Source organism: Edwardsiella anguillarum ET080813, assembly GCF_000264765.2.
Taxonomy (GTDB): domain Bacteria; phylum Pseudomonadota; class Gammaproteobacteria; order Enterobacterales; family Enterobacteriaceae; genus Edwardsiella; species Edwardsiella anguillarum.
The window spans coordinates 3442985-3555158 of the sequence record NZ_CP006664.1; the positions used below are offsets into that span (position 1 = coordinate 3442985).

The window sequence follows — 112174 nt, forward strand, 5'->3', positions numbered from 1 at the left end:
ATATGGCCGATGCCCCGCACCCCTGGCACTTTATGAATATGCGCGTCTGGCCGCGGACGGTAAACGGCGTTGGCATACTGCGCGGGATCGAGGCGAACATCAAGAACCGCCAGGGCGATATCGACTGCCATGGGCGGATGCTGGTTGAGATGGACGTGGTCATTGCCGGCTTTCATGAGCCGGTGCTGGCGCCGGTCGATCGCGCGTTTCATACCGAGGCGCTGCTGGCGACGATCGCCCGCGGCGAGGCGGATATTATTTCGCACCCCGGCAATCCCAAGTATCCGCTGGATATTCCCGCGGTGGCCCGCGCTGCCGCCGAGCATGGCGTGGCGCTGGAGCTGAATAACTCCTCGTTTAGCCACTCGCGCGCGGGCAGCGCCGATAACTGCCGGGCGATCGCGGCGGCGGTGCGCGATGCCGGCGGCTGGCTCTCCCTGGGCTCGGATGCCCATATCGCGTTTGATATGGGGAACTTTAGCCACTGTATCCGGGTGCTGAATGAGGTAAACTTCCCGCCGGAGCGGGTGCTGAATGCCTCACCGCGGCGTGTGCTGAACTTTTTGCAGCGGCGGGGCAGACCGGCGATCCCTGAATTTGCCGATTGGTAATGCGCATTAGTGACAATGTCACTTTTGCGCTATTGGTCAGGAACGGATATGAACGATTTTTCTATAGTGTGTCGCCTGCTAGGCTCTCTGTTTGCCCGACAGCCTCAGGATCCCCTGCTGGATCCGCTGTTTACCCTGCTACAGAATAACCAGCTGCAGCAGTACTGGCCGCTGGAGCAGGATGCCCTGCTGGCGCGCTTGCAGGCCGGCGCAGGCGATCGCGGCGCGCTGGCGCAGGATTACCAGGGGCTGTTCGCCGCCGAAGGGGCGGTGGCGACCCAGCGCAGCGCCTACGTGGCGGATGCTGAGGAGTCGCAGGTGCGCGACTTTCTGCTGCAGCGTGGTATGCCGCTGGGGGCCGGGGCGGCGGATAGCTTTGGCCAGCTGCTGCTGGCGGCCTCGTGGCTGGAGGATCAGGGGCAGCGTGACGAGGTGTTGGCCCAGGCCAGCCTGTTCGATGTGTATTTGATGCCGTGGGCCGCCCAGTTCCTGGGCAAGGTCGAGGCCCATGCGCGCACGCCGTTTTACCGTACGCTGGCGGAGCTGACTCGTGAGGCGCTGCAGGCGCTGCGCGACGATCTGGCTGAGGACGAAGAGGGAACGGCGAGCGACGCGGACGGCGGCGCTGCCTGACGGGGGCCTCGATATCCCCCGGCGTCACCGGGGCGAGTGAAAAAAAACGGCGCCGCAGGGCGCCGTTTTATCGCAGGGTGCAACGCCGTACGGCGTAAGATCAGTCGGTCAGCGGGATCACCAGCTCACCGGGCTTGACCTCCAGCCCCTTGGCCAGCTTACGGGCGATGGCTTCGGTCTTGCTGTTCTCCGGATTGAGCACATAGGCCGGCTGCTGATCAAAATAGCTGCGCAGGGACTGGTTCAGGTAAGGCGCCAGCGCCTTCATCAGCGTCTCCATTTTTTCCGGCTGCACCTTATAGTCCACCAGCGTTAAATCGCGCAGATAGATGGCGCCCTCATCGCGCTGGTATACCGGCTTGGCGCGCAGCGTCAGCTGCAGTTCGCTCTGCTGGGGGCCCAGAATGGAGCTGATGGCAACGTTGGCATGGCCGCTCAGCGTAATGGTGTTGGGCTCGCTGCGGCCAATCTGGCTGCTGAGCTGATCCAGCGTGATGCGGGCATCGACCAGGCCGGGGACCCCGATCTGTTTTTCAAACTGGCTGTGCTTATCCAGGTAGGTATTGATCTGCTGCTCGCTGATGCTGTAGCTGGTCAGCTTGTTACAGGCAGTCAGCACCAGACCGGCGGCCAGAACCGCAGCGGTAAACCATAGTTTTCTCATGAGTGAAGCCTCGGCGACGGGAACAACCCGATACATAAAACGCTGATTGTGACACAGATAACCGCGGGGAAAAACCGCCGTAACGGGATGAAGCGCCACACAGTACGTATGTTACAGCATAAATGCTTGGGGCTGCGGCGGGGATCGGATAAGACTGAATTCCCGCCGCCGCGTTAGCTTGAGCGGGGCTGGCGCGTGGCGTAGGGCGCCCGCAGTGAAAACTGCCAGTAGAGCAGCACCAGCGTCAGCAGGCCAATGATCCCCAGCAGTGCCCAGGGAAGCTCGGGCATGGCCAGGCTGCGTCCCATATCATACATCCAGCCGCCGCCGGTGTAGCCGAGGGCGCCGCCCAGCGCCAGCCCGAGGCGGCTGAAGCCCATGTAGCTGCCGCGCGCCCGGGCATCGGCCAGCGAGGCGCTGAGGGTTTCACGCGCCGGCTCGGCGATAATCGAGCCGAGATAGAAGCAGCAGATCAGCGCAAACAGCGACTGTAGCGTGGTGGTCAGCCCCAGGGGGAACAGGCTGAGGGTCATCAGCAGCAGGCCGAACATCAGGCGCTGCTCCAGGCTAAAGCGCTTTTCACTCCAGCGGGCGATGGGGTAGAGCAGCGTCAGCGACAGCGCCGCCTCGATGGCGTACATCCATTTCACCGCCCCCGGTCCGCCGGCGATGTCGTTGACCACGATCGGCAGCATCAGCATGACCTGCACCGCCAGCATATAGTAACCGGTGAGGGTGAGCACATAGGTCAAAAAGCGCCGATCGCGCACCACGCGCAGCATGCCTTCACGCACCGGCGTCCGGATGGTCGAAATACGGTAGGCCGGTAGCAGCCAGGCGTTCCAGGCGGCGGCCAGCACAAAGAGGGCGGCGCCGGCCCAGCATACGTAGTGAAAGTCATAGGCCAGCAGCCAGCTGCCGATCAGGGCACCGATCACCGCGCCGGCGCTGTCCTGCATCATCAGCAGGGAGTAGAAGCGGCCACGCTCATGGGGGCGGGTGAGCTTGATCACCAGCGCGGTTCGCGGGGGATCGAACAGCGTACCGCCCAGGGCGGAAAGCGCGCAGGAGGTCCAGAGGATCCACGGCTCGCTGGCGACGGCCATCGTGGCGAACCCGGCGGCGCGCAGCAGCATGCCGCTGACGATCATCGGCTTGGCGCCGACGCGATCGGCGATCGCGCCGCCAAAAATGCCCAGCCCCTGCTGCAGCAGCTGGCGCAGGCCGAGGGCGATGCCGACCATCAGGGCGGCCCAGCCCAGCTGGTCGACAAAGCGGATAGAGATGAGGGGAAAAACGACAAAGAAGCCCAGCACGACCAGCAGATTATCGATCAGCAGAAAGTACTTCCCCGATCGCCTGGCCTGTAATACCAGCGACATGTTCCACCATTGAGCGCGAGTAAAGCGATAACATACGGTACGTTCATTTTCGCCGTTTCACGAAAGCAAAAACAGAGAAATGATAGATTGGCTGAATAAACAGTAAATTGTATGGTCTGGATGATAAGTTGTGGAATATAGCGTTAAGCGACCAGCAGATCCGGGAGAAATTACTGAGCATGGAGCGCGTTTGTATATTATAACGCCAGTCAATGACTTACCGACCATGGACAGAGAGGTTATAGTTATCGGTACGGCGCCGGGGAGCGAGAGGGGGCCGGAACCATTCGATGACGGCAATGCACACGGAGGGATTCATGTTTGGCTACGGCAATGCAGGCCCGAGGGTTCGCCTGACCACGGATCGGCTGATCGTGCGGCTGGTCAACGAGCGCGACGCGCACCGGCTGGCCGATTACTATGCGGAAAACCGCGACTTCTTGCGCCCTTGGGAGCCGATTCGCGATGAGAGCCACTGCTATCCGTCCGGCTGGCAGGCTCGGCTGTCGATGATCCGTGAGCTGCAAAAGCAGGGCGGTGCGTTTTATTTCATCCTGTTGGGCCACGATGAGCAGGAGGTGCGCGGGGTCGCTAACTTCAGCAATGTGCTGCGCGGCGCGTTCCACGCCTGCTTTCTGGGCTATTCGGTGGCGGGCAAGTGGCAGGGGCATGGGGTGATGTATGAAGGGCTCCAGGCGGCGATTCGCTATATGCAGCGCCAGCAGCATATGCACCGTATCATGGCCAACTATATGCCGCACAACCAGCGCAGCGGCGCCCTGCTGCAGCGTCTGGGGTTTGAAAAAGAGGGGTATGCCAAAAACTACCTGTTAATCAATGGAAAATGGCAGGATCATGTCTTGACCGCCCTGACGAATCCCGAGTGGACCGTGGGGCGCTGACGCCGCAGAATGGATGAACGACCTGGAGATAGTCTCGCATGATTAAACATATTCTTTCCCCGCTAGAGGCGCGCGTCATCGGCTGCTTTTTGGAAAAGCAGATCACGACGCCGGAGCAGTATCCGCTGTCGCTCAACGCGCTGACGACCGCCTGTAACCAGAAAACCAATCGCGAGCCGGTGCTGGAGCTGGGCGAGAGCGAGGTGCAAAACGCGCTGGATCTGCTGATCCGTAGGCACCGGATCCGCAGCGTGAATGCGCCGGGCAGCCGGGTGGTGAAGTACGAGCACCGCTTCTGCAACTCTGAATTTGGCGATCTGCGCTTTAGCGCGGCAGAGGTCGCGCTGATTTGCTGCCTGCTGTTGCGTGGCCCGCAGACGCCGGGTGAGCTGCGTACCCGCTGTAACCGCCTGTATGCTTTTGCCGATGTGACCGAGGCGGAGCAGGCGCTCAATCGCCTGGCGGAGCGTGAGGATGGGCCGTTTGTGCAGCGCCTGGCGCGTGAGCCGGGACGGCGGGAGAGCCGCTATGCCCACCTGTTCTGCGGCGAGGTGGCGGCGGAGATGCTGCCGTCGGCGCCGCCCGCCGCGCCGGAGGCGCTCGGTGAGAGGGTGGCCGCGCTGGAGGCCGAGGTCGTCGCGCTGAAGCAGCAGTTGGCCCGCCTGCTGGGCGATGATCAGGCGTCGTAGCCACGCTTTCGGCCGCGCAGCGCTGGATTAATCGTCGGGTGGTCGGGGAACTCGCCTTTTGTTACATCCTGCGCTGGCTATTCATCATGGGATAAGTAGACTAGTTGGCCTGTTTTCCCCGCCGCCGCGGCGGGGCCGCAACCCTGACGATGAACCGATGAATCTACTTAAATCACTGGCTGCGGTCAGCTCAATGACCCTCTTTTCGCGCGTGCTGGGGTTTGCCCGTGACGCGCTGGTCGCCAGGATCTTTGGCGCCGGGATGGCGACCGATGCCTTTTTTGTGGCCTTTAAGCTGCCCAACCTGCTACGGCGGATTTTTGCCGAGGGCGCCTTTTCCCAGGCCTTTGTGCCGATCCTTGCGGAGTATAAAAACCAGCAGGGCGAGCAGGCGACGCAGACCTTTATCGCCTACGTCAGCGGTCTACTGACCCTGATCCTGGCGCTGGTGACGCTGCTCGGCATGCTGGCGGCCCCCTGGGTTATCTATGCCACCGCGCCCGGCTTCGCTGATACGCCGGACAAGTTTGCGCTGACCAGCGCGCTGCTGCGCATTACCTTCCCCTATATCTTGCTCATCTCCTTGGCCTCGATGGCCGGCGCTGTGCTGAATACCTGGAACCGTTTTTCGGTACCGGCCTTTGCGCCGACGCTGCTGAACGTCAGCATGATCGGCTTTGCGCTGTTTGTGGCGCCGTACTGCCATCCGCCGATCCTGGCACTGGCCTGGGCCGTGCTGGTGGGCGGCGTGCTGCAGCTGGGTTACCAGCTGCCGCACCTGAAGAAGATAGGCATGCTGGTGCTGCCGCGCCTCAACCTGCACGATCGCGGAGTATGGCGGGTGCTCAAGCTGATGGGGCCGGCGATCGTCGGGGTTTCCGTCAGCCAAATCTCGCTGATCATCAATACGATTTTCGCCTCTTTCCTGGTCTCCGGCTCCGTATCCTGGATGTACTATGCCGACCGCCTGATGGAGCTGCCGTCGGGGGTGCTGGGGGTCGCGCTGGGGACTATCCTGCTGCCGTCGCTGGCCAAAAGCTTCTCCTCTGGCCGTTTGGACGACTATAACCGTCTGCTGGACTGGGGACTGCGCCTCTGCTTTCTGCTGGCGCTGCCCTGCGCCGTGGCGCTGGGGGTGATCGCGAAGCCGCTGACGGTGGCGCTGTTCCAGTATGGTAAATTCAGCGCCTTTGATGCGGCGATGACCCAGCGGGCGCTGGTGGCCTACTCTATCGGTCTGCTCGGGATTATCATGGTGAAGATTCTGGCGCCGGGCTTTTACTCCCGCCAGGATATCAAGACGCCGGTGAAGATCGCCATCGTCACGCTGATCCTGACCCAGGTGATGAACCTGATCTTTATCGGTCCCCTAAAGCATGCCGGGCTGTCGCTCTCCATCGGCCTGGCCGCCTGCCTGAATGCCGGCCTGCTGTACTGGCAGCTACGGCGTCAGCGCCTGTTCACGCCGCAAAAGGGGTGGCTGGGATTCCTGAGTAAGCTGGTGCTGGCGGTGCTGGTGATGACGGCGGTGCTCATAGGCATGATGTGGCTGATGCCGGCGTGGGATATCGGAAATATGCCTTATCGGCTGCTGCGTCTGGTGGGGCTGGTGGTGGCCGGCGCGGTCAGCTACTTTGCAGTGCTGGCCCTGCTGGGATTCCGCTTGCGCGACTTTACCCGCAGCGCGGTGCTGTAAACGTCGGGGCAGCCACAGCCCCGCGATCGCGGTCATCAAAAAGCCACCTGCGGGGCAGGTGGCTTTTTACTATCGATCGTCAGCCACCGCCGACGGCGGTGGCGAGCGTTGCGGTTCGGCGGCAGCGTTACATGCGCTCGACCGTCTTGATCCCCAGGGTATCCAGACCGGTTTTCAGCGTACGGGCCGTCAGGGCAGCCAGTTTCAGACGGCTGGCGCGCACGCTCTCCTCCTCGGCGTTGAGGATCGGACAGGCCTCATAGAAGCTGGAGAACAGGCCAGCAACTTCGTACAGGTAGGCGCACATGACGTGCGGAGTCCCCTCGCGCGCGACGCTCAGGATGGTCTCCTCAAATTGCATCAGACGGGTGGCCAGCGCCTTTTCACGATCGTCCGTCAGCATAATGGCACCCTGCAGGGCATTTTCATCGATGCCGGCGCGCTTGAAGATGGAGGCGACGCGGGTATAGGCATACTGCATGTAGGGGGCGGTGTTGCCCTCAAAGGCCAGCATGTTGTCCCAGTCGAAGATATAGTCGGTAGTGCGGTTTTTGGAGAGATCCGCATACTTGACCGCGCCGATACCGACCACTTCCACCAGCGCCTTCAGCTCGTCGCCGCTCAGCTCCGGGTTCTTGGCGGCGATCAGCTTGGCGGCGCGTTCGATGGCCTCATCCAGCAGATCGGCCAGCTTGATAGTGCCACCGGCGCGGGTTTTGAACGGCTTGCCGTCTTTACCCAGCATCATGCCGAACATGTGGTGCTCTAGGCTGACGGAGTCCGGTACATAGCCGGCCTTGCGCACGATGGTCCAGGCCTGCATCAGGTGCTGATGCTGGCGGGAGTCGATGTAGTACAGGATACGGTTGGCGCCGAGGGTCTCATAACGGTACTTGGCGCAGGCGATATCGGTGGTGGTATACAGGTAGCCGCCGTCCTTCTTCTGGACGATCACCCCCATCGGCTCGCCCTCTTTGTTCTTGAACTCGTCCAGGAAGACGACGGTGGCGCCTTCGCTTTCGGTGGCCAGCCCTTTGGCCTTCAGATCGGCGACGATCCCCGGCAGCATCGGGTTGTACAGGCTCTCGCCCATGACGTCATCGTCGGTCAGCGTCACGTTGAGACGGTCATAGTTACGCTGGTTCTGACGCATGGTGATGTCCACCAGCTTGCGCCACATTTCGCGGCAGTATTCATCGCCGCCCTGCAGTTTCACCACATAGCCGCGCGCGCGCTCGGCAAAGGCCGCGTCTTCATCGTAGTGCTTTTTGGCTTCGCGGTAGAAGGCTTCCAGATCGGCCAGCGCCATGTCGCCGGTTTCGCTGCTGGCCTGCACCTTTTCCAGGTAGGCGATCAACATACCGAACTGGGTGCCCCAGTCGCCGACGTGGTTGGCGCGGATAACGTTGTGGCCGAGGAATTCCAGGGTGCGTACGGCGGCGTCGCCGATGATGGTGGAGCGCAGATGACCGACGTGCATCTCTTTGGCGACGTTCGGCGCGGAGTAGTCAACGACGATGGTCTGCGGCTCGACGCGAGCCACGCCCAGGCGCGGATCGGCCAGCGCGGCGTCGGCCTGCGCGGCCAGCCAGGCGGCATCAAGGAAAATATTGATGAAGCCTGGGCCGGCAATCTCTATCTTGCTGGCGATCCCATCCAGTGCCAGATTGGCCACTACCTGCTCGGCGAGCTGTCGCGGAGGCAGGCCCATTTTTTTCGCCGCGGCCATAATGCCATTGGCCTGATAGTCGCCAAACTGGACTTTCGCGGAGGGACGGACCAGGGCCTCGCTGCCGGCCGGCGCACCGGCAGAAACCAGTGCCTGAGTGACTTTATCTGAAATAATTGCCTGAATATTCACGGGATTACCTTAAGCTATTCGCACCGGCCGCGCGCGGCGCCGGCGTCGTGAATGTGAAAACCGAATCATGGTCGCCGGGGCATCTCACCCGGCGGAAAACAGCCGGTCATTATAGGGGAAATCGGCTCCGCCGTCAGCACCCGCCGCACCGCCCCCCTCGATGCGCCTGCGGTGGGATGGATGTTACGCGCCAGGCAGGGTAGAGTACCCGCCGCGAAGGGGCTCCGCTGGCCGTGCGCGGCGGCGGAGCGCCCCACTGGGGATGAGAGGAGAAAGGCATGAACGGTTTGGCCGATATTGATGAGCTGCGTGAGCTGGCTGCGGATCTGGTGCGCTTTGAGCAGGCGCTGACGCAGCTGGCATCGGCGCTGTCGCTGGATTTAGCGCACTTTACGGCGGATCACATTTCGCTGCGCTGCCACCAGACGGAGACCGCCGACCGCTGGCGGCGAGGCTTTTTGCGCCTTGGGACGCTGCTGGCGGAGAATATCATCAACGGGCGCCCGATCTGCCTGTTTGATCTGGCGCAGCCGCTGCGGGTAGGCCCCTGGCTTATCGACTGCGTAGAGCTCCCTTATCCCGGGGAAAAACGCTACCCGCACCAGGGATGGCAGCACGTTGAGCTGGTGCTGGCGGGGCCGCCGGACACGCTGCACCGTCGGGCGCTGGCGCTATTGCCGGATGAGGCCCTGCTGGCGCCGGGGATCCGCCTGACCTTCAGCCATCCTCGCGGCGAGGGAGAGCGGCTGCCGAATCCGACGCTGGCGGTCGGCGATCGGCTTACCACCCTAAAATTCCACCCCTATTCCCTGCGTGAGATCGTCGCCAGCGAGCGGCGCTGACGAGGCCTCTACAGCCGGGCGACGGCGTCCGCCATGCGGTCCAGCGCGCGATCCAGTAGCGCCCTGCGGCAGGCGAAGTTAAGGCGGATAAAGCGTGGCGCGCCGAAGTCGGCGCCGTCGGAGAGGCCCACGCCGGCGCGTTCGAAAAATGCCTGTGGGTTGTCGACGGGCAGCGCGCTGGCATCGATCCAGGCCAGATAGGTGCCCGCGGCGCTGACGGTGTGCAGCCCCGGTATCGCGTTGATCCGCGTTGTGACGCGATCCCGGTTGGCGCGCAGGTAGTCCAGCTGTGCATCCAGCCACGGCTGGCCGTGGCGATAGGCGGCCTCGGCGGCGGCAAAGGCCAAAATATCCACCTGTGGCACGATGCCGACGCGGGCGTCGATAAAGCGGCGGCGCAGTTCGGCGTTGGGAATGATGGCGATCGAGGCGCCGAGCCCGGCGATATTGAACGTCTTTGATGGCGCCATCAGAGTCACGCTGCGCTGGGCGGCGTCGTCGCTCAGGGTGGCGATCGGCGTGTGCCGCACGCTGGGATCCAGCAGCAGATCGCAATGGATCTCATCGGAGCAGATCAGCAGATCGTGGCGCTGGGCAAAGGCCAGCTGGGCCTCCAGCTCCTCGCGGCGGTATACCGTGCCGCCCGGATTCTGCGGATTACACAGCATGAGCAGGCGCTCCTCGCCGCTGAGGGCCGCCTCGGCCTCGTCCAGCGATATGACCCAGCGGCCATGGCGCAGCGTCACCGGCATCGGGGTCTGGGCGCGCCCGGCCTGGCGGGCGGACTTCATAAAGGGGGGATAGATCGGATGGGGGGCCAGGGTGCCCTGCGCCGGCGTCGTCAGGGCGCGCACCGTCAGGTTGAGGCCGCAGACTAGCCCGGGCAAAAAGACCAGCCAGTCGGGCTGTATCGCCCAGCGATAGCGCTGCGCCATGCGGGCGACGAACAGCTCGCTCAGCGCCTGGGGCGCCATGCCATAGCCAAAGACGCCGTGGGCGATCCGGGCCTGCAGCGCGTCGATCACCGACGGAGGAGAGCGAAAGTCGCTGTCGGCCACCCAGAGCGGAATTGTGTCCTGCTCCGCATATTTACCCCATTTCTCGCTGTCACTGTGACGGCGGTCGATCACTTCATCGAAATTGAATGTCATCGCGATTATCCTTTAGTAGGCTAACTACGTCCCTGAGGCTGAAACCGGTTACTGCCGGAGCGCAGCGCTCTGTCAGCTAGCGCTCCCCGCGGCGCATATCGCGCCCGCGTCGCCTACAGAGTAGGCGAGGTGCGGGGATATTCTCAATATTTGGGTTGTGGATATGAGTATTTTTCACATCCGCACCGTTTTGGCTGTTGATTCGGAGGTTTGAATGCTGACGTTAGAGGTATGCTGCTACTCCTTGGCCTGCGCCGAGATAGCGCAGGCGGCGGGAGCAGACCGCATTGAGCTGTGCGCTAGCCAGCAGGATGGCGGGATCACCCCCAGCTATGGCACGCTGGTGGGGTGCCGGGAGCGGGTGACCGTGCCCGTGCACCCGATTATCCGGCCGCGCAGCGGCGATTTCTGCTACAGCGACAGCGAGTTTGCGCTGATGAAATGCGATCTGGCGCTGGTGCGCGATCTGGGGTTTCCCGGCGCGGTGATCGGCCTGCTGGATGAAGAGGGGCACATTGATCTGCGTCGCATGCGTGAGCTGATGGCGCAGGCCGGCCCGATGGCGGTGACCTTCCACCGCGCCTTCGATATGTGCGCCAACCCGCTGCTGGCGCTTTCCCAGTTGACCGATCTCGGTATTGCGCGCATTCTGACCTCCGGGCAGCAGCAGACGGCGGAGGCCGGGCTGCCGCTGCTGCGTCAGCTGCAGCAGGCCAGCCGCGGGCCACTGATCATGGCCGGCGCCGGGGTGCGCCTCTCCAACCTGCATAAATTCAGCGAGATAGGTCTGCAGGAGGTGCATACCTCCGCCGGTCACAGCGTGCCGTCCACGATGCGCTACCGCAAGGCGGGGGTCAGCATGAGCCATGCGGAGAACGACGAGTTTAGCCACTACTGTGTGGACGGCGGTATGGTTGAGGCGATGAAGTCTGCGCTGCAGATGATGGAAAACGTCGGCTGCAGCGCCTGAAGAACGGGTCTCCAGTAGAAGTAAGTACGACCTTGTAGCGGAGGGTTCGCTAAAAAGTACGGCCCCACACCTCGCTGGTTGGGGCCCTTTTTTATGGCGCGGGTGCTTAGGGCTTGCGGGCGATGAAGGCCGCGCGCAGCGGCGCCGGATAGCCTTCGATGGTTTTCTGCGCATCCGCTGGATCCAGGAAGTCGGCCAGGGACTCGCTGGTCATCCAGTCGGTACGCCGCTGCTCCTCTACGCCGGTGGGGCACTGATCCACCAGACGGACGTCGCAGAAGCCGCATTTCTCCAGCCAGCGGATCAGCATGGCGGCAGAGGGAATAAAGTAGACGTTGCGCATCTGCGCGTAGCGCTCGCCGGGGATCAGCGCCTGCTGTTCGTCGCCCTCGATAACCAAGGTCTCCAGCAGCAGTTCTCCCCCGCTGACCAGCTGGTTTTTCAACTGGTACAGATGATCCAGCGGTGAGCGGCGGTGATAGAGGACGCCCATAGAGAACACCGTATCAAAGGCTGCCAGCGTCGGTAGCTGCTCGATCCCCAGCGGCAGCAGGTGAGCGCGGCTATCGCCGCCGAGCAGCTTACGCACCGCCTCGAACTGGCATAGAAAAAGCTGCATCGGATCGATGCCGACCGCCAGGTGCGCGCCGGCGCCAACCATACGCCACAGGTGGTAGCCGCTGCCGCAACCGACGTCGAGAATGGTGCGCCCGGCCAGCGGCGACAAGTGCGGCAGAATGCGCTGCCATTTCCAGTCTGAACGCCATTCGGTATCGATGTGAATGCCATACAGATCGAAGGGGCCCTTACGCCAGGGCATCAGGGCGCGCAGCATTTTTTCCATGCCGATGCGCTGTCCCTCGCTCAGCGGGGTCTCCGCCTCGGCGCAGACCCCGTGCAGCAGATCCAGACGGTGCGGCGTCAGGGCCGGCAGCCGTTCGACCGCGTTGTTCCAGTCGCGAAAGTAGCCGTGCAGGGCGTCGCGCTGCCAGGCCGCCAGCTGTGCCGGCAGCACCTCTAGCCATTTGCTCAGCGGGCCGTGGGCTATTTGGGCATAGAAATTACCAAAGTCGATCATGGCTGGGCCTCCTTGATGGCCAGCAGCGAGCCGAAGTTAAAGCACTGAAACCAGGTTTCGGCGTGGTGGAATCCGGCCTGGCGTAGGCGCTGCTTATGGGTTTCTACGCTGTCTGTCAGCATGACGTTTTCCAGCATGCTGCGCTTCTGGCTGATCTCCAGCTCGCTGTAGCCGTTGGCGCGCTTGAAGTCGTGATGCATATCGAACAACAGCTCGCCGACGGTGGCGTCGGCGAAGTTGAATTTTTCTGACAGGACGAGCGCGCCGCCGGGCAGCAGGCCGCGGTAGATGCGATCCAGCAGGGTTTGGCGATCGTCCGGGGCCAGAAACTGCAGCGTGAAGTTGAGCACCACCAGTGAGGCGTTGCTGATCTCGACCTCGCGGATGTCGGCCTCAAGCACCTGCACCGGAGTCGGGCTGCGGAAGGCGTCGATATGACGGCGGCAGCGGCTGACCATCGCCGGGGAGTTGTCGATGGCGATGATTTCGCACTCTGCGGCCTGGATGTTACGGCGCATGGAGAGCGTCGCCGCGCCCAGGGAGCAGCCCAGATCGTATACCCGGGTTCCCGGCTGCACGAAGCGCTGCGCCAGCATGCCAATCATGGCGATGATGTTGGAGTAGCCGGGGACCGAGCGCTGGATCATGTCGGGAAACACTTCGGCCACGCGCTCATCGAAGGTCCAGTCGCCCAGCTTGGCGATCGGGGCGGAAAACAGCATATCGCGCCCGGCGCCCAGCGCGGGATTTTTATCGCAGTCAGACATAGCGGATGTAGGGAGTTTCAATAAGGGGCGCATATTCTAGCAGAGAATGCCTTACGGCGGCTATGCGCCATTTCGTCCGGCGCGCACTCTGTCGGCGCCGCGCCGGGCGCTGTATACTCTGCGCGCAGTCGCGTCAGCTAGCATGGAATTTGCCTTGATTGCAATAGTGTCGAGTGATACAAAGCTCGACGCGTTGTAAACAAAATAATACGATGCGCCACGGAGACCGCAGTTAATTCAGTTGCCATGACGCTATCGCACAGAGGAAAAAATGGGCGATTCGCAGCACACCAGTACGACTCTTGAGAGAGGATTAAAAAACCGGCATATCCAACTGATCGCCCTGGGCGGCGCGGTGGGCACCGGTCTGTTTCTGGGGATCGGCCCGGCCATTCAGCTGGCCGGCCCGGCGGTTTTACTGGGCTATGCCATCGGCGGCGTAATCGCGTTTCTGATCATGCGCCAGCTGGGGGAGATGGTGGTGCAGGAGCCGGTTGCCGGTTCGTTTGCCCACTTTGCCCATAAATATTGGGGACCGTTTGCCGGTTTTGTCTCCGGCTGGAACTATTGGGTCATGTTCGTGCTGGTCGGCATGGCCGAGCTGACCGCGGCCGGTATCTATATGCAGTACTGGTGGCCGGATGTGCCGACCTGGATATGGGCCAGCCTGTTCTTTGTCCTGATCAACGCGCTGAATATGGTGAACGTGCGTCTGTACGGTGAAACCGAGTTCTGGTTCGCCCTGATCAAGGTGGCGGCGATCCTCGGGATGATCGCGTTCGGCAGCTGGCTGCTGCTGTCCGGCGACGCCGGGCCCCAGGCCGGGGTCGCGAATCTGTGGGCGCACGGCGGCTTTTTACCGCACGGCTGGGGAGGGCTGATCATGGCGATGGCGGTGATCATGTTCTCCTTCGGCGGCCTTGAGCTGATCGGGATCACCGCCGCGGAGGCCAGCGAGCCGGAAAAGAGCATTCCCAAGGCAACCAATCAGGTGGTCTATCGTATCCTGATCTTTTATATCGGCTCTCTGCTGGTGCTGCTGGCCCTGTACCCCTGGTCGCAGATCGGCGCCAGCAGCAGTCCGTTTGTGATGATCTTCCATCACCTGAACAGCAACACGGTAGCGGCGGTATTGAACGTGGTGATCCTGACTGCCGCGCTGTCGGTATATAACAGCTGTGTCTACTCCAATAGCCGTATGCTATATGGGCTGTCGCAGCAGGGCAATGCGCCGCGTCGCCTGACCCGGGTCAATCGCCGCGGGATCCCGGTATGGTCAATCGGTCTTTCGGGGCTGACGACCTCGCTGGTGATCCTGATTAACTATTTGATGCCGGGCAAGGCGTTCGAGCTACTGATGGCGCTGGTGGTCTCTACGCTGGTGATCAACTGGGTGATGATCTGCATGGCGCACCTGAAGTTCAAGGCGGCGCAGAATCGCCTGGGCGTGACGACGCGGTTCCGCGCGCTGTGGTATCCCTATGGTAACTACCTGTGTCTGGCGTTTCTTGGCCTGATCCTGGTGATTATGGTGCTGACGCCGGGGATCCGGGTATCGGTGCTGTTGCTGCCGCTGTGGCTGGGCGTGCTGTGGGGCGGGTTCTGCCTGGCGCGGATGCGCCGCGGCAAATCGGCGTAGGGTCACGCAAGGCGGCCCGCACGCGGCGGGGGCCTTGCGGTTTAATCACCGGTCTGCAGCAGCTGTCCCCAGGGCAGATAGTAGAGATTGGCCACCACCATCAGCAGCAGCGACAGGTAGGTGGCGCTCATGCCGGAGCGGCGCCACTGCATTTCATGCTGACGCAGGCCCCAGGCGTGCATCAGACGCCCGAGGATCAGCAGTACGCCGCACAGGTGGACCATCCACACCCGAGCGCCGTTCATCTCCATCATCACCAGCAGTATGGCTGCGATGGGGATATACTCCACGGCGTTGCCGTGAATCCGGATGGCGGTCTGCAGCTCATAAAAGCCACCGTCGCCATAGCTGACGCGGTAAAGCATGCGCAGCCGAACCACCTGCCAGGAAAACGTCACTAACAACAGTGCGCCGAGCACGACATAGAGCGCGCTTACCATTCTTTTTAGCTCCATTGCCTGAATCATATTGGCCTGTAAATGATAGCCGCAGGTCGGCGGAATGTCCTGTGTAATCTGTTGAGTATTGTCATTTTTTCAGACGATTGTCCCAACGCCCGCGCGATGTGGGATCAAAACAGGGCCGACTGCAGCGGCCAATCCGGGCGCGGCGGCAGCCCGTCGATGGCGGCCTGGGACAGGGCATTCCACAGAAACTGCGCCTGCTGTGGCGCATCGCGACAGTCCGGCGTATGGATAAACAGGTAGGGAGTGGCATCCCGGCTCCAGGCCTGCAGGCGCGGCAGCCATGGCTGCAGCCAGCGCAGATTAGCGTCGGGGCAGTCTCCGCCGATAAACCGTACCATCGGCGCGTCGGCGGTTATCAGCGCGTGCGCCGGCAGACACGGCTTTTTACGCTGGGCCTCGCGTACGGCGTGGCTGTGGGGTTGGGCGTGGTGCACCGGCCGACTGTCGAGGAGCACGCGGTTGACCGCGCGCTGCCGCAGGCCGCGGTTAAGCGCGCGCTCGGCGTCGCCCTTGGCGAAAAAGGCCGGGTGGCGCACCTCGACGCCGTAGCGATAGCCGCGCGGTAGCGCGTCGAGAAATGACCATAGGCGCGGTAGATGCTCGGGGCCACAGGCGGCCGGTAGCTGTAGCCAAAGTTGCCCCAGACGCCGATCCAGTGGTTGCAGCGCGCGGTAAAAAGCGCCAATCTGTTGATCGCAGTGCAGGAGCGCCGCCTGATGGCTGATGGCGGACGGAAACTTAAAGCAGAATCGGAACCCGTCGTGAGTCATATCGCGCCAACGGTGTACCAGCGCCGGCGTAGGCAGGGCGTAAAACGTGGTGTTGCCTTCAACGCAGTTAAAGTGGCGGCTATAGTCGGCTAGGTCATGCAGGCCTATCTTTGTCCACGCCGCGTGTTGCCACTGCGGCAGCCCCAGGTAGAACATGGCGTACTCCGTGGTGATGGTCGGTAAAATATAACATAAACATAACAACTTAGGCAGAGGGTGTCAGATGGCGAGAAACAGTGCAAAGTGCGCGCGCGCTCTTATCGCAGCGGGGAATTTCCAGTATAATAGCCCCCTTTTTTCACCAAGCATGTAAATCCGCCCGAGCTATGCCGATCTACGAATACGTTTGTAGCGACTGCAATCATCATCTAGAGAAATTGCAAAAAATGTCCGATGCACCGCTGGTTGATTGCCCGGCGTGCGGTCATCCTGCCCTGAAAAAACAGATTTCAGCCGCTGGTTTCCAGCTAAAGGGGACCGGCTGGTACGCGACCGACTTTAAGCCACGTACCGACAAAACACCGTCTTCAACAGAGCGCTGCGCAGGCAGCTCGTGTCCGGCCGGTTGTCCGGGCGCGGCGTCGGCAAAATAAATTAAGAAAGCCAAAGGATATCGTTATGCGTACTAATTATTGCGGGCAGTTGAATCTGTCCCATGTGGGCCAGGAAGTGACCCTGTGTGGTTGGGTACACCGCCGCCGTGATTTGGGCGGTCTGATCTTTATCGATCTGCGCGACCGCGAAGGGGTGGTTCAGGTGTTCTTCGATCCGGATCATCAGGATGCCTTCCGTCAGGCCTCTGAGCTGCGTAACGAGTTTTGCGTGCAGGTAACCGGCACCGTGCGCGCGCGCCCGGAGAGCCAGCGTAACCGGGATATGTCCACTGGGGATATCGAGGTCTTCGGTAACGGCCTGAACATCATCAACCGTGCGGAGCCGCTGCCGCTGGACTTTAACCAGACCAACAGCGAGGAGAACCGCCTCAAGTATCGCTATCTGGATCTGCGTCGCCCGGAGATGGCCGAGCGCCTGAAGACCCGCGCCAAAATTACCGCCTTCGTGCGCCGCTTTATGGATGGACATGGCTTTCTGGACATCGAAACGCCGATGCTGACCAAGGCGACGCCGGAAGGCGCCCGCGATTACCTGGTACCGAGCCGGGTGCATAAAGGCAAGTTTTATGCGTTGCCGCAGTCGCCTCAGCTGTTTAAACAGCTGCTGATGATGTCCGGCTTTGACCGCTACTATCAGATAGTGAAGTGCTTCCGCGACGAAGATCTGCGCGCAGACCGTCAGCCGGAGTTCACCCAGATCGATGTGGAGACCTCTTTCATGAGCGCCGAGCAGGTGCGTGAGATCATGGAAGCGCTGGCCCGCGCGCTGTGGATGGAGATCAAAGGGGTGGATCTGGGCGACTTTCCGGTGATGACCTTTGCAGAGGCGATGCGCCGTTTCGGCTCGGATAAGCCGGATCTGCGTAACCCGCTGGAGCTGGTCGATGTGGCCGATTTGGTTAAGAACGTCGACTTTAAGGTCTTCTCCGGTCCGGCCAACGATGCCAGAGGGCGGGTGATCGCGCTGCGCGTGCCGGGCGGTGCGACCCTGACCCGTAAGAATATCGATGAGTACGGTCAGTTTGTCGGCATCTATGGCGCCAAAGGGCTCGCCTGGATGAAGGTCAACGATCGCGACGCCGGGATGGATGGCGTGCAGAGCCCGATCGCTAAGTTCCTCAACGCCGAGGTGCTGGAAGGCATTCTGGCGCGTAGCGGCGCGCAGAGCGGCGACATCATCTTCTTCGGCGCCGACAGCGCCAAGGTGGCCACCGATGCCATGGGTGCGCTGCGCCTGAAGGTCGGGCGCGATCTGCAGCTGACCGACGAGTCGCGCTGGGCGCCGCTGTGGGTGGTTGATTTCCCGATGTTCGAAGAGGACGGCGAAGGCGGCCTGGCCGCGATGCACCACCCGTTCACCTCGCCGCGCGATATCAGCCCGGAGGCGCTGAAGGCCAATCCGGTCGGCGCCATCGCCAACGCCTACGATATGGTGATGAATGGCTATGAGGTGGGCGGCGGCTCCGTCCGTATTCACAGCGGCGCCATGCAGTCTGCGGTCTTCGATATCCTAGGGATCAGCGAGCAGGAGCAGCGCGAGAAGTTCGGCTTCCTGCTGGATGCGCTGAAGTTCGGCACCCCGCCGCACGCCGGTCTGGCGTTTGGCCTGGATCGCCTGGTGATGCTGCTGACCGGTACGGAGAATATCCGCGACGTGATCGCATTCCCGAAAACCACGGCGGCGGCCTGTCCGCTGACCGACGCCCCGAGCCGCGCCAACCCGGCGGCGCTGCAGGAGCTGTCCATCGCCGTCTGTGCCAAACAGGGCAGCGACGAGTAATGGCCTATAAGCGTCCGGAATCCATCCTGGTGGTGATCTATGCCCGCCAGGGGGGACGGGTGCTGATGTTGCAGCGGCGCGACGATCCCGATTTCTGGCAGTCGGTAACCGGCAGCCTGGAAGTGGGAGAGTCGCCGTCGCAGGCCGCGCAGCGTGAAGTAAAGGAAGAAGTGGGTATCGACATCGTCAAGGAGCATTTGACGCTGACGGACTGCCAGCGCTGCGTGGAGTTTGAACTGTTTGCGCACCTGCGCCACCGCTATGCGCCCGGCGTGACGCGTAACCTAGAGCATTGGTTCTGTCTGGCCATTCCCGTGGAGCGGGCGATCCCGCTCAGCGAACATCTGGCCTACCGTTGGCTGGATGCCGCAGGGGCGGCCGGACTGACCAAGTCCTGGAGTAACCGACAGGCGATCGAACAGTTCGTCCCTTGATTACGTGCCTGTACGGGCGGTCATGCTGGCCGTTCGCATTGATTTACAGGCGTGCATATTGACTATTTTAGGGCCTTTGCGCCTTTAGCGGAGATTTATATGGCAGGTCATAGTAAGTGGGCCAACACCAAACATCGTAAGGCTGCGCAGGATGCCAAGCGCGGTAAAATCTTTACCAAGATCATTCGCGAGCTGGTGACCGCCGCCAAGCTGGGCGGCGGCGATCCGGACGCAAACCCGCGTCTGCGCGCGGCCGTTGATAAGGCGCTGTCCAACAACATGACCCGCGACACCCTGAACCGCGCCATCGCGCGCGGCGTGGGCGGCGATGACGACGGCAACATGGAAACCATCATTTATGAAGGCTACGGCCCGGGCGGTACCGCCGTGATGGTGGAGTGTCTGAGCGACAACCGCAACCGTACGGTGTCTGAAGTGCGTCACGCCTTTACCAAGTGCGGCGGCAACCTGGGTACCGATGGCTCCGTGGCCTATCTGTTCACCAAGAAAGGGGTGATCTCCTATGCGCCGGGTCTGGATGAAGATGCGGTGATGGATGCGGCGCTGGAGGCCGGCGCCGATGACGTGGTGACCTATGACGACGGCGCCATTGATGTATACACCCCGTGGGAAACCTTCGGCCAGGTGAAGGATGCGCTGGATGCCGCCGGTTTGGTCGCCGAGTCGGCCGAGGTTTCCATGATCCCGTCGACCCAGGCCGACATGGATGCGGATACCGCGCCGAAGCTGCTGCGCCTAATCGATATGCTGGAAGACTGCGATGACGTGCAGGAAGTGTATCACAACGGTGAAATCTCCGATGAGGTTGCGGCTACTCTGGAATGAGTATCATCCTCGGGATTGACCCCGGCTCGCGGATCACCGGCTACGGCGTGATCCGCCAGCAGGGGAGGCAGCTCGAGTATATCGGCAGCGGCTGCATCCGCACCGGCGTCGACGATCTGCCTACCCGTCTTAAGCTGGTGTACGCCGGCGTCAGTGAAATCATCACCCAGTTCAATCCCGACTGCTTCGCCATCGAACAGGTTTTTATGGCCAAGAACGCCGATTCGGCGCTGAAGCTGGGACAGGCGCGCGGCGCCGCCATCGTGGCGGCGGTGAACCGTGATCTGCCGGTGTTTGAATACGCGGCGCGGCAGATCAAGCAGACGGTGGTGGGTAACGGCGGGGCGGAAAAGGCCCAGGTGCAGCATATGGTGCGCTCGCTGCTGAAGCTGCCGGCGAATCCACAGGCGGACGCCGCCGATGCGCTGGCCGTGGCGATCACCCACTGCCACGTCAGCCAGAATGCGCTGCGCGTCAGCAGCGGCAGGCTGAATCTGGCGCGGGGACGCTTGCGCTGACCGCGCCGCGCGGAGAGGGCGGGAGATGCCCGACGCTTTATTACAGGCTGGATATTCATCCAGCCTTTTTTATGGTATAAGCGGAGGGATTATTTGACTGAGACAGAGAGGGTGTGCGCGTGATTGGTCGCCTCAGAGGAACTATTCTGGAAAAGCAGCCGCCGCAGGTGGTGCTGGAAACCCACGGCGTCGGCTATGAGGTGCAGATGCCGATGACCTGCTTTTATGAGCTGCCGCAGGTCGGCAGCGAAGCGGTGATCTTTACCCACTTTGTGGTGCGCGAAGACGCCCAGCTGCTGTACGGGTTCAACAATAAGCAGGAGCGTGCGCTGTTCCGTGAACTGATCAAGGTCAACGGCGTCGGGCCCAAGCTGGCGCTGGCGATCCTGTCCGGGATGTCGGCGCAGCAGTTTGTTGCGGCGGTTGAGCGTGAAGAGGTCGCGGCGCTGGTCAAGCTGCCAGGCGTGGGTAAGAAAACCGCCGAGCGGCTGGTGGTCGAGATGAAGGACCGCTTCAAGGGGCTGAGCGGCGATCTGTTTACCCCGGCGGATGACCTGCCGCCGAGCGCCCAGCCGCAGGCCCAGGCGGATGCCGAAGGCGAGGCGGTTGCCGCGCTGATCGCGCTGGGCTACAAGCCACAGGAGGCCAGCCGTCTGGTGAACCGGGTGGTGGTGGTCGGCGCTGACAGTGAAACCCTGATCCGCGACGCGCTGCGCGCGGCGCTGTAATAACCCTGGAGAGCACGGGATGATAGAAGCCGATCGTCTGATTGCCGCCGGCGCCCAGAGCGAAGAGGAGTTCCTCGATCGCGCCATTCGGCCGAAGAGCCTGGCCGACTATGTCGGTCAGCCGCAGGTGCGCGGGCAGATGGAGATTTTCATCAAGGCGGCCAAGCTGCGCGGCGATGCGCTGGATCACCTGCTGATCTTCGGGCCGCCGGGGCTGGGGAAAACCACGCTGGCGAACATCGTCGCCAATGAGATGGGCGTCAATCTGCGCACCACCTCGGGGCCGGTGCTGGAGAAAGCGGGCGATCTGGCGGCCATGCTGACCAACCTGGAGCCGCACGATGTGCTGTTCATCGATGAGATCCACCGCCTGTCGCCGGTGGTGGAAGAGGTGCTTTATCCGGCAATGGAAGACTACCAGCTGGATATTATGATCGGCGAAGGGCCGGCGGCGCGCTCGATCAAGATCGACCTGCCGCCCTTTACGCTGGTCGGCGCCACCACTCGCGCCGGATCGCTCACCTCGCCGCTGCGCGACCGCTTTGGCATCGTGCAGCGCCTGGAGTTCTATCAGGTGGCCGATTTGCAGCATATCGTCGGGCGCAGCGCGCAGTGCCTGGGGCTGACGCTGACGGATGAGGGGGCGCTGGAGGTGGCGCGCCGCTCGCGCGGTACGCCGCGTATCGCCAACCGCCTACTGCGTCGGGTGCGCGACTTTGCCGAGGTGTGCGCCGATGGACATATTGACGGTAAGGTCGCGGCGCAGGCGCTGAATATGCTGGATGTGGATGCGGCGGGCTTTGACTATATGGATCGTAAGCTGCTGCTGGCGGTGATCGACAAGTTTATGGGCGGGCCGGTCGGGCTGGATAACCTGGCGGCGGCGATCGGCGAGGAGCGTGAGACCATCGAGGATGTGCTGGAGCCGTATCTGATCCAGCAGGGGTTCATACAGCGCACCCCGCGCGGGCGCATCGCGACCGCCCATGCCTACCAGCACTTCGGCATCGATCGCGCGGAGTAAGCTCGGCTATAAAAAATCCCGTTACCGCGGCGCGAGTAACGGGATTTTTTTGCGCGGTGCTCAGGTTTAGGCGCTCTGGCGACGGCCCAGGCTGAGGATAAACAGCAGGGCTGCGCACAACACCACCGACGGCCCCGCCGGGGTATCATACCAGGCGGAGAACGCCAGACCGCCGCTGATGGCCAACAGGCCGGCCAGCACGGCGCCGGCCGCCATTTGCTCCGGGGTGCGGGCAAAGCGGCGGGCGGTGGCCGCCGGAATGATCAGCAGCGAGGTGATGATCAGCGCGCCGACAAACTTCATCGCCAGGCCGATGGTCAGGGCGGTGGTCAGCATCAGCAGCAGCTTTACCCGCCCCAGGGCGATGCCGTCAACGTGGGCGAGCTCCGGGCTGATGGTCATCGACAGCAGGACGCGCCACTGCCACAGCAGCAGCGCCAGCACCAGCGCGACGCCAACGGCGATGATCGCGACATCCCGATAGGTCACCGCCAGCAGATCGCCGAACAGGTAGGCCATCAGATCGACGCGAACGTTGGACATCAGCGCCACCACGACCAGCCCCAGCGAAAGTGCGCTGTGCGCCATGATGCCCAGCAGGGTATCGATGCCCAGCTGGGGACGGCGCTCCAGCCAGACCAGCATACAGGCCAGCAGCAGCGTGACGGCGATCACCGCATAGAACGGGTTTACCTCCAGCAATAGGCCGAAAGCGACGCCGAGCAGCGAGGCATGGGCGAGGGTATCGCCAAAGTAGGACATGCGCCGCCATACCACGAACGATCCCAAGGGGCCCGCCGCCAGCGCCAGCAGCGCGCCGGCCAGCCAGCCGGGCAGCAACAGTTCAATCATCGGCCTCTCCGCTGCGTGTCTTGAGAATAATTTTACCGCACAGATCGTGGCGGTGGTTGTGGTGGTGGCGATAGACCGCCAGCTGCTGGGCGCCGTGAGCGCCGAACATGGCGATAAACTGCGGATGGCTGGCGACCGCCTCAGGGGTGCCGGAGCAGCAGATATGCTGGTTCAGGCACAGGACGTCATCGGTTTTCGCCATCACCAGGTGCAGGTCGTGCGACACGATCAGCACCGCGCAGTTAAGCTCGTGGCGCAGGCGGTCGATCAGATCATACAGCGCCAGCTGGCCGTTGACGTCAACTCCGGCGGTCGGCTCATCCAGCACCAGCAGATCCGGGGTGTTGAGCAGGGCGCGAGCCAGCAGTACACGCTGGTTTTCGCCGCCGGAGAGCTTCTGCATCGGCTGCTTGAGCAGGTGCCCGGCCTGAACCCGCTGCAGCGCCGGCAGTACGTCCTGGCGTTTTACGCCGGGGCGCAGACGCATGAAGCGCTCGACCGTCAGCGGCAGGGTGGCGTCCAAATGCAGTTTCTGGGGAACATAGCCAATCGTCAGCCCTGGGCGGGTGGTGCGTTCGCCGCGCGTGGGGGTGATCAGCCCTAGCACGACGCGTACCAGGGTGGATTTACCGGCGCCGTTAGGGCCCAGTAGGGTCAGGATACGCCCGCGCCGCAGCGTGAGGGAGACGTTATCCAGTACATCGCGGCTCCCGAAGCGCACGGCGACGTGCTGCAGGGTGACCAGCGGTAGATTATCTTGCTGTGACATGGTTACGGCATATTGCACTATGAGTGGAATGTTATAATATAACGTTTCATCAAACGTTACGCAGGGAATTTTGTCATGATACCGCAAAAAAATATAATTAAACGCACGCTTATTGCTTCCGCGCTGTCGCTGTGTGCGCTGGCGGGCAGCGCGCAGGCTGACGTGGTGACCTCGGTTCGGCCGCTGGGTTTCATCGCGGCAGCGATTGCCGACGGCGTGATGCCGACGCAGGTTCTGCTGCCTGACGGCGCCTCGCCCCACGATTATGCACTGCGTCCCTCGGATATCAAACGATTGCGTGACGCCGACCTGGTGGTATGGATAGGGCCGGAAATGGAGAGTTTCCTTGAAAAACCGACTCAACAGCTAGAAAGTAACAAAAATCTCATGCTCAGCACCCTGCCGGGCGTGCGTAGTCAACTCATTGCGGGCGATGATGATGATGACCACGATCATCATATTACGCAGGACGAAAAGCATGCAGAAAATTCCGATTCTTCCGGGTCACATATTGTTACAAATGGCGCCAGCGCTGGCTTAGCGCGCGATCATGATCACGATCACGGTCAATATAATATGCACATTTGGCTCTCTCCGGCGATTGCAAAACAGGTGGCGATTGCGATTCATGACCGACTAGTGCAACGAAGCCCACAAAATAAAGACAAACTGGATGTCAACCTACGTAAATTCGAGCAACAACTCGAGCAGACAGAAAAGAAAGTTGGTATCATGCTGCGGCCTGTGCAGGATAAAGGGTATTTTGTCTTTCACGATGCCTATGGTTACTTCGAGAAAACCTTTGGCCTGACTCCGTTGGGACATTTCACGGTCAATCCCGAGATACAGCCTGGCGCACGGCGCTTACACCAAATTAGAACACAGCTGGTTGAGCAAAAGGCAGTTTGCGTTTTTGCTGAGCCACAGTTCAGGCCAGCCGTTATCTCGGCGATTGCGCAGGGGACCCCTGTCCGGCAGGGTACGCTAGATCCCCTGGGAAGCGCGATCCCACTGAGTGCGGACAGCTATATGGTCTTTTTGACCACGCTGGCGCACCAGTATTCAAGCTGCCTGAAGGGAGATTAAGAGGAAAATCCGAGTGCAGCAGATAGCGCGTTCTATCGCTCAGGCATACAGTAACTTGCCCCGCCCCCACCGGGTGATGCTGGGATCCCTGAGCGTTGTCACCCTGGCTGTCGCCATCTGGCAGCCTTTTGTCTACCATCCTCGCGCGGTGGAGAGCGACACCGCGAAAAGCGTTCTGCTGGAGACGCCGCCGCTCAGCGCGCTAGCGCCAGAGGCCAGCGAGCCCCTCGATCAGCCGGCGCCGGAAGACGAGGTGCCCAAGGATGAGATCGACGACGGCAGCGATGATGCCAGCAGTCACGACTACGTGGTCTCCAGCGGCGATACCCTGGGTAGCATCCTGACTCAGTACGGCGTCGATATGTCCAATGTCTCGGCGCTGGCCAAGCAGTATCCCGCCCTGCGTAACCTGAACGTCGGTCAGACCCTGACCTGGCAGGTTAACGATGCCGGTACGCTGCAGAAGCTGACCTGGGAGGTCTCGCGCCGCGAGAGCCGGATATATGAGCTGGGCAGCAGCGGGTATAAGGAGACGGTAGAAAACCAGCAGGGCGAGTGGAAAAACCGGGTGATCACCGGTACGCTCAACGGCAGCTTTGTGGCCAGCGCTCAGGCGGCGGGGCTGAGCCGTAGTGAGATTAATACGGTTATCAAGGCGCTGCAGTGGCAGATGGATTTCCGTAGGCTGCAGAAGGGCGATCGTTTCTCGGTGCTGCTGTCGCGTGAGATGCTGGATGGCAAGAGCGCCCAGAGCCAGATCCTGGGGGTGCGCCTGCGCAGCGGCGATAAAGACTATTATGCTATCCGCGCCGAGGACGGTAAGTATTATGACCGCCAGGGTGCCGGGCTGGCCAAAGGCTTTATGCGCTACCCGACCAGCAAACATTTCCGCGTCAGCTCCAACTTTAATCCGCATCGGTTGAACCCGGTGACGGGTCGCGTTGCGCCCCATAAAGGGGTCGACTTCGCCATGCCGGTCGGGACGCCGGTGCTGGCGGTCGGAGACGGCGAGGTGGTGATAGCCAAGCGCAGCGGTGCCGCAGGGAACTACGTGGTGATCCGCCATGGCCGTCAATATACGACCCGCTTTATGCATCTGAAGACGATCCTGGTGAAGCCGGGCCAGAAAGTGAAGCGCGGCGATCGCGTTGCGCTCTCCGGTAATACCGGCCGCTCGACCGGTCCGCATCTGCACTATGAGTTTTGGGTGAATAATCAGGCGGTAAACCCGCTGACGGTGAACCTGCCGCGCTCCGATGCCCTGACCGGCAAAGAACGCAGCGCGTTCCTCGCCCAGATGCGTGACGTCGTGCCTCAGCTGCAGCTGGACTGAGCCCCGACCAGGTTAGCGCGTCACCCTAAGCCCGCCTCGGCGGGCTTTTTATATGTGCCACTTGCCGTCGCCCTGGATTTCACCCGTCGTCCCGTTCAGGGTGGGACAGTTTTTTTTTGTCTGCCAAATGGCTACAATTTCCAGCCATCCCACGCGTCATCCGCGTGGGGATCATAAAAGAGTCCACTGATGCAACACGAGACCAAATCAAACGCTGAGTTTATTCCGCGCTTTCGCGCCGCCTTCCTCTCGCCTCGTTATTGGGGCGTCTGGTTGGGGATCGCGCTGATGGTGGCGATGGCATTCCTGCCGCTGCGCCTGCGCGATCGGATGATCGGCGCCGTAGGGCGCTTGGCCGGACGCCTGGCCAGCGGCGCGCGCCGTCGCGCGCGCATCAATCTGATGCTCTGCTTCCCGCAGATGGATGCGCATCGGCGCGAGGCGATCATCGATACGATGTTCGCCCGCGCGGGGCAGTCCATGTTCCTGATGGCCGAGCTGACCCTGCGCGGTCCGCGGCGCTTGCTGCGTCACACCCACTGGCACGGCGGCGAGATCATTGAGCAGGCGCGCGAGCAGGGGGAGAACGTGATTTTTTTGGTGCCCCATGGCTGGGCCGTCGATATTCCCGCCATGCTGTTGGCCGCCGACGGGCAGCCGATGGCCGCCATGTTCCATAATCAGAAGAACCCGCTGGTTGACTATCTGTGGAACCGTGCGCGCCGCCGTTTCGGTGGGCGCCTGCACGCGCGCAACGATGGCATCAAACCGTTTATCAGCTCGGTGCGCAAAGGCTACTGGGGATATTACCTGCCCGATCAGGATCACGGCGCAGAGCACAGCGAGTTTGTGGACTTTTTCGCCACCTATAAGGCCACATTACCGGCCATCGGGCGGCTGATGAAGCTGTGCCGGGCGCGCATCATTCCGCTGTTTCCGGTGTATGATGGCGAACAGGGGCGGTTGGACATCTATCTTCGCCCGCCGATGGACGACATCGCAGGACAGGATGACGCCTATATTGCCCGGCGGATGAATCAGGAGGTGGAGCTGCTGATGGGGGAGCACCCGGAGCAGTACACCTGGATCCTGAAGCTGTTGAAAACGCGCAGACCGGGAGAGATAGAGCCCTATTGCCGCCAGGATTTATGATGCGCTGCGGTCTGCTTCGCTGAGCGCCGGCCGTGTGATTGAAGGGAAGAGAATGAGTCTTGGGGTTCTTGCGCTGCTCTGCGTGTGTGGGGCGGCGACCAGTTTGCTTTCCGCGCTGTTTGGACTGGGAGGCGGCATCGTCCTGGTGCCGGTGCTGCACGTCCTGTTTCCCCACTGTGAGGTGCAGCTGCTGGCGGCCACCTCCCTAAGCGTGGTCATGCTGGCGGCATTTATCAACGTGCTGGCGTTTTGGCGTCAGCAGGCCCGCCCCGATGCTCGCCTGCTGATCTGGTGGGCACTGGGCGTCAGCGCCGGCATGCAGCTAGGGGTACACATCAGCTTCCTGCTGCCGGGGAAAGCGATTCTGCTGATCTTTGCCGCCATTCTGCTGCTGATGGCGCTGCGTAACCTGCGCCGTCCACGCCCGGTCGCCGCGTCGGCGATGTCGCCCCGCTGTACGCGCAACCGTGGGATGGGGCTCTGCTTCGCAGGGGGAACCGTGGCCGGGATCACAGGGCTGGGCGGGGGCTCGGTGCTGGCGCCGCTTCTTTCCCTGTTACCCGCCATACCGCGCCGGCAGGTGGCGGTCTACTGCAACTGGCTGCTGCTGCTGGGCAGCGCGGTAACGGTGACGACCTATCTGCTGCGCACCCCGCCGGCGGGCGCACTCTTGCCCGGCGCCGGGCAGTTTGGCTATGTCAATCTGAGCGTGGTGCTGCCGGTGTTTAGCTGTGCGCTGCTGACGCAGCCGCTGGCGATGCGCCTGCGCCGTCAGATGAGCGAGGCGCGGCAGCGCCAGGCGTTTTCGGCGGTGCTATCGGGCATGGCGCTGTTTATTGTGCTGACGCTGTAGGGCGTCGCGCGGCGAGGTCAGGATGACGGCAGGATGAAAAAAGCGGGGGCGCTAGGCGCCCCCGCTGCGTATGCAGCCGATTACTCTACGCGCAGGGTGCGGCAGGTATTGGTGCTGCCGATGGTGTCCATCTGATCGCCCTGTGTGACGATCACCAGATCGCCGGAGACCAGGAAGCCTTTATCCCGCAGCAGGTTGGCCGCCGCCTGGGCCGCGGCCACGCCGTCGGTGTGGCTGTCAAAGTGCACCGGCGTGACGCCGCGGTACAGGGCTGTCAGGTTCAGGGTGCGCTCATGGCGGGACATGGCGAAGATCGGCAGACCGGAGCTGATCCGAGACATCATCAGCGCGGTGCGCCCGGACTCCGTCATCGCAATGATGGCCGTTACCCCCTTGAGGTGGTTGGCGGCGTACATGGCGGACATGGCGACCGCTTCTTCCGTATTGTCGAACTGGGCATCGAGGCGGTGCTTGGAGATATTGATGCTGGGGATCTTCTCTGCGCCCAGGCAGACGCGCGCCATGGCGGCCACGGTTTCGGCCGGGTACTGGCCTGCGGCGGTTTCGGCAGACAGCATCACGGCATCGGTACCGTCCAGTACGGCGTTGGCCACGTCCATGACCTCCGCGCGGGTCGGCATCGGATTGGTGATCATGGATTCCATCATCTGGGTCGCGGTGATCACGACGCGGTTCAGCTTGCGGGCGCGGCGGATCAGCTTTTTCTGGATCCCCACCAGCTCCGGATCGCCGATTTCAACCCCCAGATCGCCACGGGCGACCATCACGACGTCGGCGGCCAGGATCACATCATCCATCGCTTCGTCGCTGGCGACGGCCTCGGCGCGCTCGACCTTAGCGACGATCTTGGCTTCGCAGCCGGCATCGCGCGCCAGACGACGGGCATAGTTGAGATCTTCTCCGCAGCGCGGGAAGGAGACGGCCAGATAGTCGACGCCAATCTTGGCGGCGGTCAGGATATCGGCCTTGTCCTTTTCCGTCAGGGCATCGGCGGAGAGCCCGCCGCCCAGCTTGTTGATCCCTTTGTTGTTGGACAGCGGGCCGCCCACGGTGACCTCGGTGAACACCTTATCTTCCTGTACGGAGATCACCTTCAACTGAACTCGGCCATCGTCGAGCAGCAGGATATCGCCCGGCACCACATCTTCCGGCAGCCGCTTATAGTCGATGCCAACCTTCTCTTTATCGCCTTCTCCCTTGTCCAGCGAGGCATCCAGCAGGAATTTATCCCCAACGTTGAGGAAAACCTTACCTTCCTTAAAGGTGGATACCCGGATTTTAGGACCCTGCAGGTCCCCGAGAATGGCGACATGACGACCGAGTTTGGCGGCAATTTCACGGACTTTATTGGCGCGCAGCAGATGATCTTCCGGCGTGCCGTGTGAAAAGTTAAGACGCATCACGTTGGCGCCGGCGGAGATAATCTTTTCCAGATTATTGTCGCGATCGGTAGCCGGGCCAAGCGTGGTAACGATTTTGGTTCTTCTGAGCCGTCTGGACATGCATAACTCCATTGACATGTGAAGCATTGGTATTGCCAATACAACGGTGGGCAAATGCACCGGCCCAAGGCCGCCGCGGTTACCCGGATAGCCCCACTGGCAGCGGCGCCGGCGGGAGGGACACCGGTTGGCTAAACTGCAGGCGACCGGCGTGTATTATTCAGTCTGTTGGCGAGGAGGCCGCCCCCTTACTCAAAGTGCGCGGGCAGGGCGAGACCTTTATCAAAGCGCGATTCCTTCAAGGCTTCCTTGACCCGCTTCAAGTTATCTCGGAATTTCGCTCCGCGGCGCAGGGTAAAGCCGGTTGCCAGCGCATCCACCAGGGTCAGCTGTGCCAGGCGTGAGACCATTGGCATATAGACATCGGTGTCCTCCGGCACATCCAGCAGCAGGGCCAGGGAGGCCTCCAGGGCCAGCGGTGTGTCGCGTGAGGTGATGGCGATCACCGTCGCATCGTTCTCCCGCGCCAGATGCGCCATTTCCACCAGGCTTTTGGTGCGCCCGGTGTGGGAGATCAGCACCACCACGTCGCCCTCATTGGAGTTCATGCAGCTCATGCGCTGCATGACGATGTCGTCAAAGTAGACCACTGGGATATTGAAACGGAAAAATTTGTTCATGGCATCATGCGCCACGGCGGCGGAGGCGCCCAGCCCGAAGAAGGAGATTTTCTTCGCCTGGGTCAGCAGATCGACCGCGCGGTTGATGGTGGCCATATCCAGATGGTTTTTGGCCATCTCAAGGCCCGCCATCGCCGACTCGAAGATCTTGCTGGTATAGGCGTCGACGCTGTCGCTCTCTTCAACGTTGCGGTTGACGTAGGGGGTACCGTTGGCAAGGCTCTGTGCCAGATGCAGTTTAAAATCTGGAAACCCTTTTGTTTCCAGCCGGCGGCAGAAACGGTTTACCGTAGGTTCGCTGACGTCGGCCATCTTGGCCAGGGTGGCGATACTGGAATGGATGGCGGTCTGCGGCGCCGCGAGGATCACCTCGGCGACTTTGCGTTCGGATTTACTCAGCTGATCCAGACTCGCCTGGATTTTTTCCAGCGTATTCATAGGAGAGGGCCACTCATGGGGTTGGGCGATTTCATCTAGAGGAGAAATCTATGAACGTTTGTTGAAAATATACAACGACAGATAACGGCTTTGCAGCCCATCAGAGGCGTATTTGCGGCTTTTTTTGTAATGTATGAGCTGTGTCTAACTTTCGGCATGGTAATTTTTCTACAAATTTGGTAGAAAATTACATGAAGAGACGGTCGCACGGTGCAATGGCACGCTAGCGCTACGCCTTTACGCACTAACTGTGTATGAAAGGGCAACGAAAAAGTCGTTTTTCTCGCTACAATCAGGGTCATCAGAACGATTCTGTAAAAAAATTACAAGTAACCTGCACGAGGAGAGAGATATGGCGGTAACGTCAACGGCACAGGCTTGCGACCTGATTATTTTTGGCGCCAAGGGCGATCTGGCCCGGCGCAAACTGCTGCCTTCCCTGTATCAGCTGGAAAAGGCCGGCCACATTCACCCCGAGACGCGCATTATCGGCGTCGGACGCGCCGAGTGGGATGCCACGGCTTACCGTAAGGTGGTTCGGGAGGCGCTGGATACCTTTTTGAAAGAGCCGCTGGACGATGCGCTGTGGCAGCGTCTGAGCGACCGCCTCGACTTTTGCAACCTGGACGTCAACGATACTGAGCAGTTCCAGCGTCTGGCGGAGAGGGTGGCGCCGCAGCAGCGGGTGACTATTAACTATTTTGCCATGCCGCCAAGCACCTTTGGCGCGATTTGCCAGGGGCTGGGGCATGCGGGGATGAACCTTCAGCCCAGCCGTATCGTCATGGAGAAGCCGCTGGGGACCGATCTGGCCTCATCGCGAGCGATCAACGATCAGGTGGCGCGCTATTTTGATGAGAACCAGGTGTACCGTATCGACCACTACCTGGGTAAGGAGACGGTGCTGAATCTACTGGCGCTGCGCTTTGCCAACGCGCTGTTTGCCAATAACTGGGATAATAGCATGATCGACCACGTGCAGATCACCGTGGCGGAAGAGGTCGGTATCGAAGGGCGCTGGGGATATTTCGATCAGGCCGGGCAGATGCGTGACATGGTGCAGAACCACCTGCTGCAGATCCTGACCATGATCGCCATGGATCCGCCGGCGGACCTCTCCACCGACCGTATTCGTGATGAAAAGGTCAAGGTGCTGCGTTCCCTGCGCCGAATCAACCACGGCAACGTGCGTGAGACGACGGTGCGCGGCCAGTACACCGCCGGTTTCGTGCAGGGAAAGAAGGTGCCGGGATACCTGGAGGAGGAGGGGGCGAACAAGTGCAGCAATACAGAAACCTTTATCGCCATTCGCGTCGATATCGACAACTGGCGCTGGGCCGGGGTGCCGTTTTACCTGCGTACCGGTAAGCGCCTGCCGAGCAAGTGTTCTGAGGTGGTTATCTATTTCAAAAACCCGCCGCTGAACCTGTTCAGCGACTCCTATCAGGCGCTGCCGCAGAATAAGCTAACCATTCGTCTGCAGCCGGACGAAGGGGTACAGATCGATATCCTGAATAAGGTGCCGGGGCTGGAGCATAAACACCGCCTGCAGACCACCAAGCTGGATCTGAGCTTCTCCGATACCTTCCACCAGGAGCATCTGGCGGACGCCTATGAGCGCCTGCTGCTGGAGGCGATGCGCGGCATTCAGGCGCTGTTTGTCCGCCGCGATGAGGTGGAGGAGGCCTGGAAGTGGGTCGACTCCATCATGACGGCCTGGGCCGACGACAACGACGCGCCGAAGCCTTATCAGGCGGGTACCTGGGGGCCGGTGTCATCGGTGGCGCTGATCACCCGTGACGGGCGTTGCTGGAACGAATTCTGAGCGGACTGCGCGGGGCGCAGGTCGCACCGGGCAGCGCGAGAGGAGCAGAGATAAATGGCACACCTTATCGAATTTGACAGCGCGGACGCGCTGAACACCCACCTGGCGCAGGCTATCGCCGAGCGTCTGCGCCAGGGGATCGCCGCCCGCGGGCAGGCTAGCCTGGTGGTATCCGGTGGACGCACCCCGCTGGGTCTGTTTGCGGTGCTGCGTGAGCAGGTGCTCGAGTGGTCACGGGTCTGGGTGACCCTGGCGGACGAACGCTGGGTCGGGACGGACGATGACGCCAGCAACGAGCAGCTGGTACGGGCGAACCTGTTACAGGGGCCGGCGGCGGCGGCGCACTTTATTGGCCTGAAGAACGACGCGGCGACCCCCTTTGACGGTGCAAAAGCCGCAGAGGCGGCGCTGGCGGTAATGGCGCGCCCCTTTGACGCGCTGATCCTGGGTATGGGGGACGACGGCCATACCGCATCACTTTTCCCCGGGGCAGAGAATCTGCTCCCGGCTCTCGCGATGGACTCCGGACGCGTGTGTATGGGGATGACCCCGCTCACGGCGCCGCTCGATCGCATCACCCTCACACTCCCGGCCCTGCTGGACAGCCGTCATATTTACCTGCACCTGGTGGGCAACGCCAAACGCAGGGTATATGAGCAGGCCGCCGGCGGAGCGGAGGTGAATGAGATGCCGATCCGCGCCGTGCTCCAGCAGAGCATGACGCCGGTCGACGTCTACTGGACGGCATGAGGCTGTAATGAATCCAATCGTAGAACGTGTTACCCAACGCATTATTGAACGCTCCCGCGCTACCCGCGCGGCATATCTGGCCAAGATTGAGCGGGCACGCAGCACTCGCGTGCAGCGCGCCCAGCTGGCGTGTGGCAACCTGGCGCACGGCTTTGCCGCCTGCACTCAGCAGGATAAGGCCTCGCTGAAGAGCATGACCAAAAGTGATATCGCGATTATCACTTCGTATAACGATATGCTTTCCGCCCACCAGCCCTATGAAAGCTATCCGGCGCAGATTAAGCAGGCGCTGCATCAGGTCGGGGCTGTCGGTCAGGTAGCCGGCGGCGTGCCGGCGATGTGCGACGGGGTGACTCAGGGTCAGGACGGCATGGAGCTGTCGCTGATGAGTCGCGAAGTGATAGCCATGTCCGCCGCGGTCGGGCTATCGCATAACATGTTCGACGGTGCGCTGTACCTGGGCGTCTGTGACAAGATCGTGCCGGGGCTGTTTATGGCGGCGATGTCCTTTGGCCACCTGCCGACCCTGTTCGTACCGGCCGGGCCGATGGCCAGCGGTCTGCCGAACAAGGAGAAGGTGCGCATCCGTCAGCTGTTTGCTGAGGGCAAGGCCGGGCGTGAGGCCCTGCTGGAGTCGGAGGCCGCCTCCTATCATGCGCCGGGCACCTGTACCTTCTATGGCACGGCTAACTCCAACCAGATGGTGATGGAGGTGATGGGGATGCAGCTGCCGGGCGCCTCCTTCGTTCAGCCGGACTGCGCGCTACGTCATGCGCTGACCGACGCGGCGGCGCGTCAGGTGACGCGGATGACCGAGAGCAGCGGTAGCTATCTGCCGATCGGGCGAATGGTGGATGAAAAGGTCGTGGTCAACGGTATTGTCGCCCTGCTGGCGACCGGTGGCTCCACCAACCTGACTATGCACCTGGTGGCGATGGCGCGCGCCGCGGGCATCCTGATCAACTGGGATGACTTCTCCGAGCTGTCAGAGGCGGTGCCGCTGCTGTGCCGCATCTACCCCAACGGCCCGGCCGATATCAACCACTTCCAGGCGGCCGGCGGCGTGGCGCTGTTGGTGCGCGAGCTGCTGAAGGGCGGGCTGCTGCATGACGACGTCGATACTGTGGCGGGTCACGGCCTGCGCCGTTACACCCAGGAGCCGTTCCTGGAGAACGGGCAGCTGGTGTACCGCGAAGGCGCCGAGTGCTCCTACGATACGGCGGTGATCGCCAGCGTTGAGGCGCCGTTCGCCCATCACGGAGGGACTCAAGTGCTGTCCGGTAACCTGGGGCGCGCGGTGATGAAGACCTCGGCGGTACCGGAAGAGAACCAGATTATTGAAGCGCCGGCGGTGGTGTTTAACAGTCAGCATGACGTGCTGCCGGCCTTTGAGGCGGGCGCGCTGGATCGCAACTGCGTGGTGGTCGTGCGCTATCAGGGACCGCGGGCCATCGGGATGCCGGAGCTGCACAAGCTGATGCCGCCGCTGGGTGTGCTGATGGATCGCGGGCTGAAGGTGGCGCTGGTAACGGATGGCCGGCTCTCCGGCGCCTCGGGTAAAGTGCCGTCGGCGATTCATGTGACGCCGGAGGCCTGTGCCGGTGGCCTGCTGGCCAAGGTGTGCAACGGTGACATGATCCGGGTCGATGGGCGCAGCGGCGAGCTGACTCTACTGGTGGATGAGGCGGAGCTGGCGGCGCGCGATGCATTCCAGCCGGATCTCTCCGCGCTGCACGACGGCTGTGGCCGCGAGCTGTTCAACGCGCTACGCGAACAACTGTCCGGCGCCGAAGAGGGCGCCAGCTGCATCCCGTTTTACCATTCCTGATAGGCGAGGCGGCGCAGACCGCCTCAATAGCTGTGATCGATCCCGGGCGCAGGCCCAGGCGTCAGACCGGCAGGGAATGCCGGGGCTCGGGGTCACTTATTAATCCGCCGTAAGGCATCTGGAGAGAAGCGACAATGAACAACTGGAAAGTGAGTGCGGAATCCATTCTGACAACAGGCCCGGTCGTACCGGTTATCGTCATCAACACGCTGGAGCAGGCTGTGCCGCTGGCCAAGGCACTGGTTGCCGGTGGGGTGCGGGTACTGGAAGTGACCCTGCGCACCGACTGTGCGCTAGAGGCTATCCGCCTGATTGCCCAGGAGGTGCCAGAGGCCATCGTCGGCGCCGGTACCGTGACCAATGCGGAGCAGCTGCGCCAGGTGACCGAGGCCGGCGCCCAGTTCGCCATCAGCCCGGGACTGACCGTGGGGCTGCTGCAAGCCGCCGTGGCCGGCAGCATTCCGCTGATCCCGGGTATCAGCACCGTTTCTGAGCTGATGCAGGGAATGGACTACGGTCTGAAAGAGTTTAAATTCTTCCCTGCGGAGGCCAACGGCGGCGTGAAAGCGCTGCAGGCCATCGCCGGGCCGTTCTCCCATATCCGCTTCTGCCCGACCGGCGGTATTTCACCGAGCAACTACCGTAGCTATCTGGCGCTGAAGAGCGTGCTGTGCATCGGCGGCTCCTGGCTTATCCCGGCGGACGCCTTGGAGAGCGGGGACTATGCGCGGATCACCGCGTTGGCGAAAGAGGCGGTTGCTGGCGCTCAGGCGTAACTTTTTGCGCGCTGCATGGTTAGTCATCGCGCGAGCGGGGTTAGTCAGCCGTTGGCGCGCCGCCTGCTCACGGGGCGTGCGCCTAATGCGTTGACCCGGCAGGAGAACAAGGTCGCCATTTTAGGGCGGCCTTGTTTTTTTATGGATGATAACTTATTTATTTTCAGTGATTTTATTTAAAGAAAGTAGTAAAAGGCGGTTTGCTATAAAAAATAGCCTGTGCTACAACTAATATATCAATTAATAACCGGAGGACACTGCGCAAACCGTACGCCCAGATTCAGGTACGGGGGAAGAGGGTAAACCACTATGAAAACGCATAATCGTTTAATGATTAAAACCTCTGCATATCTGTTATTCATTTCCTCCACGATTGCCAGTGAGTATCACTGGTGCAGTGAGCTATAGCGTCTTTTTCTCCAGAAATGTCCCACGGGATGCGCTCAGTACGCCCGCGCTGGCGGTGTCATCGCACGCTTTCCACGCTACGTAAACGGCGCCGCGCGTTGGCGATGGATTCTTATATCTAACGCGTTGTTAATCCAGTGGTCGGCGCAGTGGAATAAAACCAAACGCCAATAAATAAAATTAAATAATTGGAGAAATAATATGATTTACTGGATTTTCCTGGCATGTGCCATCGTGGCCGAAATTATTGGCACCCTTTCGATGAAATGGGCCAACGTCAGCGGGACGATGAGCGGCAATGTCGTCATGCTGCTGATGGTGACCCTCTCTTATATTCTATTGGCCTTTGCGGTGAAGCGGGTCGCGCTGGGGGTGGCCTATGCCCTGTGGGAGGGGATTGGCATCCTGTTTATTACGCTGTTCAGCGTACTGTGGTTTGACGAGCCGATATCCGCGCTCAAGCTGAGCGGCCTGGGGTTGCTGGTGGGGGGGATCATCCTGCTGAAGTCCGGTACGGTGAAACAGAGACGCTCACCCTCCAGTTCGGTGACGGGGTCGACGGGGAGGAAACATGTCGTCGCTTGAATGGGTATACGGCGCCTGGCTAGCGCTGGCCGTGGCGCTGGAGATCGCGGCCAATATTCTGCTCAAATGGTCTGACGGTTTTCGCCGCCTGCTGCCGGGCGTACTGTCGCTGCTGGCCGTGCTGGCCGCCTTTGGCGCGTTGAGTCAGGCGGTAAAGGGGATTGAGCTGTCCGTCGCCTACGCCCTGTGGGGTGGCTTTGGCATTATGGCGACGATCGCGGCGGGCTGGGTGCTGTTTGGTCAGCGGCTAAACAGCAAGGGGTGGTGCGGACTGCTGCTGCTGCTGGCCGGTATGGCGGTGATTAAGCTGGCCTGAATTCCGGAGAACGGCCCGCTCGCGGGCCGTTTGCTCAGCGGGCGGCGACGATCTTGATCTCTACCCGATACTGCGGGTGCATCAGCTTGGCCTGCACGGTACAGCGCACCGGCGCTTTACCAGGAACGACCCAGGCGTCCCAGGCGGCATTCATGGCCGCAAAGTCCGCACCGTCTGCCAGGAAAATGGTGGCATCAAGAATCCGGGTCTTATCGCTACCCAGCTGGCTGAGCAGCATGTCGATGGCGGCCAGCGCATTGGCGGTCTGCGCCGTCGCGTCGGCATCCAGGTTTTCCGGCACGCTGGTAAAGTAGATGGTGTCGTTGAAGACGGTGGCATCAGACCAGCGCTGCTCCGGATTGATACGTTCGATAGACATAAATCTCGCCCTTAATAAGTGGTGGTGTCTGCGGCGACAGTATACTCAAAAGCGTCGAGACTGTATCCCCCGCGCTCCCCGCGCCCTGTGCGATATGCGCAGGAGGATGGAGCTTGCGCCGCGGAGTTGGCATAATCCCCCCTTTACCCCTCTAGATGAGAGATGCCGTGGCCGATGATTTTGCCCCCGACGGGCTATTAACCCAGAGTATTCCCGGCTTCACCCCCCGGGAGGCCCAGCGTCAGATGGCGCAGGCGATCAGCGCGGTGATTGAGGCGCGAGGATCGTTGGTGGTGGAGGCCGGTACCGGCACCGGCAAGACCTTTGCCTATCTGGTGCCGGCGCTGCGCTGCGGCCATAAGGTGATCATTTCGACCGGCTCTAAGGCGCTGCAGGATCAGCTGTATAACCGCGATCTGCCGCTGATGAAGCGGGTGCTGAACTTTCAGGGGGCGACCGCGTTGCTGAAAGGGCGGGCCAACTACCTGTGCCCGGAGCGCTTGGAACAGCAGTCGTTGGCCGGTGGCGATATCGCCCCGGCGCTGCTGGCGGAGCTGATGCGGGTGCGCAGCTGGTCGTCGCAGACCGAGGATGGTGATATCAGCCACTGCCACGGGGTGGCTGAAGACAGCGCCGTCTGGCCGCTGGTGACCAGCAATAACGACAACTGCCTGGGCGGGGACTGCCCCCATTATAAAGCGTGCTACGTGGTTAAAGCGCGCCGCCGCGCCATGGATGCCCAGGTCGTGGTGGTGAACCACCATCTGTTTTTGGCCGATCTGGTGGTCAAAGAGGGGGGCTTTGGCGAGCTGATCCCGGAGGCCGAGGTGACCATTTTTGATGAGGCGCACCAGGTCCCAGACATCGCCAGTCAATATTTTGGCCAGCAGCTTTCCAGCCGCCAGCTGCTGGATCTGGCGCGCGACATGATCATGGCGTACCGCACCGAGCTGCGAGACGTCGCCCAGTTGCAGAAAAGCGCCGATCTGCTGACCCAGCGCAGCCTCGATCTGCGTATCGTGCTGGGCGATCCCGGCTTTCGCGGCAACCTGCGCGATATTCTGGCGCAGGCCGAGGTGCGCCGCTCCCTGGTGCTGGTGGACGATGCGTTAGAGCTGTGCTATGACGTGATGAAGATGTCGCTGGGCCGCTCGGCGCTGCTCGATGCCGCCTTTGAGCGCGCCACGCTGTACCGCAACCGCCTGAAGCGCCTTTCCGACGTTATGCAGCCCGGCTACTCATACTGGTATGAGTGTACGCCGCGTCACTTCGTGTTGGCGCTGACGCCGCTGACGGTGGCGGAGAAATTCAGTGAGCTGATGTGCAGTAAGCCCGGTGCCTGGATTTTTACCTCGGCAACGCTGGCGGTGGAGGATGACGTCTCGCACTTCAGCGCGCGTTTGGGGCTGACGGCGGCGCAGAGCCTGCTGCTGCCTAGTCCCTTCGACTACGCCCACCAGGCGCTGCTGTGCGTGCCGCGCTTCCTGCCGCCCCCCAATCAGCGCGGTGCCGCCGCGCAGTTAGCGCAGATGCTGACGCCGCTGATCGAGGCCAATAATGGCCGCTGTTTCTTTCTGTGTACCTCACACGCCATGATGCGCGGGCTGGCGCAGGTCTTTCGCGCCAGCCTCACGTTGCCGGTGCTGGTGCAGGGAGAGAGCGGAAAGTCCCGGCTGCTGGCCGACTTCATTGCCGCCGGCAACGCGCTGCTGGTGGCGACCGGCAGCTTCTGGGAGGGCGTGGACGTGCGCGGCGATACCCTGAGCTGCGTGATTATCGACAAGCTGCCCTTTACCGCGCCGGACGATCCGCTGCTCAAGGCCCGGATGGAGGATTGCCGTCTGCGCGGGGGCGATCCCTTTACCCAGGTGCAGTTGCCCGATGCGGTGATCACCCTGAAGCAGGGGGTAGGGCGTTTAATCCGCGACAGCCGCGATCGCGGAGCCATCATTATCTGCGACAGCCGTCTGGTGATGCGCCCCTATGGCGAGGTGTTCCTGCGCAGCCTGCCGCCTGCGCCGCGCACCCGCGATCTGGCGCGGGTCATCGACTTTCTCCGCGCCGCGCCAAGCGCGGCGTCGGCAGAGGGAGAGGGAGAGGCGAATTGAGAAACACAGGGTTAAGGGGCTGTGTTATTATTCTGCCCATTGATAATTCATTTCTTTTCTTGCCGAGGTTGGCATGCCCACGCGAATTTTAGCGATTGATACCGCAACGGAAGCCTGTTCCGTTGCCCTGTGGAATAACGGTGAGTCTCTGGCGCTGTTTGAGATCTGTCCACGTGAACACACCCAGCGTATCCTGCCGATGGTGCAGCAGATCCTGGCCGAGGCGGGGGTGACGCTGGCCGAGCTGGATGCGCTGGCCTTTGGCCGCGGGCCGGGCAGCTTTACCGGCGTGCGTATCGGCGTGGGGATCGCCCAGGGGCTGGCGCTGGGCGCCGGGCTGCCGATGATCGGTGTCTCCACGCTGGCGACGATGGCGCAGGGCGCCTGGCGCTGTACGGCGGAGAGCCGGGTCGTGAGCGCGATCGATGCGCGGATGGGCGAGGTTTATTGGGGGGAGTACTGTCGCGATAGCGCCGGCGTCTGGCACGGCGGCGCCAGCGAGGCGGTGCTTAACCCACAGCAGGCGGGCGCCCGTTTGGCCGCGCTGCAGGGAGAGTGGGCGACGGTCGGTACCGGCTGGCAGACCTATCCCGACCTGGCGCAGGACGTGGGCCTTACGCTGCGCGACGGGCAAATGCTGCTGCCTCATGCCGAAGATATGCTGCCGCTGGCGCTGCACGCCTGGCAGGCAGGGGAGACGGTGGCGGTGGAGCAGGCGCAGCCGATCTATCTGCGCAATGAGGTGACCTGGAAGAAATTGCCGGGGCGCGGCTAGCCGCGCCCCGGGGAACCCGGCGCTGAACGGCGGGTCAAAGAGAGTAGGTGCCGCCAACGGCGGACATATCGCGCCGTCGCCTTGGGTACGGCATAAGGGGAGCGTAATGATGCGGATAAAGATGAAGTGCATCGCCGGGGCAGCCGCTGCGCTGCTGCTGGCCGGGTGTGTGAGCGTTCCGGCGTCCGTGCGTGGCACCTCGCCGACGCCGCAGCAGAACTTTGCGGCGGTGCATAATGCGCCGGATTTATACGTCGGCCAGGAGTCCCGCTTCGGCGGCACGGTGGTCAGCGTCACCAACAAAAAAGAGGCTAGCTACCTGGAGATCGCCGTGATGCCGCTGGACAGCGGCGCCCGACCGATTCTGGGGCAGCCGGTGCTGGGGCGCATTCTGGCCAAAAGCCGCGTCTTTCTCGACCCGATCAACTTTAATCACCAGCTGGTGACGGTGGTCGGACCGCTGACCGGCAGCGTAGAGGGAAAGATCGGCCAGACGCCCTATAATTTTGTCACCATGGATATCGGCGGCTATCAGCGTTGGCAGGTCGATCAGCAGGTAATTATGCCGCCGCAGCCGATCGGCCCCGGCCCCTGGGGCTATGATCCCTATTGGCGCCGCCCTTACTGGGGGCCGGGCTTCGGCCCGGGCTGGGGCTGGTATGCTCCGATGCCGGCACGGATTGAAAACGTCGTGGTGCCGCAGCCTTAGCGGCGCGTAGATTGCGCAAAGCCTGCGCGTTTGCGCGTTAAAAGCGGACAAAGTCGGGGACGGCGGGCAGATTTTGGTGTCATTGGCGCCCGTCAGGTATAAAATAACACGCTGCCTGCCGTCCGCGCGCTGCGTGTGGATGCGCCGGCTGCGAACAAAGAAACCCCGCCCTGCGGGGTTATTTGTTTTTTAATGCCAGGAGGGCATATTCGACAGCGCTATCGCCCGTTCGATACGCGTGGCACCGCCCGCGCGGGGCGATATTCGTACCCCTCATACAGATAAGAAACACGGGAGAAGCGCCTTGGAAAAGGTTTGGCTTAAACGCTATCCGGTAGATGTGCCGGCGGAAATCAATCCGGATCATTACGCCTCGCTGGTGGACATGTTTGAACACGCGGTAGCACGCTACGCGGATCAGCCTGCGTTCATCAATATGGGACAGGTAATGACCTTCCGCAAACTGGAGGAGCGCAGCCGCGCCTTTGCCGCCTACCTGCAAAACGGTCTTGGGCTGCAGAAAGGCGATCGCGTCGCGCTGATGATGCCTAACCTGCTGCAGTATCCGATCGCGCTGTTCGGCATCCTGCGCGCCGGGATGGTGGCGGTTAACGTCAACCCGCTGTATACCCCGCGCGAGCTGGAACACCAGCTGAATGACAGCGGCGCCAGCGCGATTGTCATCGTCTCCAACTTTGCCCATACCCTGGAAAAGGTGGTGTTCTCGACCCAGGTTCGCCACGTGATCCTGACGCGGATGGGCGATCAGCTGCCGGCGGCGAAGGGCACGCTGGTTAACTTTGTGGTCAAGTACATCAAGCGTCTGGTGCCTAAATATAATCTGCCGGACGCGATCTCGTTCCGCCGTGCGCTGCAGCGCGGGCGCCGCATGCAGTACGTTAAGCCGGATATCGTCAACGATGATTTGGCCTTTCTGCAATATACCGGCGGTACGACCGGCGTCGCCAAGGGGGCGATGCTGACCCACCGCAATATGCAGGCGAATCTGGAGCAGGCCAAGGCGGCGTATAGCCCGCTGCTGAAGGTGGGCCATGAAATGGTGGTTACGGCGCTGCCGCTCTACCACGTTTTTGCCCTGACGGTAAACTGCCTGCTGTTTATTGAGCTGGGCGGCCGCAATCTGCTGATCACCAATCCGCGCGATATTCCAGGCATGGTGCGCGAGCTGAGTCGCTATCCGTTCACGGCGTTGACCGGGGTGAATACGCTGTTTAACGCACTGCTGCACAATGAAGACTTCCGCGAGCTGGACTTCTCATCGCTGCGGCTGTCGGTGGGCGGCGGGATGCCGGTGCAACAGGCGGTAGCCGAACGCTGGGAACAGCTGACCGGTCACCATTTACTGGAGGGCTACGGGCTGACCGAGTGTTCGCCGCTGGTGGCGGGGAATCCCTACGATCTGAAGCGCTACAGCGGTAGCATCGGGTTGCCGGTACCGTCGACGGATGTCCGTTTGGTGGATGACGAAGGCCGTGAGGTCACGCAGGGGGAGGCGGGAGAGCTGCAGGTGCGCGGCCCACAGGTTATGCGTGGCTACTGGCAGCGTCCAGAGGCAACGGAAGAGATCATGCGTGACGGTTGGCTGGCCACCGGCGATGTCTGTACCATGGATGAGCAGGGCTTTTTACGCATCGTCGATCGCAAGAAGGATATGATCCTGGTCTCCGGATTTAACGTGTATCCCAATGAGATTGAAGAGGTGGTAGCGCTGCATCCCAAGGTGTTGGAGTGCGCGGCCATCGGTGTTCCCAGCGAAAGCTCGGGAGAGATGGTCAAGGTGTGCGTGGTGAAGCGCGACCCTAGCCTGACCCGCGATGAGCTGGTAAGCCACTGTCGCCGTCACCTGACCGGCTATAAGGTGCCGAAGCAGGTGGTGTTTTATACGGAGCTGCCCAAGAGCAACGTGGGTAAGATTTTACGCCGGACGCTGCGCGAAGCACGGGCGGCAGATGACAAACGGTAGCCTCGACGCGTACCCTGTCTCTGGTTGTTGATAGCGGGGCGCCGGCGTAGCCGTCGGCGCACTGTTTTTTTTGGGCGGGGTGATGCGAGACCGCCCGTTCACGTCTTGCTGCGGCAGGCGTTTTAATGAGATTATAATGCTAAAGTATCAGTTAATTACCTCCAGCAGCGCGCTGAAAGAGGTCTGTGAACGCGCCAGCGCCTGCCCGTATATCGCGCTGGATACGGAGTTTGTCCGCACCCGTACCTACTATCCCCAGCTGGGGCTGGTGCAGCTGTATGACGGTGAGACGCTGTCGCTCATCGATCCGCTGCCGATCTCCGACTGGCAGCCGTTTGTCGATCTGCTGCGTAACCCGCAGGTCGTCAAACTGCTGCACGCCGGCAGCGAAGATCTGGAGGTCTTCCTGCATGATTTCCAGACTCTGCCTCAGCCGCTGATCGACACGCAGATCCTGGCCGCTTTTACCGGCCGCCCGCTCTCCAGCGGCTTTGCCGCCATGGTCAGCGCCTACCAGCAGGTCGATCTGGACAAGAGCGAGTCGCGCACCGACTGGCTGGCCCGTCCGCTCAGTGAGCGTCAGTGTGACTATGCCGCGGCAGACGTCTATTACCTGTTGCCGATGGCGCATAAGCTGCTGGCCGAGGTTGAGGCCTGCGGCTGGCTGCCGGCGGCGCTCGACGAATGTCAGGCCCTGTGCCGCCGCCGCGCCGAGACGGTGGAGCCGGCGCTGGCCTACCGGGAGATGACCAATGCCTGGCAGCTGCGTCCGCGTCAGCTGGCCTGTTTGCAACTGCTGGGTGAGTGGCGCCTGAATCAGGCCCGCACTCGCGATATGGCGGTGAACTTCGTGGTGCGTGAGGAGAGCCTGTGGCTGGTGGCGCGCTACATGCCGGGCTCGATGGCCGAGCTGAGCGAAATCGGCGTCAGCGGGCCGGAGATCCGTTATCACGGTAAGGCGCTGCTGGAGATCGTCGAGCGTGCCGCCGCGCTGGAGGAGGCGCAGCTGCCGCCCGCCGTCGAGCGTCTGATCGACCATCCGGGCTACAAGCAGGCGTTTAAGCATATTAAGACGCTGGTGCAGCAGGTGGCGGAGCAGCGGGGACTGACGGCGGAGCTGCTGGCGTCTCGGCGCCAGATCAATCAGCTGCTGAGCGTGCAGTGGCAGCTGAAGACGGAGCAGCCAGAGCTGCTGAGCGGCTGGCGCGGCCAGCTGTTGGCCGATGGGCTGAATGGCGTACTGAAAAAATAGCGTGCGCCGGCGCTAAATAATAAAGGCAGCCTTAGCGCTGCCTTTATTGTATTGGTGAGCTGGGGTGTAGGATAAAACAAAATTTATTCATTTTATCGAACGGATAATCTGCGCCGTAGCATAATAATCAGATTATTCTGTAAGTACGTCGTCATAATAAACAGACGATTGTCATTTATCTGTTTATTTATACAGTTGTCCCCTTAATAAATAAGGGAACAGCGCCTATTGCTCATTTCGCTGCTTCTTCGTTTTCCGGCAATGTGACATTAAGCTCCAGAACCGAAATATCATCCCCTTTCTGTTCCAACTGTACGCTGACCATTTCCGGATCGATCTGTACATATTTACAGATAACCGCCAGCAGGTCGCGCTTCAATTGAGGAAGATAGTGGGGCTCACTGTCTCCCCGGCGCCGCTCCGCGACGATGATCTGCAGCCGTTCCTTGGCGATATTGGCTGTCGTTTTTTTGCGCGACAGAAAAAAATCAAGTAATGCCATGTCTTATCCCCCGAACAGGCGTTTCAGGAAGCCTTTTTTCTCTTCTTCAACAAAACGGAACTGACGCTCTTCGCCCATCAGGCGCTCGACCGTATCACGATAGGCCAGACCCGCATCGGACTCATTGTCCAGGATCACCGGCTCGCCCTGGTTGGAGGCGCGCAGAACCGACGGGCTTTCCGGGATCACGCCGACCAGCGGAATGCGCAGGATTTCCAGCACGTCCTCCATGCTCAGCATGTCGCCGCGGCTGACCCGGCCCGGATTGTAGCGCGTCAGCAGCAGGTGCTCCTTGATCGGATCGTCACCGTTTTCGGCCCGGCGAGACTTGGAGGAGAGGATTCCCAGGATACGGTCAGAGTCGCGTACCGAGGAGACCTCCGGGTTGGTGGTGATGATCGCCTCATCGGCGAAGTAGAGCGCCATTAGCGCCCCGGTTTCGATACCGGCCGGTGAGTCGCAGATAATGAAGTCAAAGCCCATCTCCTGCAGAGCGTCGAGCACTTTCTCTACCCCTTCACGGGTCAGCGCGTCTTTATCGCGGGTCTGAGAGGCGGGCAGGATGAATAGGTTCTCGGTGCGCTTGTCTTTGATCAGCGCCTGATTTAGGGTCGCATCACCCTGGATGACATTGACAAAGTCATACACGACGCGGCGTTCACAGCCCATGATCAGGTCAAGGTTACGTAGGCCAATGTCAAAGTCGATAACAACGGTTTTTTTGCCTTTCTGTGCCAGTCCGGTTGCGATGGCCGCGCTTGATGTAGTCTTGCCAACGCCCCCTTTACCCGATGTAACAACAATAATGCGTGCCATGAAAATATCCTTTTTGAAGAAGGGCCTAGAATAAAGGTTGAATGGTAAGGGCGCCGTCGCTCAGGGTGAGGCGGGCGGCTTGCCCATAATAGTTTTCCGGGATCTGATCGCTTAGCCAGTACTGACCGGCGATGGACACCAGTTCGGCGGAGAGATGGCTGCAGAAGATCTGGCTGCCACTGTCGCCGGCGGCGCCGGCCAACGCCCGCCCACGCATCATGCCGTAGACATGTATATTGCCGTCGGCGATCAGCTCTGCGCCGGCGCTGACGTGGCTGGTGACGATCAGATCGCAGCTGCGCGCATAGATCTGCTGCCCTGACCGCACCGGGGTACTGACGATTTTAGTTTTTGCCGCGACGGGGGCCGCCGGGGCGACGGGCGCCTTCTTCACCGCGCCTTTACCCTCGCTGAGCAACGGTAAACCCGCATGCAGTACCGCCTGTTTTTGGGCTTCGTCGCGACAGCCGCTGACGCCGATGACGTGCAGTCCTGCGGCGCTGAACACGCGCAGCATTTCACGCCATTCCACACTGCCATTCACATCAGTAATATTAATAACAACAGGCGCATTTTTCAAAAACGCGGGCGCTTGACCGACCTTGGCGATTAATGCCGGGCGAATTACCTCTGGTTGAGAATTATGCAAATGAACAACCGAGAGTGTAAAACTGCTGCCTTTCAGTTCTATTGGCGCTTGTGACATCTATCCTGACTCAGCTCAGCAACTTGGAAATCTCCGAAATAACCACGGCGTGCGTGATATTCCGATGTATCTAAGCATGTTATAGTCAGCAGTATATCTAGGCAAGTCGCCGTCAGAATTAAATAGAGTGGAAAAAATGCTTTGTGTGATCTACAGAAGCGCAAAACGCGATCAAACATATCTGTATGTGGAAAAGAAAGACGATTTTTCCCGGGTTCCACCTGATTTAGTGAAGCGCTTCGGCCTGCCGCAGCTGGCCATGGTGCTTAATTTAGCCACTCGCACGCGTCTGGCCGGGGCGGATCTCGCGACGGTGAAAGCGGCACTGGCCGAGCAAGGATATTATCTACAGCTGCCGCCGCCGCCGGAAAACCTGTTGAAGGGGCACCTGCATGCTCAGGGGAAAACGACCTGCTGAGGCGCATTTCTGGCGCCGCGTGCTCTAATGCTGTGAACGGTATCACGCTCTGGTCGGGCGGGCACTTTCGTCGCTGCGGATAATCGATAGACTGATGATCCGGGTTGCCGCAGGCGGCCCCAGCCTGAGGGGAGGGGAAGGATGTATCAGCATCGTGATTGGCAGGGCGCCCTGCTGGAGCTACCGGTCAGTAAGGTGGTCTGCGTCGGTAATAATTATCGTGAGCATATCCGTGAGATGGGCAGCCAGGTGGCGCCGCAGCCCGTGCTGTTCCTCAAGCCGGAGAGTGCGCTGTGCGATCTGCGTCAGCCGATCGTGATCCCCCACGGGCTGGGCGAGGTGCACCACGAAGTCGAGCTGGCGGTGCTGATCGGCATGCCGCTGAGCCAGGCGAATGAGGATCGGGTGGCGCGCGCCGTCGCCGGCTATGGCGTGGCGCTGGATCTCACCCTGCGCGACGTGCAGCGCGAGTGTAAAAAGCACGGCTATCCCTGGGAGAAGGCCAAGGCGTTTGACGGCGCCTGCCCCCTCTCCGGTTTTATCCCCGAGAGCGAATTCGGCGACGCGCAGAATGCCGGCCTTACGCTGAGCGTCAACGGTGTGCTGCGCCAGTCTGGCAATACGCGCGACATGCTGACCCCCATCCTGCCGCTGATTAGCTATATGAGCCGCTTCTTTACCCTGCGCGCCGGGGACGTTGTGTTGACGGGGACGCCGGCCGGCGTCGGTCCGCTGTTCTCCGGCGACATGCTGACCATCGGTCTGAATGCTCGCACGCTGACGACCCGGATCATTTGAGGCCGCTGCGGAGGCGTCGATGAGGTACCCGCTATCGCGAAAGAGACTTGCATCTGGCGCCCAAAGCGTCTATACAGGGCGCCTTTGATAGCACAGCTGCGGGTAACGTGAAGATGGGTACAACGCCTTTTTGGCAGGAAAAAACGCTGGAACAGATGAGTGACGCCGAATGGGAGGCGCTGTGTGACGGCTGCGGTCAGTGCTGTCTGCATAAGCTGCAGGATGAGGATACTGATGAGATCTATTTTACTAACGTGGCCTGCAACCTGCTCAATATCAAGACATGTCAGTGTCGCCACTACGCGCGGCGCTTTGAGTATGAAGAGGACTGCATCAAGCTGACGCGGGAGAATCTGCCGACCTTTGAATGGCTGCCGCCGACCTGCGCCTATCGCCTGCTGAGCGAGGGGGCGCCGCTGCCGACGTGGCATCCGCTGCGCAGCGGGTCTAAGTCGGCGATGCATGCGGCGCGTATCTCCGTGCGCTATATCGCGGTGCGTGAAAGCGAAGTCAGCGACTGGGAGCAGCATATTATGCGCCAGCCGCTGTGGCAGCAGGGGGAAGGACAGGAGTAAACCGGTTGTGGTCCTTCGGCTTGATTTGTATGATGAATTAGCCCGTCGCAGCGCCGTCGTGCTACGCGTACCGCGGGAATACCATCACAGAACAGGAGAGGGAAAAGATGTATCAGAACATTTTACTACCGCTGGATCTGGGAGAAGAGGCGCTGACGGCGATGGCGTTGGAGCAGGTGAAGGCCGTGATCCGCAGCCCAGATACCCGGGTGCGCCTGATGTATGTCGTCGCCCAGATCCCCGACTTTATCCTTAACCGCTTTAATCCGCAGACCAATCAGTTCGATGATGTGATGAGCGCTGAGCTGCGCTCGCGCCTGCAGGCGCTGACCGATACGCTGGCGCTGCCGGCGGAGAACATCAGCGTGGTGGTGCGCCAGGGCGGTATCTATGACGAAATCCTGAAAGAGGCGCAGTGCATCAATGCCGACCTGATCCTGATCGGCTCGCGGCGCCCCAGCATGAAAACCTATCTGCTGGGCTCCAACGCGGCGGCGATCGTGCGTCACGCCCGCACCTCGGTGCTGGTCGCCCGCTAAGCATCCTGCCGCACACGCCCGGAAAAGCCAAAGGCACCCGAGGGTGCCTTTGGAGGTTGGTCGAGCGGTGTTAGCGGCGAGTCTAGCGATTAAACAGCGAGCGGCGCTTCTCTTTGACCAGCTGAGCCAGCAGCACCAGCAGGCCGATCAGCAGATAGGCGGCAAAGATCCCGACCAGCCACTGCGGCATTTCCAGGTTCATAAACTGCCACTGGCGTTCAGCGCAGTCCCCGTTGGCGAAAAAGACGGACGGCAGCCATTTGTCCAGCGGCAGCCAAGCGGGGAAGGAGACAAAGAAGTCACAGGTATTGAACGGCGAGGGATGCAGCTGGATCATGGTATGCTGCCAGGCCAGCTCTAGCCCGCGATAGGCGCTGTACAGCCACAGCAGCAGCGCGGCCCAGCGCAGCGGGGTTTTCGGCGCCGCGGCGCCCAGCAGCCCCGCCCCCAGAATTCCGAACAGGGCACAGCGTTCATAGATGCACATGACGCAGGGTTTTAGCAGCATCACATGCTGAAAATAGAGCGCGGTCGACTCAAGCAGCAGCGCCGTCAACGCCATCAGTAGCCAGGCGCCACGCCCTTGCGAACAACGCTTCAAAAATTGCAACATAACCTGATTTCCATGTCACAAAAAGGTGCAGCCAGTGTAAACCATTGACTGCACACTGCCAGAAAAAATTATCTGAAATGCGCGACGGACGGGAGTTAGAGCCCGCCGCTGAGCACGTCCTGCGCCGGCGGCAGGGTCAGCAGATGCCACTGGGACAGGAGCTGGGTTGCCGGCTCCAGCGCGAAGGTCACGCACAGCAGGCCCACCAGCGTCATCACCACCGTGTAGGGCAGCGCCATCCAGACCATGCGGCCATAGGAGAGACGGATCAGCGGCGCCAGCGCAGAGGTCAGCAGGAACAGGAACGCGGCCTGACCGTTGGGGGTGGCTACCGACGGCAGGTTGGTGCCGGTGTTAATGGCGACGGCCAGCAGCTCGAACTGCTTCAGGGAGATCGCACCGGACTCCAGCGCCGCCTTCGCCTCGTGAATGTAGACCGTACCGACGAAGACGTTATCGGAGATCGATGAGAGCAGGCCGTTGAACAGATAGAACAGCGTCAGTTGGCGATCCGGCGGCGACTGCAGCACAAACTGGATCACCGGGGTAAACAGGTGCTGATCGATGATCACCGCCACGACGGAGAAGAACACGGTGAGCAGCGCGGTGAAGGGCAGCGACTCCTGAAACGCCTTGCCGATCAGATGCTCGTCGGTGACCCCGCACAGCGACGTGACCAGTACGATCACGCTCAGCCCGATCAGCCCGACCTCCGCCAGGTGGAAGGCCAATGCGCTCACCAGCCAGACGCCGACCAGGGCCTGTATCATCAGGCGCAGCTTATCCTGACGGCTGCGGCTGTTGGTGCTCTCCCGGTCGAAGTTGAGCAGGATTTGGCGCACGCGATCCGGCAGCTGGGCACCGTAGCCGAACAGGGAGAACCGCTCGACCAGGTAGCAGGTGAATATACCGCAGAAGAAGACCGGCACGGTAACCGGCGCCATGCGCAGCAGAAACGAGACGAAGTGCCAGTCGGCGTTTTTGGCGATGATCAGGTTCTGCGGCTCACCGACCATGGTCATGACGCCGCCGAGGGCGGTGCCGACGCCGGCATGCATCAGCAGGCTGCGCAGAAAGGCGCGGAACTGATCGAGGGCATCGCGTTTGGCGCTGTCGGTCAGGTGGCTGTCGTCGCTGAGCGCCACGTTACCACCGCCGCCGGAGGCGACCTGATGGTAGATGCCATAGAATCCCACCGCGACGCTGATGACAACGGCGATCACCGTCAGAGCATCGAGAAAGGCGGACAGGAATGCCGCTGCCAGACAAAAGGCCAGCGATAGGGCTATCTTCGAGCGAATGTTAAGCAGCAGCTTGGTGAAGACAAACAGCAGCAGCTGCTTCATAAAATAGATACCGGCCACCATGAAGATCAGCAGCAGCAGCACTTCCAGATTGGCCGCTATCTCATGGGCGATCTTCTCCGGGCTGGTCATCCCGATAAATACGGCCTCGAGTGCCAGCAGGCCGCCGGGCTGCAGGGGGTAGCACTTCAGCGCCATGGCCAGGGTGAAGATAAACTCGATCACCAGCAGCCAGCCGGCGTAGAAAGGGCTGAGGGCAAAAACCAGTGGGTTGATGATTAAAAAAGCCAGAATGGCAATTTTGTACCAGCCCGGCGCGTTACCGAGGAAGTTCCTCGCGAAGGCCTGGGTATATGTGATTGTCATAACGTCGTTAAACCTGATTTCTTATGTGATTTGCCGGTATCGGCCGCGATCCCAGAAAGCGGAACGGAGAATATCTTTGCCGGGAAATAATTAGACTATACTACTTTCACGGCGGGCGGCAAAGTGGCGCCTTGATATAACCTCTTATAAATCATTTGATTATTGTATTGTTGCTTAATATAAGCGTCCTAGCACGGCACCTTCCACGGCCAGGTCGGACGCCGCGCGGCGCACCGATGAGGGCAAATCTTGCCGATTTTGACGCGGGGCTGCAATGGGGAACGCAGGAAAGGAGGCGTAACGCGGTTCAGCGCCCAGAGTGTGGAATAAAAAACTGTGAGCGGATTATTTGTTGGCATGACATGCGGAGGAGATGGCGCGGCATGCGATAGGAAGGCGATAACCGTTACGGGAGAGTCCCCAGATTGCCCAGCGCGATGCGCGGCGCGGGTAAGGGAAACTCCAGCGAGCCAAGGCGGGGCTGCGCCGTCGGGAGTAGAGCCGGATTGCCCAGAGGGGGAAGGGGAGTCTCCTCCTGTGCAGGAAGTCGGGCGCGGTCGCAGCGTGGCTCTGCGCGGGGAGACGGCGTGCGCAGGAAACGCGGAGCGCCGCGGTCGGCAAATAGGGTGATCAGCAGCGCGACGCCGCTCAGTGCGGCGGCGCTGGCGATAAGGATACCCGTGACGTCCATGATCTCTCTCCGTGATATTGATAATTATTCTTATTATACGCCTGCCGCCGCCGCAGGCTCAATAGAAAATGAATTTTATTCTCATTCTGTGTCCGTACGTGTGCTTTTGCCGCCGTGGGCACAGTTTGTATGTTTAAGCGCTATCGGCGCTATATCAGCGGGTTGCCATCTGGTATGATGAGCAATCTTGTTTTTGCTTATTCTTATTGTCGTGACGGAACGTTAACAACATGGTTATTAAGGCGCAGAGTCCAGCTGGTTTTGCGGAAGAGTATTTGATTGAAAGTATTTGGAATAACCGTTTTCCACCCGGTTCTATCCTGCCCGCAGAGCGAGAGTTGTCTGAGCTGATTGGCGTTACCCGTACTACCCTGCGTGAGGTGCTGCAGCGTTTAGCGCGCGATGGATGGCTGACGATCCGGCATGGTAAGCCGACCCAGGTGAACAACTTCTGGGAAACCTCTGGGCTGAATATTCTGGAGACGCTGGCGCGTTTGGATCACGATAGCGTCCCGCAGCTGATCGACAATGTGCTGGCCGTGCGTACCAACATTGCCGCTATCTTCATTCGCGCCGCAGTGCGTCAGCATCCGGATAAGGTGCAGGCCATCGTCGCCGACGCCCCGACGGTAGAGGATAGCGCCGATGCCTTTGCTGACTTGGACTACCGTATTTTTCGCGCGCTGGCCTTCGCCTGCGGCAATCCGATCTACGGCCTGATCCTCAACGGGCTGAAGGGGCTGTACACCCGAGTCGGGCGCTATTACTTTGCCAATCCGCAGGCGCGCCGCCTGGCGCTGGCGTTCTATTCGCGTCTCGGTGAGCTGGCGGCGACCCGTCAGCACGATCAGGTGATGGAGTTTGTCCGCAGCTACGGCAAAGAGAGCGGCGCCATCTGGCACGGAATGCAGAGCGGGATCCCGCGCGATTTGGCCGAGGGGCGCGCCTGAGTCAGCGGCGTATCCAGCCGATATCTCCTATCCCCGATAACCGGGGGGCGCTTAGCGCCCCCCGGTTTTTACTTCAGATCCCGTCAGGATGCGGCGGGCAGCGCTCCAGCAGCTCTACGCCGCCGTCCTCGTTTACCTGCTCCAGATAAACGTCAAAGCCCCACAGCCGCTGCAGATGCTTGATGACCGCTCGGCGGCTGGCGGTATCCAGCGGGATCCGGTTATGGGGAATATAGCGCAGGGTCAGCGAGCGATCGCCGCGCAGCGCGACGTTCCAGACCTGAATATTCGGCTCGAGGTTGCTCAGATTGTACTGGGACGAAAGCCGCTCCCGCAGGATCCGGTACCCCTCCTGATTGTGGATGGCCTCAATCTCCAGATAGCTATTGCGCTCGTCGTCCAGGACGCTGAACAGGTGAAACTCGCGCATCAGGCGCGGCGATAGGAACTGGCTGATGAAGCTCTCATCCTTAAAGTCGCGCATGGCGAAGTGTAGCGTCTCCAGCCAATCACGCCCGGCGATAGTGGGGAACCACTCCCGATCCTCAGGGGTCGGCTGCTGGCAGATGCGCCGAATATCTTGATACATGGCGAACCCCAGGGCGTAGGGGTTGATGCCGCTGTAATAGGGGCTGTTATAGGCTGGCTGGGCGATCACATTGGTGTGGCTGTGCAGAAATTCCAGCATAAAGCGATCGCTGACCCGCCCCTCGTCGTAGAGGTGGTTGAGCAGGGTATAGTGCCAGAAGGTGGCCCAGCCTTCATTCATGACCTGTGTCTGCTTCTGCGGGTAAAAGTATTGGCTGATCTTGCGCACGATGCGCACGATTTCCCGCTGCCATGGCTCTAGCAACGGGGCGTTTTTTTCCAGGAAATAGAGGATGTTCTCCTGGGGCTCGCTGGGGAAGCGCTGGTCCTGCCTGGCCAGCACCTCGGCCTCACGGCGTGGCAGGGTGCGCCAGAGATCGTTGACCTGGCTCTGCAGATAGGCCTCGCGTGCCTTCTGGCGCGCGCGCTCCTCATCCAGAGAGATCTTCTGCGGTCGTTTGTAGCGATCTACGCCGTAGTTCATCAGCGCATGGCTGGAGTCCAGAATTTTCTCGACCTCTTCAACGCCGTAGCGCTCCTCGCACTGGCGGATATAGTTACGGGCAAACAGCAGGTAATCGATGATGGAGCCAGCGTCGGTCCAGGTGCGGAACAGATAGTTATTCTTAAAGAAGGAGTTATGGCCGTAGCAGGCGTGGGCCATCACCAGCGCCTGCAGAGTAATGGTGTTCTCCTCCATCAGGTAGGCGATGCAGGGATTCGCGTTTATCACGATCTCATAGGCCAGCCCCTGCTGGCCCTGTTTATAGCGTCGCTCGGTCTCGATAAACTTTTTACCGAAGGACCAGTGGGCGTAGTTGATCGGCATGCCGACGCTGGAGTAGGCGTCCATCATCTGTTCGGCGGTAATAATTTCGATCTGGTGTGGATAAGTATCCAGCCGGTAGTGCCGGGCGACCCGATCGATCTCATTCAGATACGCCTGAAGCAGCGGAAACGTCCAGTCCGGGCCATCGCTCAGGCACGGTGCGGAGTTACGGGTTGCAGCGTTTGACCTGGCCATGCACACACCTCCCTCAAGCCATTATACGGACCGCGGCATGCCGTCCTGATACAAGCGTAGCCTACCGTGTTGAAAACTGCCGGATTGCCGCGGCGCGTGCTCCGGTTATCGCATATGCTTGATGTACAGCGTATAGGGCATTCGTACGGCAGCGGAGGGATGGCGATGCGGGTAGCGATATTGGGCAGCGGCGTGATCGGCGTGACCAGCGCGTGGTATCTAGCGCAGGCCGGTCACCAGGTAACGGTAGTCGATCGTCAGGAGGGCCCAGCGCTGGAGACCAGCGCGGCCAACGCCGGACAGATCTCGCCGGGCTATGCGGCACCCTGGGCGGCGCCGGGGATCCCGCTCAAGGCGCTTAAATGGTTGTTTCAGCGCCATGCGCCGCTGGCGATGAGCCTGGACGGCTCGCTGTTTCAGCTGCGCTGGCTGTGGCAGATGCTGCGTAATTGCGACAGTGCCCACTATGGCCTAAATAAAGCGCGGATGGTCCGGCTGGCCGAATACAGTCGCGACTGTCTGGCGCAGCTGCGCCGGACGACACCCATCGATTACGAAGGGCGGCAGTTGGGAACCCTGCAGCTGTTCCGCACGCCGCAGCAGTATGAGAACGTCGCGCGTGATATTGCCGTTTTGCGCGAGGCCGGAGTGCCTTACCAGCTGTTGTCGGCGGCGCAGCTGCCGACGGTGGAGCCGGCGCTGGCGGCGGCGAGTGCGCGCTTGAGCGGCGGTCTGCATCTGCCCCATGATGAAACCGGGGACTGCCAGCTGTTTACCCGTCAGCTGGCGCAGCGGGCGGCACAGGCCGGGGTTCGCTTTATCTTTAATACCCAGGCCCTGCGGCTACTGCGCAGCGGGGCGCGGATACAGGGCGTACAGTATGGCCACGATACGCTGGTGGCGGACGCCTATGTGGTCGCGCTGGGTGCCTACTCTACCGGGCTGCTGCAGGATATCGTGGCGATCCCGGTCTATCCGCTGAAGGGCTACTCTCTGACGCTGCCCATCGATGATCCTGACGCCGCGCCGCGCTCGACGGTGCTGGATGAGAGCTATAAGGTGGCGATCACCCGCTTCGATCGGCGTATCCGGGTCGGTGGTATGGCGGAGGTGGTTGGCTTTGACATGTCGCTGCCGCCGGCCCGGCGCCGGACGCTGGAGAGGGTGGTGTGCGATCTCTATCCGCGCGGCGGATTTTTGCCGCAGGCGAGCTTTTGGTGCGGGCTGCGTCCGGCGACGCCGGACGGAACACCGCTGGTGGGGGCGACGCCGCTGGAGAATCTGTATCTCAATACCGGTCACGGCACGCTGGGCTGGACCATGGCCTGCGGATCCGGACAGCTGCTGGCGGATATCATTTCCGGCGTGACGCCGGCGATCCGCGCCGATGATTTGTCGGTTGCCCGCTATACCCGTAACGCAGTGGGCACGGCGGGCAGGGGATAATACGGGTTAGACATCTGCGCGGGAGATGGTCTCATCTCCCCAGTAGAGCTGATCCTGGTCCGTTTTGGCGAAGGCCAGCGGCAGGACATCATCGTTTCCTTCTTCCCAAATCTGTTGCGCCAGGGCTTCGTCACCGTGCGCCAGTTCGAAGATGGCTTCGGCAATTTCTAAAGAGGTTTCACGCACGCGTGCCCATTCGGCGATGTGATGCGGCTTGGTCATAAAAAGTCTCCTTGAAAATGATCGCGGTTACGGATGTACCGATCCAGCGGAAAGGGGCCGATGGCAGAGGCAATCTGCCCTTTGATCACCATAACGCAGCATAGGCTGCTGCGCCAGCCCCTTGTGTTGCCACATGTTGCCGTACGCTTATATGGGAAGGCCAGCCCGGCGAGAGCGTCTGGCTGGCGGTGGTGATATGCTAGGGGAGGTCGTCGGGCAGCGGTTGGTCGCCCAATAAACGATCCAGGGCGCTGAGCAGCAGCGCCCGACGCTGTTGACAGGATTCGGTGCGGGCAGTACGTGCGATAGCATGGATCAGATCGCCATAGATGATGTCGCCATCGCGCTCGATAAGTGCACTGACGGTTTCACCGATCAGGCGGGATACTTCGTGTTCAAAATGAATGGGATCACTAAAGTGAATGCGATAATCAGGCAGTTCAGTGAGTGTACTCATGGTGTCTTTCCCTTGGTGCTACAGCAAATGATCCGGTGGGTGGTATCAATTAACCGGCTAGTCAATAAGATGACGAAATTAATTAGTCGTCTATGGTTATAATTAATAACACTAGCATCTTTTACTAATGATACCTACTCTGATAGGCAGAGGATGCTATGTGTTGTGGTTTACTTCACAGTTAGTTGATTTGCCTCACGCTTGTGCGGCTAAATGTCCCCGCTCTCTGCGGCAATGGCGCGACGCTCACCGATTCGGCCTCCGGTGAGAATCGCCGTCCGCCGGGTTGTCCTGTAATAATCATAAATAGTATTTATATTTTGCGCCGCGTGTTGCAGAGGCGCGGCGTGGCACGCTGGCAAGGGCTGCGCTGTCAGCGTTCCACCTTATTATCCGCTAGATGTGCCTCGCGCAGCATTTATCACCGAGAGTGGCGATGATGGCATGAATTATTTATTAATGCACTCCCTTTAGTGTAGTGATAAATATAATCTCGATATCTTTTAATGAAATATAATTCTGAAATCAATAAGTTATTTAGAGATCTATTTCAATAACGCAGTAAAACGTAGGTTACATTATTGCCAGACCCAGAGTTAATATTAAGGGGAGTGCGATGGATAGCTATTTATCTTCTAAATATATTAGCCAGATGGAATTGTTCTGTAGCGGATATAAAGCCTTTCTCAATCGGGCAAAAACTGAGCGGGAGTGTATTCGCGCTATTCGTGAGGTGGCGTATGAACATGGATTCAGCCCCTTGGCTGGCGTAGAGACGCTGGTCGCCGGGGAAAAATATTATTGCATCAATCGTAATAAGAGCATGGTGCTGGTCGTAATGGGGTGAGCGCCGTTATGCCATGGCGTGCGCATCATGCGCCGGGAGTCGCCTATTTCGCGGTTGAAAATGGTGGTGGGGCTGGTGCTTATGGGGCAAGCACTGTTGTTCTTCATCCTCTACAACCAAATGCCGACCTCGCTGAACTTTTTCGCCATCAATAATGTGCGCCCCTCTCTGTTCGGGGTCGATATCAATCCGGTAGGCGTTAAATCCGATGTGGGTTATCGTACTCAGCCCCGGTCTGGCCTGGCTTTATACCTGGCTGGGCGAGCGCGGGTGCGATCCGTCGATGCCGGTCAAATTCGCCGTGGGGATGCTGGCCTGCGCTGTCGCTTGCCGGTAGCGCGCGTTTCTTCGGCAATGAGGCGGGCATCGTCTCGCCGTTCTGGATTATTGCGCCTTATCTGCTGTTCGCCATCGGCGAGCTACTGATATCGGCGTTAGGCCAGTCGATGATCGCCAAGTTATTCCCGCGTGAGGTGCGTGGTTTTATCTATGGCGCTTGGGGGATGGTATTAGCACTGGCCTCGCTGGCCGGTTTCTCCGCCAGCGACAGTGAGGCGGGGGGAGACGCGCAGCGCTCTCTGCAGCAGTATGGCGGCTACTTCTATGCCTTGGCTTTGGCGACCCTGATCGTTGCGCCGATCTGTTGGTGGCTGGCGCCGCGGCTGGAGAGGCTGCTCAACGCACCCGATCATCCCGCCGCATAGGTAGGACACACGATCATCTCGCGCAGCGAGTAAGCAGAAGGCGACGTAGGCGGCCGGGGCATGCGCCCCAGCCGTCTACGTTTAGTGCTCGCCGAGCGTGGAGACCTCGACCTGCGACGGGGCAAATTCTCCCCCTTGGTCATCCTCCGCCTCCCGATGAAAACGCCAGCGCAGGGTATGGAACGGCGCGACGCTGCTGCGGTGAGCGACGCTGATCAGCGTCACGCCCGGCAGAGACGCCTCTAGCAGGCGGTAAACGTGCTGTTCGGTATCTTCATCCAGTGCGCTGGTGGCCTCATCCAGATACAGAATATCCGGGCGCAGCGCCAGCGCACGTGCAAAGGCGATGCGCTGCTGCTCACCGGGGGAGAGTTGCTGTGACCAGTTGGAGCGGCTGCCTAATGCATCGCACAGGTGGCTCAGGCGACAGGCTCGCAGAATAGCCTTCAGCTCGTCATCGCTATAGGTGGTTGCGTTGTAGGGGTAGCAGATGGCCTCACGCAGGCTGCCTATCGGCAGATAGCTGTGCTGTGGCAGGAACAGGGTACGCAGCGTCGTCTCATCTGGACGCAGGATCTCGCCGTGGCCGTAGGGCCAGACGCCGGCGATGGCGCGCAGCAGGGTCGACTTACCGCAGCCGGAGGGGCCGGTGATCAGCACGCGATCGCCGCGCAGCACCCGCAGAGTGACATTGTTAAACAGCGTACGCCCCTGGTGAAGCTGCAGGGTCAGCGCCTTGATATTGAGCGCCTCGTCGGCGCACTGGGTCTGACCATGGCGGATGTCGCCGGGATGGCGGTTGATCTCCTCTACCGCCTTATTGAAGCCGGCCAGACGGTTAATGCAGGCTTTCCAGGAGGCCAGATCGTCAAACGCATTGATAAACCAGGATAGCGCCCCCTGCACCTGGCCGAAGGCCGAGGAGATCTGCATCAGGGTGCCCAGCTGGATGGCGTTGGCGAAATAGCGCGGCGCGGCCACCAGAATCGGGAAGATGATGGCGAACTGGCCGTAAAAGTTGCTGGCGAAGTTGAGGCGTCGGGTCAGACGCATGATATTCCACCAGTTGCGACGGATATTCTGAAACTGACCCTCCAGCTGCCGGCGCTCCTGCTGCTCGCCGTGGTACAGCGCGATGGGGTCGGCGCTATGGCGGATTCGGATCAGGCCAAAGCGGAAGTTTGCCTCAAAGCGCTCCTGATCGAAGGAGAGATCGACCAGCGGGCGGCCCACCAGCCAGATCATCATGGAGCCGAGTCCGGCATACAGCAGGGCGAACCACACCATGTAGCCGGGGATCTCCAGCGCATGGCCGGCGATCATCAGCGAAAGCGAACCGGAGACCGACCACAGAATCGTGACGAAGGAGAACAGGGTCACCAGGCTGGAGAGAAACCCCAGCGTCAGGGAGAGCGTGCCGCTGGTCAGCGTGTTCAGATCCTGGGCGATACGCTGATCGGGGTTATCGATCGACTGCTGCATTTCCGTGTGATAGTAGGCCTGATGCCCCAGCCATTTATCCATATAGCGCCGGGTCATCCACTGACGCCACAGCATCTGCAGCCCCTGGGTCAGGTAAATACGGAAGATGGCGATCGCGATGTAGATAAACGCCAGATAGCTAAAGCGGATCAGCTGCGCCTTGAAGACCGCATAGTTGCGGTTTTGCAGGGCATCGTAGAACACCCGGTTCCACTCGTTAAACAGGACGTTGATATACACCGCGGCCAGGGTCAACACGACGATGGCGAACAGGCGGGTCCAGGCGCTGACTTTTTCTTCTGAAACCCAGTAGGGCCTGATCAACTGCCACACTTCCCGCCAGTGGGTGGTTTTTTGGGTGAAATGCATGCGATGACTTTCCTACAGCATGAAAATAATAAAAAGGTGTGCCCGTTTAGGCCACGGGACATGACAAACGTTCTGTGGCCGATTGTAAAGTAATTTAATGATATGCCGAGCGTTTAGGATACCCCCGCCGTCGAACGGCGGGCGAGTATCGAGATGGTTGTCCGCCGCCCTGTCCGGCGGCGGCGAATCAGCGGGGGGCTAGCTGACGGGCGAACAACTCCCGAAAGACCGGGTAGATATCCTGTGGTTCCCGGATATGCTGCATGGCAAAGTTGTCGCAGCGCTGGCTCAGCCCCTCATACTCCCGCCATAGGGTCTGGTGGGCGCGGCGGGTGATTTCGATATAGCAATAGTAGCGTACCAGCGGCAGCAGCCGGGTGGTGAGCAGCTGCTGGCACAGGGGAGAGTCGTCGGCCCAGTTGTCCCCGTCGGAGGCCTGGGCGGCATAGATGTTCCACTGAGCGGGATCGTAACGGGCGCGGACGATCTCATCCATCAGCTTTAGCGCGCTGGAGACGATGGTGCCGCCGGTCTCCTGAGAGTAGAAAAACTCTTGCTCGTCGACCTCCTTGGCCTGGGTGTGGTGGCGAATATAGACCACCTCGATATTCTTGTAGTTTCGGCTCAGGAACAGGTACAGCAGGATATAGAAACGCTTGGCCATCTCTTTGGTGGCCTGATCCATGGAGCCGGAGACATCCATCAGGCAGAACATGACCGCTTGGCTCGAGGGCTCGGGGCGTCGCTCGTAGTTTTTATAGCGCAGATCGATGCTGTCGATAAACGGCACCCGGGCAATACGCTGGCGCAGCGCCTCGATCTCTTGGCGTAGCCGCATGGCCTCCAGCGGCTGCGCCGGTTCGCTGTGCTGCAGCGCGTCGAGCTGCTGCTCCAGCTGAAGCAGCTCGCGCCGCTTGGCGGCACTCATGGCGGTACGTCGCGCCAGCGAGTTCCGCAGGGATCGCACGACGCTGATGTTGGCCGGAACGCCGCTAGCGGTGTAGCCGGCGCGATGGTTTTTGAATTCGGTCAGCTGCTGGTAGTGACTGTGGCGCAGATTGGGCAGGGCCAGGTCTTCAAACAGCAGATCCAGATACTCGTCCTTGGATATCTGGAAAACGAAGTCATCCTGTCCCCCCTCACCGTTGCCGGCATCGCCGCTGCCGCCGCCGGCGCCGCCGCCCTGCTGGCGCTCTATGTGGTCATGGGGGACAAAGTGATCGTTGCCGGGGTGAACCCGGTGGCGTTCACCGCCGCTCCCCTGCTGAAACAGCGGTTCGCTGATATCGTCGCGTGGAATCGTGACCGATTCGCCGCTCTCTACGTCAGAGACCGAGCGGCGGTGGATGGCATCCGCGACCGATTGTTTGATCTGCGATTGGTAGCGGCGCAGGAACCGCTGGCGGTTTACCGCGCTCTTATTCTTGCCGTTCAGGCGGCGATCGATGAAGTAGGCCATGGCGCCTCCCAGTCTGCCAAGTGGAAAGGGCGGCAGGGCGCCGCCCGGAGCGGGTCGTCAGGATGATTTACGGACCCGCAGATACCACTCGCACAGCAGGCGGACCTGCTTGCGGGTATAGCCCTTCTCCATCATGCGGTGCACGAAGTCATCGTGCTTCTTCTGCTCCTCGCTGGACGTCTTGGCGTTGAAAGAGATCACCGGCAGCAGCTCTTCGGTGTTGGAGAACATCTTTTTCTCGATCACTGTACGCAGCTTCTCATAGCTGGTCCAGTTAGGGTTGTGACCGCTGTGGTGCGCGCGGGCGCGCAGCACGAAGTTGACGATTTCGTTACGGAAATCCTTGGGATTACTGATCCCCGCCGGCTTTTCGATCTTCTCCAGTTCGGCGTTGAGCGACTCGCGATCAAACAGCTGTCCGGTATCCGGATCGCGGTACTCCTGATCCTGGATCCAGAAGTCGGCATAGGTGATATAGCGGTCAAAGATATTCTGGCCATACTCGGAATAGGATTCCAGATAGGCCGTCTGGATCTCTTTGCCGATAAACTCGACGTATTTGGGGATCAGATAGCCTTTCAGGTACTCAAGGTATTTTTCCCCCGTCTCCTGGGGAAACTGCTCGCGCTCAATCTGCTGTTCCAGGACGTAGAACAGGTGTACCGGGTTGGCGGCGACCTCGGCATGATCAAAGTTGAAGACCTTGGAGAGGATCTTAAAGGCGAAGCGGGTGGAGAGGCCGTTCATCCCCTCATCGACCCCGGCATAGTCGCGATACTCCTGGTAGGACTTAGCCTTGGGATCGGTGTCCTTCAGGCTTTCGCCGTCATAGACGCGCATCTTGGAGAACAGGCTGGAGTTTTCCGGCGCTTTCAGGCGCGACAGCACGCTGAAGCTGGCCAGTGTCTCCAGGGTGCCCGGCGCACAGGGCGCCAGCGCCAGTTCGCTGTTGCGCAGCAGCTTGTCGTAGATCTTAATCTCTTCCGATACCCGCAGGCAGTAGGGGACCTTCACGATATAGACGCGGTCGAGAAAGGCCTCATTGTTCTTGTTATTACGAAACTGCACCCATTCTGATTCGTTGGAGTGTGCCAGAATGATACCGCTGAAGGGCAGGGCAGAGATCCCCTCGGTGCCGTTATAGTTTCCCTCCTGGGTAGCGGTCAGCAGCGGATGTAGCACCTTGATCGGCGCCTTGAACATCTCCACAAACTCCATGATCCCCTGGTTGGCCCGGCACAGCGCGCCGGAATAGCCATAGGCATCGGGATCGTTCTGGGCGTAGTGCTCCAGCTTGCGAATGTCCACCTTACCGACCAGCGCGGAGATATCCTGGTTGTTTTCGTCGCCCGGCTCGGTCTTGGCGATCGCGATCTGCTGCAGGATCGAGGGCCACACCTTGACGACCCGGAACTGGGTGATATCGCCACCGAACTCACGCAGGCGCTTGGTGGCCCACGGCGACATGATGGTTCCCAGATAGCGCGGCGGGATGCCGTACTCCTGGCTGAGGATGGCGCCATCCTCCCGGGCATCGAACAGACACAGGGGATGGTCGTTGACCGGGCTCCGCTCGCCGTTGGCGCTCAGCACATAGATGGGAACGCACTGCATCAGCGCCTTCAGCCGCTCGGCCAAAGAGGACTTGCCGCCGCCGACCGGCCCCAGCAGATAGAGGATCTGTTTTTTCTCCTCCAGCCCCTGTGCCGCGTGGCGCAGGTAGGCCACGATTTGCTCGATGGCATCCTCCATGCCATAGAATTCGGCAAAGGCGGGATAGCGGGCAATGACGCGGTTGGAGAACAGACGGGAGAGGCGGGGATCCTGCGCCGTATCGATCATGTCGGGCTGGCCGATGGCCTGCAGCAGACGCTCTGCCGCATTGGCATAGGCGCTGCGATCCTGGCGGCAGAGGGTGAGAAATGCCTGCAGCGTGAACTCTTCATCCTTGGCCGCTTCATAGCGCTGGCGATATTGGTCAAATATGTTCATAGCGATGCCCGTCCTTTTTTCAGCACAGGTTAAGGATAATGCCGCGTCGCTGCGGTCGCGCGAAAACGCGCTGTTGCGCCGGGGCATCCGCACATGGCAGGCCGACCGTAGTCTCCCCCTGAGATCAAGCTTAGTTGGCCTCCAGGAATTTGCCCGCCGCTCACGGCTTTTTTCCCATGGCATTTCAAGCACTCAGTTTAGACACGGTGATGCGGCGGCGCAGGATACCCGCGTCCGGCGGTCGCGCGGGAAGTAGGGATTAGAATAGGATGAAAAGTGGCATGTTAACTGTTTTCCAGGTAAAAGGTGATGCGATTAACCACTCTATGAGTATAATCATCCGACATATTTTTATTCTGTATTGGATGATGTTAACGGTGAAAAAACGTACGCTCTCTGCGCTGGGCTCACTGGCCCTGCTGGTTACTGCCGCCGCCCACGCCGGCACTTGGTCTATCGGTGCCTCCGCTCTGGTCGCCCCGGATCCCTACCGTGGCGATAACGACCGCGTTTATCCTGTGCCGATGGTGAACTATGACAGCGACAGCTTCTATTTTCACAGTCTGACCGCCGGTTACTATCTGTGGAAGGATCAGCAGGATCAGCTGAGCGCCACCGCGTTCTATTCTCCGTGGCGCTTTCGCGCCAGCGACAGCGATGACTGGCGGATGAAGCGCCTGAATAACCGCTACGCGACCGTGATGGCCGGCTTGAGCTATAGCCATCACGAAGCGTGGGGAACGCTGCGCGCCTCTTTCGTGGGCGATATTCTGGATAACAGCAATGGCCTAGTGGGCGATCTGGCCTACCTATACACCCTGCACCGCGGGGACTGGAGCTTTACTCCCGGCGTCGGCGTGACCTGGAACAGCGCCAATCAGAACAGCTACTACTTTGGCGTGTCCGACAGCGAGGCGCGTCGCAGCAGTCTGCAGCAGTACAGCCCGGAAAACAGCTGGTCACCCTACCTGGAGCTGACCACCTACTATCGCATCAATGCGGACTGGAACGCGTTCTTCGCCGGCCGCTTTGTGCAGCTGAGCAGCCAAATTAAGGACAGCCCGATGATCGCGAAGAACTATACCGGCATGCTGTGGTCTGGCGTGACCTACCGTTTCTAATCGTCGCCGCGTGCATCGCGTTACGATCGGCAGGGTCGCCTCGGCGACCCTGCTTTCATTTTAGAAGTAGAATGAAATATCGGCGGCGAAGTTTCGCCCCGGTGCGGTGAAGCGCCGTAGGCCAACTCTATCGCTGTCTATCTGATTGGTCGTACCGAATTCCGGCAGGCTGCGCAGGGTATCCCAAGTGCTATATTTAATGAGATGGTCACTCCCTCCTTCCCAGTACTATGCTGAGGACAGGCTTTCATTCGGAGAACCATCATGGAAAACATTGCGCTTATTGGTATCGATCTGGGTAAGAACTCTTTCCATATTCATTGTCAGGATCATCGTGGGAAGGCCGTTTACCGTAAAAAATTCACCCGACCAAAGCTAATCGAATTTCTGGCGACATGCCCGGCAACAACCATCGCGATGGAAGCCTGTGGCGGTTCTCACTTTATGGCACGCAAGCTGGAAGAGTTAGGGCATTTTCCAAAGCTGATATCACCGCAATTTGTCCGCCCATTCGTTAAAAGCAACAAAAATGACTTCGTTGATGCTGAAGCTATCTGTGAAGCAGCATCACGTCCATCTATGCGTTTCGTGCAGCCCAGAACCGAATCTCAGCAGGCAATGCGAGCTCTGCATCGTGTCCGTGAATCCCTGGTTCAGGATAAGGTGAAAACAACTAATCAGATGCATGCTTTTCTGCTGGAATTTGGTATCAGCGTTCCGCGAGGTGCTGCCGTTATTAGTCGACTGAGTACCCTTCTTGAGGACAGTAGTTTGCCTCTTTATCTCAGCCAGTTACTGCTGAAATTACAACAACATTATCACTATCTTGTTGAGCAGATTAAAGATCTGGAATCTCAGTTGAAACGAAAGTTGGACGAAGATGAGGTTGGACAGCGCTTGCTGAGTATTCCCTGCGTTGGAACGCTGACTGCCAGTACTATTTCAACTGAGATNGGCGACGGGAAGCAGTACGCCAGCAGCCGTGACTNTGCGGCGGCAACAGGGCTGGTACCCCGACAGTACAGCACGGGAGGTCGGACGACATTGTTAGGGATTAGCAAGCGGGGCAACAAAAAGATCCGAACTTTGTTGGTTCAGTGTGCCAGGGTATTCATACAAAAACTGGAACACCAGTCTGGCAAGTTGGCCGACTGGGTCAGGGAGTTGTTGTGTCGGAAAAGCAACTTTGTCGTCACCTGTGCTCTGGCAAACAAGCTGGCCAGAATAGCCTGGGCACTGACGGCGCGACAGCAAACTTACGAAGCATAAAGGCAGAAATACACCAGTTTAAACAATCATTCATCTGGTTTTGCGAATACTGATATTGATGATACTAACGGCCCACCGGCCTGTTGAGGAACCTGTAAAACGGAAAGGCTCATTGAAGCCGTATATTTTCTGGAGGTTCATCAGGCGCGGAACTCATCGAGGCGCGGGAATAAAATCCCATTCAGACGCCGGATAGATTCAAGCAAGCCAACTTGTCGTCAAAATCGGTGTTGCAAAAACGGGAGTGACCATAGATTCTGTTTAACATATTAAACACGCCGGCGCGCAGTGAGATATTTTCACTGACGTTATAATAGGCGGTAGTATCGAAGACGACATAGCTTGCGCTCAGGTATGGCCAGGCGCGTCCATTGTGAATGGCCTGACTCTCCTTCTTTTTCGCCGCATAGGTCATAAAGAGCTCCGCGCCATATCTGGCGCTGGGATGGCGATAGGCTAATGAAGAAACCCATTTAAAAGGTTGAATGGAGAGCAATGAGTTTCCGCTGGCATCTCTCCCTTGGGCGTAGCTCAGACTATTGCGTAAGCTATAGCTATCCTGCCAACCGAGCGCCTTGGCGAGGTGGAACTCGTTTGTCAGCTCAAGCCCCCAGACATAGGCTGAGGCGACATTCGTATATTGCAGATGGTTTTGTGGAAGGGTTGGCTTGTTCCAGCGTGAGGGATTTGAGGGATCGAACCAAGGGTTGGGGACCTGTTTCTCCGTCTGCTTGAGATCGATAAAGTCGGTGTATTTGGTGTAATAGGCGTTGATCTTATTCTGTACGATATCGCCTTGATAACTGAGCGCGATTTCGTTACTCAGGCCTTGCTCCTGCCTTAAATTGGGGTTCGGCTCAACGCGGTTAGCCGCGATGCTATCGCCATAATCGAAATAAAGCTCCTGCGCCGTAGGAATGCGGAAGCCCTTACCAATTTTATACTGCAACGTATAGCGGGGGGTTATGGCGTAGCTGGCGGTCAGCGCCCATGAAAGGGCTGAGTAGCGGTTGGGCCGTGGATCGCTGTCTTTCGCCAGGGATAACCGACCTGCGTCGGGTTTATGTGCGACGCTATCATAGCGGGCGCCGGCGATAAGGCTGAGCTGATTGTTGGGCAGCGTGATTTCATCGACGACGGTGGCATTGACATCACGGCTAGAGACCGGCCGGATGATTTTTTGATCGTCCAGGTGGGGTTTCTTGGGGTTACCCAGCCAGGTCGTGTCCACATTGACGTTATCAAAGCGCTTCGAGGTATACTGGGTCCGCAGGGTCAGATGATGGCGCGTAGCCAATAACGACCAGCTGTTGAACGAGATTTCGCTATTCAGGTAGCGGCCATACTGGGTCAGCCTGCGATTTTTCTCTTCAAAAATATCGCCATAATATCCCTGCTCAAAGTCTTCATAGATCGTGCTAAAGGCGGTCTGCGTGATTTTCTGCCAGTTAAACTCGGTTTTGACCGTGTCGATATAGATGCCGGGCTGCCAGGTATCAGAAACGCTGTAGCGCCTTTTTTCTGAGAGGTCGTTACCGGTACGGTGATATGTTGAAAAGAGGTACCACGACTTCTCATCGGTATAGGTCTTTTCCTTGGCATATTCGACGGTGGCGCTGAGGGTGTGTGCGTCGCCGAGCATAAGGTTGACCTTCGAGAGGAGCGAGTGGCGCTTTTTATCCTGCGGGTCCGGCGTTCCACGTGCGCGGCCAAAAACATCGTTTTCATGGCGGAAGTTGTCGGTTTCATGGCCGCTGCGGTAAGTGTAGAGCAGCATGCCTTCGGCAAAATCCGTGCTGAACGCGCCCCCGAGGGTCTGCATCTTTTCATCATTTTTCGAACTATAGGCGCTGCGGGAAACCAAGCCGCTATTGCCCGATCGAATCAGATCGCTGGGATCTTTGCTGACATACTGCACGCTGCCGCCCAGGGCGCCACTGCCCATGAATAACGAGTCGGCCCCCTTGGCGATCAGCACGGTTTTCAGATGGTCAGTTTCGATGTTGTTGATGCTGCCGTTAAAATAGCCATATCCCTTGTAAATGAGGTTGTCGAAAGTTTCACCCTGCGGGATGCCATCGACGGAGATGGCCACGCGATCCTTATCGACGCCTCGCATGCTATATCCATTATTGCCGAAGCGGCCATCGCTGGAGACGCCGACGCCGGGAAGGTGGCGGACAATATCCTGCATATCAAAAATAAGCTGATTCTCTATCTCATTTTGCGAGAGCGTCGTCTCATTAATTTTTTCCTCCTTCTTTTCGATGACATAGACGATATCCTCGGCATCGTTCTTCTCCGTCCCCGTCGCCTGCGCGACAAGGGGGGTACTGACGGGGAGCAGCGTAGTAAGAAGTATTTTTTTTATCATATACATAACCCAGAAGCATTTAAAAGGTCATACATATTAATTGATAATGATAATTATTTTCAAGCGATGTGTGTTTACTCGGTATGAGCGCGGCGTAGATATGACCGGCGCGGCGGATGCTCAGCGCGGGGTGAGGTGCTCCGTCGCGCACCCTGTGCTTATCGTCGCCGCCTCCGGCGGTGGGCAGGACAGGCATGAGCGCCGGTTAGACGGGATAGCATCGCCGCCGGCAAGCCAGAGAGCGTGCCGGCGGATTTCGGCCGCGATGAGAGGGATGTCGGTGAATGCGCTGACTGCGGGCACGGGTGACCGGCGGGGAACGGGGGCTACGGCTGCGCCGCGTGCGCGGGTGCCAAGCGCACCGGGGAGATCCCGGCTCCCGCGCAGCGGAGAGCCGGTTGATGCGTATTAGCGCTGCGGACGCAGGCGCAGCGTGGCGGCCAGACGGGCAGGGCAGCCGCTGCTGACCTGCAGCGGCTGGCTGACGCGGGCGGTCTCAACGCACACCATGGTGTGATAGCCGTCATTGGGCATATCGGCCATGGCGGCGGCAATCTCACGCCACGGGTTCCAGGCGACGACGTCGCTGTGATGGTGATGATGGATCTCGATGCTGCGCTGGAAGCCGCGATCGTGAATGACGCTGAATGGCTCCGGCGCGGTATAGACGCGGTCGGTACGCGCGCTGAAGGTCAGCGCTCCCTGTTGGATAGCCTCGGCGCCGCCGTTGACTTTATCCAGATAGGGTTCGCCCAGCCCAGAGACGGAGACGGCGTTAATATCGGCGATATTGAAATAGGTGTGCAGCGCGGCCTGGCAGCGGTAGTCGCCATAGGCCTCAAGCTCCATACTGCAGTGGTCGCTGAGACGATAGCGGGCCGTCAGGCTAAAGTCATGAGGCCAGTATTTACGCGAGGCGTCGCTCTCTTTCAGGGTGAGGGTCAGGGTTACGCCCTGCGCGTCTTCATCATGCGCGCTGAGAGTCCAGGGCAGGTTGCGGGCGAAGCCGTGTGCCGGATAGCCCTCCTGTTGGGCTGGGCCAAACCAGGGCCAGCAGATGGGCACGCCGCCGCGGATCGGTTCGCCCGGTTGAAAGGCTGAGTCCGGCGAGAGCCACAGCGCCGGTTTTTCGCCGCTGGGCTGCCACAGCAGCAGATGGGCGCCCTGTAGGGCGACGGCGGCCCGCAGCCGCGGATGGTTGACCACCACGATGGGCAATGCATCCAGCTGGCGCAGGCTGAGGTAAGGGGTGATCTGTCGTTCGACCGGTAAGGAAAAAATCTTTTCGGACATGTTCTGGGACATGGTAAGACTCCTCGGTGAAGGCGGTGCCGCAGACACAAAATAAAAAGGGCGACACCGAGTGTCGCCCTTTTATCACGAGATCACAATGCGCGCTTACTTGGAGATGTGCGCGATCAGATCCAGAACTTTGTTGGAGTAACCCGTTTCGTTGTCGTACCAAGAAACCAGTTTCACGAAGTTGTCGTTCAGAGAGATACCGGCGTCGGCATCAAACACAGAGGTGCATACTTCGCCGTTGAAGTCGGTAGAAACGACGGCTTCGTCGGTGTAGCCCAGAACGCCTTTCATTTCGCCTTCAGAAGCGGCCTTCATCACGTCACAGATCTGCTGATAGGTCGCCGGCTTGGCCAGGCGTGCAGTCAGGTCGACAACGGAGACGTTCGGGGTCGGAACGCGGAAAGCCATACCGGTCAGTTTACCGTTCAGCTCCGGGATGACCTTGCCAACGGCTTTGGCTGCACCGGTAGAAGACGGGATGATGTTCTGGCTAGCGCCGCGGCCGCCGCGCCAATCTTTCATAGACGGGCCGTCGACGGTTTTCTGGGTTGCGGTGGTGGCGTGAACGGTGGTCATCAGCGCTTCAACGATGCCGAAGTTGTCGTTCAGGACTTTAGCCAGCGGAGCCAGGCAGTTGGTGGTGCAGGATGCGTTGGAAACGATCTCCTGGCCAGCGTAGTTCTTGTGGTTTACGCCCATCACGAACATCGGGGTAGCATCTTTGGACGGGCCCGTCATGACGACTTTCTTGGCGCCGGCGGCGATGTGCTTACGCGCGGTTTCGTCGGTCAGGAACAGACCGGTCGCTTCGGCAACAACGTCAACGCCGATTTCGTTCCACTTCAGGTTAGCCGGATCTCTTTCAGCGGTAACACGGATTTTTTTACCGTTAACGATCAGGTGGCCATCTTTCACTTCAACAGTGCCGTTGAAACGACCGTGAGTAGAGTCGTACTTCAGCATGTATGCCATGTAGTTGGCATCCAGCAGATCGTTGATGCCAACGATTTCGATGTCAGAACGTTCCTGAGCAGCACGGAAAACAATACGGCCGATACGGCCAAAACCGTTGATACCTACTTTGATAGTCATATATTCCACCAGCTATTGGTTAGTGAATAAAAGGTTGCCTGTAAAATTACAAAAACCTTATGGAGCGTCAAGCGGAATCGTGTCAATTGTTGCTATACGTCAAAGCCGCCGCGGCGACTGTGCAGATAGCATCCACGATGCCAAACTCACCGTATTCCATCATACATGGGGGCGGCGGCGAGAGTCTCAAACCTGCGTGCTGTCTGTTTGTGATACTCATCACAAAAGTCACCCCCGTCGCGCTTCAGCCACACAGTTTAGACCAAATGATGCTGATCTATTGTTAACTGTTTGTTATGTTGGATGGCATTTTATTTCTGCCCAATCCTATCCATTCGACGCAGGCCGCGGAACATAACATGGCTAAAGAAAAACCCTCTCAGTCCCCACATCAATTAACCGAAATGCAACGCTATGTCACTCAGCAGCGTGGCACCGAGCCGCCGTTTAGCGGCCGGCTGCTGCATAACCGCCAGGAGGGGATATACCACTGCCTGTGCTGCAACAGCCCCTTGTTCTATTCCGACAGTAAATATGACTCCGGCTGTGGCTGGCCGAGCTTCTTTCGCCCCTATAGCGCCGACGCCATTCGCTGTCTGGATGATGATTCGCACCATATGCACCGCATCGAAATCCGCTGCGCGCACTGCGATGCCCATCTGGGGCATCTGTTTCCCGACGGTCCCCAGCCCAGCGGTGAGCGCTATTGCGTGAACTCCGCCGCGCTGCATTTCTGCGCCGGAGAGGATGGCCGCTGGACCCTAGGATAACCCCTTGATGTCTTGAAATGATAGTACCATGGTGAAGCGATTCAGCAAAGCGGATATTAGCGAGGACATATGGATATTGAGCGCTTGATCTCAATAATGAATGAAGATGTCTACCGGCGTCTGACGACCGCCGTTGAGCTGGGCAAGTGGCCGGACGGCTCTCGGCTGAGCGAGTCGCAGCGCGGTGAGGCGCTGCAGATGGTGATGCTGTACCAGTCGCGTCATAATCACCGTGCGGCGCATTTAACGGTGAACACCCGCGGGGAGATAGAAATGAAAAGCAAGCAAGCGCTGAAGGCGCTGTTTAATGCGCCGTAGGCGGAGTAGGGGGCCAACGGCGCGGCGCGCGCGGCTCAGCGCAGGTGGCTGAGCGCGGTGAGCGGGGTTAGGGCCGCCCCGGCGCTGACCATCTCAGCCAGCGCGCGTTCGCTATCGCCGGGCGTGAGATCCACGCCGCGGCAGCCGTCGCGAATGATATTGACCTGATAGCCCAGGCGTAGGGCGTCCAGCACCGAAAACTTCACGCAGTAATCCGTCGCCAGACCCAGCAGCCACAGGCGGGTGATGCCGTGCTGGCGTAGCCAGGCATCCAGCGCGGTGGCGCCGCGTCGCCCGTTGTCGAAAAAGGCGCTGTAGCTGTCTACTGCGGCGTCGGTTCCCTTATGCACCACAAAATCGAAGGCGGTATCGCGCAGGGCCGGATGAAACGCGGCGCCGATGGTGTTCTGCACGCAATGGTCAGGCCACCAGACCTGGGGCAACCCATTGAGCTCGCCGACCTTGCCTATCTGCCCGCCGCTGCGGCTGGCGAAGCTGCCGTGCTCCGCCGGGTGCCAATCCTGGGTCGCGATCACTGGGATGCCGTCCCGGCGCGCCATGGCGACCGCCTGCAGGGCGATGGGAATGACCTCATCGCCCCGAGGCACCGCCAGGGCGCCCTGGGGGCAAAAATCATTCTGTAGATCGATCAGCAAAAGTGCGGCGGACATCGGTCTTTCTCCCATGGTTGTGTGACTAGAGCCGGCCTACTCGGTGATGGGGCGCTCTAGGGATTCTCGCTCAGCTCACCGCGCAGATCTTGCTGCATCAGGCGGCGGATTTGGTCTGCGGCCAGCGATTGACTCAGTAGATAATGCAGTTTAGTCAGCGCCGCCTCAACCGTCATGTCAAAACCGCTGATCACCCCGGCGTGGGCCAGGGCGTTGCCGGTGGCGTAGCCTTCCATGTTGACCCGGCCGGAGAAGCACTGGGTCAGGTTGACGACAACGATACCGCGCTGTGAGGCGAGGATCAGCTCATCGAGCAGTTCTGGGTTTTGCGGCGCGTTGCCGACGCCGTAGGAGCGCAGGATCAGCGCCCGCACCGGCTGGCGCAAGAAGTTGCGTACCACATCGGCCGAGATTCCAGGATAGAGGGTCACCACCCCGATCGGCTGCGGCGTGATGGGGTGAACCCGGAACGGCGCCTGATGCAGCGGCGTTACCAGCGGCGCGATACGGCGAATGTTGATCCCGGCCTCCAGCAGGATGGGATAGTTGGGCGAGGCGAAGGCGTCAAAGCCGTCGGCGTGCGCCTTGGTCGTCCGGTTGCCGCGGAACATCTTGTTATTGAAGAACAGCGAGACTTCATTGATCGGGTAGTTGGCCGCCAGATAGAGGGCGTTCAACAGATTGGTCTGCCCGTCGGAGCGCAGCTCGGCGAGCGGGATCTGTGAGCCGGTGACGATCACCGGTTTCGCCAGGTTCTCGAACATAAACGAGAGCGCCGAGGCGGTAAACGCCATGGTATCGGTGCCATGCAGGATCACAAAGCCATCATAGTCGGCGTAGTTGGCCTGAATATCGTCGGCGATGTGCTGCCAGTCGGCGGGCGTGGTATCGGACGAGTCGATCAGCGGCTGATACTCATGGATGGTAAAGTCCGGCATCTCGGGGCGGTGAAACTCCGGCATCAGCACCAGCTGACGCTGCAGGTGCCCGGAGACGGGGATGTAGCCCTGTGCGGAGCGTTGCATGCCGATGGTGCCGCCGGTGTAGGCCACATAGATAGATTTTTTTTGCATGACAGAAAGTTCGCCGTAGCTGGGGCGCTGATGCGCAAACATGCGTGGATTATAGGGATAATACGGAAGAAAAAAAGCCCGCCGGGCCAGCAGCCATGAATAATGGCCTGCTGGTCCGGCGGGAGGCAGGATTAACGGATCTCGCTACAGCTCAGGCACAGCGCGTAGCGCTGCTGCGGATCGTTGAGAGAGGCGACCCAATCGCTCTGCGCCGAGATCTGGCGTGAGAGCTGAAGCAGTGAAGCGGGGATCATGCCCTGCAGCGCCTGCGGCAGGGAGGCCTGGACGGAGCTGGTCAGCTGGCTGAACACCATTTCGCTGAGGCTCGGATTATCGACATACCACCGCAGCTGAGGCTGCTTGATGCCGGCCAGCGTCGCCGCCTGGCTAACGGCATCGTCAAAGTCGCCCAACCGATCGACCAGCCCATTGGCTTTGGCATCGACGCCCAGCCAGACGCGCCCCTGCGCGATGCTATCGATCTGCGCCGGCGTTTTATGACGGGCGGTGGCCACCAGGCTGATAAAGCGCTGATAGCCGTTCTCAATAGTCAACTGCATCAGATCGCTGACGCTCTGCGGCAGTGCTTTGGTCAGGGCGGTGTCGGCCAGCGACGAGGTCGCGACGCCGTCCGTATAGACCCCCAGCTGACTCAGCGGCTTTTCAAAGGTATTGATGACCCCAAAGATCCCTATCGAGCCGGTGAGGGTGCTGGGGCTGGCCACAATGGCGTTGGCGGGCGTCGAGATCCAGTAACCGCCGGATGCCGCCAGTCCCCCCATGGAGACCACCACCGGCTTACCGGCGTCGCGCGCCGCCGCCAGCGCCGAACGGATCTCCTCAGAGGCGGTGACGCTGCCGCCGGGGCTGTTGACCCGTAGGATGATCGCACGGATAGCCGGGTCGAGACGCGCCTGGCGAATCTGGGCCGCGGTGGTATCGCCGCCCACACTGCCCGGCGTCGCGTTGCCATCGATGATCGGCCCGCTGGCAAAAATAACGGCGATCTGACCATTGCCCGTACGCTTCGGCTTCAGGGGATAGTCATAGAGGCTGATGTGGCGGTAGTCGCGCGCGCGCGCATCCCAGCCAAACTGTTTGGACAGAATGCCCTCGACCTCGCTGCGCGATGCCAGCCCATCGACCAGCCGATGCAGTACGGCGTACTGCGCCATATCACCGCCGGTGGCCTGTAGCCCTTTCAGCATCTGCTCGGCGCCGGGGAAAACCTGCTCCGGCGTAAGGTGCCGGTTAGCGGCAACCGTGGCTAAATAGTTATGCCACATACCGTTGAGCCACTGGCTGTCAGCGCTGCGCGCCTGCGGCGACATCTGGTCGCGCATCAGCGGTTCGACGGCGGACTTATAGGTGCCGACGCGGAAGATATGGGTGCTGACATCCAGCTTATCCAGCAGGCTCTTATAGTAGAGGTTATTGGTCGCCATCCCCTGCAGGCCGACGCTGCCCTGGGGAGAGAGGTAGATCTTATCCGCATAGCTGGCCAGGAAATACTGCGCCTGGGTGTAGCTTTCGCCGACCGCCAGGATCGGCTTACCGCTGGCGCGGAACTCGGCCAGCGCCTTGCCAATGTACTGCAGCGACGGCTGGTCCGCGCCGGCAAAGTTATTCAGCGATAGCACCAGCCCGGTAATGTTGGGATCGCTTTTGGCCTGGCGCAGGGTCTCCACCAGATCGAACAGGGAGTTCTCCTGTGCACCGCGGATGCCCAGCAGCTCTCGGCCCAGCTGCCCGAACTTGCTGTTCAACGCGGGGTTATCGACCACCACGCCGTTGAGATCCACCAGCAGAGCGCCTTTGGTGGCGGGATCGACGGGCGTATCCTGAAACTGAAGGTAGATACCGACGCCGATCAGGATCAGCAGGACCAAAAACAGGTTAAGGATAAACTCGCGAATAAAATTGAGTATTCGCCAGCACCAGCGAAACGCGCCGGCGATATAGCGCCATAGCATGCGCATGTTAACTCCAGGTCAATGATTACAATTCCGCTATCCTAGCGGCGTCGCCGGGAAAAGTCAGCGTCGATATGCGCCCGGCTGCGCTGGTCCGCCTTCTGTGCGTATGCCGGGGCTGGCATCTTACGGCGCGCGGGAGGATAATTGCCGTAACCTCTCTGTAACATCATTACAGATTATGTGTTTGACTTATCACTTGGAGAGTCCCATGGATGCATTAGAGCTCCTGCTGCAGCGCCGTTCCGCTTCCCGCCTGAGCGATCCAGCCCCGTCCGCTCAGGCGCTGGAAAATATCTTTCAGGCCGGGCTGCGCGCGCCGGACCACGGCGGCCTGCAGCCGTGGCGCTTCGTGACCGTGCAGGGCGACGGGCGTGAGCGCCTGAGCGCGCTGCTGCACGATATCGCGCTGGCCGAGGGGCGCGATGAGAAAGGCGTTGAGAAGGCCCGCAGCGCGCCCTTTCGCGCGCCGCTGATCGTTACGGTGATCGCCCACTGCAATTGTGACAGCCGGGTGCCTCAGTGGGAGCAGGTCGCCTCCGCCGGGTGTGCCGTGATGGCGATGCAGATGGCGGCGCAGGCGCAGGGATTTAACGGTATCTGGCGCAGCGGCCACTGGACCGAGGAGCCCCGGGTGCGTCAGGCGTTTGGCTGCCGCGAGCAGGATGTCATCGTCGGCTTCCTCTATCTGGGCACGCCCACCCTGAAGGCCGCCAGGGTACAGCCGCTGGATAGCAGCGCCTTTGTCCGCCCGTTCTGATCTTCCCGCCTCTCTCATTCAGCATGCGTATCACGCGCCCCGGAGTCAGCGTCCTCTCCGGGGCGCGGCGAATGACCATTTTCTGCACGTGTAACCGTTTGCCTCTGTGCGATCGCGCGGTGAATTGATCGCGTGACTTATCAATTCATCGCGCTGGCGCTACTATTGCATGATTTTATTTTTCTTGATGGAGAGGAGTAGGGTATGACTGCGCCGGCCATTCGTTTGACACAGTACAGCCATGGGGCGGGATGTGGCTGCAAAATCTCGCCGAAAGTATTGGAGTCCATCCTGCACAGTGAGCAGGCCAAGTTTGTCGATCCCCACCTGCTGGTAGGGAATGAGACGCGCGATGACGCGGCGGTTTACGATATCGGCAACGGGGTTGGCATTATCAGCACCACCGACTTCTTTATGCCCATCGTAGACGATCCGTATGATTTTGGCCGTATCGCGGCCACCAACGCCATCAGCGATATCTACGCCATGGGCGGTAAACCGATCATGGCGATCGCCATCCTGGGCTGGCCGCTGGAGAAGCTGGCGCCGGAGATTGCCCGTCAGGTTATCGAAGGGGGGCGCCAGGTGTGCCGCGAAGCCGGTATCTCACTGGCCGGGGGCCACTCCATTGACGCACCGGAGCCCATTTTTGGCCTGGCGGTCACCGGGACGGTCAGCACCGAGCGGGTGAAGAAGAACAGTGCGGCGCAGGCTGGTTGCCGTCTCTACCTGACCAAGCCGCTGGGGATCGGCGTGCTGACGACCGCAGAGAAGAAGAGCGCACTGCGCCCCGAACACCGCGGGCTGGCGCGCGATACCATGTGTCAGTTGAACAGTCCTGGCGCCGACTTTGCCGATATTCAGGGCGTGACGGCGATGACCGACGTGACCGGGTTTGGCCTGCTGGGTCACCTGAGCGAGATTTGCCAGGGCTCAGGTCTGCAGGCGACGCTGTGGTTTGATCAGATCCCGCGCCTTCCCGGTGTCGAGGCGTATATCGCCCAGGGCTGCGTGCCGGGGGGAACCGGGCGTAACTTTGACAGCTATGGGCATCTGGTCGGGGCGATGGACTCGCTGCAGCGCCAGCTGCTGTGCGATCCGCAAACCTCCGGCGGTCTGCTGCTGGCGGTAACGCCGGAGGCCGAGGCGGCGGTACGCGACATCGCGCTGCGCCATGGTCTGACGCTGAGCGCCATCGGTGAGCTGCACGCGCCGCGTGCGGGTGAACCGCTGATCGAGGTTCAGGGATGACAGGCAAGGCTGTAACCCGCCCAGATGGCACGGACTACCTCGCCATCCTGGCCAATGATATTCCGTTAATCGATGTGCGCGCCCCGGTAGAGTTTCAGACCGGGGCGTTTCCCAGCGCCTGTAACCTGCCGCTGATGCTGGACAGCGAGCGCGAGGCGGTCGGTATTTGCTACAAGCAGCAGGGGCAGGACGCCGCCATCGCGCTGGGTAATCGCCTGGTCTACGGCGAGGTGCGCGCCGCGCGCATCGCGGCCTGGCGTGAGCAGTGCCAGCGTCACCCCGAGGGCTATCTCTACTGTTTCCGCGGCGGCCTGCGCTCCCATATTGTACAGCAGTGGCTGCGCGAGTCGGGGCTGGACTATCCGCTGATCGACGGGGGCTATAAGGCGCTGCGCCATGCCATCCTGCAGTTTACCGAGCAGGCGTCGGCGCTGCCGATGGTGCTGATCGGCGGCAATACTGGCTGCGGCAAAACGCGGATGCTGCGTGAGCTGCACGCCGGTATCGATCTGGAGGGCGCCGCCCACCACCGCGGCTCCTCCTTTGGGCGTACCGTGGTTGCACAGGGCACGCAGATTGACTTTGAGAATCAGCTCGGTATCGCCCTGCTGAAGAAGCACCGCGCCGGTATCCGCCGCTGGATCCTGGAGGATGAGGGGCGGGTGATCGGCTCTAACCATGTTCCGCTGTGCTTCTATAATCAGATGCTGCAGGCGGCGGTGGCGGTGGTGGATGAGCCCTTTGAGGCCCGTCTGGCCCGGCTGCAGGAGGAGTATATCGACCTGATGCGCGTGGAGTATGAGCGCGCCTACGGGCGAGAAGCGGGCTGGCAGGCCTATGCGGAGTACCTGCATCACGGGCTGTTTGCCATCCGTCGCCGGCTGGGGCTGGAGCGTTACGCTGAGCTGGATGCCCACTTGGTCAGGGCGCTGCAGCAGCAGCAGGCTGGCCGCGGCAGTGAGGGGCACCTGGCCTGGCTGGTTCCGCTGCTGCATGACTACTATGATCCGATGTACGGCTACCAGTTGGAGAAGAAGGCAGCGCGGATTGTTTTTCGCGGTGACTATCGGGCCGTCAGGGAATATCTCCTCTCTCTCAGCCAGATATAGGATGACTGATGCGGCTGTTTATTGCGGAAAAGCCCAGCCTGGGGCGGGCCATTGCGGATGTGCTGCCTAAACCGCACCGACGTGCGGACGGCTATATTCAGTGCGGCGACGGCGACGTGGTGACCTGGTGTGTGGGTCATCTGTTGGAGCAGGCCGAGCCGGACGCCTACGATGCCCGCTACGCGCGCTGGAATCTAGCCGATCTGCCGATAGTTCCGCAGAAGTGGCAGCTGCGGCCCAAGGCATCGAGCGCCAAACAGCTGAAGGTGATCGAGCGTCTGCTGCGCGATGCGCAGCAGGTGGTACACGCCGGCGACCCGGATCGTGAAGGACAGCTGCTGGTGGATGAGGTGCTCGACTTTCTGGCCCTGGCGCCGGAAAAGCGGCGTCAGGTGCAGCGCTGCCTGATCAACGATCTTAACCCCCAGGCGGTGGCGCGGGCGCTGGAGCGGCTGCGCGATAACCATGAGTTTATGCCGCTGTGCGTCTCCGCGCTGGCGCGCGCGCGCGCCGACTGGCTGTACGGCATCAACATGACCCGCGCCTATACCCTGCTGGGGCGCAACGCAGGCTATAACGGTGTGCTCTCCGTCGGCCGGGTGCAGACGCCGGTGCTCGGGCTGGTGGTGCGCCGCGACGAGGAGATAGCGCACTTTGTCGCCAAGGACTACTACGAGGTGCGAGCGCATATTGTGACGCCGGCCGGCGAGCGTTTCTGGGCGCAGTGGCAGCCCAGCGAGGCCTGTGAGCCTCATCAGGATGAGGAGGGGCGTCTGCTCAACCGCGCGCTGGCGGAGCATGTTATCGCCCGGATCCAGGATAAGCCTGCCCGGGTGACCGGCTATAACGATAAGCGTGAGTCCGAGGTGGCGCCGCTGCCGTTCTCCCTGTCAGCGCTGCAGATCGAGGCCGCCAAACGCTTTGCCATGAGCGCTCAGCAGGTGCTGGATACCTGTCAACGCCTGTATGAAACCCATAAGCTATTGACCTACCCCCGCTCCGATAGCCGTTATCTGCCAGAGGAGCACTTTGCCGGGCGTCATGCGGTGATGGCGGCGATTGCCGCCCATGCGCCGGCGCTGGCCAATCTGGAGAGCGTCGACGTCCAGCGGCGTAACCGCTGCTGGGATGACGCCAAGGTTGATGCCCACCATGCCATCATTCCTACGGCCCGGGCAGGTGGCGTTACGCTGAATGAGGATGAGCGCAACATCTATCAGCTGGTGGCCCGTCAATACCTGATGCAGTTCTGCCCCGATGCGCAGTACCGTAAGTGCGTTATCGATCTGGAGATTGAGGGCGGGGTATTTATCGCCAAGGCGCGCTTTCTGTCTCAGGCCGGCTGGCGTGCGCTGCTCGGCGCCAAGGAGCGGGACGACGAAGACGAGGGGATGCCGCTGCCGGTGGTGGCCCGCGATGACTTGCTGCACTGCGAACGGGGCGAGCTAATGGCGCGCCAGACGCAGCCGCCGCGCCACTTTACCGATGCCACGCTGCTGTCGGCCATGACTGGGATCGCCCGCTTTGTGCAGGATAAATCGCTAAAGAAAATCCTGCGAGCGACCGATGGTTTAGGTACCGAGGCTACGCGCGCCGGTATTATCGAACTGCTGTTTCGCCGCGGGTTTCTGCATAAAAAGGGGCGCTATATCCACGCCAGCCAGGCGGGAAGCGCGCTGATCCACTGTTTGCCCGAGATGGCCGGTCGCCCGGATATGACGGCGCACTGGGAGGCGACGCTGACGAAGATCAGCGAGCGGGGCTGCCGCTACCAGGACTTTATGCAACCGCTGGTGGAGACGCTGCAGCAGCTGATCCACCAGGCGCGCACCGCCGTGAACCCCCGAGCGTTCTGTGATCTGCCGCCCGCTGAAAGCGCCCGGCCGCGGCGCGCCAAGGGGGCGTCAACTGCGTCAAATAAGAGGAAAAAAGCATGAAACAGGCCGTAATGATGGCGCTTGCTGCGCTGCTGTGGAGCGGGGCGCTGCAGGCTCAGGGATCGGTCTCCACCGACGGCGCCCAGCAGGGAGCCGCCGCCGTCGCCGCCGGCGGTATCGATGTGGTGGTGCCGATGCCGGCCAACGGATATACCAACGGGGTCAACGGCGTGAGCTGCAGCCGCTGCTGCCTGTATCAGGATCGCTACTACTCCGAGGGCGCGGTCGTCAGCACGGATGGCCTGCTGCTACAGTGTCAGGCCAATCCACAGGTGTTGAGTACCAACAACCTGCGCTGGGTGGTGCTGAAGAAAGGGTAAACGCGACAGGTTCTCTCCGCGATGGCCTCAGGCATCGGCGTGAAAACGCGCCAGCAGATCCAGATAGGCCTGCAGCAACGGCCTATCCGCCGGTGCCAGGTCATATGTCTGGGCCTGGCATGGGGTAACCCAGCACAGCGCCGCGTGCTCCCGCGCCTCGGGTTCCCCCTCTTCCGGCTGTACCCGCCAGGCGTGCAGGTGGATGCGTTTACCCGGCAGATGCAGCGTACTGCTGGCGACGTAGTCGCTGACCCGGCAGCGTAGCCCCAGCTCTTCATCCAGCTCACGCTGCAGCGCCTGGGGCTGGCTCTCTCCCGCCTCGACCTTACCGCCGGGAAACTCCCACAGCCCCGCCTGATCCTGCCCCCGGCCGCGCTGGGCTAGCAGGATGGCACCGCGCCGCTCAATGATGGCGGCGACGACGTGCAGGATTTTTTCCGCCGCCGGCGCGCTCATGACAGTGCGAACTCGGCCCAGATCGGGGCGTGATCCGAGGGTTTCTCCATGGCGCGGATCGCGTAGTCGATACCGGTATCGGTACAGCGCTGGGCCAGCGGCTGACTGGCCAGCAGCAGGTCGATACGCAGACCGCGGTTATCGTCGAACCCCTTGGAGCGATAGTCGAACCACGAGAAGCGGTCATCATACTGCGGGTTGGCCTGGCGATAGGTATCGACCAGCCCCCACGCCAACAGACGATCCAGCCAGTCCCGCTCCTCCGGCAGAAAGGAACACTTGCCGCTGCGTAGCCAGCGCCGCCGGCTATCCTCGCCGATCCCGATGTCGATATCGCGTGGGGTGATGTTCATGTCACCCATGATCAGCACCGGGTTCTGCGGCGAGAGTGAGTCCTGCAGGTAGCGCTGCAGATCGGCGTAGAATTTGCTCTTTGCCGGGAACTTTATCGGGTGATCGCGACTTTCGCCCTGTGGAAAGTAGCCGTTAATGACGGTCAGCGTGCCCAGCTCGGTGGGTATATCGGCCATGATGATGCGCCGCTGCGCTTCGGCATCGTCACCCGGGAAGCCTTTACGCACCGCCAGCGGCGCCATACGGGTCAGCAGGGCGACGCCGTAGTGGCCTTTCTGGCCGTGGTAGTGCAGGTGATAGCCCAGCTGCGCCAGATCCTGCAGCGGAAACATATCGTCATGTACCTTGGTTTCCTGCAGACCGATCACGTCCGGGCTGTGCTTCTCAACAATCGCCGCGAGCTGATGGGGACGGGCGCGCAGCCCGTTGATGTTGAAAGAGATAAACTTCATGGATTCTGGCCATTGAATAAAGGTGCCCGCATGGTAGCAGATGGCGGGCGCGAGCTGAACCTTGTCCTGCGTGGGGGTATTCGGGGGATGGGCGGCGTTCAGTCCCAGCGGCTCAGGTTGTGCGGCCGGTAGGCGTCGAACGCATCCAGCAGGCGTCCGGCGCTGTCATCACGCAGCAGCGTCGCCAGATAGGGGGCGCGAATAAACCCCTCGTCGGCGCTGTAGCGCAAAAAGTTGCACAGGCGCTGATAATAGCCTGCTACATCCAGCAGCCCTACTGGCTTGCTGTGGCAGCCAATCTGACTCCATGTCCAGATCTCAAACAGCTCCTCTAGGGTACCGATACCGCCCGGCAGGGCGATGAATCCGTCGGCCCGGGCCGCCATACGCGCCTTGCGCGTGTGCATATCGGGGACGATCTCCAGCGACGTCAGACCGTGATGCGCCGTTTCGGCGTCCACTAAGCGCTGGGGGATCACGCCGTGAACCTCGCCGCCGGCTTCCAGCGCCGCGTTGGCTAGCGCCCCCATCAGCCCTTTGCCGCCGCCGCCGTAGATCAGCGTTCGTCCTTGGCGGGCCAAGGTGCGCCCCAAATGGCGCGCGCTGTCTACGTAGCGCTCGGCCACGCCGTCGCTGGCTCCGCAAAAGACACAAATTGCATTACGCATTATTTCCCTTAATTTGCAGGCAAAGTGTGAGGTATAGCGAATGTCCCGCCGGATGGCAAGGGATAAGCGCCGCGCAGGGCAGGGTGTCAGGTGGTCATCTTCCCCGCGTAGCGTTTGGGGGCGATACAGGCGCTTGAGATGTATCGCAGAGAACAACAGAATAATGGTTGTGGGGGAAGGATGACTCGGCGCGCTGCGTCTCGCCTCGCCCTGTGGGCCATTGCCTGCGGCAACGTTTGTCTCGCGTTGCTCGACGCGAACCTTGGTCGCGAAGGTTCTCACCTTCCCCAGCTCGAGTGCTGGTTTGATATAGGCGCTTGGGATGTATAGCAGAGAGCAACAGAAGAATGGTGGTGGGGGAAGGATGACTCGGCGCACTGCGCCTCGTTCTGCGGGCCGTTGCCTGCGGCAACGTTGTCTCGCGTTGCTCGACGTGAACCTTGGTCGAAGGTTCTCACCTTCCTCAGCTCGGGTGCTGGTTTGATATAGGTGCTTGGGATGTATAGCAGAGAACAACAGAAGAATGGTGGTGGGGGAAGGATTCGAACCTTCGAAGTCTGAGACGGCAGATTTACAGTCTGCTCCCTTTGGCCGCTCGGGAACCCCACCTTTTGGGAATCATATTGTCAACCGGCAGCGCCGGACGTCGGGCTAAGGCGTTTTACGACGCCATTTCAAGAGATGAAATGGTGGTGGGGGAAGGATTCGAACCTTCGAAGTCTGAGACGGCAGATTTACAGTCTGCTCCCTTTGGCCGCTCGGGAACCCCACCAGATTGTCGCGCTTCGTTATCACCGGAAGCGGGGCGCATAATAACAAATCGCGCCGCGCTGTAAAGCGCTGGAGAGGAAAAAAAATTCGTTTGCCGTTTTTTTGCCCGCACTGCTGTGCGGGCGTACAGAAAACAGAGAAAAAACGAACAAATCAGAAAATTACAGTGCGATTGCCACAGACGAACACCCGCTGAGCCAGTACGCGATACAGGGCCCGGCTGAGCACATTTTTTTCTACATCGCGCCCCGCGCGTATCATCTCCTCTGCGGTATAGCTGTGATCGACGTGGATAACGTCCTGCATGATGATCGGCCCTTCATCCAAATCATTGTTTACAAAGTGCGCCGTCGCACCAATGATCTTCACCCCGCGCTGGTAGGCCTGGTGATAGGGGCGGGCGCCGATAAACGCCGGGAGAAACGAGTGATGGATATTGATGATGCGGTCAGGATAGCGGGCGACAAAGTCGGGGGTCAGCACCCGCATATATTTGGCCAGCACCACATAGTCCGGCTCAAAGCGATCGATCTGTTCGGCGACGGCCGCATCGTGCGCCTCACGGCTGAGGCCTTCGTGACCGATCAGGACGAAGGGGATATCGAACTTTTCGACTAATGCCTGTAGCGTCGCGTGGTTGCCGATGACGGCGGCAATCTCGACATCCAGCCCGCCATAGGCGCTCTTGATCAGCAGATCGCCGAGACAGTGGGCCTCTTTTGTGACCAAGATGACGATGCGCTGACGGGATGTGGTGATGATTTCGCGATCGGATCCCGGCGGCAGTGCGTCATCTAGATCGGCCAGCAGAGTGGCGTCATTAAAGATCCCCTCAAGTTCGGTACGCATAAAGAAGCGTCCGCTGGCGTGGTCGACGAACTCATTGTTCTGAATAATGTTGAGCTGATGCTTGTAACAGATATTGGTGATTTTGGCGATCAGCCCCTTGGCATCGGGGCAGACGGTGCGCAGTACTTTTCGTTGAATAACGGGTTGTGACATGTGTTTGCATCCTTGTTTTCGCCGGGGCCGTTGCCGCGGCGCCCGCCGGGAAGGGAGCGTCAAATCTCCTGTTCAGGGCGGGACGCAGCCTAGCGTCCGCAGCATTTTTTATATTTGTTGCCGCTGGCGCACGGGCAGGGGTCATTACGTCCTATCGTGGGCCGGGCTCCATCAACATAGTACCAAGCGTGATTGAGATCCAGAAAACGCGATCGTTCATGGATCGCGCCGTTTTGCTGGGTCGAGGGCGTATGAAAGCGGGCGATAAACTCCACAAAGCCTTCATGCGCATCGCGGCCCGGCAGGGTAGCGATAACGCGGAGTCCCAGCCACTGGGTATCGGCAAAGCTGGCGATAATCGCATCGCGCTCCGCTGCCATCTGGCAATCGGGGTGCCAGGTGGCGATCAGATAGTCTGCGTGGTGGGTGACAAAGGCGCTGTAGCGTGAGCGCATCAGCTGCTCCGGCGTTGTCGCCCGCCGCTCCCCGTTCAGATAAGGGGCGCAGCAGTCAGAAAATCCGCGCTCGCTGCCGCAGGGGCAGGGCGCATCGAGAGGGTGGTGTAACGTCATAGGAATAACCATTTGCAACTATTGGTGAGAAAAGGTTAGGCGCAATATCGCCCGGCTTCTATTCTGATCATAATAACCAATATCTGCTGCAGATAAGTAAAAATCTGATTTTTAGAAAACTGCGGGGAATCGCGCAATATATAACATTTTTACTGGTCGTCAGGGCAAGCGTGCCGATATTGAACCACACTAGGATCAGTCAGGGTATGAGAGGCCGGCCATGTCACAGGTGCTCACCGATAAACAGATTATGATCGTCGACGACGACGTCGTGTTTCGTCGCCTGCTGGCCGGGTATTTGACGACGCAGGGCGTCAGGGTCACCGAGGCGGCCAACGGGCGCGAGGCGCTGAGGCTGTATCCGCAGTGCCATCCCGATCTTATCCTGTGTGATTTGTTCATGCCGGAGATGAATGGCATTGAGCTATTGCGCCATCTGCTGATGCGCGGCAGCCAGACCCCGGTGATGGTGATTTCGGCGACGGAGTCGGTCAGCGATATTGCTCGGGCCATGCGGCTCGGGGCGAAGGATGTCCTGCTGAAGCCGGTGCGTGATTTTACCCGCTTTCGACAGATGCTTCTGGCCTGCCTTTACCCGGCGCTGTTCGATTCGCTGGCGCTGGAGGAGAATGCCCTGAGCCATGATTGGGCCGCGCTGCAGCGTGATCCCGCGCAGGCTGTACGGCTTCTGCGCCAGCTCCAGCCGCCGGTTCAGCAGGTGATCGCCGGCTGCCGAGTCAACTACCGTCAGCTGACGGATCCGGACAGCTGTGGCCTGGTGCTAGATATCGCGCCGCTGTCGTCGCGGGAGATGGCGTTTTACTGCCTGGATACGACGCGCAGCGCAGAGTATGGCGTTCTCGCGGCGCTGATGATCCGTGCTATCTTTAACGCGCTGTTGCAGAGCCAGCTGGCCGCTCAGGAGCGGCCATTGCCGCATATGTCGGTGATCCTTAAACGCGTCAATCAACTGTTACGCAAGGCGGGGCTGCGCGGGCAATTTCCGATGCTGGCCGGGTATTATCATGCCGTCAGCGGCCATGTGGTGCTGGTTTCCGCAGGGTTACACGCTCGGTTGGAGGCAGAGGAGCGTACGGTCCAGCTGAGCGGCGCTATGCCGCTGGGGACCCTGGGGAGCGTGCATATGAACCAGCTCAGCCTGCGCAGCCGGAGTTGGCAGTGTCAGATCTGGGGCAGCGTAGGGCAGCTTCGCCTGATGCTGACGGCACCGGAGCATCAGGCGCTACAGCCGCTGCGGCATCTGGCACCGGGGGCCATCGCGCGGTAGGTGGCGCCCCGCGTTTTTCGGTATTTTCTGCTATCCTTTCTCTCATCAATCGGCGCCATTCTCGGCGCTGTCGTTTGTTTATCCATTTGATCTTAAATACAGATGAAAGGCATGCGTGCGATTACCGAGCTGGTATACTCGCTGAGAGTTTTGCATTCATATCGTTCGGTTATGGACGAGCGAACAATGCGCCATTCGTATAGAGAGGTTGTATGTCAACGTCAGTGAGAAAAGTAAAAAAAGCCGTTATCCCGGTGGCCGGATTGGGAACGCGTATGCTGCCGGCAACGAAAGCTATTCCTAAAGAAATGTTGCCGCTGGTAGATAAGCCGCTGATCCAGTACGTGGTTAATGAGTGTATTGCCGCCGGTATTAATGAGATCATTTTAGTCACGCATTCATCGAAGAACTCCATCGAGAACCACTTCGATACCAGCTTTGAGCTGGAGGCGATCCTGGAGAAGCGCGTTAAGCGTCAGCTGCTGGCCGAAGTCCAGGCGATTTGTCCCAAGCACGTGACCATTATGCAGGTGCGTCAGGGGTTGGCTAAAGGTTTGGGTCACGCCATTCTGTGCGCACATCCGCTGGTCGGCGATGAGCCTTTTGCCGTGATATTGCCTGACGTTATTCTGGATGAATACAGCGCAGATTTAAGCAGCGATAACCTGAGTGAGATGCTGCGTCGTTATGAATCCACCGGCGCCAGTCAGATTATGGTTGAGCCGGTGCCGATGGCCGATGTGTCTAATTATGGCGTGGTGGATTGTAGCGGTGCGCAATTGGCCGCGGGGGAAAGCATTGCTATTCGTGCCGTGGTCGAAAAACCGCCGCGCGATAAGGCACCGTCTAACCTGTCTATCGTTGGCCGCTATGTTCTCTCTCCGGACATTTGGCCGCTGCTGTCTAAAACTCCGCCGGGAGCCGGTGAGGAAATTCAGCTGACGGATGCGATTGCTATGCTGCTGAAGAATGAAACCGTTGAGGCTTACCACCTGAAAGGGCGTAGCCATGACTGTGGAAATAAGCTGGGCTATATGCAGGCGTTTGTCGAGTATGGGCTGCGTCATCCTGCGCTGGGCAAAGATTTCGCTGCCTGGATCAAAGGGCTGAATTTAAGCAAGTAAGTCGGTAAATAAAAGATGGCGTCCTCAGGGGCGCCATCTTTTTTTCATTATGCAACTAGACAAAGGTATGGGTAGTGGGATACCTATAATTGATTAAATTCATGAATGAGACTATTCCTAATGGTGGTAAAGGGTGCAGCGATAATAACCATACTGAAACCCTCATTATCGATAATGAGGCAGGCGCGGCGGCGGCGCAGGCAGGGGCGAGGGGGGTAAAACAAAAATAGCCTCATCAGAGGCTATTTTTAACATGGGTATACCGAACGTCTTGATTAGATCAGGAAGTCATCCAGAGACTTGCCCTGCTCTTCAATGGCGTTCTTGATCACGGCAGGCGTACGGCCCTGACCGGTCCAGGTTTTGGTTTCGCCATTTTCGTCAACATACTGATATTTAGCCGGACGCGCAGCGCGCTTGGTTTTACCGGCAACTTTGGTGGCATTCATGGTCTGCAGCAGTTCATTCGGGTCGATGCCATCAGCGATCAGCATTTCACGGTACTGCTGCAGCTTGCGGGTACGCTCTTCGATCTCGGCCTGAGCTTGCTGGTCTTCTTCGCGGCGCTCTTTTACCACGACTTCCAGTTTCTCCAGCATTTCTTCTAGAGTTTCCAGAGTGCATTCACGGGCCTGGGCGCGGAGAGTACGAATGTTGTTAAGAATTTTTAATGCTTCGCTCATTTTCCTAATCTCAAATTATATTGGTGGGGGCGTCATCTTTATAATAGAGTGCGACTTTATTTAACGCAATAGTGAATTTTGTAAGAATGGAAAAATATTCGTCTGTATGAGTCAAATATCGAGAGGCTGACCTTGTTAATATTTCACCCTATTATCTATATCGCCGTACGATGCCGGCTAGGCCATACCGTGTACGGTTTTACCTGTTGATTAGCCGTTTAATGTATATAAATGCACCCTGACTCTGCCTTTGCCCGGACAATTGTCCGGGAGAAGTCCATGGTATGCTCATCATAAGCCTGCCGGAAACAACCGTTAGGTCGATCACTTATTTGCATGAATCATGTCATATTTATTCTGTAAGTGTACGCTGGTATGCCAGTAGATAAGCGCGGTTTGTACAGATTTTGCACATCGGTGGCGCGGTGTCTTGGGGAATAACCCGGACATCACGCGGCCCTGTATATATGGTAGAATCTTGCACATCAGGTGATTTTTTCGGTTTAAGGCTGTTTGATGGCACAACTTTATTTTTATTACTCTGCAATGAATGCCGGGAAATCCACGGCGCTGTTACAGTCCTCTTATAACTACCGCGAGCGGGGTATGCATACCCTGGTATTCACGGCTGAAATAGATAACCGCTATGCGGTGGGGCAGGTCAGCTCGCGTATCGGCCTGCACTCGCCTGCGATGCTGTATAACCAGCAGACGGATCTGCTGGCCGAGATCCGCCAGGCGCATCGGCAGCAGTGCGTACACTGCGTTCTGGTTGATGAAAGTCAGTTTCTCACCAAGGCGCAGGTGCTGGCGCTGTCGACGGTGGTCGATGATTTGGATATTCCGGTGCTGTGCTACGGTTTGCGTACTGATTTCCGGGCGGAGCTCTTTCCCGGTAGCCAATATTTGCTGGCCTGGGCCGATAAGCTGGTTGAGCTTAAGACTATTTGCCACTGTGGCCGCAAGGCGAATATGGTGCTGCGCCTGGATCAGGACGGGCGGGCGCTGAAAGACGGTGAGCAGGTCGTGATCGGCGGCAACGAGCGCTATGTCTCCGTTTGCCGCCGGCACTATAAGGAAACGCTCGGCGTGACTGCCCCGTAGCGTCATCGCTTCATCAGCGCGCGTCGCGCCCTCTCAGCGGCCGCGCTCAACGCCTCTCAGCCTCTCCAGCGCCTCCCTAAGGCCATCGCGCCGTGATCTGTCCGATGACTGCCGCCCCGCGAGCCCCGCATCGATATCGTCCCTGCCGGGCAGGCGATGCGGAGGCTAGTCTAATGATGTTCGGAGGGGCTCCTGCTGCCGAGCCCTGTGACCCGCCGCTGCGGTGGTGGAGTCTCTGTATGCCGCGGCACGCCGCCACGGGGGTGTCATCCCCGTAGCCGTACGGTTGCGCAGTGGTGGAGTCGCTGTATGCCGCGAGCGTCATCCCCCCTGTAGCCGTACGGTTGGCGCTACGGCGGGGAGAGGCGCGCGTCTGGGGGGCTCGGAGGGGCGGCATCGGTGGGGGATTGCGGGGGTGGGGTGATAGAGAAAGGAAACGGGCCCCGCGTAAGCGGGGCCCGTGGCAGTGATTTATGCCGATTGCATCAGCGTGCACCGGCATGGAGCAGGGTTAATCAGGCTTTTTTGGCCTTCTTTTCCGCTTTCGGCGCGGCGACGGCCTTGCTCTCTTCCTGCGCGTGCTCGACAAACTCGCGGCCATAGTAGGTGTCCAGCAGAATTTGCTTGAGCTCGGCAATCAGCGGATAGCGCGGGTTGGCGCCGGTGCACTGATCGTCGAAAGCATCTTCGGACAGCTTGTCCACTTTCGCCAGGAAGTCGGCTTCCTGTACGCCGGCTTCGCGGATGGAGGCCGGGATACCCAGCTCAGCCTTGATGCTTTCCAGCCAGGCCAGCAGCTTCTCGATCTTCTGCGCGGTGCGGTCGCCCGGTGCGCTCAGACCCAGATGGTCAGCGATTTCAGCGTAACGGCGACGCGCCTGCGGACGGTCGTACTGGCTAAATGCGGTCTGCTTGGTCGGGTTGTCGTTCGCGTTGTAGCGAATAACGTTAGAGATCAGCAGGGCGTTGGCCAGACCGTGCGGAATATGGAACTCGGAGCCCAGTTTGTGGGCCATGGAGTGACATACCCCGAGGAAGGCGTTGGCAAACGCGATGCCGGCGATAGTAGCGGCGTTGTGTACACGCTCACGGGCTACCGGGTTTTTGGCGCCTTCGGCATAGCTGGCCGGCAGGAACTCTTTCAGCAGCTTCAGGGCCTGCAGCGCCTGGCCGTCAGAGTATTCGTTGGCCAGAACGGAAACGTAGGCTTCCAGCGCATGGGTTACCGCATCCAGACCGCCGAAGGCGCACAGGGATTTCGGCATGTTCATCACCAGGTTGGCATCAACGATGGCCATGTCCGGGGTCAGCGCATAGTCAGCCAGCGGGTATTTCTGCCCGGTCGCATCGTCGGTCACTACGGCGAACGGCGTGACTTCAGAGCCGGTGCCAGAGGTGGTGGTGATGGCGATCATTTTGGCTTTGACGCCCATTTTCGGGAACTTATAGATACGCTTACGGATATCCATAAAGCGCAGCGCCAGCTCTTCGAAGTGGGTTTCCGGATGCTCGTACATCACCCACATGATCTTGGCTGCATCCATCGGGGAGCCGCCGCCCAGCGCGATGATCACGTCCGGCTTGAAGGAGTTCATCTGCTCGGCGCCTTTGCGCACGATGCTCAGGGTTGGGTCGGCTTCAACTTCGAAGAAGACTTCGGTTTCGATACCGTGCGCTTTCAGTACGTTGGTAACCTGGTCGGCATAACCGTTGTTGAACAGGAAACGGTCGGTGACGATAAAGGCGCGCTTGGCACCGTCGGTTGCCACTTCTTCCAGCGCGATCGGCAGGGCGCCGCGGCGGAAGTAGATAGACTTCGGAAGTTTATGCCACAACATGTTTTCTGCTCGCTTCGCTACCGTTTTCTTGTTGATCAGGTGCTTTGGACCCACGTTTTCAGAGATGGAGTTACCGCCCCAGGAGCCGCAGCCCAGCGTCAGGGAAGGCGCCAGCTTGAAGTTGTACAGGTCACCGATCCCCCCTTGCGAGGCCGGGGTATTGATCAGGATACGGGCGGTCTTCATCTTCTCGCCGAAGTAGTTTACGCGCGCGCCCTGGTTATCCTGGTCGGTGTACAGGCAGGAGGTATGGCCGATACCGCCCATGGCAACCAGCTTCTCGGCTTTCTCTACGGCGTCCTCGAAGTTTTTGGCACGGTACATCGCCAGGGTCGGAGACAGTTTTTCGTGTGCGAACGGCTCGGAGTCGTCAACGACGCTGACTTCGCCGATCAGGATCTTAGTCCCCGCCGGTACGCTGATGCCTGCCATTTCGGCGATCTTCTCTGCCGGCTGGCCTACGATGGCGGCGTTCAGCGCGCCATTCTTCAGGATGATATCCTGAACGGCTTTCAGCTCTTTACCCTGCAGCAGGTAGCCGCCGTGGGTAGCAAAACGCTCACGCACTTTGTCGTAGACGGAGTCGACGACGATAACTGACTGCTCGGAGGCACAGATGACGCCGTTGTCGAAGGTTTTGGACATCAGGATGGAGGCGACGGCGCGTTTGATATCCGCGGTTTCGTCGATCACCACCGGGGTGTTGCCCGCACCAACGCCGATGGCCGGCTTGCCGGAGCTATAGGCCGCTTTCACCATGCCCGGGCCACCGGTGGCCAGGATCAGGTTGATGTCCGGATGGTGCATCAGCGCGTTAGACAGCTCGACGGAGGGTTCATCGATCCAGCCGATGATGTCTTTCGGCGCGCCAGCGGCGATGGCCGCCTGCAGCACGATATCGGCGGCTTTGTTGGTCGCCTGCTTGGCACGCGGATGCGGGGAGAAGATGATGCCGTTGCGGGTCTTCAGGCTGATCAGCGCCTTGAAGATCGCGGTGGAGGTCGGGTTGGTGGTCGGTACGATGCCGCAGATCAGACCGGTCGGCTCAGCGATGGTGATGGTGCCGAAGGTATCGTCTTCGGACAAGATACCGCAGGTCTTTTCATCTTTATAGGCGTTGTAGATATATTCGGAGGCAAAGTGGTTTTTGATCACCTTGTCTTCCACGATACCCATACCGGATTCAGCGACGGCCATTTTAGCCAGCGGAATACGGGCATCGGCAGCGGCCAGCGCGGCGGCGCGGAAGATTTTGTCTACCTGTTCCTGAGAGAAGTTGGCAAACTCGCGTTGGGCTTTTTTGACACGGGCGACCAGCGCATCGAGTTCAGCAGTGTTGGTTACAGCCATGAATGCTCTCCTGATAATGTTAAACTTTTTTAGTCAATCAGCCGCATGGGGCATACCAGTATAGATGCTGGCGCGTCGCTCAGCCGGGCATTTGCTGCCGACGGGCTGCTAATTTGCTAAAACAGCTTAACGTGGATGGTCGCGGGCGTTGCATTGAACGCGTTATCCTGATACCTCGCCGAGATGGCCATCCGTCTCCCTCTTTTTGATATCGTCGAGCTTACTCATTCTTGGGTATTTGTTTTGTGATTAAAGTCACGAAAACGCCAAGCTGACACCATTCAGCATGGTTTTGTTGAGAGCCGTTCTCATTCTTAACGAAAACTCAGCGCCTTTAGGTATAAAAAACAACAAAACCGTTATCTCGTCGCCGGATTTAGTCACAGACGATACTGCGCATATCCGCGGCAAACAGTAAAAATTCTGCGGTGGAATGATAGATCGGCGCAGTCATTTCAATTACATTACGCGCGATGACCATCATCTTTATATTGTGGAGCACATAGTGACTCAGTCTCTGCTGGACCTGTCCGGGTATATCAAATTCTTTATTGGTCTGTTCGCCTTGGTAAACCCGGTCGGGATCTTGCCCGTGTTTATCAGCATGACCAGCTATCAGGCCGCCGCGGCGCGTAACCGAACCAACCTCACGGCGAACCTGTCGGTGGCCATTATACTGATTACGGCGCTGCTGTTGGGGGACTCGATACTGAACGTCTTTGGTATCTCCATCGACTCTTTCCGTATTGCCGGCGGTATCCTGGTGATGACGATCGCCATGTCGATGATCAGCGGTAAGCTGGGTGAGGATAAGCAGAATAAGCAGGAGAAGTCGGAAACGGCTATCCGCGAAAATGTCGGCGTGGTGCCGCTGGCGCTGCCGCTGATGGCCGGCCCCGGCGCCATCAGCTCGACCATCGTCTGGAGCTCCCGCTATCACGGCTGGCAAAACCTGCTGGGCTTTTCGCTGGCGATCATTCTGTTCGCCTTCTGCTGTTGGCTATTGTTCCGCGCCGCGCCGCTGCTGGTGCGGTTGTTAGGGCAGACGGGGATCAACGTCGTGACCCGTATCATGGGGCTGCTGCTGATGGCGCTGGGCATTGAATTTATCGTCACCGGGGTGAAGGCTATTTTTCCCGGCCTGCTGTAATCGACAGGGGGCGGCGGGGACGCTGCTCCGCTAATAGATATATCTGCGCAATATATTTAATCATCTTATTTTTATTTTGCGATCGTATTCATCGGTGGGTTAATTCGCCTGCCTCGCGCCCATTTCCGTAAAATTGTCCTATACAGACGCCGACATTGTGTACATTGTCCGGCGTTTTTTCCTCTCATCATTCATTTCAGTTAGTTTTTTTGTCTGAATAAATCTTGTTCATTGCAATATTGTTTTGATTTTCGGCATGAGGTTGAAATTTTAGACAATGCAAAATGCTTTAAGCTTATATTTTATGTTATATCAGTAACTTACAATTGATTTTTGTCATGGGGGAGGGCAGTCTGTGAGAAAGCACGAAATACAACAGTGCTCACATGGCCATCAGCCGGCTCGCTCAGGACGTCACGCTGTTTTACGGGCGTTGGCATACGGGAGGGCGCTCTCGGTAGCCCAGGATGCTACGGGAGCGGCTTCTGGGTAGCCGCACTGAGCCAGCCCATCATCAAGCGGCCCTAGGCGCCGTTATTTTGTTACCCGGCAACAATAAATGCCAGCCGCCGCGAGGGCGGTATAAGGCAAGCTGCAGCGAATGAACCGTTCCTTCATTACTGCAGTGAATAAATAACGATGTTGACCCGCCTGCCCGCAGGCTTCCTTTTGAATACGGGAGTGGTAGTAATGAGCAAACACATCATTAAAAAAAGTATATTAACCCTTGGGATTTGTAGCGCGTTGGGCGCCGCGGCGGTGGCGCAGGCCGCCGAGGTACCGGCCGGTGTACAGCTGGCGGCTAAACAGGAGCTGGTCAGAAATAATGGTTCGGAGGTCTCCTCCCTCGATCCGCACAAGATCGAAGGGGTACCGGAAAACAACGTGACCAACGATCTGCTGGAAGGGCTGACGCAGCACGATAGCCAAGGGCATACTATTCCCGGCGTAGCGCAGCGCTGGGAGAGCAAAGATAACAAGGTGTGGATATTTTACCTGCGCCCGGACGCGAAGTGGTCCAACGGTGACCCTGTCACCGCAGAGGACTTCGTCTATAGCTGGCAGCGGATGGCCGACCCCAAGACTGCATCGCCCTACGCGAGCTATCTGCAGTATGCCCACGTCGCGAATATCGATGACATCATCGCCGGCAAGCAGGATAAATCCGCTCTGGGGGTCAAGGCGCTGGACGATCGCACGTTCCAGGTGACCCTGAGCGAACCGGTACCTTATCTGCCGGAGATGACCGCGCACTATGCGATGAAGCCGGTCAACAAGGCGGCGGTAGAGACGTTCGGCGACAAGTGGACCCTGCCGCAGAATTATGTCAGCAACGGCGCCTATAAGCTGAAAGACTGGATCGTCAACGAACGTATCGTGCTGGAGCGAAATCCGCAGTATTGGGACAATGCGAAGACGATCATCGATAAGGTGACCTTCCTGCCCATCGCCTCGGAGGTGACCGATGTGAACCGCTATCGGGCCGGCGAGATCGATATGACCTATAACAATATGCCGATCGAGCTGTTCCAGAAGCTGAAAAAAGAGATCCCCGAGCAGGTGAAGGTAGACCCGTATCTTTGCACCTATTACTACGAAATCAATAACCAGAAGCCGCCGTTTAACGACCCCCGCGTGCGTGAGGCGCTGAAGCTGGGTCTGGACCGCGATATTATCGTGAATAAGGTCAAGAACCAGGGCGACCTGCCGGCGTACAGCTTTACGCCGCCCTATACCGACGGCGCTGATTTGACGCAACCGGCCTGGTTCGGCTGGTCGCAGGAGAAGCGCAACCAAGAGGCCAAGAAGCTGCTGGCCGAGGCGGGCTATGGCCCGGGCAAGCCGCTGACGTTTAACCTGCTCTACAACACCTCGGATCTGCACAAGAAGCTGGCGATTGCCGCGGCTTCGATCTGGAAGAAAAACCTGGGGATCGATGTGAAGCTGGAGAATCAGGAGTGGAAGACCTTCCTCGATTCGCGCCATCAGGGCAATTACGATGTCGCCCGCGCCGGCTGGTGCGCCGACTATAACGAGCCGAGCTCCTTCCTCAATATGATGCTGTCGACCAGCAGCAACAATACCCCGCACTACAAGAGCTTGGCCTTTGACCGCATTATGGCTAGCGCGCTGCAGGCGCCGGACAAAGCCGGCCGCGCGGCGGTCTACCAGCAGGCTGAGCAGCAGCTGGACCGTGATTCGGCCATCGTTCCCGTGTATTACTATGTTAACGCCCGTCTGGTGAAACCCTTTGTCGGTGGCTATACCGGCAAGGATCCGCTGGACTATGTCTACGACAAAAACCTTTATATCGTTCAACATTAATTGTCCGTCGTGCGGCCGGGAGACCGGCCGCCGGCGAGGCTGACAGCCCGCGGGGCTGACGTACAGGGTTTGGGCTATGCTAAAATTTATATTCCGTCGCTTCCTGGAAGCGATTCCGACGCTTTTTATTCTGGTCACCATCTCGTTTTTTATGATGCGTCTGGCGCCGGGCAGCCCGTTTACCGGTGAACGCACGCTGCCGCCGGAGGTGATGGCCAACATCGAAGCCAAATACCATCTCAACGATCCCATCTGGAAGCAGTATGGCCACTACCTGCTGCAGCTCTCGCAGGGAGACTTTGGCCCCTCGTTCAAATACAAGGATTATTCGGTCAACGATCTGGTGGCCGCCTCGTTCCCCGTTTCGGCCAAGCTGGGCTTTGCCGCCTTTGTCATGGCGGTGGTGCTGGGAGTCTCTGCCGGGGTCATCGCGGCCCTGAAGCAGAACTCGCGCTGGGACTATGTGGTGATGAGCTTTGCCATGACCGGGGTGGTGATCCCAAGCTTTGTGGTCGCGCCGCTGCTGGTGCTGATCTTCGCCATCTCGCTGCACTGGCTGCCGGGCGGCGGCTGGAACGGCGGGGCGCTGAAGTTCATACTGCTGCCGATGGTGGCGCTGTCGCTCTCCTATATTGCCGGTATCGCGCGCATTACCCGGGGCTCGATGATCGAGGTGCTGCACTCTAACTTTATCCGCACCGCCCGGGCCAAGGGGCTACCGCTGCACCGCATTGTGCTGCGCCATGCGCTGCGTCCGGCGCTGCTGCCGGTGCTCTCCTACATGGGGCCCGCCTTTGTCGGGATCATTACCGGCTCGATGGTCATTGAAACTATCTATGGCCTGCCGGGGATCGGCCAACTGTTCGTCAACGGCGCGCTGAACAGGGACTATTCGCTGGTGCTGAGCCTGACGATCCTGGTCGGCACCCTGACGATTGCCTTTAACGCCATCGTTGACGTGCTGTACGCCGTAATCGATCCCAAAATCCGTTACTGAAAGAGGCGCCTATGTTAGTGAATAAAAACAGCGCCGCCGCGGTGAGCAGCTTCAGCGAACAGCTGGACGTGGAAGGGCGCAGCCTATGGCAGGATGCACGCCGCCGCTTTATGCATAACCGCGCGGCGCTGGTCAGCCTGTGCATTCTGTTGCTGATCGCCCTGTTTGTGATATTCGCCCCGATGCTGTCGCCGTTTGCCTACGACGATACCGACTGGGAGATGATGTCGGCGGTGCCGGCGCTGGAGGGGGGGCACTACTTCGGTACCGACTCCTCCGGACGCGATCTGCTGGTGCGTGTCGCCATCGGTGGACGTATTTCGCTGATGGTCGGGATTGCCGCCGCGCTGGTGGCCGTGGTGGTCGGTACGCTGTACGGCGCGCTCTCCGGTTACCTGGGCGGTAAGGTGGACTCGGTGATGATGCGCATGCTGGAGATCCTTAACTCGTTTCCCTTCATGTTCTTTGTCATTCTGCTGGTGACCTTCTTTGGCCAGAATATTTTGCTGATTTTTATCGCGATCGGCATGGTTTCCTGGCTGGATATGGCGCGTATTGTCCGCGGGCAGACGCTGAGCCTGAAGCGTAAGGAGTTTATCGAGGCGGCGCAGGTGGGCGGGGTGACGACGGGGCGTATTATCCTGCGCCACGTGGTGCCTAACGTGCTGGGCGTGGTAGTGGTGTACGCGTCGCTGTTGGTGCCGAGCATGATCCTGTTTGAATCGTTTTTGAGCTTCCTGGGGCTGGGTACCCAAGAGCCGCTCAGCAGCTGGGGCGCCCTGCTGAGCGATGGGGCCAACTCGATGGAGGTTTCCCCCTGGCTGCTGATCTTCCCGGCCTCTTTTCTGGTGATCACGCTATTTTGTTTTAACTTTATCGGTGATGGGCTCCGCGATGCCCTCGACCCGAAAGATCGCTGAGGAGCGCAGAGATGAAATCCAGCTTACTGAACGTACGCTCCCTACGCGTGACCTTCACAACGCCGGACGGCGACGTCACGGCGGTCAACGATCTGAACTTCTCGCTGGACGCTGGCGAGACGCTGGGGATCGTCGGTGAGTCCGGTTCGGGAAAGTCGCAGACCGCGTTTGCCCTGATGGGGCTGCTGGCACCGAATGGGCGCATCGACGGTTCGGCCAGCTTCGATGGCCGTGAGATCTTAAATTTACCGGAGAAGGCCCTTAATCGGCTGCGCGCCGAAGAGATCGCCATGATCTTTCAGGACCCGATGACCTCCCTCAACCCCTATATGCGGGTGGGCGAGCAGCTGATGGAGGTGCTGATGCTGCACAAGGGAATGAGCAAGGCGCAGGCGTTTGATGAGTCGGTGCGGATGCTGGATGCGGTGAAGATGCCGGAGGCGCGTAAGCGTATGCGCATGTTCCCCCATGAATTTTCCGGCGGGATGCGCCAGCGGGTGATGATTGCGATGGCGCTGCTGTGCCGCCCGCGGCTGCTGATTGCCGATGAGCCGACCACGGCGCTGGATGTGACGGTGCAGGCGCAGATCATGACGCTGCTCAATGAGCTGAAGCGGGAGTTTAACACCGCGATCATTATGATAACGCACGACCTGGGGGTCGTTGCCGGTATCTGTGACAAGGTGCTGGTGATGTATGCCGGGCGTACCATGGAGTATGGCCAGGCGCGCGACGTGTTCTATCACCCATCGCACCCGTACTCCATCGGGCTGCTGAGCGCGGTGCCGCGCTTGGATGCCGAGAGCGGGGCGCTGCTGACCATCCCGGGCAACCCGCCTAACCTGCTGCGTCTGCCGGCCGGCTGCCCGTTTCAGCCGCGCTGCCCCTATGCCGATGCCGGCTGCGATGCGGCGCCGCCGCTGACGGCCTTTGGCGAGGGGCGTCTACGCGCCTGCTTCAGAACGGTGGAGGAACTGGCATGAGTGGGCCGATGAGTGACAAAAACGTATTGTTGGAAGTGGCTGATCTACGGGTTCATTTTGATATTCGAGACAACAAGGCCTGGTTTTGGCAGCCGCCCAAGCGCCTAAAGGCGGTGGATGGTGTGACCCTACGTCTGTATCAGGGGGAAACGCTGGGCGTTGTCGGCGAGTCAGGCTGCGGCAAGTCGACCTTTGCCCGCGCGCTGATCGGCCTGGTGAAGGCGACCTCCGGCAGCGTCAGCTGGCTGGGGCGCGATCTGCTGGGCATGAACGAAAAGCAGTGGCGCGAGGTGCGTAGCGATATCCAGATGATCTTTCAGGATCCGCTGGCGTCGCTAAACCCGCGGATGACGATTGGGGAGATTATTGCCGAGCCCCTGCGGACCTATTATCCGCAGATGGCGCGCGGCGAGATGCGCGACAGGGTGAAGGCGATGATGATGAAGGTGGGCCTACTGCCTAATCTCATCAACCGCTATCCGCACGAATTCTCCGGTGGTCAGTGTCAACGTATTGGGATTGCCCGGGCCCTGATCCTGGAGCCCAAGCTGATTATCTGCGACGAGCCGGTGTCGGCGCTCGATGTGTCGATTCAGGCGCAGGTGGTCAACCTGCTGCAGTCACTGCAGCGGGAGATGGGGCTGTCGCTGATCTTCATCGCACACGATCTGGCGGTGGTAAAGCATATCTCCGACCGCGTGCTGGTGATGTATCTGGGACATGCGGTGGAGCTGGGCACCTATGATGAGGTGTATCACAACCCACAGCATCCCTATACCAAGGCGCTGATGTCGGCGGTGCCGGTGCCGGATCCCGACAGGGAGCGCAATAAGCAGATTCAGCTGCTGGAGGGGGAGCTGCCGTCGCCGATCGATCCGCCGTCGGGCTGCGTGTTCCGCACCCGCTGTCCTCAGGCTGGGCCGGAGTGCGCACAGACCCGGCCGCTGCTGGAGGGCAGCTTTCGTCACGCGGTCTCCTGCCTGAAGGTCGATCCGCTGTAGCTGGGGGGAGCACTAAAAAACCGCCTGACGGCGGTTTTTTAGTGGGCGAAGAGCGGCGGTGCTACTCTTTCCACAGGATATGGCACATTTTATGATCCTTCTCTCGGCAGATCAGAATGCGGGCGAAGACATCCTCGATATCGTCGCTGTCCGGATTACCGTCGGTCAGGCCGATCACCACCTCGGCAAAGAAGTCCGGGGTGAGATCGACATCGACATGCTCCTGCCAGTCTTCGGCCGGATCGAACAGCTCGGCAGCGCCGCGCTGCTCAAACTGCAGGTTAAACAGCAGCACGTCCGCCGGATCCAGATTGTCCGCCGCCAGCTCCAGGAAAATATCGTAGGCCTGATCCAGGGTCTCTTCTTCGCTCAGGCGGTTGTTTAAATCCATCATGTCAGTATCTCATTGAGGCCGCGGCCAGAGGGGAGTCCGAGCCGCGGACGGTTACAGCAAAGGGCTGAAAAAGTAAAAGAGGCGCTCGACGACGCGCTGCCACAGCGGGCGTTTTAACCACGCCAGCGGGTCCAGCAGGGAGGAGCGAGCGATATAGTCCTCCTGTACGCAGGCGAGATCGCTGCCGAAGCCGTCATCGTCGATGACCAGCGTAATTTCAAAGTTAAGCCACAGGCTGCGCATATCCAGGTTGACGGTGCCGACCAGACTGAGCTGACCGTCGACCAGCACGCTCTTGGTATGCAGCAGGCCGCCCTCAAACTGATAGATTTTAACGCCGGCGGCCAGCATTTCGGTAAAAAAGGCGCGGCTGGCCCAGCCGACCATCATCGAGTCATTCTTTTTCGGCACGATGATAGAGACATCCACGCCGCGCTGGGCGGCGGTACAGATGGCGTGCAGTAGGTCGTCGCTGGGAACAAAATAGGGGGTGGTCATCACCAGCTGCTGGCGCGCGGAGTAGACGGCGGTCAACAGCGATTGGTGGATCAGCTCCTCCGGGAAGCCGGGGCCGGAGGCGATCACCTGAATGGTGTGGCCCGACTCTTTTTCGAAGGGAAGGATATTGCATACCGGCTCTGGCGGCAGAATGCGTTTACCGGTCTCCATCTCCCAGTCGAAGGCGTAGTAGATGCCCATGGTGGTCGCGACCGGTCCCTCCATGCGTGCCATGACATCGATCCACTGTCCGACGCCGGCGTCCTGCTTGAAGTAGCGCGGGTCAACCAGATTCATGCTGCCGGTATAGGCGATAAAGTTGTCGATCAGCACCACCTTGCGGTGCTGACGCAGATCCATGCGGCGCAGGAAAACGCGCAGCAGGTTGACCTGCAGCGCCTCGACGACCTCAATACCCGCTTCGCGCATTATGGCCGGATAAGGGCTGCGGAAAAACGCCACGCTACCGGCCGAATCGAGCATCAGGCGGCAGTGTACGCCGCGTCTGGCCGCCGCCATCATCGCCTCGGCAACCCGATCGGCCAACCCGCCGGGCTGCCAAATATAAAACATCATCTCAATGCTGTTATGCGCCAGCTCAATATCGCGGATCAGGGCGTTGAGCGTGTCGTCGGTAGAGGTGAGCAGCTGCAGCTGGTTACCCTTGACGCCGGCAATGCCCTGGCGTCGTTCGCACAGCTGGAACAGCGGTGCGGCGACCTCGCTGTTATGGGTGGCAAAAATGCTACGACAGCTGCGCAGATCGGCCAGCCAGCGTGCGGTGGATGGCCACATGGCGCGCGCGCGTTCGGCGCGACGTTTTCCCAGATGCAGCTCACCAAAGGAGAGATAGGCGATAATGCCGACCAGCGGCAGAATGTAAATGATCAGCAGCCAAGCCATGGCGGAGGGAACCGCCCGGCGTTTCATTAATATCCGTAACGTGACGCTGGCGATCAGCAGCCAGTAGCCAAAGATTGCCAGCCAGCTGATTACTGTATAAAAAGTGCTCATAACCGCAGGTTGTCCTTGCACAAATCCATCAATTGAGAGTTTACGCACAGATATACAAAGAAGAAACCTTTAGCGGTTAAATATATACAGATCGCGGCGCGCGGCACTTTTTATACGATGGGCTCGCCCGGGGGGTTGGCTTGTCTCTCAGGGGGGGTATAATCGCAGCGCAATTATCCGGAGGGGTACAATGCGACACAGTCGAAATGAAGTAGGGCGCTGGCGTATGCTGCGTCAGATCCATCGGCGGCGCAGCCGCTGGCTGGAAGGTCAGTCACGCAGAAACCGTCATATCTATTGCATTCGCCGTTTACACAGAATCCAGCATCACCGTTCTTTGCTCTATTCCGTTGCCTACGAGTGGTAGTCATTCAGCCCCGCGCAGCGGGGCTGAGGTCACCTTTCGCCCGCCGGCTATTGCCCCAGATAGGCGTTCAGCATCCACACCTGCTTTTCCTGCTGCTTAATATAGTCGCTCATCAGAGAGACGGTTCCCTCGTCCGCCGCGTCCGTCGCTAGCCGCAGGATTTCTCGCTGCTGCTGCAGCAGCAGGGCATAGCCGCTCAATAATCCCTGCAGGGTGCCGCAATCGTCGGTGACATCGACGTCTTCTTTGATCTCGGCGCTTTTCAGATAGTCGCTGAAGGCGTGACGCGGGCGGTAGCCGAGCGTCAGGATCCGCTCGGCCAGCTCATCGACCTTAAGCAACAGATCGTTATAGGTCTCTTCAAACTTAACGTGCAGCTCAAAAAACTGCGGTCCGCTGATATTCCAGTGGTAGCCGCGCACATTCATATACAGGATCTGGTAGTTGGCCAGCAGGATATTGAGTGCATCGGCCAGCGCGGCTGATTTTTTGGGATCCAAACCGATATGGGTTTTGGCGTTCTTCTTACTGTTTGCCATTCTGCATGCTCTCCTTGGATGACACGATGGATAGCGGCAGGCGCGCTGGACGCCAATCACCGCTGAATACAGTGGGATAGTCCGTTTTTTATCCATCCTGCCAGAGTCGGCGGCGGAGATCCAGCCCGCGTGCTACGGAGCGGCGAGTCCCCCAATAAGCGCCAGGTGATAATAAAAGCAGCGAACGCATTTATCCGAATTATCATGATATTGCGACCCGCGAGGAATCAGGGTAGACTGCCCGGCATCACAGCAATGTGACAGAAAAGCGCATTTAGCATTTTAATGGAATCTCCATGTAGCCCCGGCTAAGTGCGCTTCTCTGCGGTAAGGGAAAGCCCGCGAATGCGGGCTTTTTTCTTGGGTATGACTCGTCCTGAATGCGGTGACGCGGCGTTAGAACACCTGTTTGTAGGGGGTTACGCTGACTTGACGGTAGACTCCGGCGGCAACGTAAGGGTCATTTCCCGCCCATGCCTGGGCCTGGCTCAGCGATTCAAATTCGGCGATCACCGCCGAGCCGGTGAACCCCGCGGCGCCGGGATCGCTGCTGTCGATAGCCGGCAGGGGGCCGGCTGTCAGCAGACGTCCCTGATCGCGCAGCGTCTGCAGCCTGGCCAGATGGGCCGGGCGTGCCGCCAGACGCTGCTGCAGCGTATCCTGTGCATCCTGAGCATAAATCAGGTACAACATATTCTCCTCCTTGTATTGATTCGTGCCAATCGAGGGTAGTGTGCTCTGGTTTTGGCCTCTCTTGCGAGGGGCACAGGCGCAGAGCCTGACGCTGGGGAAAATACGGCGCCGCCTGAGCCGATACGTTAAGGTATCGTTGCCATAGGCGCAATATCTGTACTGTCGGCGCAGGGGATAATCCGTGCGGTCGCACAGTTTTGCGCTCTTCGACAGTTCTCAGTTGAACATGATTGCTATTTGCATTTAAACTTGACTGCAATACGCGATGTCCATTTACCCATTGAGTTACCAACACCTTGTCGGCTGATAAATTAACCCTGAAGCGATTTTTCCTGGTCCGTCGCCTTTCTTGGCCGATGGCGCTATCGGTATCCCTGCACGCCTCGCTGATTGCCGGACTGCTGTATGCCTCCTACCATGAGATCCGCCCACAGCCTGCCGGGGAAGCGGGGCAGATCCAGGCGATAATGGTCAATCCGGCCATGTTTGCCGCCGCAGGGCAGGCGGCGTCTGCGCCACAGGCCGCGCCGCAGCAGGCCGGATCGGCGCCGGCGCCGGCAGCGGCACCGGACGTCACCGCGCCCGAGGCACACAGGGAAAAAGAGGCGCCGCCGCCCGAGAAGCCGCAGCCAAAGCCGCAGCCGAAGCCGAGCGAGAGGGCGCAGCCCCGTCAGCGGGAGGTGAAACCGGCGCCGCCGAAGGCGAAACCGCCGGTGCCTCAGGCGCCGGTGGCCAAGGCGGTATCATCAACGCCGCAGGCGGTAACGCCGTCGGATCAGGCTCAGGGCGTCGCGCCAAAGGCGACGGGGACAGCAGGCGCTCTGCCAGGTGCGGCAAGCGGTCACGCGCCGGCGGCGAACGGGGGGCATCCTGCGGCGTCGGGCGCGCCGCAGGCGGCCAGCCGACCTGAGCCGGCCTATCCTCAGCGTGCGCTGGCGCTGCATATTGAGGGACGGGTGAGGCTGCGTTTTGACGTCGATAGCGAGGGGCGCGTCGGCAATGTCAGTATCCTGTCGGCCGATCCGCCAGGGGTATTTGAGCGAGAGGTCAAGCGCGCCGCGCGCCGCTGGCGTTACCAGCCCGGACGCCCGGGGCAGAACGTTGAGGTGACCGTCTATTTTCGGATCGATGGCCGGACGGCCGTCGAATAAGCGCCGGGCCAGCGATGGCCCGGCGTGGGGGCGTCTATTGCGCGGCGTCGTTGCGGAAGTTGGCCTTCCCAGCAGGCAGCGCGCGGGATTTATTCGCGTCGTTTACCGCGACATAGGTAAATACCGCCTCGGTAACGCATTCGCGCTGCCCAATCGGCTCGGAGGCGACCTTTTTCACCCAGACCTCAATGTTCACGGTGATAGAGCTGCGCCCGGTGCGGATACAGTGGGCATAGCAGCACACTACATCGCCTACCGCCACCGGCTTAAGAAAGGTTATCGCGTTCACCGCCACAGTCACCACGCGTCCCTCTGCGATCTCTTTTGCCAGGATAGCGCCGCCAATATCCATTTGTGACATGATCCAACCGCCGAAGATGTCCCCGTTAGCGTTGGTGTCGGCCGGCATAGCCAGAGTACGCAGAACAAGTTCACCTGCCGGTAAACGAAGTTTTTCGCTCATAGTAAATGTCAGTCTTGATGTCTCAGTGTCAAAAGAAACGCCGGCCAGAGGCCGGCGCACAGTCTTATGAATGCTTTTGCTCTTCGGACATATTGCGGTAAATATAAACTCCGCTCAGCAGCGTGAAAATCAGCGTCAGCGCCGTTAGCCCAAAGACCTTAAAATCGACCCACACGCTTTGTGGCAGCCAGAAGGCGACATAGATGTTGGCCAGGCCGCAGCCTAGGAAGAACAGCGCCCACGCCGCATTCAGACGGGACCATACGCTGTCCGGCAGCTGAAGCTCTTTCCCTAACATCCGCTGGATCAGCGGCTTCTTCAGCACCATCTGGCTGATCAGCAGCGCCAGGGCAAACAGCGTATAGATAACGGTCACCTTCCATTTAATAAATAGATCGTTATGGAAGACCAGCGTCAGGGTGCCAAAAATGGCCACCATAATAAAGGTGATCAGGGTCATTTTCTCTACCCGGCGGTATTTCAGCCAGGTTAACACCAGTGCGACGGCGGTCGCGGCGATCAGCGCGCCGGAGGCGACATAGATGTCATACAGTTTGTAACAGACAAAAAATACCACCAGGGGTAAAAAATCTAACAATTGCTTCATTCGGCAGTCCATCCTTTCATCGACCGGGCGACTATACCTGATTCGGCGCAGCGGCGGTATCTTTGTCGCTGCCGGGCCGCACGGTCACGCCCGTTGATTCTCTGTGATCCTGCATTATGCCGCCGTATTTCTCCCAGCTTTATTTTTTTGCAAAAAATTACACGCGAACCCGCCCATCAGCCGACTTGACCAAGTGCTTCGGCCTATCCATGATGGAGGAGGACGCCTCTTAGGGTTACGACGTTATGCAATGGAATTTTCTGCGCCGCTGGATGCCAGGGCTGTATCAACTGACGAAATACCGGCGGGAGTGGCTGGCCGATGATCTGCGCGCCGGGCTATCGGTCGCCGCCGTGGCGCTGCCGACGGCGCTGGCCTATGCCGATCTGGTCGGGGTCACGGCGGTGGTGGGAATTTACTCCTGTATCCTGCCGATGATCGCCTACGCGCTGTTTGGCTCCTCACGCCAGGTGATCGTCGGGCCGGATGCGGCCACCTGTGCGGTGATTGCCGCCGTGGTGGCTCCGCTGGCGGCCGGCGATCCGCAGCGGCTGTGGCAGCTGTGCGTAATGATGACCCTGATGACCGGCCTGTGGTGCCTCGTTGCCAGCCGCTTTCGCCTCGGGGCGCTGGCGGATCTGCTGTCGCGCCCCATTCTGACTGGCCTGCTCAATGGCCTGGCCATCACCATCATGATCGATCAGCTGGCGAAGATGCTGGGCTATCAGCCCGCCTCGCGCGAGGTGATCGAACGCATTCTCTCGCTGCCCCACGACCTGCTCTCCAGCCATTGGCCGACGCTGCTTCTGTCGCTGCTGACCCTGCTGAGCCTGCTGGGGCTGCGCCGTCTACGTCCCGGCTGGCCTGCGGCGTTACTGGTGATCATCCTCGCGATGCTGGTGGTTTGGCTGGGGGGGCTGCAGCGCTTTGGCATTCAGACGATTACCGGCCTCGACGGGACGCTGCCGGTGGTGCAGTGGCCCAACTTTCAGCCTGCGCTGCTGCGCGATCTGGTGATGCCCTCCCTGAACCTGGCGCTGATAAGCTTTGTCAGCCTGATGCTGACGGCGCGCAGCTTTGCCTCTAAAAACGGCTATGAAATCAATCCGGATGCAGAGTTTCGTGCGCTGGGCGTCGCCAACATCGTGTCGGCGCTTTCGCAGGGGTTCGCCATCAGCGGCGCCAGCTCCCGTACCGCGGTCAACGATGCCAACGGCGGTAAAAGCCAGCTGGTCTCCATCGTGGCCGCGCTGTCTATCGCGGCGGTGCTGCTGCTGCTGGGGGGGCTGCTGCGCTATATTCCGGTGGCCGCGCTCGGCGTGGTGCTGGTGTACGCCTCCTGGCTGCTGCTGGACATTCGCTCGCTGGTGAACCTGCGGAAACACAATCCGTCGGCCTTTCGCCTGGCGCTGTTCACCTTTGCCAGCGTGCTGCTGGTGGGGGTTATGCCGGGGATCGGGCTGGCCGTGCTGCTGGGACTGCTGCAGTTTTTCCGCACGGTGTTTCGCCCCAGCGAACAGCTGCTGGGGGTGAATGAGGAGGGGATGATCCACTCGCTCGGCAACGGGAATCAGGTGCGGGCAGTCGAGGGGGTGCTGATCTACCGTTTTAACTCGCCGCTGACCTATTTCAATATCGCCTATTTTAAGCGCCGAGTCCTGAATCTGGTCGACGGGATGCCGTTTCAGCCGGAGTGGGTGGTGATCGATGCGGTATCCTGCTTTACCTACCCCGACATTAGCGTGCTGGCGGGGATCGATGAGCTGAAGCGCGATCTGCGCCAGCGGCGAGTTCATCTGGTGCTGGCCGGGCGTAAGACCGACCTGAAGCGCTGGTTTGGCCGCAGTCGAGCCGCCGGGGAGGAGAAGGGGCTGCTGTTTGTCGCCGATCTGTATCTGGCACTGAAGCTGATCCAAAGCAGTCGGTGCGCCCATGCCGACGGCGCGGACGACTCTCCGGGAGCCGCTCAGAACGGGACGGCTGCGCCTCGCTGACGCCTCTGCTTAATCATCACTTATATAGAGAAATGTATTTTCTATAGTAAATAAATCGGCTATTGAACAGCTGATCTCCGGTGAGCAGGTCGCCATTTTTATCCTTCAGACGTTTGTCGCTGCCGGCCTTTTCAAAGCTGATTTTCCGTGGGAAGCGCAGCGCGTTGAATTCGCTAACATGCTGTTTTTCACCATCTCTTTCGCACATCTTAAAGATGATGTTATCGACGCCCCGCGCCGCGATATAGCTTACCAGCCGGGCCATCCGGTCATTCCATTTACGGATGGCCTGCTCCTCATTCTGGTAATGCATAAAGTAAATCGTAATCTCCTGTATCTGGGCAACCGGAAAGGGCATGTCGCTTTTAATAAAGCTGTCTTTATCGATTGTGCAGCCAATGTAGCGGCTTAAGTTAGCGCACATTTTAATAAAATCGGCAGGGACAATATACAGCCCGATGAATGGCGTATTGTACGGTTTCTTGGCTATTTTATACGCACGAAATCCCCAGCAGTTATTTGATATAATTGCGAAATCTTTATTGCGTAATATGATCTTGTCTAAGATATCGGTCATTCTGTATTTGATGATGAGTCGGCTCAGCATGGCTGTCTCTTACGCGGGTGAATCGGGGGCGCGGCGCTCTGTCTGCGGGAGCGCGGGAGGCGTGGCGACCCCGCCCTGCGGGCGGGGTCTGCGGATCAGGCTGGGGTCCGCAGCAGCATATACAGGCGGGAGAGATAGATAATCAGACCGACGGAGATCAGATTACTCAGTGTTCCCATGATGACCATGCCCAGGCTGGGGTGCAGCGCCGCCAGCGTATCGACCAACAGCAATAGCACCAGCTTCATCAGCATCCACAGCAGGATTGCCGGGCTGATGAGCCGTACGCTGGCGAAGGAGAGCCGAAAGCTGCTGCGAATGGCGGCGATCACGCCGCAGCGCTCTGTGGTCATGATCATCGGGGAGAGGGCGAGACCGACGGCCAGGATGATCCCCGGCAAGATAAATAGCGTAATACCCAGCTGAACCATCAGGGTGCACAGCAGCATCAGCAGCAGCAGACGCGGCAGCATGGGCGCAGAGAGGCCGATGGCGCGCAGCGCGCTGAGGCGTACGCCGGTGGACGCCTGTGGGATCAGCGTCAGCATCCCCCCCAGCAGCAGCACATTACCGATCAGCACCGAAAAGCTGGAGGCCGCAGAGACTTTCAGCAGCGTCATTTGCTGCTCCGGCGTCATCTGGCGGATCATCTCCTGTAGCCCTCGGGCGGCGCTGACGCCGTCGCCGCTGCTCAGCTGGCTGATCGCCTGTGCGCTGGGGCTGAGGGCCTGGTTCAGCATCACGCTAATAAAGGCGGTCAGTAGCGCCAGCAGGACGATGGGCGTCAGCTGATGGCGGAAAAAGTTAACGCTGTCACGGTAAAGGCTCCGGGCCGTGATGGGCATGCATAGCTCCTTGGCATGTCGACGGGCGGCACCGGCCGCCCGGGGTGGAAACAGATGTGCGGCGATTGTACCCCGTTAGCGGCCGCTGTGGCACCCCGCAATCGGCCAGGTGGTGATTTCTTCTGCGCTCCGCGTTTTTTCCTGTGCTCCGCGGCGGCGGTATCGGGGCGCCGCCGATGGGCGACGCAGGCCGATTGTGCGCGGCTTTCTCCCTGGCGCTATGCTGCGTCGAACCACGCGCTGTGTCTCCATCCGGCTTTGCGGTGCCCTCCGCGTTCAGGTTAGCGCCTGCGCTAAGTGCGGAGCGCCGTTGCCGCAGGGGATGCACGCCTTCTTAATTCAGTGGAATGACGCTTGATTGATGCTTATCAATTTTCGCCATTTCATTTCAAATCAAGAAATATGATTGGCATCATTTAGTTCAGTTTATATGTAAAAGATGTGATCCCGATGGGATCAATAATCACTCAATATGGTTATATTGCAAGCGAACGATAACCATATAAAGGAAAGGGATGATGATGAAAAAGTGTAGCGTTGCGCTGTGTCTGGCCGCCGTTTTGGCGCCTGCGGCAGCATCGGCTCATCAGGCCGGTGATGTGATTGTCCGCGCCGGCGCGGCCACCGTACGTCCGACCACCAGCTCTGATAATGTGCTGGGGCTGGGCGAGTTTAACGTGGACAACAATACCCAGCTGGGGCTGACCTTCGGCTACATGGCAACGGATAACATCGGCATCGAGCTGCTGGCGGCAACGCCGTTCCGCCACAAGGTCTCGTTGGGGGGGCTGGGAAATATTGCGACCGTGCATCAGCTGCCGCCCACCCTGATGGCCCAGTGGTACTTTGGCCGTGCGGAAGACAAGCTGCGCCCCTATCTTGGGGTCGGGGTGAACTACACCACCTTCTTCAACAACAGCTTCGATCAGAATGCGACGTCGCTGGGGCTGCACGATCTGAAGGCGACGGACTCCTGGGGCGTTGCCGGGCAGGCGGGGCTAGACTATATGGTCAGCGAAAACTGGATGATCAACGCCTCGGTGTGGTACATCAACATTGATACCAAGGTGAAGTTCCGCGATAGCTCGGATAATCAGCACAGCATAAATACCAACATTAATCCGTGGGTATTTATGTTCGGTGCCGGCTACCGTTTCTGATCGGCTATGGCGGTAAAGAGGCTGCCCCGGGCGGGCAGCCTGAGCGCGTTATTTAATGCGCATATCGTTTTCGACCGAGCGGACGCCCTTAATGCCCCGGGCAACCTCAACCGCCCGCTGGGCATCGGCCCGTGAGGAGACGAATCCGCTCAGCTGTACCCGTCCTTTGTAGGTCTCCACGCTGATCTCTGTAGATTTAATACTCTTGGCATTGAGCAGCGCGCTTTTCACCTTGGTGGTGACCACGGTGTCATCAATGTAGTTACCGGTACTCTCCTGGGTGGTGGATCCGGCGCAGCCCGCCAGCGATGCCGCCAGAACGGCGGCCAGTCCTAACGCCTGGATCTGTTTCGACCATTTCATGCTTTTCTCCTTATGCGGTGACGCGAAAGGGCAGCCGCCATGAACGGTGTCCCGATCTATCAATAATCATATCAATAGGTCAGCAGAGGGCAAGTCAAAATCCGCGGCGGGGGATACCGACCGCCGCGGAGGGCATCAGGCGCGGGTTGCGGCCTTCATGGTTTGGATGAACGCGCGCAGCTGCTGCAGCATCTGGGGCGGGTTATCCAGATGGTGGGCGATCAGGTCGACCACCGCCGAGCCGGAAATAGCGCCCGCGGCGCCACCCTCCAGCGCGCTGCGCACCTGATCGGGCGTCCGAATCCCGAATCCCTGCAGCGCCGGCGCGGCACCCAGCGCCGCCAGCCGCGTCGTGAGATGGCTCAGTGGCGGCAGGCTGGTGCAATCGCTGCCGGTGACCCCGGCGCGTGACAGCAGGTAAACGTACCCCTGACTGCGCGCCGCCAGCTGCTGCAGTAGCGCATCATCGGCGTTGGGCGGACACAGGTAGATCGGCGCGACCCCGTGCCGCTGCGCCGCCGCGTGGAAGGGGGCGGACTCCTCCAGCGGTACATCGGCAATCAAGACAGAGTCCACGCCGGCCTGGGCACAGCGCCGGTAAAAGGCGTCGATCCCCGGGTTAACCACCAGGTTAGCGTACATCAACAGCCCAATGGGCAACTGGGGATATTTTTCCCGCAGGGTAGCCAGCAGCGTAAAGCAGCGCTCGGGGGTGACGCCCGCCTGCAGGGCGCGCAGGGTCGCATTCTGGATCACCGGGCCATCGGCCAGCGGGTCGGAGAAGGGGATCCCCAGCTCCAGCGCATCGGCGCCGGACTCAACCAGTGCGTCGATAATTTGCAGCGACAGCGCCGGCGTGGGATCGCCCAGCGTGACGAAGGGAACCAGCGCGCCTTCCTGGCGGCGCTGTAGATGGGTAAATAGCGTCTGGTAGCGTGTCATTGCATTTCTCCCCGGGACTGCAGAATGTCGTGAACGGTAAAAATATCTTTGTCGCCGCGCCCGGAAAGATTCACCACCAGCAGTTGCTCTTTTTCCGGCTGCTGATGAATGAGCTTCAGGGCGTGGGCCAACGCATGGGCGGACTCCAGCGCCGGAATAATGCCCTCCTGGCGCGAGAGCTGCATAAAGGCGGCCAACGCTTCGTCGTCGGTCGCGGAGACATAGTCAGCCCGGCCAATGCTGTTCAGGTGGGCGTGCTGGGGACCTACCGAGGGAAAATCCAGCCCGGCGGAAAGGGAGTAGGACTCCTCAATCTGCCCCTCGGCGGTCTGCATCATGGGAGAGCGCATGCCGAAGTAAATGCCGACGCGGCCGTGCTTGAGCGGCGCTCCGTGCTGCCCGGTCTCAATGCCCAGCCCGGCCGGTTCGACGCCGATAAGCTGAACCGACGCATCATCGATAAAGTCGGCGAACATCCCGATGGCGTTGGAGCCGCCGCCGACGCAGGCCAATACCGCATCGGGCAGGCGGCCTTCGGCCTGCAGGATCTGACGGCGTGTCTCCGCGCCGATCATCCGCTGAAATTCGCGCACGATGGTCGGATAGGGATGGGGGCCGGCGGCGGTGCCCAGCAGATAGTGGGCCTGGTCATAGTTAGCGGACCAGTCGCGCAGCGCCTCGTTGCAGGCATCTTTTAGGGTGGCCGAGCCGCTGTGCACCGGGATCACCTCGGCGCCCATCAGCCGCATGCGGAACACGTTGGGAGACTGGCGGGCAACGTCCTTGGCCCCCATGTAGACTCGGCATTTCAGACCCAGTAAGGCACAGGCCAGCGCCGTTGCGACGCCGTGCTGACCCGCGCCGGTTTCCGCGATGATCTCGGTCTTACCCATGCGCCTGGCCA

General features: G+C 59.8%; 111 protein-coding genes, 2 tRNA genes and 2 other RNA genes (2 of these 115 cut by a window edge). 62 read left to right on the plus strand and 53 right to left on the minus strand.

The window, feature by feature from the left end; all coding sequences use genetic code 11:
• On the plus strand, positions 1-611 hold the 3' portion of the coding sequence (locus ETEE_RS15475; RefSeq protein WP_034165169.1) for a phosphatase. The gene continues 127 nt to the left of window position 1, outside the view; 611 of the gene's 738 nt are visible here — the last part of the coding sequence; its start codon lies off the left edge, out of view; its stop codon occupies positions 609-611.
• Between the two features lie 48 nt (positions 612-659).
• Positions 660-1244, plus strand: a complete 585-nt coding sequence (locus tag ETEE_RS15480) for a TorD/DmsD family molecular chaperone (protein ID WP_034165170.1) — start codon at positions 660-662, stop codon at positions 1242-1244.
• A gap of 100 nt (positions 1245-1344) precedes the next feature.
• Here ETEE_RS15480 and ETEE_RS15485 read toward each other — a convergent pair whose 3' ends face one another.
• Both ETEE_RS15485 and mdtH read right to left on the minus strand, forming a co-directional pair.
• On the minus strand, positions 1345-1908 hold the full coding sequence (locus ETEE_RS15485) for a lipoprotein (protein WP_034165171.1): 564 nt from the start codon (positions 1906-1908) through the stop codon (positions 1345-1347).
• Between the two features lie 173 nt (positions 1909-2081).
• Positions 2082-3290 carry a multidrug efflux MFS transporter MdtH gene (gene mdtH / locus ETEE_RS15490; RefSeq protein ID WP_034165172.1) on the minus strand — a complete coding sequence of 403 codons (1209 nt, stop codon included), beginning with the start codon at positions 3288-3290 and terminating at the stop codon, positions 2082-2084.
• Positions 3291-3607: 317 nt separating this feature from the next.
• Here mdtH and rimJ point away from each other — a divergent pair, with 317 nt between their 5' ends.
• The 3 genes from rimJ to murJ all read left to right on the plus strand — a co-directional run bounded on the left by rimJ (position 3608) and on the right by murJ (position 6577).
• Positions 3608-4192 carry a ribosomal protein S5-alanine N-acetyltransferase gene (gene rimJ, locus ETEE_RS15495; RefSeq protein ID WP_034165173.1) on the plus strand — a complete coding sequence of 195 codons (585 nt, stop codon included), beginning with the start codon at positions 3608-3610 and terminating at the stop codon, positions 4190-4192.
• A 41-nt stretch (positions 4193-4233) separates the two neighbouring features.
• Entirely contained in the window at positions 4234-4881 is a 648-nt protein-coding gene (locus ETEE_RS15500) for a DUF480 domain-containing protein (protein ID WP_034165222.1), read from the plus strand.
• A gap of 157 nt (positions 4882-5038) precedes the next feature.
• Positions 5039-6577, plus strand: a complete 1539-nt coding sequence (murJ, locus tag ETEE_RS15505; RefSeq protein WP_034165174.1) for a murein biosynthesis integral membrane protein MurJ — start codon at positions 5039-5041, stop codon at positions 6575-6577.
• Positions 6578-6704: 127 nt separating this feature from the next.
• Here the strand turns inward: murJ and argS are convergent, their stop codons facing one another.
• A complete protein-coding gene (gene argS / locus ETEE_RS15510) occupies positions 6705-8438 on the minus strand; it encodes an arginine--tRNA ligase (protein ID WP_034165175.1) in 1734 nt (577 codons plus the stop codon).
• Between the two features lie 278 nt (positions 8439-8716).
• Between argS and ETEE_RS15515 the strand changes: the two genes are divergently transcribed.
• Positions 8717-9280 carry a VOC family protein gene (locus ETEE_RS15515; protein ID WP_034165176.1) on the plus strand — a complete coding sequence of 188 codons (564 nt, stop codon included), beginning with the start codon at positions 8717-8719 and terminating at the stop codon, positions 9278-9280.
• Between the two features lie 8 nt (positions 9281-9288).
• Here ETEE_RS15515 and ETEE_RS15520 read toward each other — a convergent pair whose 3' ends face one another.
• Positions 9289-10431, minus strand: a complete 1143-nt coding sequence (locus ETEE_RS15520) for a MalY/PatB family protein (RefSeq protein WP_034165177.1) — start codon at positions 10429-10431, stop codon at positions 9289-9291.
• Between the two features lie 214 nt (positions 10432-10645).
• Here ETEE_RS15520 and cutC point away from each other — a divergent pair, with 214 nt between their 5' ends.
• Complete coding sequence (gene cutC, locus ETEE_RS15525) at positions 10646-11401, plus strand: copper homeostasis protein CutC (protein ID WP_034165178.1); 756 nt, start codon at positions 10646-10648, stop codon at positions 11399-11401.
• A 106-nt stretch (positions 11402-11507) separates the two neighbouring features.
• Here the strand turns inward: cutC and cmoB are convergent, their stop codons facing one another.
• On the minus strand, positions 11508-12479 hold the full coding sequence (gene cmoB, locus ETEE_RS15530) for a tRNA 5-methoxyuridine(34)/uridine 5-oxyacetic acid(34) synthase CmoB (protein WP_034165179.1): 972 nt from the start codon (positions 12477-12479) through the stop codon (positions 11508-11510).
• Positions 12476-13246, minus strand: coding sequence for a carboxy-S-adenosyl-L-methionine synthase CmoA (cmoA, locus tag ETEE_RS15535; protein WP_034165180.1), 771 nt, complete (start codon positions 13244-13246; stop codon positions 12476-12478). Before cmoA ends, cmoB begins: the two co-directional genes overlap by 4 nt.
• Before the next feature lie 271 nt (positions 13247-13517).
• Between cmoA and ETEE_RS15540 the strand changes: the two genes are divergently transcribed.
• Positions 13518-14885 carry an amino acid permease gene (locus tag ETEE_RS15540; protein WP_034165181.1) on the plus strand — a complete coding sequence of 456 codons (1368 nt, stop codon included), beginning with the start codon at positions 13518-13520 and terminating at the stop codon, positions 14883-14885.
• 41 nt (positions 14886-14926) lie between these two features.
• Here ETEE_RS15540 and ETEE_RS15545 read toward each other — a convergent pair whose 3' ends face one another.
• Complete coding sequence (locus ETEE_RS15545; protein ID WP_012848286.1) at positions 14927-15325, minus strand: MAPEG family protein; 399 nt, start codon at positions 15323-15325, stop codon at positions 14927-14929.
• A 131-nt stretch (positions 15326-15456) separates the two neighbouring features.
• Complete coding sequence (locus tag ETEE_RS15550; RefSeq protein ID WP_034165182.1) at positions 15457-16278, minus strand: DUF72 domain-containing protein; 822 nt, start codon at positions 16276-16278, stop codon at positions 15457-15459.
• Positions 16279-16448: 170 nt separating this feature from the next.
• Here ETEE_RS15550 and ETEE_RS20410 point away from each other — a divergent pair, with 170 nt between their 5' ends.
• From ETEE_RS20410 to ruvB, 7 genes are all read left to right on the plus strand, one after another.
• The gene (locus ETEE_RS20410; protein ID WP_015461350.1) at positions 16449-16715 is read left to right on the plus strand and encodes an FmdB family zinc ribbon protein; all 267 of its coding nucleotides are present in this window, start codon (positions 16449-16451) and stop codon (positions 16713-16715) included.
• A 25-nt stretch (positions 16716-16740) separates the two neighbouring features.
• A complete protein-coding gene (aspS, locus tag ETEE_RS15555) occupies positions 16741-18516 on the plus strand; it encodes an aspartate--tRNA ligase (protein ID WP_034165183.1) in 1776 nt (591 codons plus the stop codon).
• Positions 18516-18950, plus strand: a complete 435-nt coding sequence (nudB, locus tag ETEE_RS15560) for a dihydroneopterin triphosphate diphosphatase (RefSeq protein WP_034165184.1) — start codon at positions 18516-18518, stop codon at positions 18948-18950. Before aspS ends, nudB begins: the two co-directional genes overlap by 1 nt.
• Before the next feature lie 99 nt (positions 18951-19049).
• Positions 19050-19796 (plus strand): YebC/PmpR family DNA-binding transcriptional regulator, encoded by a 747-nt coding sequence (locus tag ETEE_RS15565; RefSeq protein WP_015461351.1) that lies wholly within the window; start codon positions 19050-19052, stop codon positions 19794-19796.
• Positions 19793-20314, plus strand: coding sequence for a crossover junction endodeoxyribonuclease RuvC (gene ruvC / locus ETEE_RS15570; RefSeq protein ID WP_034165185.1), 522 nt, complete (start codon positions 19793-19795; stop codon positions 20312-20314). Before ETEE_RS15565 ends, ruvC begins: the two co-directional genes overlap by 4 nt.
• A 119-nt stretch (positions 20315-20433) precedes the next feature.
• The gene (ruvA, locus tag ETEE_RS15575; protein ID WP_034165223.1) at positions 20434-21042 is read left to right on the plus strand and encodes a Holliday junction branch migration protein RuvA; all 609 of its coding nucleotides are present in this window, start codon (positions 20434-20436) and stop codon (positions 21040-21042) included.
• A 19-nt stretch (positions 21043-21061) separates the two neighbouring features.
• Entirely contained in the window at positions 21062-22066 is a 1005-nt protein-coding gene (gene ruvB / locus ETEE_RS15580; protein WP_034165186.1) for a Holliday junction branch migration DNA helicase RuvB, read from the plus strand.
• A 66-nt stretch (positions 22067-22132) separates the two neighbouring features.
• On the opposite strand, the gene znuB is transcribed toward ruvB, so the two are convergent.
• Together znuB and znuC are read right to left on the minus strand one after the other, a co-directional pair.
• Positions 22133-22918, minus strand: a complete 786-nt coding sequence (znuB, locus tag ETEE_RS15585) for a zinc ABC transporter permease subunit ZnuB (protein ID WP_034165187.1) — start codon at positions 22916-22918, stop codon at positions 22133-22135.
• Complete coding sequence (znuC, locus tag ETEE_RS15590) at positions 22911-23687, minus strand: zinc ABC transporter ATP-binding protein ZnuC (protein ID WP_034165188.1); 777 nt, start codon at positions 23685-23687, stop codon at positions 22911-22913. The genes znuB and znuC overlap by 8 nt, the downstream gene beginning before the upstream one ends.
• A 75-nt stretch (positions 23688-23762) precedes the next feature.
• Here znuC and znuA point away from each other — a divergent pair, with 75 nt between their 5' ends.
• The 4 genes from znuA (at position 23763) to ETEE_RS15610 (ending at position 28111) form a co-directional block, all read left to right on the plus strand.
• Positions 23763-24773, plus strand: a complete 1011-nt coding sequence (znuA, locus tag ETEE_RS15595) for a zinc ABC transporter substrate-binding protein ZnuA (RefSeq protein ID WP_034165189.1) — start codon at positions 23763-23765, stop codon at positions 24771-24773.
• Positions 24774-24786: 13 nt separating this feature from the next.
• Positions 24787-26106: a murein DD-endopeptidase MepM gene (gene mepM / locus ETEE_RS15600; protein WP_034165190.1), complete on the plus strand. Its 1320-nt coding sequence runs from the start codon at positions 24787-24789 to the stop codon at positions 26104-26106.
• A 189-nt stretch (positions 26107-26295) separates the two neighbouring features.
• Positions 26296-27258: a lauroyl-Kdo(2)-lipid IV(A) myristoyltransferase gene (lpxM, locus tag ETEE_RS15605; RefSeq protein ID WP_034165191.1), complete on the plus strand. Its 963-nt coding sequence runs from the start codon at positions 26296-26298 to the stop codon at positions 27256-27258.
• 52 nt (positions 27259-27310) lie between these two features.
• Positions 27311-28111: a sulfite exporter TauE/SafE family protein gene (locus ETEE_RS15610; RefSeq protein ID WP_034165192.1), complete on the plus strand. Its 801-nt coding sequence runs from the start codon at positions 27311-27313 to the stop codon at positions 28109-28111.
• 80 nt (positions 28112-28191) lie between these two features.
• On the opposite strand, the gene pyk is transcribed toward ETEE_RS15610, so the two are convergent.
• Both pyk and ETEE_RS15620 read right to left on the minus strand, forming a co-directional pair.
• On the minus strand, positions 28192-29634 hold the full coding sequence (gene pyk / locus ETEE_RS15615; protein ID WP_034165193.1) for a pyruvate kinase: 1443 nt from the start codon (positions 29632-29634) through the stop codon (positions 28192-28194).
• A 188-nt stretch (positions 29635-29822) separates the two neighbouring features.
• On the minus strand, positions 29823-30692 hold the full coding sequence (locus ETEE_RS15620) for a MurR/RpiR family transcriptional regulator (RefSeq protein WP_034165194.1): 870 nt from the start codon (positions 30690-30692) through the stop codon (positions 29823-29825).
• A gap of 352 nt (positions 30693-31044) precedes the next feature.
• Between ETEE_RS15620 and zwf the strand changes: the two genes are divergently transcribed.
• The 6 genes from zwf (at position 31045) to mdtI (ending at position 37180) form a co-directional block, all read left to right on the plus strand.
• Positions 31045-32517 carry a glucose-6-phosphate dehydrogenase gene (gene zwf / locus ETEE_RS15625; protein WP_034165195.1) on the plus strand — a complete coding sequence of 491 codons (1473 nt, stop codon included), beginning with the start codon at positions 31045-31047 and terminating at the stop codon, positions 32515-32517.
• 54 nt (positions 32518-32571) lie between these two features.
• Positions 32572-33267 (plus strand): 6-phosphogluconolactonase, encoded by a 696-nt coding sequence (gene pgl / locus ETEE_RS15630; protein ID WP_034165196.1) that lies wholly within the window; start codon positions 32572-32574, stop codon positions 33265-33267.
• A 7-nt stretch (positions 33268-33274) separates the two neighbouring features.
• A complete protein-coding gene (gene edd, locus ETEE_RS15635; protein WP_034165197.1) occupies positions 33275-35095 on the plus strand; it encodes a phosphogluconate dehydratase in 1821 nt (606 codons plus the stop codon).
• Positions 35096-35229: 134 nt separating this feature from the next.
• Positions 35230-35871 (plus strand): bifunctional 4-hydroxy-2-oxoglutarate aldolase/2-dehydro-3-deoxy-phosphogluconate aldolase, encoded by a 642-nt coding sequence (locus ETEE_RS15640; RefSeq protein ID WP_034165198.1) that lies wholly within the window; start codon positions 35230-35232, stop codon positions 35869-35871.
• A 609-nt stretch (positions 35872-36480) separates the two neighbouring features.
• Complete coding sequence (mdtJ, locus tag ETEE_RS15645; protein ID WP_034165199.1) at positions 36481-36864, plus strand: multidrug/spermidine efflux SMR transporter subunit MdtJ; 384 nt, start codon at positions 36481-36483, stop codon at positions 36862-36864.
• Positions 36851-37180 (plus strand): multidrug/spermidine efflux SMR transporter subunit MdtI, encoded by a 330-nt coding sequence (gene mdtI, locus ETEE_RS15650; RefSeq protein ID WP_034165200.1) that lies wholly within the window; start codon positions 36851-36853, stop codon positions 37178-37180. The genes mdtJ and mdtI overlap by 14 nt, the downstream gene beginning before the upstream one ends.
• A 34-nt stretch (positions 37181-37214) precedes the next feature.
• On the opposite strand, the gene ETEE_RS15655 is transcribed toward mdtI, so the two are convergent.
• Positions 37215-37559, minus strand: a complete 345-nt coding sequence (locus ETEE_RS15655) for a RidA family protein (protein ID WP_012848308.1) — start codon at positions 37557-37559, stop codon at positions 37215-37217.
• Between the two features lie 167 nt (positions 37560-37726).
• On the opposite strand from ETEE_RS15655, the gene ETEE_RS15660 reads away from it, so the two are divergent.
• The 5 genes from ETEE_RS15660 (at position 37727) to rnd (ending at position 44387) form a co-directional block, all read left to right on the plus strand.
• On the plus strand, positions 37727-39667 hold the full coding sequence (locus ETEE_RS15660) for a DNA repair helicase YoaA (protein WP_034165224.1): 1941 nt from the start codon (positions 37727-37729) through the stop codon (positions 39665-39667).
• 73 nt (positions 39668-39740) lie between these two features.
• Positions 39741-40442, plus strand: coding sequence for a tRNA (adenosine(37)-N6)-threonylcarbamoyltransferase complex dimerization subunit type 1 TsaB (tsaB, locus tag ETEE_RS15665; RefSeq protein WP_034165201.1), 702 nt, complete (start codon positions 39741-39743; stop codon positions 40440-40442).
• Positions 40443-40548: 106 nt separating this feature from the next.
• Positions 40549-41151 (plus strand): Slp family lipoprotein, encoded by a 603-nt coding sequence (locus tag ETEE_RS15670; protein WP_034165202.1) that lies wholly within the window; start codon positions 40549-40551, stop codon positions 41149-41151.
• Between the two features lie 304 nt (positions 41152-41455).
• Positions 41456-43135, plus strand: coding sequence for a long-chain-fatty-acid--CoA ligase FadD (gene fadD / locus ETEE_RS15675; protein WP_034165203.1), 1680 nt, complete (start codon positions 41456-41458; stop codon positions 43133-43135).
• 136 nt (positions 43136-43271) lie between these two features.
• Positions 43272-44387: a ribonuclease D gene (gene rnd, locus ETEE_RS15680; protein WP_034165204.1), complete on the plus strand. Its 1116-nt coding sequence runs from the start codon at positions 43272-43274 to the stop codon at positions 44385-44387.
• A gap of 232 nt (positions 44388-44619) precedes the next feature.
• Here the strand turns inward: rnd and minE are convergent, their stop codons facing one another.
• From minE to minC, 3 genes are read right to left on the minus strand one after another with little or no spacing between them, the layout of a single operon-like run.
• Positions 44620-44889, minus strand: coding sequence for a cell division topological specificity factor MinE (minE, locus tag ETEE_RS15685; protein WP_034165205.1), 270 nt, complete (start codon positions 44887-44889; stop codon positions 44620-44622).
• 3 nt (positions 44890-44892) lie between these two features.
• Positions 44893-45705 (minus strand): septum site-determining protein MinD, encoded by an 813-nt coding sequence (gene minD, locus ETEE_RS15690; protein WP_034165206.1) that lies wholly within the window; start codon positions 45703-45705, stop codon positions 44893-44895.
• Between the two features lie 25 nt (positions 45706-45730).
• Complete coding sequence (gene minC / locus ETEE_RS15695; protein WP_034165207.1) at positions 45731-46411, minus strand: septum site-determining protein MinC; 681 nt, start codon at positions 46409-46411, stop codon at positions 45731-45733.
• A gap of 136 nt (positions 46412-46547) precedes the next feature.
• On the opposite strand from minC, the gene ETEE_RS15700 reads away from it, so the two are divergent.
• From ETEE_RS15700 to ETEE_RS15715, 4 genes are all read left to right on the plus strand, one after another.
• Positions 46548-46829 carry a YcgL domain-containing protein gene (locus ETEE_RS15700; protein WP_034165208.1) on the plus strand — a complete coding sequence of 94 codons (282 nt, stop codon included), beginning with the start codon at positions 46548-46550 and terminating at the stop codon, positions 46827-46829.
• Positions 46830-46970: 141 nt separating this feature from the next.
• Positions 46971-47627: a fumarylacetoacetate hydrolase family protein gene (locus ETEE_RS15705; protein ID WP_034165209.1), complete on the plus strand. Its 657-nt coding sequence runs from the start codon at positions 46971-46973 to the stop codon at positions 47625-47627.
• A 113-nt stretch (positions 47628-47740) separates the two neighbouring features.
• Positions 47741-48202, plus strand: coding sequence for a YcgN family cysteine cluster protein (locus ETEE_RS15710; protein ID WP_034165225.1), 462 nt, complete (start codon positions 47741-47743; stop codon positions 48200-48202).
• A gap of 107 nt (positions 48203-48309) precedes the next feature.
• Positions 48310-48741, plus strand: coding sequence for a universal stress protein (locus tag ETEE_RS15715; protein WP_034165210.1), 432 nt, complete (start codon positions 48310-48312; stop codon positions 48739-48741).
• 82 nt (positions 48742-48823) lie between these two features.
• Here ETEE_RS15715 and dsbB read toward each other — a convergent pair whose 3' ends face one another.
• The 3 genes from dsbB to ETEE_RS15730 form a co-directional block, all read right to left on the minus strand.
• Positions 48824-49354, minus strand: a complete 531-nt coding sequence (gene dsbB / locus ETEE_RS15720; protein ID WP_034165211.1) for a disulfide bond formation protein DsbB — start codon at positions 49352-49354, stop codon at positions 48824-48826.
• Between the two features lie 95 nt (positions 49355-49449).
• Positions 49450-51024 (minus strand): sodium/proton antiporter NhaB, encoded by a 1575-nt coding sequence (gene nhaB / locus ETEE_RS15725; protein WP_034165212.1) that lies wholly within the window; start codon positions 51022-51024, stop codon positions 49450-49452.
• Positions 51025-51430: 406 nt separating this feature from the next.
• Positions 51431-51715: a hypothetical protein gene (locus ETEE_RS15730; RefSeq protein WP_034165213.1), complete on the minus strand. Its 285-nt coding sequence runs from the start codon at positions 51713-51715 to the stop codon at positions 51431-51433.
• A 230-nt stretch (positions 51716-51945) separates the two neighbouring features.
• Here ETEE_RS15730 and fadR point away from each other — a divergent pair, with 230 nt between their 5' ends.
• Positions 51946-52665 carry a fatty acid metabolism transcriptional regulator FadR gene (fadR, locus tag ETEE_RS15735; protein WP_034165214.1) on the plus strand — a complete coding sequence of 240 codons (720 nt, stop codon included), beginning with the start codon at positions 51946-51948 and terminating at the stop codon, positions 52663-52665.
• Positions 52666-52738: 73 nt separating this feature from the next.
• Here fadR and ETEE_RS15740 read toward each other — a convergent pair whose 3' ends face one another.
• Positions 52739-54277 carry a SpoVR family protein gene (locus ETEE_RS15740; RefSeq protein ID WP_034165215.1) on the minus strand — a complete coding sequence of 513 codons (1539 nt, stop codon included), beginning with the start codon at positions 54275-54277 and terminating at the stop codon, positions 52739-52741.
• Positions 54278-54442: 165 nt separating this feature from the next.
• Between ETEE_RS15740 and ETEE_RS15745 the strand changes: the two genes are divergently transcribed.
• The gene (locus ETEE_RS15745; protein WP_034165226.1) at positions 54443-55723 is read left to right on the plus strand and encodes a D-amino acid dehydrogenase; all 1281 of its coding nucleotides are present in this window, start codon (positions 54443-54445) and stop codon (positions 55721-55723) included.
• A gap of 6 nt (positions 55724-55729) precedes the next feature.
• On the opposite strand, the gene ETEE_RS15750 is transcribed toward ETEE_RS15745, so the two are convergent.
• Together ETEE_RS15750 and ETEE_RS15755 are read right to left on the minus strand one after the other, a co-directional pair.
• A complete protein-coding gene (locus ETEE_RS15750) occupies positions 55730-55945 on the minus strand; it encodes a YccJ family protein (RefSeq protein WP_034165216.1) in 216 nt (71 codons plus the stop codon).
• A 199-nt stretch (positions 55946-56144) separates the two neighbouring features.
• Positions 56145-56402: a hypothetical protein gene (locus ETEE_RS15755; RefSeq protein ID WP_038631549.1), complete on the minus strand. Its 258-nt coding sequence runs from the start codon at positions 56400-56402 to the stop codon at positions 56145-56147.
• A gap of 616 nt (positions 56403-57018) precedes the next feature.
• Here ETEE_RS15755 and ETEE_RS21060 point away from each other — a divergent pair.
• The 3 genes from ETEE_RS21060 to ETEE_RS22195 all read left to right on the plus strand — a co-directional run bounded on the left by ETEE_RS21060 (position 57019) and on the right by ETEE_RS22195 (position 57953).
• The gene (locus tag ETEE_RS21060; protein ID WP_034165218.1) at positions 57019-57249 is read left to right on the plus strand and encodes a hypothetical protein; all 231 of its coding nucleotides are present in this window, start codon (positions 57019-57021) and stop codon (positions 57247-57249) included.
• 208 nt (positions 57250-57457) lie between these two features.
• A complete protein-coding gene (locus ETEE_RS22190) occupies positions 57458-57586 on the plus strand; it encodes a hypothetical protein (RefSeq protein ID WP_255640315.1) in 129 nt (42 codons plus the stop codon).
• 109 nt (positions 57587-57695) lie between these two features.
• Positions 57696-57953: a hypothetical protein gene (locus ETEE_RS22195; protein ID WP_309545123.1), complete on the plus strand. Its 258-nt coding sequence runs from the start codon at positions 57696-57698 to the stop codon at positions 57951-57953.
• 81 nt (positions 57954-58034) lie between these two features.
• Here the strand turns inward: ETEE_RS22195 and ETEE_RS15770 are convergent, their stop codons facing one another.
• The 3 genes from ETEE_RS15770 to ETEE_RS15780 form a co-directional block, all read right to left on the minus strand.
• Positions 58035-59804 carry an ABC transporter ATP-binding protein/permease gene (locus ETEE_RS15770; RefSeq protein ID WP_034165219.1) on the minus strand — a complete coding sequence of 590 codons (1770 nt, stop codon included), beginning with the start codon at positions 59802-59804 and terminating at the stop codon, positions 58035-58037.
• Positions 59805-59991: 187 nt separating this feature from the next.
• Positions 59992-61263, minus strand: a complete 1272-nt coding sequence (locus ETEE_RS15775; protein WP_034165220.1) for a YeaH/YhbH family protein — start codon at positions 61261-61263, stop codon at positions 59992-59994.
• Positions 61264-61320: 57 nt separating this feature from the next.
• On the minus strand, positions 61321-63255 hold the full coding sequence (locus ETEE_RS15780; RefSeq protein WP_034165221.1) for a PrkA family serine protein kinase: 1935 nt from the start codon (positions 63253-63255) through the stop codon (positions 61321-61323).
• Between the two features lie 281 nt (positions 63256-63536).
• Here ETEE_RS15780 and ETEE_RS15785 point away from each other — a divergent pair, with 281 nt between their 5' ends.
• Positions 63537-64376: a MipA/OmpV family protein gene (locus ETEE_RS15785; RefSeq protein ID WP_081926436.1), complete on the plus strand. Its 840-nt coding sequence runs from the start codon at positions 63537-63539 to the stop codon at positions 64374-64376.
• A 264-nt stretch (positions 64377-64640) separates the two neighbouring features.
• Complete coding sequence (locus ETEE_RS15790) at positions 64641-65645, plus strand: IS110-like element IS5075 family transposase (protein WP_038631553.1); 1005 nt, start codon at positions 64641-64643, stop codon at positions 65643-65645.
• A gap of 181 nt (positions 65646-65826) precedes the next feature.
• Here ETEE_RS15790 and ETEE_RS15795 read toward each other — a convergent pair whose 3' ends face one another.
• From ETEE_RS15795 to gapA, 3 genes are all read right to left on the minus strand, one after another.
• Entirely contained in the window at positions 65827-68019 is a 2193-nt protein-coding gene (locus tag ETEE_RS15795; protein WP_227625190.1) for a TonB-dependent hemoglobin/transferrin/lactoferrin family receptor, read from the minus strand.
• A gap of 408 nt (positions 68020-68427) precedes the next feature.
• Positions 68428-69312, minus strand: a complete 885-nt coding sequence (locus ETEE_RS15800) for a D-hexose-6-phosphate mutarotase (RefSeq protein ID WP_034165157.1) — start codon at positions 69310-69312, stop codon at positions 68428-68430.
• A gap of 105 nt (positions 69313-69417) precedes the next feature.
• Positions 69418-70413: a glyceraldehyde-3-phosphate dehydrogenase gene (gene gapA, locus ETEE_RS15805; protein ID WP_012848336.1), complete on the minus strand. Its 996-nt coding sequence runs from the start codon at positions 70411-70413 to the stop codon at positions 69418-69420.
• Positions 70414-70772: 359 nt separating this feature from the next.
• Between gapA and msrB the strand changes: the two genes are divergently transcribed.
• Together msrB and ETEE_RS15820 are read left to right on the plus strand one after the other, a co-directional pair.
• Positions 70773-71183: a peptide-methionine (R)-S-oxide reductase MsrB gene (gene msrB, locus ETEE_RS15815; RefSeq protein ID WP_034165158.1), complete on the plus strand. Its 411-nt coding sequence runs from the start codon at positions 70773-70775 to the stop codon at positions 71181-71183.
• Positions 71184-71252: 69 nt separating this feature from the next.
• Positions 71253-71501 carry a YeaC family protein gene (locus ETEE_RS15820; RefSeq protein WP_034165104.1) on the plus strand — a complete coding sequence of 83 codons (249 nt, stop codon included), beginning with the start codon at positions 71253-71255 and terminating at the stop codon, positions 71499-71501.
• A 35-nt stretch (positions 71502-71536) separates the two neighbouring features.
• Here the strand turns inward: ETEE_RS15820 and pncA are convergent, their stop codons facing one another.
• The 3 genes from pncA to sppA all read right to left on the minus strand — a co-directional run bounded on the left by pncA (position 71537) and on the right by sppA (position 75224).
• Entirely contained in the window at positions 71537-72172 is a 636-nt protein-coding gene (gene pncA, locus ETEE_RS15825) for a bifunctional nicotinamidase/pyrazinamidase (RefSeq protein WP_034165105.1), read from the minus strand.
• A gap of 56 nt (positions 72173-72228) precedes the next feature.
• Complete coding sequence (gene ansA, locus ETEE_RS15830; protein WP_034165106.1) at positions 72229-73245, minus strand: asparaginase; 1017 nt, start codon at positions 73243-73245, stop codon at positions 72229-72231.
• Between the two features lie 131 nt (positions 73246-73376).
• The gene (sppA, locus tag ETEE_RS15835) at positions 73377-75224 is read right to left on the minus strand and encodes a signal peptide peptidase SppA (protein WP_034165107.1); all 1848 of its coding nucleotides are present in this window, start codon (positions 75222-75224) and stop codon (positions 73377-73379) included.
• A 205-nt stretch (positions 75225-75429) separates the two neighbouring features.
• Between sppA and ETEE_RS15840 the strand changes: the two genes are divergently transcribed.
• The 5 genes from ETEE_RS15840 (at position 75430) to ETEE_RS15860 (ending at position 80595) form a co-directional block, all read left to right on the plus strand.
• A complete protein-coding gene (locus tag ETEE_RS15840) occupies positions 75430-75978 on the plus strand; it encodes an NAD(P)H nitroreductase (RefSeq protein WP_034165108.1) in 549 nt (182 codons plus the stop codon).
• 204 nt (positions 75979-76182) lie between these two features.
• Positions 76183-77229 (plus strand): selenide, water dikinase SelD, encoded by a 1047-nt coding sequence (gene selD / locus ETEE_RS15845; protein WP_034165109.1) that lies wholly within the window; start codon positions 76183-76185, stop codon positions 77227-77229.
• Positions 77226-78338: a tRNA 2-selenouridine(34) synthase MnmH gene (mnmH, locus tag ETEE_RS15850; RefSeq protein ID WP_034165110.1), complete on the plus strand. Its 1113-nt coding sequence runs from the start codon at positions 77226-77228 to the stop codon at positions 78336-78338. Before selD ends, mnmH begins: the two co-directional genes overlap by 4 nt.
• 8 nt (positions 78339-78346) lie before the next feature.
• A complete protein-coding gene (locus ETEE_RS15855; RefSeq protein WP_034165111.1) occupies positions 78347-80275 on the plus strand; it encodes a DNA topoisomerase III in 1929 nt (642 codons plus the stop codon).
• Entirely contained in the window at positions 80272-80595 is a 324-nt protein-coding gene (locus ETEE_RS15860) for a DUF1496 domain-containing protein (protein WP_034165112.1), read from the plus strand. The genes ETEE_RS15855 and ETEE_RS15860 overlap by 4 nt, the downstream gene beginning before the upstream one ends.
• A 27-nt stretch (positions 80596-80622) precedes the next feature.
• On the opposite strand, the gene ETEE_RS15865 is transcribed toward ETEE_RS15860, so the two are convergent.
• The 9 genes from ETEE_RS15865 to ETEE_RS15895 all read right to left on the minus strand — a co-directional run bounded on the left by ETEE_RS15865 (position 80623) and on the right by ETEE_RS15895 (position 84870).
• A complete protein-coding gene (locus ETEE_RS15865) occupies positions 80623-81051 on the minus strand; it encodes a pyrimidine (deoxy)nucleoside triphosphate diphosphatase (RefSeq protein WP_034165113.1) in 429 nt (142 codons plus the stop codon).
• Positions 81048-81857, minus strand: a complete 810-nt coding sequence (xthA, locus tag ETEE_RS15870) for an exodeoxyribonuclease III (RefSeq protein WP_034165114.1) — start codon at positions 81855-81857, stop codon at positions 81048-81050. The genes ETEE_RS15865 and xthA overlap by 4 nt, the downstream gene beginning before the upstream one ends.
• 98 nt (positions 81858-81955) lie before the next feature.
• Complete coding sequence (locus tag ETEE_RS15875) at positions 81956-82525, minus strand: LOG family protein (RefSeq protein ID WP_034165115.1); 570 nt, start codon at positions 82523-82525, stop codon at positions 81956-81958.
• A 164-nt stretch (positions 82526-82689) separates the two neighbouring features.
• Positions 82690-82827, minus strand: a non-coding RNA gene (locus ETEE_RS20415) — RtT sRNA.
• 46 nt (positions 82828-82873) lie between these two features.
• Positions 82874-83003, minus strand: a non-coding RNA gene (locus tag ETEE_RS20420) — RtT sRNA.
• Positions 83004-83049: 46 nt separating this feature from the next.
• Positions 83050-83134, minus strand: a tRNA-Tyr gene (locus tag ETEE_RS15880).
• A 78-nt stretch (positions 83135-83212) separates the two neighbouring features.
• Positions 83213-83297 (minus strand) — tRNA-Tyr (locus ETEE_RS15885).
• Positions 83298-83449: 152 nt separating this feature from the next.
• Positions 83450-84298, minus strand: coding sequence for a formyltetrahydrofolate deformylase (gene purU / locus ETEE_RS15890; RefSeq protein WP_034165116.1), 849 nt, complete (start codon positions 84296-84298; stop codon positions 83450-83452).
• Positions 84299-84387: 89 nt separating this feature from the next.
• Complete coding sequence (locus ETEE_RS15895; RefSeq protein ID WP_034165117.1) at positions 84388-84870, minus strand: YchJ family protein; 483 nt, start codon at positions 84868-84870, stop codon at positions 84388-84390.
• A gap of 220 nt (positions 84871-85090) precedes the next feature.
• Here ETEE_RS15895 and rssB point away from each other — a divergent pair, with 220 nt between their 5' ends.
• The 3 genes from rssB (at position 85091) to ETEE_RS22200 (ending at position 87512) form a co-directional block, all read left to right on the plus strand.
• A complete protein-coding gene (gene rssB, locus ETEE_RS15900; RefSeq protein ID WP_034165118.1) occupies positions 85091-86158 on the plus strand; it encodes a two-component system response regulator RssB in 1068 nt (355 codons plus the stop codon).
• A 212-nt stretch (positions 86159-86370) separates the two neighbouring features.
• Positions 86371-87282, plus strand: a complete 912-nt coding sequence (gene galU, locus ETEE_RS15905; protein ID WP_012848356.1) for a UTP--glucose-1-phosphate uridylyltransferase GalU — start codon at positions 86371-86373, stop codon at positions 87280-87282.
• A gap of 101 nt (positions 87283-87383) precedes the next feature.
• Positions 87384-87512 carry a hypothetical protein gene (locus ETEE_RS22200; RefSeq protein ID WP_255640316.1) on the plus strand — a complete coding sequence of 43 codons (129 nt, stop codon included), beginning with the start codon at positions 87384-87386 and terminating at the stop codon, positions 87510-87512.
• 45 nt (positions 87513-87557) lie between these two features.
• Here the strand turns inward: ETEE_RS22200 and hns are convergent, their stop codons facing one another.
• Positions 87558-87965, minus strand: a complete 408-nt coding sequence (gene hns / locus ETEE_RS15910; RefSeq protein ID WP_015461379.1) for a histone-like nucleoid-structuring protein H-NS — start codon at positions 87963-87965, stop codon at positions 87558-87560.
• Positions 87966-88481: 516 nt separating this feature from the next.
• Here hns and ETEE_RS15915 point away from each other — a divergent pair.
• On the plus strand, positions 88482-89069 hold the full coding sequence (locus tag ETEE_RS15915; protein WP_034165119.1) for a thymidine kinase: 588 nt from the start codon (positions 88482-88484) through the stop codon (positions 89067-89069).
• A gap of 515 nt (positions 89070-89584) precedes the next feature.
• Here the strand turns inward: ETEE_RS15915 and adhE are convergent.
• Positions 89585-92257: a bifunctional acetaldehyde-CoA/alcohol dehydrogenase gene (gene adhE, locus ETEE_RS15920; RefSeq protein WP_034165120.1), complete on the minus strand. Its 2673-nt coding sequence runs from the start codon at positions 92255-92257 to the stop codon at positions 89585-89587.
• 505 nt (positions 92258-92762) lie between these two features.
• Here adhE and ETEE_RS15925 point away from each other — a divergent pair.
• The 6 genes from ETEE_RS15925 (at position 92763) to oppF (ending at position 99633) form a co-directional block, all read left to right on the plus strand.
• Positions 92763-93407, plus strand: coding sequence for a YchE family NAAT transporter (locus ETEE_RS15925; RefSeq protein ID WP_012848364.1), 645 nt, complete (start codon positions 92763-92765; stop codon positions 93405-93407).
• Between the two features lie 690 nt (positions 93408-94097).
• Complete coding sequence (oppA, locus tag ETEE_RS15930) at positions 94098-95732, plus strand: oligopeptide ABC transporter substrate-binding protein OppA (protein WP_034165121.1); 1635 nt, start codon at positions 94098-94100, stop codon at positions 95730-95732.
• A gap of 76 nt (positions 95733-95808) precedes the next feature.
• Complete coding sequence (oppB, locus tag ETEE_RS15935; protein WP_034165122.1) at positions 95809-96729, plus strand: oligopeptide ABC transporter permease OppB; 921 nt, start codon at positions 95809-95811, stop codon at positions 96727-96729.
• A gap of 11 nt (positions 96730-96740) precedes the next feature.
• Positions 96741-97649 carry an oligopeptide ABC transporter permease OppC gene (gene oppC / locus ETEE_RS15940; protein ID WP_034165123.1) on the plus strand — a complete coding sequence of 303 codons (909 nt, stop codon included), beginning with the start codon at positions 96741-96743 and terminating at the stop codon, positions 97647-97649.
• Positions 97650-97660: 11 nt separating this feature from the next.
• The gene (gene oppD / locus ETEE_RS15945; protein ID WP_045427005.1) at positions 97661-98632 is read left to right on the plus strand and encodes an ABC transporter ATP-binding protein; all 972 of its coding nucleotides are present in this window, start codon (positions 97661-97663) and stop codon (positions 98630-98632) included.
• A gap of 8 nt (positions 98633-98640) precedes the next feature.
• A complete protein-coding gene (gene oppF / locus ETEE_RS15950) occupies positions 98641-99633 on the plus strand; it encodes a murein tripeptide/oligopeptide ABC transporter ATP binding protein OppF (RefSeq protein WP_370634767.1) in 993 nt (330 codons plus the stop codon).
• A gap of 61 nt (positions 99634-99694) precedes the next feature.
• On the opposite strand, the gene ETEE_RS15955 is transcribed toward oppF, so the two are convergent.
• The gene (locus tag ETEE_RS15955; RefSeq protein WP_034165159.1) at positions 99695-100024 is read right to left on the minus strand and encodes an HI1450 family dsDNA-mimic protein; all 330 of its coding nucleotides are present in this window, start codon (positions 100022-100024) and stop codon (positions 99695-99697) included.
• A gap of 54 nt (positions 100025-100078) precedes the next feature.
• Positions 100079-101539, minus strand: a complete 1461-nt coding sequence (gene cls, locus ETEE_RS15960) for a cardiolipin synthase (RefSeq protein ID WP_034165126.1) — start codon at positions 101537-101539, stop codon at positions 100079-100081.
• 190 nt (positions 101540-101729) lie between these two features.
• Between cls and ETEE_RS20425 the strand changes: the two genes are divergently transcribed.
• Entirely contained in the window at positions 101730-101906 is a 177-nt protein-coding gene (locus ETEE_RS20425) for a YciY family protein (RefSeq protein ID WP_071525666.1), read from the plus strand.
• A 47-nt stretch (positions 101907-101953) separates the two neighbouring features.
• On the opposite strand, the gene ETEE_RS15965 is transcribed toward ETEE_RS20425, so the two are convergent.
• Together ETEE_RS15965 and ETEE_RS15970 are read right to left on the minus strand one after the other, a co-directional pair.
• Entirely contained in the window at positions 101954-102445 is a 492-nt protein-coding gene (locus tag ETEE_RS15965; protein WP_034165127.1) for a Dps family protein, read from the minus strand.
• Positions 102446-102841: 396 nt separating this feature from the next.
• Positions 102842-103138, minus strand: coding sequence for a YciI family protein (locus ETEE_RS15970; protein WP_034165128.1), 297 nt, complete (start codon positions 103136-103138; stop codon positions 102842-102844).
• 296 nt (positions 103139-103434) lie between these two features.
• Here ETEE_RS15970 and ETEE_RS15975 point away from each other — a divergent pair, with 296 nt between their 5' ends.
• Positions 103435-104289: a TonB family protein gene (locus ETEE_RS15975; protein WP_034165129.1), complete on the plus strand. Its 855-nt coding sequence runs from the start codon at positions 103435-103437 to the stop codon at positions 104287-104289.
• A 34-nt stretch (positions 104290-104323) separates the two neighbouring features.
• Here the strand turns inward: ETEE_RS15975 and yciA are convergent, their stop codons facing one another.
• Both yciA and ETEE_RS15985 read right to left on the minus strand, forming a co-directional pair.
• On the minus strand, positions 104324-104752 hold the full coding sequence (yciA, locus tag ETEE_RS15980; RefSeq protein ID WP_012848376.1) for an acyl-CoA thioester hydrolase YciA: 429 nt from the start codon (positions 104750-104752) through the stop codon (positions 104324-104326).
• Positions 104753-104816: 64 nt separating this feature from the next.
• Positions 104817-105359, minus strand: a complete 543-nt coding sequence (locus ETEE_RS15985) for a septation protein A (protein WP_034165130.1) — start codon at positions 105357-105359, stop codon at positions 104817-104819.
• Between the two features lie 245 nt (positions 105360-105604).
• On the opposite strand from ETEE_RS15985, the gene ETEE_RS15990 reads away from it, so the two are divergent.
• Positions 105605-107353 (plus strand): SulP family inorganic anion transporter, encoded by a 1749-nt coding sequence (locus ETEE_RS15990; RefSeq protein ID WP_034165131.1) that lies wholly within the window; start codon positions 105605-105607, stop codon positions 107351-107353.
• Positions 107354-107369: 16 nt separating this feature from the next.
• Here ETEE_RS15990 and ETEE_RS15995 read toward each other — a convergent pair whose 3' ends face one another.
• Together ETEE_RS15995 and ETEE_RS16000 are read right to left on the minus strand one after the other, a co-directional pair.
• Entirely contained in the window at positions 107370-107960 is a 591-nt protein-coding gene (locus tag ETEE_RS15995) for a DUF1919 domain-containing protein (protein WP_034165132.1), read from the minus strand.
• A 95-nt stretch (positions 107961-108055) separates the two neighbouring features.
• Positions 108056-108805: a YciC family protein gene (locus ETEE_RS16000; RefSeq protein WP_034165133.1), complete on the minus strand. Its 750-nt coding sequence runs from the start codon at positions 108803-108805 to the stop codon at positions 108056-108058.
• 521 nt (positions 108806-109326) lie between these two features.
• Here ETEE_RS16000 and ompW point away from each other — a divergent pair.
• Positions 109327-109965, plus strand: a complete 639-nt coding sequence (gene ompW, locus ETEE_RS16005) for an outer membrane protein OmpW (protein WP_034165160.1) — start codon at positions 109327-109329, stop codon at positions 109963-109965.
• A gap of 48 nt (positions 109966-110013) precedes the next feature.
• Here ompW and ETEE_RS16010 read toward each other — a convergent pair whose 3' ends face one another.
• From ETEE_RS16010 to trpB, 3 genes are all read right to left on the minus strand, one after another.
• Complete coding sequence (locus ETEE_RS16010; RefSeq protein ID WP_034165134.1) at positions 110014-110328, minus strand: BON domain-containing protein; 315 nt, start codon at positions 110326-110328, stop codon at positions 110014-110016.
• Between the two features lie 135 nt (positions 110329-110463).
• Positions 110464-111270, minus strand: coding sequence for a tryptophan synthase subunit alpha (gene trpA / locus ETEE_RS16015; protein WP_034165135.1), 807 nt, complete (start codon positions 111268-111270; stop codon positions 110464-110466).
• Positions 111267-112174 carry the 3' portion of a tryptophan synthase subunit beta gene (gene trpB / locus ETEE_RS16020; protein WP_034165136.1) on the minus strand. Its footprint extends 286 nt past the window's final position, so only the last 908 of its 1194 coding nucleotides appear in the window; the start codon falls outside the window, past its right edge; its stop codon occupies positions 111267-111269. The genes trpA and trpB overlap by 4 nt, the downstream gene beginning before the upstream one ends.

Excerpts from the sequence above, each read along its gene's own strand:
- adhE (WP_034165120.1), bottom strand. The coding sequence starts at position 92,257 with ATGGCTGTAACCAACACTGCTGAACTCGATGCGCTGGTCGCCCGTGTC.
- ETEE_RS15865 (WP_034165113.1), bottom strand. The coding sequence starts at position 81,051 with ATGAGCGCGCCGGCGGCGGAAAAAATCCTGCACGTCGTCGCCGCCATC.
- ETEE_RS15745 (WP_034165226.1), top strand. The coding sequence starts at position 54,443 with ATGCGGGTAGCGATATTGGGCAGCGGCGTGATCGGCGTGACCAGCGCG.
- ETEE_RS15915 (WP_034165119.1), top strand. The coding sequence starts at position 88,482 with ATGGCACAACTTTATTTTTATTACTCTGCAATGAATGCCGGGAAATCC.
- ETEE_RS15740 (WP_034165215.1), bottom strand. The coding sequence starts at position 54,277 with ATGGCCAGGTCAAACGCTGCAACCCGTAACTCCGCACCGTGCCTGAGC.
- ETEE_RS15795 (WP_227625190.1), bottom strand. The coding sequence starts at position 68,019 with ATGATAAAAAAAATACTTCTTACTACGCTGCTCCCCGTCAGTACCCCC.
- ETEE_RS15545 (WP_012848286.1), bottom strand. The coding sequence starts at position 15,325 with ATGGTAAGCGCGCTCTATGTCGTGCTCGGCGCACTGTTGTTAGTGACG.
- ETEE_RS15550 (WP_034165182.1), bottom strand. The coding sequence starts at position 16,278 with ATGTTCTACCTGGGGCTGCCGCAGTGGCAACACGCGGCGTGGACAAAG.
- rnd (WP_034165204.1), top strand. The coding sequence starts at position 43,272 with ATGCTAAAGTATCAGTTAATTACCTCCAGCAGCGCGCTGAAAGAGGTC.
- ETEE_RS15770 (WP_034165219.1), bottom strand. The coding sequence starts at position 59,804 with ATGCATTTCACCCAAAAAACCACCCACTGGCGGGAAGTGTGGCAGTTG.
- ETEE_RS16000 (WP_034165133.1), bottom strand. The coding sequence starts at position 108,805 with ATGCCCATCACGGCCCGGAGCCTTTACCGTGACAGCGTTAACTTTTTC.
- ETEE_RS22190 (WP_255640315.1), top strand. The coding sequence starts at position 57,458 with ATGTGGGTTATCGTACTCAGCCCCGGTCTGGCCTGGCTTTATACCTGG.
- ETEE_RS15485 (WP_034165171.1), bottom strand. The coding sequence starts at position 1,908 with ATGAGAAAACTATGGTTTACCGCTGCGGTTCTGGCCGCCGGTCTGGTG.
- mdtH (WP_034165172.1), bottom strand. The coding sequence starts at position 3,290 with ATGTCGCTGGTATTACAGGCCAGGCGATCGGGGAAGTACTTTCTGCTG.
- oppB (WP_034165122.1), top strand. The coding sequence starts at position 95,809 with ATGCTAAAATTTATATTCCGTCGCTTCCTGGAAGCGATTCCGACGCTT.
- galU (WP_012848356.1), top strand. The coding sequence starts at position 86,371 with ATGTCAACGTCAGTGAGAAAAGTAAAAAAAGCCGTTATCCCGGTGGCC.
- ETEE_RS15640 (WP_034165198.1), top strand. The coding sequence starts at position 35,230 with ATGAACAACTGGAAAGTGAGTGCGGAATCCATTCTGACAACAGGCCCG.
- oppD (WP_045427005.1), top strand. The coding sequence starts at position 97,661 with ATGAAATCCAGCTTACTGAACGTACGCTCCCTACGCGTGACCTTCACA.
- oppA (WP_034165121.1), top strand. The coding sequence starts at position 94,098 with ATGAGCAAACACATCATTAAAAAAAGTATATTAACCCTTGGGATTTGT.
- ETEE_RS15610 (WP_034165192.1), top strand. The coding sequence starts at position 27,311 with ATGAGTCTTGGGGTTCTTGCGCTGCTCTGCGTGTGTGGGGCGGCGACC.
- cmoB (WP_034165179.1), bottom strand. The coding sequence starts at position 12,479 with ATGATCGACTTTGGTAATTTCTATGCCCAAATAGCCCACGGCCCGCTG.
- ETEE_RS15840 (WP_034165108.1), top strand. The coding sequence starts at position 75,430 with ATGGATGCATTAGAGCTCCTGCTGCAGCGCCGTTCCGCTTCCCGCCTG.
- ETEE_RS15800 (WP_034165157.1), bottom strand. The coding sequence starts at position 69,312 with ATGTCCGAAAAGATTTTTTCCTTACCGGTCGAACGACAGATCACCCCT.
- minC (WP_034165207.1), bottom strand. The coding sequence starts at position 46,411 with ATGTCACAAGCGCCAATAGAACTGAAAGGCAGCAGTTTTACACTCTCG.
- ETEE_RS22200 (WP_255640316.1), top strand. The coding sequence starts at position 87,384 with ATGAATGAGACTATTCCTAATGGTGGTAAAGGGTGCAGCGATAATAAC.
- cutC (WP_034165178.1), top strand. The coding sequence starts at position 10,646 with ATGCTGACGTTAGAGGTATGCTGCTACTCCTTGGCCTGCGCCGAGATA.
- ETEE_RS15730 (WP_034165213.1), bottom strand. The coding sequence starts at position 51,715 with ATGGACGTCACGGGTATCCTTATCGCCAGCGCCGCCGCACTGAGCGGC.
- xthA (WP_034165114.1), bottom strand. The coding sequence starts at position 81,857 with ATGAAGTTTATCTCTTTCAACATCAACGGGCTGCGCGCCCGTCCCCAT.
- aspS (WP_034165183.1), top strand. The coding sequence starts at position 16,741 with ATGCGTACTAATTATTGCGGGCAGTTGAATCTGTCCCATGTGGGCCAG.
- yciA (WP_012848376.1), bottom strand. The coding sequence starts at position 104,752 with ATGAGCGAAAAACTTCGTTTACCGGCAGGTGAACTTGTTCTGCGTACT.
- cmoA (WP_034165180.1), bottom strand. The coding sequence starts at position 13,246 with ATGTCTGACTGCGATAAAAATCCCGCGCTGGGCGCCGGGCGCGATATG.
- ETEE_RS15895 (WP_034165117.1), bottom strand. The coding sequence starts at position 84,870 with ATGACGTTACACCACCCTCTCGATGCGCCCTGCCCCTGCGGCAGCGAG.
- ETEE_RS15990 (WP_034165131.1), top strand. The coding sequence starts at position 105,605 with ATGCAATGGAATTTTCTGCGCCGCTGGATGCCAGGGCTGTATCAACTG.
- ETEE_RS15875 (WP_034165115.1), bottom strand. The coding sequence starts at position 82,525 with ATGCGTAATGCAATTTGTGTCTTTTGCGGAGCCAGCGACGGCGTGGCC.
- ETEE_RS15620 (WP_034165194.1), bottom strand. The coding sequence starts at position 30,692 with ATGAATACGCTGGAAAAAATCCAGGCGAGTCTGGATCAGCTGAGTAAA.
- tsaB (WP_034165201.1), top strand. The coding sequence starts at position 39,741 with ATGCCCACGCGAATTTTAGCGATTGATACCGCAACGGAAGCCTGTTCC.
- pgl (WP_034165196.1), top strand. The coding sequence starts at position 32,572 with ATGGCACACCTTATCGAATTTGACAGCGCGGACGCGCTGAACACCCAC.
- dsbB (WP_034165211.1), bottom strand. The coding sequence starts at position 49,354 with ATGTTGCAATTTTTGAAGCGTTGTTCGCAAGGGCGTGGCGCCTGGCTA.
- ETEE_RS15655 (WP_012848308.1), bottom strand. The coding sequence starts at position 37,559 with ATGTCTATCGAACGTATCAATCCGGAGCAGCGCTGGTCTGATGCCACC.
- minD (WP_034165206.1), bottom strand. The coding sequence starts at position 45,705 with ATGGCACGCATTATTGTTGTTACATCGGGTAAAGGGGGCGTTGGCAAG.
- murJ (WP_034165174.1), top strand. The coding sequence starts at position 5,039 with ATGAATCTACTTAAATCACTGGCTGCGGTCAGCTCAATGACCCTCTTT.
- nudB (WP_034165184.1), top strand. The coding sequence starts at position 18,516 with ATGGCCTATAAGCGTCCGGAATCCATCCTGGTGGTGATCTATGCCCGC.
- ansA (WP_034165106.1), bottom strand. The coding sequence starts at position 73,245 with ATGCAAAAAAAATCTATCTATGTGGCCTACACCGGCGGCACCATCGGC.
- ETEE_RS15780 (WP_034165221.1), bottom strand. The coding sequence starts at position 63,255 with ATGAACATATTTGACCAATATCGCCAGCGCTATGAAGCGGCCAAGGAT.
- rimJ (WP_034165173.1), top strand. The coding sequence starts at position 3,608 with ATGTTTGGCTACGGCAATGCAGGCCCGAGGGTTCGCCTGACCACGGAT.
- mdtJ (WP_034165199.1), top strand. The coding sequence starts at position 36,481 with ATGATTTACTGGATTTTCCTGGCATGTGCCATCGTGGCCGAAATTATT.
- ETEE_RS15750 (WP_034165216.1), bottom strand. The coding sequence starts at position 55,945 with ATGACCAAGCCGCATCACATCGCCGAATGGGCACGCGTGCGTGAAACC.
- ETEE_RS20425 (WP_071525666.1), top strand. The coding sequence starts at position 101,730 with ATGCGACACAGTCGAAATGAAGTAGGGCGCTGGCGTATGCTGCGTCAG.
- oppF (WP_370634767.1), top strand. The coding sequence starts at position 98,641 with ATGAGTGACAAAAACGTATTGTTGGAAGTGGCTGATCTACGGGTTCAT.
- ETEE_RS15985 (WP_034165130.1), bottom strand. The coding sequence starts at position 105,359 with ATGAAGCAATTGTTAGATTTTTTACCCCTGGTGGTATTTTTTGTCTGT.
- msrB (WP_034165158.1), top strand. The coding sequence starts at position 70,773 with ATGGCTAAAGAAAAACCCTCTCAGTCCCCACATCAATTAACCGAAATG.
- purU (WP_034165116.1), bottom strand. The coding sequence starts at position 84,298 with ATGTCACAACCCGTTATTCAACGAAAAGTACTGCGCACCGTCTGCCCC.
- mdtI (WP_034165200.1), top strand. The coding sequence starts at position 36,851 with ATGTCGTCGCTTGAATGGGTATACGGCGCCTGGCTAGCGCTGGCCGTG.
- ETEE_RS15855 (WP_034165111.1), top strand. The coding sequence starts at position 78,347 with ATGCGGCTGTTTATTGCGGAAAAGCCCAGCCTGGGGCGGGCCATTGCG.
- ETEE_RS15995 (WP_034165132.1), bottom strand. The coding sequence starts at position 107,960 with ATGCTGAGCCGACTCATCATCAAATACAGAATGACCGATATCTTAGAC.
- ETEE_RS15955 (WP_034165159.1), bottom strand. The coding sequence starts at position 100,024 with ATGGATTTAAACAACCGCCTGAGCGAAGAAGAGACCCTGGATCAGGCC.
- ruvB (WP_034165186.1), top strand. The coding sequence starts at position 21,062 with ATGATAGAAGCCGATCGTCTGATTGCCGCCGGCGCCCAGAGCGAAGAG.
- ETEE_RS20410 (WP_015461350.1), top strand. The coding sequence starts at position 16,449 with ATGCCGATCTACGAATACGTTTGTAGCGACTGCAATCATCATCTAGAG.
- ruvC (WP_034165185.1), top strand. The coding sequence starts at position 19,793 with ATGAGTATCATCCTCGGGATTGACCCCGGCTCGCGGATCACCGGCTAC.
- ETEE_RS15820 (WP_034165104.1), top strand. The coding sequence starts at position 71,253 with ATGGATATTGAGCGCTTGATCTCAATAATGAATGAAGATGTCTACCGG.
- znuA (WP_034165189.1), top strand. The coding sequence starts at position 23,763 with ATGATACCGCAAAAAAATATAATTAAACGCACGCTTATTGCTTCCGCG.
- ETEE_RS15785 (WP_081926436.1), top strand. The coding sequence starts at position 63,537 with ATGTTAACTGTTTTCCAGGTAAAAGGTGATGCGATTAACCACTCTATG.
- mnmH (WP_034165110.1), top strand. The coding sequence starts at position 77,226 with ATGACAGGCAAGGCTGTAACCCGCCCAGATGGCACGGACTACCTCGCC.
- ETEE_RS15705 (WP_034165209.1), top strand. The coding sequence starts at position 46,971 with ATGTATCAGCATCGTGATTGGCAGGGCGCCCTGCTGGAGCTACCGGTC.
- ETEE_RS15970 (WP_034165128.1), bottom strand. The coding sequence starts at position 103,138 with ATGTTGTACCTGATTTATGCTCAGGATGCACAGGATACGCTGCAGCAG.
- minE (WP_034165205.1), bottom strand. The coding sequence starts at position 44,889 with ATGGCATTACTTGATTTTTTTCTGTCGCGCAAAAAAACGACAGCCAAT.
- ETEE_RS15480 (WP_034165170.1), top strand. The coding sequence starts at position 660 with ATGAACGATTTTTCTATAGTGTGTCGCCTGCTAGGCTCTCTGTTTGCC.
- nhaB (WP_034165212.1), bottom strand. The coding sequence starts at position 51,024 with ATGACAATCACATATACCCAGGCCTTCGCGAGGAACTTCCTCGGTAAC.
- ETEE_RS15775 (WP_034165220.1), bottom strand. The coding sequence starts at position 61,263 with ATGGCCTACTTCATCGATCGCCGCCTGAACGGCAAGAATAAGAGCGCG.
- cls (WP_034165126.1), bottom strand. The coding sequence starts at position 101,539 with ATGAGCACTTTTTATACAGTAATCAGCTGGCTGGCAATCTTTGGCTAC.
- ETEE_RS15755 (WP_038631549.1), bottom strand. The coding sequence starts at position 56,402 with ATGAGTACACTCACTGAACTGCCTGATTATCGCATTCACTTTAGTGAT.
- ETEE_RS15700 (WP_034165208.1), top strand. The coding sequence starts at position 46,548 with ATGCTTTGTGTGATCTACAGAAGCGCAAAACGCGATCAAACATATCTG.
- ETEE_RS15670 (WP_034165202.1), top strand. The coding sequence starts at position 40,549 with ATGATGCGGATAAAGATGAAGTGCATCGCCGGGGCAGCCGCTGCGCTG.
- ETEE_RS15710 (WP_034165225.1), top strand. The coding sequence starts at position 47,741 with ATGGGTACAACGCCTTTTTGGCAGGAAAAAACGCTGGAACAGATGAGT.
- ompW (WP_034165160.1), top strand. The coding sequence starts at position 109,327 with ATGAAAAAGTGTAGCGTTGCGCTGTGTCTGGCCGCCGTTTTGGCGCCT.
- sppA (WP_034165107.1), bottom strand. The coding sequence starts at position 75,224 with ATGCGCATGCTATGGCGCTATATCGCCGGCGCGTTTCGCTGGTGCTGG.
- rssB (WP_034165118.1), top strand. The coding sequence starts at position 85,091 with ATGTCACAGGTGCTCACCGATAAACAGATTATGATCGTCGACGACGAC.
- ETEE_RS15965 (WP_034165127.1), bottom strand. The coding sequence starts at position 102,445 with ATGGCAAACAGTAAGAAGAACGCCAAAACCCATATCGGTTTGGATCCC.
- ETEE_RS15565 (WP_015461351.1), top strand. The coding sequence starts at position 19,050 with ATGGCAGGTCATAGTAAGTGGGCCAACACCAAACATCGTAAGGCTGCG.
- ETEE_RS22195 (WP_309545123.1), top strand. The coding sequence starts at position 57,696 with ATGATCGCCAAGTTATTCCCGCGTGAGGTGCGTGGTTTTATCTATGGC.
- oppC (WP_034165123.1), top strand. The coding sequence starts at position 96,741 with ATGTTAGTGAATAAAAACAGCGCCGCCGCGGTGAGCAGCTTCAGCGAA.
- ETEE_RS15715 (WP_034165210.1), top strand. The coding sequence starts at position 48,310 with ATGTATCAGAACATTTTACTACCGCTGGATCTGGGAGAAGAGGCGCTG.
- znuB (WP_034165187.1), bottom strand. The coding sequence starts at position 22,918 with ATGATTGAACTGTTGCTGCCCGGCTGGCTGGCCGGCGCGCTGCTGGCG.
- hns (WP_015461379.1), bottom strand. The coding sequence starts at position 87,965 with ATGAGCGAAGCATTAAAAATTCTTAACAACATTCGTACTCTCCGCGCC.
- ETEE_RS16010 (WP_034165134.1), bottom strand. The coding sequence starts at position 110,328 with ATGAAATGGTCGAAACAGATCCAGGCGTTAGGACTGGCCGCCGTTCTG.
- ETEE_RS15860 (WP_034165112.1), top strand. The coding sequence starts at position 80,272 with ATGAAACAGGCCGTAATGATGGCGCTTGCTGCGCTGCTGTGGAGCGGG.
- ETEE_RS15520 (WP_034165177.1), bottom strand. The coding sequence starts at position 10,431 with ATGACATTCAATTTCGATGAAGTGATCGACCGCCGTCACAGTGACAGC.
- trpA (WP_034165135.1), bottom strand. The coding sequence starts at position 111,270 with ATGACACGCTACCAGACGCTATTTACCCATCTACAGCGCCGCCAGGAA.
- selD (WP_034165109.1), top strand. The coding sequence starts at position 76,183 with ATGACTGCGCCGGCCATTCGTTTGACACAGTACAGCCATGGGGCGGGA.
- fadR (WP_034165214.1), top strand. The coding sequence starts at position 51,946 with ATGGTTATTAAGGCGCAGAGTCCAGCTGGTTTTGCGGAAGAGTATTTG.
- gapA (WP_012848336.1), bottom strand. The coding sequence starts at position 70,413 with ATGACTATCAAAGTAGGTATCAACGGTTTTGGCCGTATCGGCCGTATT.
- ETEE_RS15540 (WP_034165181.1), top strand. The coding sequence starts at position 13,518 with ATGGGCGATTCGCAGCACACCAGTACGACTCTTGAGAGAGGATTAAAA.
- edd (WP_034165197.1), top strand. The coding sequence starts at position 33,275 with ATGAATCCAATCGTAGAACGTGTTACCCAACGCATTATTGAACGCTCC.
- pyk (WP_034165193.1), bottom strand. The coding sequence starts at position 29,634 with ATGTCCAGACGGCTCAGAAGAACCAAAATCGTTACCACGCTTGGCCCG.
- zwf (WP_034165195.1), top strand. The coding sequence starts at position 31,045 with ATGGCGGTAACGTCAACGGCACAGGCTTGCGACCTGATTATTTTTGGC.
- ETEE_RS15515 (WP_034165176.1), top strand. The coding sequence starts at position 8,717 with ATGAACGGTTTGGCCGATATTGATGAGCTGCGTGAGCTGGCTGCGGAT.
- lpxM (WP_034165191.1), top strand. The coding sequence starts at position 26,296 with ATGCAACACGAGACCAAATCAAACGCTGAGTTTATTCCGCGCTTTCGC.
- znuC (WP_034165188.1), bottom strand. The coding sequence starts at position 23,687 with ATGTCACAGCAAGATAATCTACCGCTGGTCACCCTGCAGCACGTCGCC.
- pncA (WP_034165105.1), bottom strand. The coding sequence starts at position 72,172 with ATGTCCGCCGCACTTTTGCTGATCGATCTACAGAATGATTTTTGCCCC.
- ETEE_RS21060 (WP_034165218.1), top strand. The coding sequence starts at position 57,019 with ATGGATAGCTATTTATCTTCTAAATATATTAGCCAGATGGAATTGTTC.